The organism is Vibrio sp. D420a, assembly GCF_030248625.1.
GTDB lineage: Bacteria > Pseudomonadota > Gammaproteobacteria > Enterobacterales > Vibrionaceae > Vibrio > Vibrio fortis_A.
Window position 1 is genome coordinate 1 of sequence record NZ_JAHGAN010000012.1, and the last position, 115,343, is coordinate 115,343.

A 115,343-nucleotide genomic window follows, 5' to 3' on the forward strand; every position below is an offset into this window, starting at 1 on the left:
CGTCTGTCGATGGTACACCTTCGACAATTAAAGTGACGATCAATGGTACCAATGACGCAGCTACGGTGAGCAGCGCAACTGTGGCTGTCGATGAAACTGACTCAGCAATCACAGCTTCAGGCACCCTAACCAGTACCGATGTCGATAACCCTGACAACACCTTCACCCCAGATACGATCACAGGCACTCATGGTGACCTAACCATAGACGCTAATGGTCACTGGGTATTCACCGCCAACAGCGCATTCAACCAACTCAACGTTGGCGACAAAGTTGAAGAGACGTTTACGGTAACGTCTGTTGATGGAACACCTTCGACAATTAAAGTAACTATCAACGGCACCAATGACCGCCCGACCATCTCAGGTACCTCAAGCGGCGCAGTCATCGAACAGGGCTTAAACACAGCAGGAAAACCAGGCGCGACAGGCTCTCTAACAGCAACCGATTTAGATAAATCTGACACAGTCACATGGGCAATCAATCAGCCCCAAGGCCAATGGGGAACACTGTCGATTGATCAGAATGGACATTGGCACTATCAGCTAGACAATTCGACCGGTGGTGCCGCGGATAAGCTTGCGGCTGGTGAGCATCAGTCTGAATCATTCTGGATCACCGCTACCGATTCAACTGGAGCAACAGTCCCTCATAAAATCGTTATCGATGTGCAAGGTAGTAACGACAAACCGATTGTCAGTGCGTGGACTCAGCTTCCTGCGGGCAAAGAAGATCAACCTGTAACCATAAAAGCTTCTGATTTGCTAACGCATGCAAGCGATGTTGATAGTAGCGATGTTTTGCATGTGTCGAATCTGCAAGCCACTCACGGACATCTGGTCGACAACAAAGACGGCACTTATACCTTCACGCCGGACAAAGATTTCAATGGTGAGATTCGACTCACCTATGATGTCGTTGACGGCCATGGTGGTAGCGTCAGCACTCAAGCTAAGTTGGACCTTACCGCAACTCCAGATAACGCGATTATTACCGACGCACAAACCAATGCAGGCTTAAGGGGAGTGACTGAAGATCGTGGTTACATAGATACCCACTACCAATTGCATTACGACGGCAAATTAAACATCCAAGACCCTGATGCGGGAGAGGCTCAGTTTGACCCGAATATTGGTCCGCAAACCTATCAAGGTATTGGCTACGACACCAAACTCGGTGGGCACATACTGCTCATGCGCGACGGTCACTACACTTATACGCTCGACAACCGCAACATACAGAACTTAGCGCAAGGTGAAGTTAAACACGATTCAGCCGTTATACGTTCAGCAGATGGTACAACACATACGATAGAGCTCACGGTTCATGGTACCAACGATGCCCCAACCATCAATGCACAGTCGCACTCTGTGACTGAAGGTGGAAGCGTGCTAAATGGACAAATGGTCGGCCATGATATTGATACAGGCGCAACACTGACCTATTCCATAGCGAAACCCGTTGATGGACTGACTTTTAACGTAGATGGTAGTTACAGTTTCGATCCAACGAATGCAAGCTATAACCACCTTCCTCAAGGTAAGTCCCAAACTCTAACCATTCCTGTCACCGTTACGGATGAACATGGTGCAACCTCGACACAAAATCTAGAGATTGTCGTCACTGGCACCAATGACGCCGCCAAGGTATCAGGTGTCGATATAGGCAGCGTGCACGAAAACCAAGCAGGTCAGGATATGTCTCCTGATTTCGCTCAGCCTGGCATGTCCAAAATAAGTCATGATGGATTAATGACAAGCGGTCAGTTATCCATTATCGACCCTGATTCTGGTGAAGCAGGATTTGATACTAATGGCGGACTTTACTCTTATCATGGTCAGTATGGACACCTGTTACTTCGCGAGGACGGTCACTGGGACTACAAAGTTGCCGCTGGTCAGACTGACTGGCTAAGACAGGGCGCGAGCACCACCGTGGGCTCAACCATCGACAAGCTCGGTGCTGGAGAAACCCTAACCGATACCATCACAATTCAAACCAAAGATGGCACCACCCATGACATTGTAATCACCATTCACGGTGACAACGATGCACCTTATATTTCTGGCGAAGTAAAACTAAACTCTGGCAAAGAAGACCTGCCACAGATCATCACTCAGGCAGAGCTACTCGCTAACAGTATCGATGTTGATCACAACGATATCGGTCAATTAAATGTGGCTAACCTCTACGCAAATCATGGTTCTATTCTGGACAACAAAGACGGAACTTATACTTTCACCCCAGATAGAGACTACAACGGAAAAGTACACTTCACCTACGATGTGCAAGACGCACATGGAGGTACCACCCACACTGGCGCAAGTACCACCCTCGTAGCGACCCCAGATAAAGCCATTATCTCTGAAGTGACCACCGGAAGTGTTATTGAGGATGGGCCACATGCAACGCACAACAACGGCACAACAACTGAACTAGCCAACGGCCAACTTCAAGTCATCGACCCAGATAGCGGCGAAGATAAGTTCCAATACAGCCAATTTGGTGAGACTCGAATTCACGATCCGTTTGGTGGCATGCTTCGAATTGATAGCGCGGGTAATTGGGGCTATAGCGTCGACAACGCGGCGCTTCAACATCTAGCGCAAGGGCAAGTTGAAACGGTTACCTATCGAGTACACAGCTTCGATGGTACAGCTTACGACTTAAATATTGATGTCGTCGGCACCAACGACACCCCAACAGTTACCAAGGTGGTTCTAAGCAACGGCACGGAAGATACAAACTATCAAATGCAGGCGAGTCAGTTCGGATTCACCGACGTCGATACAGGCGATACGCTGCATTCCATCGCAATCACTGACCTGCCACCAGCGGCTCAAGGTAAGTTTGTACTCGATGGACACGATATCACCGCTGGTCAAAATATTGCTGTTGCTGATATCGCTAAGCTTCAGTTTGTCCCGACCCCAAACTTTAACGGTGATGTTCAATTCAAATTCACGGTGAATGACGGACATGTCGATTCACAAGAAGCAACTAACACACTACACATTGACGCGGTTAGCGATGCAGCACAGTTCACTGGCGACGATACCGGAGATGTTCATGAAGGACATACCTATACAGCGCCAGACGGTTCTATGTCTGGCGGATACGTCGATGATCGTTCACCAGATCATATGCATGGAAACATCGGTAAAATATGGAACGATGAAATACACACTGATGGCCACTTGAACATCGTTGATCCAGATTCTGGTGAAAGCCATGCTCAAACAGGTACTTACCAAGGTACACACGGACATGTGATACTCCAGAGTAACGGAGATTGGAGCTATTACGCTTCGATCGGCCAAGATGCAACGGGTAGAAAAATTGATCATCTCGGTCAAGGTGAGTCAATAACGGATACCGTCACCGTCAAATCGGCTGATGGTACCACTCACGACATTCATATCACCATTCATGGCGACAATGACCGCCCGTACTGCTCTTCAGAAGTTCAGCTCAACAGCGGAAAAGAAGATCTCGCACAAACCATCACAACAACTGAGTTGCTTACAAATACTGTCGATGTGGATACTAACGATGCCGGGCAACTCTCTATCGCAAATCTGCATGCGGATCATGGCACTCTCGTCGACAACAAAGATGGTACATTTACCTTCACTCCAGACCATAATTTCAACGGTAAAGTGCATTTCACTTATGACGTCAAAGATGCTCATGGTGGCGTTACTCATACTGGCGCGTCTACCACGTTGTTACCGAGCAATGATGCTGCCACACTGCAACCGACACTCGCCTCCAACTTTGTGACTGAAGATCATCTAAAATCGGGAACAAGCACCAATGAGTTATGGTCAGGTTGGAAAAACCTCGATATTCAGGATATTGACTCGACATCGGAAGCGAAAGTTTCTCAAATAGAGGTCAACGGCGTTAAGCATACGGTACCAGCAAACTTCGCGATGAATCTTGCAGGCGTCCACGGTACCTTCAACTTCACTCATTCAACCGATGGCCACGATAAATGGAGCTACAGTGCGGACAATAGTCACGCTGAAGTTCAATCACTGAGTCATGGTGATTCTCTGACTGATACGATCACTCTAATTACCGCAGATGGCACACGAATCCCGCTGACAGCCAAAATCTTAGGCACTGATGATCATGTGATTATTGATACGCCTGACGCTTTAACCGCCGCATTAGGAACGGCTGTTGAGGACAAGGTTACCTCTATTTCAGGCACCTTACTCGCACACGATTCCGACGGTAAAGATTCCGTCACCTTTACCACAGGTAACTCTGTTGGCGCTTACGGTACGTTTCATGTGGATAACAATGGGCAATGGCATTATGACCTAGACCACTCAAAGGCCAATGCGCTACAACAAGGTGAGACCAAGGCAGAAGGCTTTGATATCACAGCGATATCGACTGACGGCTCAACCGCAACCAAACATATTGAAGTGCTCGTTCAAGGGAGTAATGACAAGGCAACGATATCCGTTACCTCAAACCCTGATGTGTATGAAGATCGCTCTTCAACGCCTGTCGAGATCATATCTGGTAAACTGAGTGCCCTCGATCCTGACCATGACCAATCAGCATTCTCAACGGATGTGGGCAAACGCCATGACCCATTTAACAGTGGCGTGCACGGTGGTCTGCACATTTCCAAAGATGGCTCCTGGACCTATACCGTTAACAACAGCCAAATTCAGCAATTAGCTGCTGGGCAAGAGGAGCATGTCCAATACAACGTACATACTGTTGGCGGTGATTATCATGTTATTGATATTAAGATCGTAGGAACCAACGATATACCAACCGTATCGGCAACCACTCTTGCCCATGGCACGGAAGATACACACTATCAAATGCGGGCGAGTCAGTTCGGTTTCACTGATGTCGACACTGGCGATACGCTACACTCCATCGCGATCACAGATCTGCCGCCCGCGACTCAAGGTAAGTTTGTACTCGATGGACACGATATCACTGCTGGTCAAAGTATCGCGACTGCCGATATCGCTAAACTTCAGTTTGTTCCAGCCACTGACTTTAACGGTGATGTTCAGTTTAAATTTACCGTCAATGACGGACATGCCAGCTCTGCAGAAGCAACCAACACATTACATATCGATGCGGTTGGAGATGCCGCAACAATATCAGGTGTAGACACAGGTAGTGTCACCGAAGATAGGAATGTCCACCCTTCAGTACAAGGTAACTACTCTAATAAATTAGAAGCTCAGGGACACCTTACGGCCATCGACCCAGATGCGGGAGAATCAGGCTTTGATTACCACACGCTGCTCAGCGCTCCCTCACACCCTAACTGGGCACCCTACCAGTCCGCACTTGGTGGTGAGTTAAAGATAGATCAACAAGGAAGATGGCACTATTACATCGACAACCGTAAGCCAGAAGTTCAAAGTCTAGGTGCAGGTGAAACGCTCACGGATACCGTCACTATCCAATCTAAAGATGGCACGCCACATGTGATTACTCTCACTATTAATGGCACCAATGATGACCCCGTTTTATCGGTAGCCCAAACCACTCCAACAACGGGCACGCTGACCGAAACTGATGTTGACGTGAACGACACTCATACCTTCTCTGTCGTCAATTCAACAGGCCAATTCGGTTCGCTATCAGTCGACCCAGATTCGGGCGCGTATATATATACAGCCAACGGTTCGATTGCTGGAATGAGTTATAACGCGGCGACACACACATATCACGGCACAGATGTGTTTGAAGTCAAAGTGGCTGACAATCACGGTGGTGAGTCGTCAAAGTTCATCACCTTTGATGCCAACGGTCATGTTTCAGTTGTGCCAGGGCAATCACCGACGATTTCAACCTCTGTGCCTTCCAACCCACTGGTAACGACCACGCAACCAAGTTTACCAGCAGGGACAAACACTCCGCCAAATAATGCAGTCACCGTCGACTTAGCGGTATCTAGTGATACTGGTACTTCCGATACCGATAACCTCACTAAAGACAGTACACCGACAATCACCGGACACACGGACATTCCTTACTCACAAGTCACCATCTATGATGGCTCCACTCCTATTGGGCATGCGGTGTCTGATGGCTTGGGGCAGTATAGTGTGGCGGTAAGCAGCTTATCGAATGGCGACCATAATCTCTCTGCCAAAGCGTTAGCGCCTTCTTCCGTTTTACCAGCAACATCATCCAATCTTCCATTACATGTTGATACTGTAGTCGCACCGCTACAAGTCTCGTTAACCCACGACACAGGAAGCAATTCGTCTGATTTGATTACTAGCGATGGTTCATTAACTATCACTGGGCAAGAGGCAAGCGCAACCGTTGAGTACTCGACCGACAACGGACACACATGGACATCGAGTTTCACCCCTCAACAAGGCTCAAATACGGTCACCGTGAGACAAACTGACGCCGCAGGAAATGTTTCCGCGAGCAGTTCTTTAACTTTCACTCTGGATAACACCGCCACAGCACCAAGCGTTTACCTTACTTCAGATTCAGGAAGCTCCTCTTCAGATAATATTACTAACGTTGGAGATCTGAACGTTGGAGGCATCGAACAAGGTGCAACAGTGGAATATTCTACTGATAGTGGTGTGCATTGGAGTACTCAGTTCACTCCGAATGAGGGTGTTAATAACGTTCAAGTTAGACAGACTGATGTGGCGGGTAACGTATCTCCTTCTGCATCGCTCACCTACACCTTAGACACTCAAACCGACATACGTGTGAATTCTGCACAGGTAGACCAACATGGTCAAGGCATGATGGTGCAAGTGTACTTGCCAAAAGATTCAGAAGTAACGCTTCTCGAAATTACCAGTGACGGTGGTGGTGCGCCTCTTCTTGTCGACCTGAAAACAGTGCAGAGACAAGGGACTGGTACAAGTGTTAGTCACCCTGACCACCAATATCAAGAGTTTGTTGGCATAGACTTGTCTTCGTTACCTGATGGTAATTTAACGATTAGAGTCGCAGGCACAGATGCTGCAGGCAATACCGTTACAGCTCAGTCATCAGCGAGTTCGAATTATGTATTAGACACAACCGCTAGCGTCAGCGACGACACCAACACAGCAATAGAAGACTCAACAATTCCAGTCTCAGGCAACCTACTGAGTAACGATGCTGATGCGACTACCGTTACCACTACGGGTGACATTCAGGGCACCTACGGAACATTCCATTTAAGTTCAGACGGTAGTTACACTTACACCTTAAACAACCAACTGCGCGTGATTCAGCAGCTTGATTCTACTTCATTACCTCTCGTCGATAGTATCGCCTACACTGCAAGCGACAACCATGGCAACCAAGCGACAGCGCATCTAGCAATATCAATCCAGGGTACCGATGATAACCATGCCCCCGTCGTCACTGCCCATTCTGTTTCAACGGATGAGGATACAACTCATACTTTTTCTACCGCCGAATTTGGCTATACCGATCAAGATGGTGATGCCCTTCACTTCATCACTGTTGGCCAGCTGCCTGCAAATGGTTTATTGCTTCTCAATGGCAAAGCTGTAACCACCAACCAGCAAATCAGTAAGGCTGACTTAGACGCAGGGCACCTAACCTTCACACCAATTCATGACCAGAATGGTGCTAACTATGCCAACATTGGCTTTACTGCGAATGACGGTCATCAGGATTCAACAAACGCGACAATGATTCTAAACGTCAATGCGGTAAACGACGATCCAACTGTAGGTTCTAGCTTCAAGAGCTCTACCGAAGATACGCCTCTACGCTTTACGAAAGCCGATTTCAAATACTCCGATGTCGATGGTGACACACTGAGTCATATCACCATCACTAATGTGGCACACGGAACACTGAGTTTAAATGGGCATAATGTGAGTGTTGGCGATGATGTTTCCGCTGCGGATGTTTCTTCGTTAGTCTTCACTCCAACACTCAACTACTCCAGTGCTGGTTTAAACGGACTAGGAGCTGTCCAATTTACAGCGAATGACGGCCACACTGACTCGAAAGAAGGATCCATATTCATTAATATCGCCCCTGTCGATGACCCTGCCACATTCAGCGGTGACTCCACTGGTCGCGCTCAAGAAGATACTCACACCCAAGCCTCTGGCACATTGAGTGTGACTGATCCTGATGGCACACAAGGTTTCATTGCCGTTCAAGGTGGCGCAGGCATTGTGGGAAGCAAAGGATACGGACACGCGCACATAGACAGCAACGGGCATTGGACCTACAACCTCTATAACAACCACGCGATTGTTCAACAGTTGAAACAAGGACAAACTGATACTGAGACAATCACCGTACAAGCGAAAGATGGTACAACTCATGACATCGTCATTACGATAACAGGTACTAACGACGCACCTACTGTCTCAGAACACATCCCAGGTAGCAGTCACTCAGTAAATGAAGACACTAACCCGAACGCTAGAGGGCAACTTGATATAAATGACATTGATGGTGATGCAGTTAGCGTAACTGTAGACCCAAGCCAAAGTGCTCAATTTGGTTCTGTTCAATTTGACAGCCAAACCAACACTTGGGCTTATCACTTAAACAATGCCAACCCTCAAGTCGATGCATTAAACGACGGTGACACACTTACAGATAGGTTCACATTGCTTGTCGATGACGGGCATGGTGGTCAGGTTTCGAAAGAGATTGTCATGACCATCAATGGTCACACCGATCCTGTACCCTACACGCCACCAACCATTAGTGTCACTGTCGATACAAGAAATGCTCACCATGTGACTGCTGGTATTACCGCAAGCACAGTACAAGCTTATGCTCATAGCATCGGACAATCCGCTCGAACAGTGTCAGGGCATCATGAGATTGAAGGCCATGGGCAAAGTGAAATATACATTGTGCAAGGCAGCCTCCACGACGAAGCCGAGCTAAAGAGTGGTAACGATATCTTGTATATAGGAGGTCGATTAACCGACGAGGAAATAGAGGGTGGGAGTGGTCACGATACGCTCATTCTAGGTGCTTACAACCGTAACAATGCACCAAGACTGCACAGTGACAAAATAGGTAATATGGAAATTGAAAGCATTGAAAATATTATCTTGGGTGACGGCACGGTATTGAAAGGACACTTGCCGCCTAACTTCCCTCTAGCTACACACGATCACTATGAAGTGCCCGTTAATATCCAAGCCCATTTATCTTCCAGTGATGAATCGGTTTCAAGTATTCGACTTACCCATCTACAACAAGGGTTAACGCTGCAAAGCAATGGACATAACATCAATGCTAATCAGGATGGTAGTTACACCGTTCCAGCCAATGGGCATTTGGTTGTCATATCCGCACACCCAATCAATAGCGGGCATCACTACTTTGAAACAGAGGTCACTACGCATAACTCAGTAACAGGCGTAACCGCGGTAACAACAGAAGATTTACACGGACATATTCAAAGCCATGTGAATCCGCCGCCTCCACCACCGCCGCCAATGCAACACGATGAGCCAGACTTCTCACCGTTAGATAGCGTACAGGACTTTACGGTCACTTTAGACGACTCGTTAAGTGCGGACACACCTGTGGAAAGTCATGCTCAAGTTAGTCATGAACACCCTGTTGGTGCAGCGGCCTATTTGGATGCCCTAGGTATTCAGCCGAATGCATCGCCTACCACAGGGCACGATCAGCCTGCTGACATGGACATAGTGCTTGCACAAGTCGACCAACAACATGCTGCAGATTACGAACAAACGCATTTAGATATGTCGGATGCACTTGAACACCATGATGCAGCCAATAACCATAACCAAGATGATGAACACCATCATCACAACGACGTAGATGGACTACCAGACATAGATCCAAATAACTAATGGTGGGTGATTAATCATTAGTGAAGTAAACAAAAGGGAGCACACCATGTGCTCCCTTTTTAATGGTTGTTTCTTGTATCGTTCTGAACAAAGAAGAGTTGTGACTCTTCGAGTTACCTTTCTCCAAATGCAACACTGATATTGGTGTAGATCGGCTTCCAAAGGTATTGAAACACCGATTTCTCGCCCGTCGTGATATCTACCTCGCCCGTCATGCCAGGAAGAATAGAAAAGCTTTCAGGGTTATCACGGAAGTATGGCGTTTCCACTGACACCACCACTTCATAATAGATTTCACCTCGTTCACTTTGGCTGGTGGTCGGTGAAATGCTCTCAACCTCCCCTTTTAAAGCACCAAAACGGCTGTAATCAAACGCATCAATCTTGATTCGAGTTGGCTGGCCTACGTTCACGAAACCAATATCCCTCGGTGATAAGCGAGCTTTAAAATCTGCTTTACCCCCGACAGGAACGATCTCCACCACAGTCCCGCCCGGTTGAATAACGCCGCCGTTCTGCGTACTTGGCAGGCTTTGTACCAAGCCTTGTAGCGGTGACACTAACATGGTGTTCGTCAATTTCGCTTGGCTTGAACGCACTCGTGCATTAAGTGCAGACAAATCTGATACCGCTTTGGATCGATCTTCACTTACTTTTGCTTTGGCTTCAGCAAGAAGTTGTTCTATTTTTTGCTCATTACTGTCTGCCTGCTTAATCAAAACCGACTTCTTGCCACGAGCTTCTTCAATTTTCTGCTCTATGCTGGCCAACTTCTGACGCATTTCAAGTACACGTAAACGAGAGATGTTTCCGGCCTTATAACCTTTTTCTAAGATGTTCAGTTCTTGCTTAGTGGCACTTAGCTCTTTGTCGTAGCTAGGTAGAGACTTTTCTACGACACGAAGCTGCTCTGCTATCTGCTCGCTGTCCTTTTCCAACACAATGCGTTTTTGATAGTAGAGCCCTTTTTGAGCATTTAACTGCGCCTTTTGTTGGCTAACGATCTCCGGGAAATCAATTTCAAACTCCCCAAAATTCGGTTCACGATTGTCTAGCAAAGCGTTCATACGCTCGATACTCGCAAGCAAAGTTACTTGCTGAGATTTCAACTCTTCGAGAGCTGTACGCTGGAAAGTCGCATCAAACTCAACAAGCGGCTGCCCTTTCTCTACGAGTTGACCTTCTTTAACGAGAATTTGCTTTAACTTGCCACCGATTGCGCTTTGTAATACTTGCTTTTCCCCTTCAGGAATCACCGCCCCCTTTGCTTTAGCGATTTCATCCACTTGAGTGACCACAGACCAAGTGACAAAAGCGATAACACACAAGGCAACGGACCATGTCGCCAGCGCCAATGTTCGAGCTGTATTTTGTGATTCAACAAGCTCGCCGTAACGCTTGCCAGTCTCGATAGTTTTTTTAGCCATTAGCGACTCCTTGCTTTGACTCTACTTTTTGCTTTGGTAACTCTTGTGTGTCAGATAACTGCTGCTCTTGAGACTCTGATGGCTGTTCGAGAGGACCTGCATAAACCACTGCACCCTCGTCTAACACCACGACTTTATCAGCGAGCTTAATCAAGTCAGGATCATGCGATGTATAGATCACCGTTGCTTTTCCTTTCTTCATCGCCAAGAACTCACCGAATACACGTTTAGCATTGGGATGGCCATCAGGCACCGGATTATCCATTAGGAACATCGGGTAGTCATACACCAAAGCTTTGGCGTCAATGAGGATCTGAGCGACAGTGCCTGACAACATGTCAAACAGGCTATCCGGCTGGATGCTGCTGATAGAGGTATCCAGTCCATCTGGTAATGTGGAGAACCAGCGTTTGCCTCCAACCATTTCAATGGCTGATATCATTTTCTGCTCTTCAACCTTATGCCCATCACTCAGCCACTCTCGAATACTCAATGTAAGTAAGTCGGGGTATGCGGCGCGAATGAAACACCAGTGTCGATAGAGCTGCGGATCGTACTGAGCAAGGTTTACCCCTTTCAGCTCTACCATGCCGTTCTGAATAGGCTGTAAACCAGACAAGACTTCAATTAATGTCGACTTACCACTGCCTGAAGGGCCAGTGATCGCCACAATATCACCCGCTTCAACATCAAAACTTACCCCATTCAATGCAGGGCGACTCTGTTTAGGGTAACGGAGAGTCACTTGATCTAACTTCAAGTTCGGAGCGACCGATGGCAATGGATGATGCTGGTAACTAAATTCACGTTCAGACGGCTGAGACAGAATACGATTTACCTGCAGTTTGGATTGATTAAAGCTATTAAAACGCATCGCGCTGTTGGCCAACACCTGCGCAGGCCCAGTCACTTTGGAAATCAACATCATTGATGCAATCAAACCACCGGGTGTCATCACTTGCTCGAAAATAAGTCCAATACCTAAGCCCATAACAGCCAGTGTTGAACCCACTCCAATAAAGTAATAAATCGAGGTGTATCGACTTTGCAGAACCGATTGATTAAACGTCACCGTAGAGGCAAGCAAATTGGCTTTTTGGAAACGTTGGATCCAGTGCTCTGAAAACCCAGCACTGCGAATAAAGGCAAGCTTGGACGACAACTCATTCGTCATATTTTGACGATTCGTGCCGGCTACCGTCGATTGCATTGACCGCTTACCACTCGAACGTATCGAACGCTTAGCTAACAGGTAATACAGAACCAAAGAGACAATTGGAACCAGTACCAACCAGCCTCCTAGCACACCTATAGCCAGGACAAAAATGGCAATGAAAGGCAAATCAAACAACGCATTACCGAGTGGTCCTGATAACACACCTGAAATACGCTCAGACAACATCACTTGGTTTTGTTGACTAGACGAGGCCGTTTGCTGATTTTGAGCATAGCTATTTCTTAATAGTCGCTGCACAAGAGACTGAGATATCTCTCGGCTGACTCGGTTGGACACAGAAGCAAACACTCGACTACGCAATGTTCTTAACCAGCCCATCATCACAAACAACAAAGCAGCCCCAATGGCTATTCCTTGCAGTTCATGCCCGGCATCGCCACCGATTACATGGTCATAGATCGACATCGTGATGAATGGCACTGCGAGAGCAAATAGATTGGTGACAAAGCTGACCAAGAGCAATTTAGGAATAATAGGACGAAAAGCATGTAACCGTTCACCAACCCAATCCGGAGAAGCCTTCTCCAATGGCGCCCCTTCGATCACAATGCAAAATTGAGGAACCTCTGAAAGGTCTTCATTGCCATCAACAGCCACAAACTGTTTTGACTCCAAGTGACCAGAAACCAGTTCATTTTCACTTAGAACCAGCAGAACTAATTTGTGATCGCCGACCTCACCTAGGTTAGCAACCAAGCGATATGGCAATGCAAGCCTATCAAACAGGGCAAACATATCATCTATTGATTCAATGCCGTTCTCATCAACCCATTGGCGCGCGAACAGTTGGATATTCGCATTTACTTCCAACTCCTTGAGCACAGAAAGGCTTTCAGTTTCCAGTCGGTTCATCAGCTCATGTTGACCGTCTGTTTCGCCATGGCGATTAGCATCTAAACGATTCATGCAATGACCTCCTGCTGATTAGAACTGTCTTCGGCAATCGAACCGTTTTCTACTCTAATTGTTCGACTCGCTATTTCGCGAAGTTTTGCATGGTAGCTCACCATCAATATGGTTCGCCCTGCCAATACTTCTTCTTCCAGCACCTTAACCAGGTTACCGAGAGCATTGAGATCGAGCGACGAATCCGGCCTTTCTAGCATGAGAACAGGCTTGCTACTCGCTAATTGAGCCGCAATATTGAGCATTTTAATGTTGCCCATACTCAACAACGAAGCACTTGTATGGCCAATTTGTGTTTCTAATCCATCAGGTAAACGGGTAATTTCTTTGGTTAATCCTAAGCGCACAGCATAGTCATTGGCGCTTTGTGTTCTCTCAGGATCAAATCCACATAAATTATCCAGAATCGTGCCCGAGACTAACTGCCCTTTTACCCCACAGTAAGCTGTGACTTGAGCGACAGATGCAATAGAAACGGCTTCGCCATTAATGAAACATTCACCCGCGGTTAAATCATCAATCCCGGCAATCGAAGAGAGTAAGTGACTATTGGTATGGCGATCTTCACTCTCTAACAACACCAATTCGCCTTTATTGAGCCTCACATCCGCACTAGCGAGTTCACCATATCTTTCAACGCTGGCTTGCTTGATTTCCAAAGTCTCAAAGCCAGAAAAGTTAAGATCAGAAACCGCAGACTCAGACACTGATAAGTCTCCTAACTTTTCTATTGCCTGATTAGCACTATGGATTGAATTAAGCTTGATTCGAACCCCAACCAGAGCGCTAAGCGGCGCCACCGCTCTACCCGATAAGATGGAGCATGCTGCTAACCCACCCGTGGTTAATTGACCATCCAGTACCCACAAACTCCCGGTAATCACCAACAGAACAGAAGTCGCAAGCGCGGCAAGCTGAATACACTCTTGAGCGAAAGCATTCTGTTCTTCTTCTTTGGCTTTCGATTGAGATCGGACATTATTGAGCGATTTAAACTGGTTAAAAATTCGAGATTCAACAGCCTGACGTTTTATGCCCTGAATGGTTTGGCTAAGAAGAATTAAGAAGGCTTTTCTCTCCTGCTCATCTTTAGACGCTTCTTCACTTAAACTTTTCACGCGGATAGAAGACAGCCAAACAATACCAAGCGTAATGAGCCAAACTGCCACAGGTATCGCCACTAATTCACCGCCGATATAAGCCACCAGCCCTAGAAAGATCAACGCAAAAGGCAAGTCAATAAATCCAGAGATTATTCCACCAGAATACCAATCCTTAACTTTGGATACCGATCCTAGCCCCTCTTCGACACCACCTACACCGAGCTTACGCAGGTGGCCTGATGATGCAGTAGTCACCCTTTCAACCAAAGTTTGGTAAGTCGCTTTTTCTGTATTGCTGGCCGCCGCAGACAAAAGCCAAGTGCGAACAAAACGTATGAGTGCTTCCATGGCTACGGCTAGTGTCGCCCCGGCTAAAAGCAGCGTGGCCGTACCATAACTTTGATTGGGGAGAATGCGATCGTAGATCTGGAGAACCGTTAATGGAACGGCTAATGACAAGAGGTTAATAAGTAAAGAAGGCAGCAAGACTTTCCTTACAACCCCTTTGTTTTGTACTGACGTTACGGGCATACACAATCCTTATCCATGCTTATGAAATAAGATTGGTACATAGTTTCATGTTGTGCAAGGTAACAAGCTGAATTTAAAATAAAAAAACTCGTTTTATCACCTGCCTAATTTCGAACGTATCGTTGTATCTCTACAGCATCAATTTGACTAGGATCCATAAACTCTTCAGCAAATCGTTTATAGACACCTGACGTAAGGAATAACTCAAACAGATCCTTGTCTAAATGGTTGTCTTCCACCATGAAGCTCATGATTCGAATCGATTCTGACAATGATTTAGCTTGCTTATATGGTCGGTCCGCACTGGTTAGTGCTTCAAACACATCCGCAATAGCCATAATTTTAGCTGTTAGCGGCATCTCCTCCCCTTTGAGCCCCATCGGGTATCCTGTTCCATCGATTTTTTCATGATGTCCCCCAGCAATTTTAGACACATTGCGCATATGTTTAGGAAACGGAAGAGACTCAAGGATTTGGATGGTTTGAATGATATGGTCGTTGATGATGAACCTTTCCTCGCTCGTTAAGGTTCCCCGTTGAATCGATAAATTATATACCTCTCCTAAATTAGCTTGGTACGTTGTAGGCTTCAGCGTAAATCGTGCTTCATTAGTTGGAGGGAAATCCCAAGGAATCAGATGTTCTGGGCGGTCACTTAACAGCGGTTCAATAACAGGAAGTTCAACATCCTCTTCGAAACGTTGTTTTTCAACCCATGAGATGCCCATAGTTTTGCTTAGAGTCCGTGTCCATGTTTTCGCAGCTATCTCTTCTAAACGTTTGAGCGCTTCATCGTCAACGAATTCACTGCCAAGGTTAAGGTTAGCGATGAACTCAAAATCCTTGTCAATTTGTGCATGGCGTTGAGCCAATTGTTCATAATATTCGTCTGGTAATTGGAGGGTATTTTGCTTGAGTAAATCGAGTTCGCTTTCTCTTTTCAGAACTTCAAAACGCATCCGAATCTCATGAATACGATCATAAATAGTTTCAAGCTTTGTTGCTTTATCAACAACATGTTCTGGGGTCGTTATTTTACCGCAGTCATGCAGCCAACTCGCCATCTTTAGTTCGTCCCACTGTTTGGCATTAAGCTTAAAGTGATTGAACGCATCACCTTCCGACTCATGTGCGGCTTGTGTTAACCACTGCGTAATGATTGGAACTCTTTGACAGTGATTTCCTGTATATGGCGACTTTTTGTCTAGAGAGCCTGCGAAAACTTGGATAAAAGAATCTAGCAATGCTTTTTGGTCATCAAGCATATTGTGTGTTTCTATGGTCACTGACGTAAAACCTAACAGCGTGTTTAAATAGTTTGCATACTGTTGGTAATATTCTTGTGCCCCGCCATTCTCATACAAAACGCCAAAAGAGCCAATTACTTCACCTGAACGAGAGGTCAGCGGAATAAAAATAACCTCGCCGTTACTCAATTCCTCCATTTGAAACTCGATACGGGGAAGTTCGCTCACACTGAAAACTGTTGGCTTTTTTTCTACGAATATTTCTCGAATGAAACGGTTCGCATCTGAAACCGGCACATCATCAGCCTGTAACTTGTTATCGTGAAGACCTTCCCACCAAACAAACTTAGGAACTAAGGTTTTTCCTTCGACATCCAACAGGTAAAGAAAGACACCATTGGCTTCGACAGCATGAGCAGTATCTCGGCAAACTAAACTAAGCATGTCATCCAAATTTTCTTGCCTAGCAATATTATGGGTTAAAGAAATAAACTGCTTTATGGTCTCTTGCGTCGACATTTGGGCATAGTTGAGTTCATGAATCTCTCGGATAAAATTATCTTCCAAGGGAGTATCATCAAACCTAAAGCGTTCTATTTCTAACGCTCTTTTGGTTACTCTTTGTATCGGTTTAGAGATGTAAGTGGATACCAAATAAATAATTGGCAACATAAGGATGAGTATAAGAAGAGATGCGTAAATTGTTTGGCTTTTGACTAATAAACCACTATCAAACAAATCCGCAGTTTTAGTCGCCATTAACAGATGGATATGTTCGCTATTCAAAGGCTTGATTGTAACGACCTTTCCTAGCCAGTTCTCTCCTTCAAATTCAAACTCACCCAAAACTCCCTGGTTGTGGTCTTTGTTTCCATCCAATAGTTTTAAAAGCACATGGTTCTTTAGATCATCTATGGCTCGGGGCTGGGTCTCATTCGAGCCGTGATTTGCAATCATCGCGTAGACATCACCTTCATCGTTATAAAGTGCTCTCAGTGATGAATTGGTCGTAAGAGTATCTTTCAAAGAAGCCTGCAAATCCTCCAATAGCACTCCAGCGGTCACAATGGTGTTGTCATCACTTTTTCGAAAAACAGTAATACCAAGTGAGTCACCTCCCAGAATCGGGGTAGGTTTTGACACCTTGTTAGCATCACGAGTTGCCAAATGCTTCCATTTAGCAATGTTGTTTAATAGCGGCTCGACATTTAAGTCATTGGCGTACACTTCTCGAAACTCACTATCCAAGCCTTTGGTATAGAGGCTGTCACCCATAGTATGTATCAGCAAATACTGAGTTTTAGGATCTACAGTGAACTGCTTACGAACCGCTATTTTATCAAGGTGAATGACTTTGAATAAATCACCTGATGGATAATGAAAGGAATAAGAAACGATATGTGGGAACTGCTCTAGGAGGTAGGTGATCTTTGGCAGCAACTCTTCTCTATCTTCAAGAGTCGCTGCTTGGTTTTTCCCACTAGCTGCTGTTAAGTTCCCACTATGAGCAAAGGAACTTAACGCTGAAAAAGCCGTACTGTAATGGCTATTGAGTTTATAGCGAGTTTCAAGTTCAATACGGTCAAACAGCTTACTGTTAGCTTCTAGAATAAGTGTCGATAAGCCTTTATTGGTAACGAAAATCTGAACACCTGAGGCAATAACGACAATCAAAATGATGATTACCGTTAAATGTATATGTATTGGTAACGCTTTTGTATTCTGTCTCATTATCGCTTACCCAATTAGATGACTATCTACATTTAAAAACATAGTCTCTAATTTGATTAAGCGTGCAGTTTCTTTGTTACCTTATCTATTGAAACCCAAGCTATTTACAGCTTTTTTGTCAGAAATGAAAGCGATGAATCTAGTGGATAGTTTTCTAATACCATTTGACATTCATAGCCCTGTTTTTCGTAAAACGGGCGGGCTTGAAAGCTCAACGTATCAACCAGCGACGACGTACACCCTTGAGATTTCGCGTACTCTTCGATTCGCGTGAGAAGTTCACTTCCAACTTGCTGACCTCTTAATGATTCATCAACCCAAAGAAACTTAATAAGAAGCCAATTTCCCCAAAGGTCTGCGATAATACCGCCGACTTTCTTGTGCTCTTCCAAAGCATAATAAGCCACTTGAGATTTAGGTATACCCTCCAAGAAAGGCGTATTGTGTTCAATCAAACCACCACGAACTTCATTGATGTCCTTGTCTGAGGGTTCACTATCAAATTTGTATTCCATTTCTTTCCTTACGTGTTCATATCCATTTGCTGATGAGCAATTGCATTCAACAAAATAATCATCGACGCCGCCATTGTAGCGATTAGACTTCTACTAAATCGCCCCTTGCTGAGCCAGTTTGCTGAGAATGTCACTGGTTTTCTCCCTGAACAGATCTCTTAATAGTCGAACCGTTGGGGTTATCGATTGACGACTTGGGCATATCAGCCAAAGCTCAGTAGGAGTAGGTTTGTAGTCTTGCATGACACTGGCCACTCGCCCAGTAAGCAGGTCATCGGACATATCAAGGCATGATTTAATCGCAATCCCTTTACCTGCTACACACCAGCGTCTAACCAAATCACCATCGTTGGAAGCCCTGTTTCCTGTTAGCTTCACTTTATGAGTGGTTTCTTCATGACTGAACTGCCACTCATTCTGGAGAACATCGTGTAACTGATAAAAGAGGGCATTATGCTCTAACAGATCATTGGGTTGCATCGGTGCTTGATGTTCAGAGAGATAACTCGGGCTTGCGCATAACACTCTAGGAACATCGCAGATCTTAAATCCATACATGTTGGCATCGGTTGGAGAACCATAACGTAGCGCCATATCCACCGAGTCACGATAGAAGTCGATATTGCTATCACTAATACTGGTTCGAAGTGATACGTTCGGATATTCCAACAAGAATTCATCCAACCAAGGCGTAATGAGATTTCGTCCTAGATCAGACGATAATGCGATACGAATTTCACCATCAATAATGCCGAGCTCTTCGTGCATGTTCATTTTCGCTTGCTCTAGCATCTTCAGCGCTTCCTCGCATTGTGGCAAGTAACGCTCTCCCGCCGCCGATAGCCGTAAGTGGCGTGTCGTACGAACGAAAAGCTCGGCTCCTAAAGATGCTTCGACGCGCTTTACCGCAGCGCTGGCCGTTGCTGTCCGCATATCAAGGTTGGTTGCTGCAGCGGTAATACTGCGAAACTCGGCAACTTTCAAAATAACCTTCAAATCCTCTAGCAACATCATTAAGCCTCATTCTTTAGTTAAATTGGGTAAGAACGCGCTATTAACGCTCAGTATTTATAGAGTAGAGGGCTGTTATTATCAAATAATGTTTGATAATTAATCAAAAACGAGGCTGTTTTTCATTGTCAATTACTCACCTAAGATAACGTCATGTTAACGAAGCGCCCCATATGGGAATACCCATTTACCTTCAATAGCGATAAACGACGGCGCGATAAATTAACAAACACTTTTTGATAGTGTTTCAAAAACCATTAGAAAACCAATGGCGATATATTGTCTACACTCATTGAGCTAACAGACCGCTATGTAACCAATTTTGAGACTCTATAACTTCTTGTTTTATATAAGTTACCGTCTTTTCGGAACTGAACATACAAAGGAAATTAACATGACTAAATTAACTATTGTTGCAAACATCGTGGCAAATGAAGACAAAATTGATCTAGTGAAAGCTGAGCTGCTTAAACTGATTGAGATCACTCGTGCAGAAGAAGGTTGTATCAACTACGACTTGCACCAAGACAATGAAAACCCAGCACACTTCTTATTTTACGAGAACTGGGAGTCACGCGAGTTGTGGCAAACACATATGAACAACACCCACCTTGCAGAATACATGGCAGCCACTGACGGCGCAGTCGCGAGCTTTACACTCAATGAAATGACGCACATTGCTTGATTGCTAGTGCTCTAAGGCACTCAAGATCAATGGCTCAACAGCTCATCGTTTAAGCCCATTCATAACATCTCAATCGATATGCTTGATATTGAATGGGCCAAATTTCGTTGATTACGATTTAAAAATTAGGATGAAGCCACTTCACCTAATCAAAAGGAAGCACAATGACAGCACCAATAAAAATGAAGGCAATCGGGTTTACTCAATCACTTCCACTTACAGAGCAAGACAGTCTGTTTGAGTTTGAAACCGATGTTCCAGAAGTGAAAGACAACGACCTACTCGTCAAGGTGAGTGCGACGTCAATTAATCCCGCAGATGCTAAAATACGCATTCGTAATGCCAAAGATAAAACCTTAGAACAACCTAAAGTACTAGGTTACGACGCTGTTGGTGAAGTGTTCGCCAAAGGTGCAAACGTTGAAGGCTTCGAGGTTGGTGATCGAGTGTACTATGCCGGCGATGTGACACGCATGGGGGCTAATGCACAATATCAAGCGGTAGATTACCGCATCACTGCTCATGCGCCGAAGAGCCTTTCTGATGAATCTGCTGCCGTCATGCCGTTAGCAACACTCACTGCATGGGAGGCGCTATTTGACCGACTCCGTGTTAGCCCAGAAGAGAGAAAATCGATACTGATCATTGGCGGTGCTGGTGGCGTAGGCTCCATTACGATTCAATTAGCAAAACAGCTTACTAACCTGACTGTTATTGCCACAGCCTCAAGACCAGAAACAGAGCAATGGGTGCGAGATATGGGGGCTGATCATGTCGTCAACCACCGTAACTTGGTTGAGTCCATTCGTGAACAAGGCATCAAACATGTCGATTACATTTTCAATGTGGCTGATACCAAAGGGCACTGGGATGCGATGGTAGAACTTATCGCACCACAAGGTTTAATCAGCTCAATCGTTGAGTTCGATGGTGGTATCGACTTGTCAGCACTTCAAGGCAAATCCGCAGGTTTTATTTGGGAATTAATGTTTACACGCTCACTGTTTGACACGGATGATATCCAAAAGCAGCAAGACATTTTATTCCAAGCAGCAAATTTGATCGACGCTGGCCGCATTAAATCTACACTAACGACAACACTGAATGGCTTTAGTGTAGAAACGCTCAAAGATGCGCACCAACGTATCGAAAGTAGTGCTTCAATAGGTAAAACAGCGATCAAGTATTAGGATATTGAGAGTAATTTACTGCTCTTCGAATAGAGGCAGCAAGTGGTCATCAAGCTACATTCTTCTAAACTAGAAATATCCAAATACACAAAGAGCCACTCGATAGTGGCTCTCTTACTTTTCGCTAGGCTTTATTCTTACCTGACCCGACCCAGACTAATGACGACGCCACTGAAAGTGACAATGTCACCCAGAATTGGCATTCAAAACAACATTTAATCCAGAGATTGATAGCCGAATCGCGCCAAATAATGCCAAACCTTTTTGACATCTTGTTCGTCGTAACCTTTTTCGGTGACAGCCAAGCCGAGTATTCTTGGATCGATGACACTATCTTGCGATAACTCTTTAGCGAGCTCTATGTACTCTTTCCCACGATATTCTGGATAGCGAGCCATCTCTTCAACACTCAGTTTAAACCCGTTATGCCATTTAACTGGAATATCTAACTGGCGAGCATACCTTTCGATCCCGGTCTCGCGATAAGCTGGATCAAGCACTATACACTCGACGTCCTCTTTCAGTGATATCTCACCATGAACATGCGCTTCAATATAATCATCCAACCGATCTACGTTGTCAGAAGATGCCTTATCGATTAATGCCTGTAGCCGACTTGCAATGGCAAAGTCTGTGGGTTTAAAGAAACTATCTGGATAGCAAAACGTAGTACGCTCCAGTACGTGTGGCTTTAACTCAAAATAGCTACTGCCAAAGCGCGCGGCTGCGCCAGAGGGGTACTCTCGAAAGTTCAAAGCACCGTACTTGGGTCTTAAGTGGTCAGCAGCGTCATCATACGCGCCATCAAACACACTCTGCTCCCAAATCCATCTTGCTCCGCCAGTATAGGCCGTTAACCCGCCGTTACTAGTGCTCGTCTCAAATTGAGATTTGAGTTTGCCATCACGCGCAATCGCTTGAAGTAGCGGTGTTTTATTCGAAGTATAACGGTCAGGGTGAAAGTTAATCGTCACCGCATGGACGTGATTACCCTCTTCGCAACAAGACTTGGAACGTATATTTGCGATTGCTTGCTCGATTGCACCTTCAATCATAAAACCTCTAAATTGTCCTACTCTCTACTCACTCGCACCTAGATATTGCCTACGTTTGATGCGTTAAATGAAAACATACGTATTTCATCTCGTGGATGCCAGCCAATATTTTCATAAAACGCTTGTGCGTTCAGGTTGTCGTTGATGACGAACAAGTGGGTTTTAGCAATCCCGATGGATGATAAGGCGTCCACTGCGTTTGATATCAGCTTTGCGCCTAAGCCCTGACCACGACAAGCCTTCGATACCGCTAAATGTTGGATATAACCACGACGACCGTCTGTTCCCACCAATATCGCACCTACGATCTGCTCGCCTTGCAGAGCAACAAAACTCAGGTTTGGGTTACGCTCGAGATACTTCCCAATGTTTTCTTCAGAGTCTGCTTCTCTTAATTGCATACCTTCCGTTTCAGACCAAAGGTTCATGACCTGCTGATAGTCTGAGATGTCCATTTCTCGTAACACAACTTGTTCCCTTACTTAAACCTAAACACCTTACAAAAGTGCCAAATATAATGAATCTATCAACGCTCGATTTATTCGTGGTTAAGTTATTCATACTTAACCATACCGACCCGTTAATCACATGCTTCTTCAAGCGCTTCGTTCTCTGAAACATACGCCACAAGATTTTCGAACGCTATTTTAAAATAAAGCTCGTAGCTTCCTTGCTCTACATACCCTAAATGAGGGGTCGCAGTAACGTTAGGTAGAGAAAGCAGTGGCTCTGTGCTTTTAGTTGCGGGCTCACAATCAAAAACATCGACAGCCGCTCGTTTGCTCGGATTGGATTTGAGTTCATTAAACAGCGCATCAGTCTCGACAAGCTCTGAACGGCTGGTATTCACAAACAAGGAATCCGACTTCATTGATCTTAGATCTTCAGCCGTAACACACCCTCGCGTTGCCTCATTCAAACGAAGATGGAGAGACAGAACATCCACTTGCTGAAAGAAGCCGCGTTTGGATTCAGAGACCTCAAAACCGTGTGATTTAGCCAAGTCTCGCGAAGCTTGGCTTCCCCATATTACGACTGACATTTCAAACGCTTTCGCATATTGAGCGATTCGTTGCCCTATCTTCCCATAGCCCCAGATACCCAGCTTCAACCCTTTCAAGGTTCGCCCTAGCCCTAAGCTACCTGAACTTTGCCACTGGTCATTTGCAAGATTCGAAGTGTAGCTAGGTATATGTCGGCTTGCTGCCATTATTAGAGCCCAACAGAGTTCTGAAGGGGCAACTGGCGAGCCTCTCCCTTCTAGTACCTTAACTCCGTATTTTTCGCAAAGCTGCACATCGATATGATTGCTCACCTTGCCCGTTTGACTGATCACTTCAAGGTTCGGGAGTTTGGATAAGAGTGATTCCGTTATCTGGGTACGTTCTCGAATAAGAACTAGAGCTTGGACATTCGCCAACTTCTCAACCAATTCTTGTTCTGAGTAGGTCTCATAAAAGACTGTGACATCTTTCCCTTCTAACAAACCAAAACAATCAAGATCTTGAACTGCGTTTTGGTAATCATCCAATACTGCTATTTTCACGGTTTTCTCCTTATCGTTATAATTCTTTTTCTACTAACGCTAGCCACTGAGGGATGTGGTTTTGATAAGACTTTGGGATTCCTAAGACTGATTGAGATAAGGCCCGAGATGAGCAGCAACCTGTTCTGCGCACACACCGATGACAACATCGACACCCGCTTGTTTTAATATCTCAATTCCACATCCGTTATTTCGTGGATCTGGGTCCAACATACCCACGACGACTTTTTTAATACCAAACTGCGCTAAAGTACGGGCACAAGCAGGAGTGCGACCTACGAATGAGCATGGCTCTAATGTAACGTATGCAGTGACACCTTCTGCCGAACCTTGATAAGCGTTTAGAGCTTCGACTTCGGCATGGTTACCACCTACGGCTTGTGTATAACCTTCAGCAACAATCTTGTCATTTTTAACTAGAACGCAACCTACGGGCGGGTTAGGGATGCACATCGGCAAGGCTTGCTTAGAAATCTCTAACGCTCTAAGCATGTATGTTTCGTCCATTAGATTCTGCGCCTCTCAGTATTCAAATCACTCTTGATGAAAGCTAATCTAACACATTGAGTTGCAATTAAAATCTCGACTTTCCCTTTTTAACCAACTTCGAATCGACATCGAATTATTCGTTAAATATCTTTTCTAACCACATCGAGCTTATGTACTCACCGTTCTTCTTTGCATATTCATTAAACACGCCCACTTCTCTAAAACCAAAACGCTTATGTAGCGCTATTGAAGCCTCATTCGGCAAGGCGACACCTGATAAAACTCGATGAACACCGTGAGCTTGGATGGCGCAGAATAGCTTCTCATAAAGCTTGGAACCAACCCCTTTCCCTTGAATAAACGGCGCCAGGTAAACCGTCACCTCTACAGTCTCATCAAAGGCAGCCATTGCTCTGTATGGCTGGGAGCAAGCGAACCCTGTGAGTTTACCGCTATCGATCGCTACATAGATTTGATGTCTACTATCTGGCTTAAACTGGGAGAACCAATCCAATCGATTGTCTACAGACAGCGGCGACTCCTCAAAGCGAGCATTAGAATGTTCAATGTAGTAATTGAAAATATCAGTAATGCTCGAAACATCATCTAACTTCCCGATTCTAATTTCCATTGTCTTACCCTACTCAAACGTTATTGGGTCTGAATTTCTTGGTCATACCTTGGCTAGATGGTGACACGAGCTTGTACCCTAGCTTTTCGTAAAAAAGGGGCTCATCAGCAATCATAGAGACATAAGAACCTTCTAACGCTACAGATGCTAGGTAGCCATCAATATATTCCATCACTTTCCTACCCAGCCCTAAACCCTGATATTGAGGATCAACGGCAACATCAACCACTTCGAAATTACACGCACCATCACCGACAACTCGCCCCATCGCGATCAACTTATCGGCATCTCGAATAGAGATCCCGTACAAACTGTTAGGCAGAGCGATAGTTGCTGCTTTGAGTGATTTAGGAGATAAGCCTGCTGCAACACGCATATCGCAAAATTCTTGAGGGTTAGGGACTTGCTGTTCATATACAAACGTCATCGTGTACTACTCCTTTTTTAGGATAGGATACACAACAATACTGTATATAAAAACAGTGTTGATGAATTATCTGAACTTTAGTTAAAAATCACACCACTCACTGTGCAGTACAGCCATAATAACAGTGTCCCACCACTGCCCTTTAAAGAAGCGATGCTCTTTTAAATGCGCTTCTTTCCGCATGCCTAAACGACGGCAAAGGTTTATCGCAGCCAAGTTTCGGCTGATAGTCTCAGCATAAATACGATGAACACCCAATTCCTTAAAACCGAAATCAGCGAGCTTAAATGCCGCTTCTTGAGCGAACTGACTTCCTTGTGAAGCTCGAGAGAAAGCACAACCCATAGACGCTTGACGGTTTGGTTCTAGCCGTAAACAAACCGTACCTATAAACTCATTGGTACTCTTAAGTTCAACAGCGAGTTGATAAGCTTGCCTTGGGCTTTCAGTTGACTGCGCCACAAATAGTTCAGTGAGCTGCCTATATTTGTTTGGATCACAATCACCTTCATCATAGAAACGTTGATACTTGGCATCTTGAGACATAGCAACAAAAGCATCTTGATCATCGAGTGTCATGTCTCTGAGAATCAGTCGCTCCGTTTCCAATTTAAACATCTCACGATTCCTTTGCGTTTTCATAAACCACTTTGAGCGAGGGCCATAAGACGAGCCAATTCTTCGCGTATACGCGTTGATCAAATAACGAACGCGGTCTTTTCGGATTGTGAGTGATGCGTCCATTGAATAGGGATTCAAAACCGAAGGCGGACACACACTCGTAATCGTTGTCTTCCGTGACTCTAACACCTACAGCCGTTTCTTTTTCAGGCCAATAGCTCATAGCATCGAGCGTGCTTTCGTATGGTTGGTCGTTATTTCTATAATGCATCAAAGCTTGGTTGCGAACCTGCCAATTAAGCTGTGGCATTTGTGTCTTGAGCCAAGCCTCATGCTTGAAACAGGCATTCGAATCCAATTCATCAGCATCAAAATAAACAACGTCAATATCATTCAAAGGAGTTGGTTTGATACTGCTATGGAGATAATCCCAGACTAAATTTCTTAGAAAGCCCGCGGCAACGTAGCACTGAGGCAGTTCTAACCTCTTAACACAGTGCAAAGCTTCTACTCGCATTGGATCTTGTTTCAAAAGGTGAACGATTTTATTCATATCTTTTAAGTTATTTAGACTCATAACCCTATGTTTAAATTAGCGTTTCACCGCGACAACTGAATAGGTGTGCCAGTGTTTCATTCGTCCCAATGCAGTTTTTGCCATCTCATCCCTCTCATGAAACCTCAGAACTTCAAAACCAGAGAATAGGTCGCGCACTTCGGATTCTGTAAAAGAAGACGTTGGGCTTCGGTAGTGGGTTGCCCAAGTGTCTTTAATGCCCATGAAATCGCCTGCAAAAACACCCCCAATTTCAATACTCGTGACGATCTTATGCCACGCAGATTCGAAGTGACAAGGGTCAGCGAAAAACAAGCTAGAGTTTGCGAGTACAATCCCAGCTTTCGGATATTGGAACTGTTCGAATGAAGCGTTTGTAACGTCAACTAAAGGGTTATCAGCAAACCGTTCTTCACATATATCGATCGAGTCTGAGTTAATATCAAAGCCATGTACTCGGTAGCCTTTACGACTCAAGTATTCCATATCACTACCGACACCGCAGCCGCAGTCAGTAGCAACACTTGATGTCGATTGATTAAGTGAACAGACAAATTCGGTCCGCTTTAAATGTGGTTTAGCGAGTGCTTTCTCATAATAGCTGCGCCAAATCTCAGTGTTAGTGTCCATGCCCATCACTCAGCGGAAAACTCTTCCAGTGCCAATAGCGCAGCAGTGGCTTTATCCTGTTGGACAAAAATATGGTCGTGATAGTACGCAGCAATAACGTTAGCGCTGATCCCTTTAGACGCCAGTTTGGATGCGACGGCCGCAGTCAGTCCAACCGCATCCAGACTGGAATGAACGGTTAAGGTGATCTGCTGGTAGATACCTTCAAATGCCAAACCTGCTTCCTCAGCTCGAGACTTTTCAAGGACCAGAGTGAGTCCTTCTGACTCGATGAACGTGGCTACAGGCTCTAAACTGACATAATCCCTTAGGGCACCAGAAGTCGTGCAGAACACAAACTCTGTTGGTATTAATTTAGGGCGCATAGAACACAGCAGCTCATCTAGATCGGTGATTCCTGACATAAATACAGTCCTTGTTTCAGTATCGAGTCTAATTAAATTCGTGATTGTAGAGAGGGAGAATATTAATTACGGGCTCTTCATAAGGGTGCACCGCTCTCACAGCATCGAGTGCCGCTTGAACGCGCTCCTTTTTACAGCGAACGTCTATACGAACCTCTTCGCCAAAGTTGATTTCACCTTTTGAGCCTGTGACTGGCTGAGCTTTTGAATTTGGGCGCCAAAATCCCGATATTTTCACAATCGAGATGACACTGTCATAGTTGCCCACAACCCCAGCGCCCGCAGAGTTCAGAGCATCACGAATTGCAATAACCTCTGATTCTGGGGCGTATATTTCTAGTTTGAATTCCATCTTTACTCCATTGACAGACAGTTCAAAATACCAATCTACTCAGCCTAATAACACCAGCCCACTGTTATTGTGAGAGTTGAGTAAGTAGATTATCGAGTTCGGCTGTGCTCTTAACAACATGCAGTTGTTTACCTTCTGAGATCTGAGACAGTCGAGACATAAACTCATCATTCCAAAACCCAGGGCAGAGTTTAAGCATCTTGTAGCTATTGAGCGTACCTTTGATGACTGAGCTGCCATCTGGCCACCCTTCTGGTTTTACGAACAACCCTTTCAGACAGCGCTTAGTAACGAACCAGTAGCTGACAAAATAAGGCAAATCGATATAGATAAGGGTATCTGCAGACTCTAAGCGCTGATGGAATGCACCAAGAGGGCCAAGTCCATCGATGATCCACGTGTCTTCATTCAAGATCTTTTCATGAGCTTGATTAAAAACGTCTTTGGAAACTGGCTCGCCATTCGCTTGATAGACGATAGAGTCCAGTTGATGCAACGGTAAACCTGCAGATCGGCTTAATGTTTTGCTGAAGGTAGATTTGCCACTACCGGGCTTACCAAAAACGGCGACTTTTTTCATTTGAGTTCCTCCAAGAACACGGCCCGGAAGATAGAAAAAGAAAACCCACCTTACCGGGTGGGTTAGCTTTTCTCAGTACAACAAATCCCCACCATTCTTATAGAATGATGATAATTCGTTGGTTGAGTGTTGTTCGATTACATTTCATACAGCCAATGTCATATAAATCTGAGTGAGTGTCAATTGAATTTATAAACTCAGATAATGATTAGTTGTTTCAGAAATCGATATTGGGTCCATTTACTCATTCAGCAATCTTGGCCAGTTGGCGTCTGCGTTTACAATGTTTCCAGCGATATCACCCTGCCAAGTTTGCTGTACCGATTTACTGTAATTTAGGTAAAGCTTGCCATCGACAATATTCCAAGCTCGCGGGTCTATTTTGGCGGTATAGCCTTTACTCACCGCCCAAGCACAGTATCCACCATATTGAGGGGCATATTGTTCAGGGTCCGCTTTGAATAAATCGAGATGTCGTTGTGAGGAAAATCGCCATTCAGCACCATTCCATTCGTAGCGGTAATTATCGCTTCCTTCCACGGCTTGGCTTTGAGTGAAGTACGCTACGGGATCGTAACCTCGGATCGCTTTGCCGAAAAAGTCACTGTATACCGGATCAAGAGCAAAAGAAGGGGTGGCAATCCCCAACCAAAAGACAAGTGTTAGAACAATTTTGGCAAGATACTTCATAACGTTTCTCCTCATGTTATTTATAAAGAGAGGTTAAACGCGGCAAAAATTTCAAGACATACAAACCAAGAGTGCGCTAATCGTTACCAATCTTTGGCTCAGGTAAAACGGGCGGTGTGCTGTCCATATAAGTTAAGAAATTCTGCCAGATTTGATGGGTTCGCTCTTTGGTTAGCTCAGTTTTACAAGAAAGCGCCATAACCGCACGAATAGAACCATCTCGCCATTGCGTGTAGATAGCGTCACAATGAGCAGTCATATAAGTCGACCAATCTGTCTGTGCTCGCTTAATTGCTTCCACCAATGTTGGATCTTCAGCGTTATGTTCAAAGCTTGCTTGAAGATAAGTCGCTAATTGCTCCTCGGCAGTTTGCAACTCTATCGCTGCACATTGATTGATCTCTAGGGTGTTCATTGCGTTCTCACAATCGATTTCATCTTGTTGAGCGAGCGCAGTCATCGGCAACATCGCCAAGGCAACGAGTAACACAGCTTTAGCTTTCATTTGATGTTCCTAAAGTTATTAATTGTAGTGTTTTTCCATTAGCAACAAATCCCACAACTCGCCATCAAAACTGCGCGTTCCAGACTCACGAGATGTCACCACGAAACCAAGAGATTCATAGCAACCTTTGGCAACGACATTTCGCTCAAACACAGCCAGCGTTAAAACCTGTGCCTTGTATTCTACTCGAGCTTTCTCAATGAGCTGTTTAAGCATGACCTTAGCCAGCCCCTGGCCTCGAAAATCATTCGAGACAAACACTCGGCAAATACGATATTGAGACTCTGACACTTTGAACAGTTCAACGTATCCCGCTACCTCTCCATTTGAAATGAAGATAAATGGCAGCACTTCAGGTTTCACGCAATGGTGTTCGAGTTGATTATGGTCTAATGGAAAATCAAAATTCGGACCGCCCCACTGATAGTTGAGCCGCTCTGAATCTATCCAATGGATCAGGGTATCGTAGTCTTCCTGTCTAAATTCTCTCAGTTCCATCTCTACCTCCCGATTGCTGTCGACCGTTATGCCCGCTAGTTTCCGCTTCGATTTAGCTGCAGCAGATCCCACTTGTTTCCGTACAGATCTTGAAACACAACCACGGTTCCATACTCTTCAACTCTAGGCTCTTCGTTAAACATCACACCCTTGGCTTTCATGGATTCATAATCACGCCAAAAGTCGTTGGTTTGAAGAAACAAAAACACGCGACCACCCGTTTGGTTACCGATGGCTTGTGTTTGAGATTCGGTACTCGCTTGAGCAAGCAAAAGGTTGGTGCCGTTAGAATTGGGCGGAGCGACCTGTACCCAGCGTTTACCACCGCCTAAATCGGTGTCTTCAACTAACGTAAATTGAAGTTTCTGCGTATAGAACTCAATGGCGTCGTCATAGTTTTCGACAACAAGGGCGATGTTTCCGATTTGCTGTTGCACTGGTTTCGTCATGGCGGCTTCTAAACTTAAAACACCGATTCTACATGACTCAACCCCTTACGAAAGCTCACAATGACATTCATAAGAAAATGGTTGTGCTTAACCGAAAAACTAACTGGGATGATTAGGTTAGAATCCCATCTACGATAGCTTGTTGTAGCTTAGCTTCGACGCCTTCCCATATCTTCTCTCCACCAGCTGATATTCTTTGCTGGTTGAAATTGAGAACCTTCTCTTTGAGAACATTGTGCTTCTTCCAACCGTAGCCATCATCATTGATGTTGTGGAGAAGCGGAGGGATACGGTCGATGGCTTTTGCATATTTTGCATCAGCACTTTCACCAAGTTCAAATTCTTCCCACAGTGCCAAATATTCTTCACCTTGTCGGTTTGGCAGCATATCCAGCACTCGTTTGACGCCATTCCACTCTTTATTCTTTTGCTCTGCGGTTTCTGATTCATAAACGATTTTGTCGCCGGCATCGATCTCGCCCAGGTCATGAATCAACAGCATTTTGATCACGCGATCGATATTAATTCTCTCGTCAGCGTATTCTTTTAACATCAGAGCACTAATACACACATGCCAACTGTGTTCGCCAGAGTTTTCGTGCCGCTTCAAGCCAACCGGTCTCGACTTTCTCAATACGCCTTTTAGTTTTTCAATTTCGACCATGAAATCGAGGATTTGAGTAACTTCTTTCAACATCTGACTCCTATCTTTTATAGAACAAGCCCTATATTCAAAAATGGATGCCTACCAGAACCTTGCTGACAATTACGCCAATGCCGCCCCCTTAATGTAATAACGATAATATCCAATTAAATTACTTGAGATAAAAAGGACTTCCATGACGACAGCCGTTGGCGATCCAACCATGTAGTTATGAATAAGCCAAAGCGCGGTACCGATGATCATCAGCTCCCTTAAACGGCGGTCATCTTTATTGAAAGCGGCAACTGTTTGAAACAGAGAAGCAACACAACTCACAACACTGACTAGGCCAGTATAAGTAACCGAAGTAGAAATGATTGAAGCCCCACAAAATAGGTACTTCAATTTTGCCGAGGTAGAGAACACACTCACTAAATAGCGAACGGTGGCGATGAGCATTAGGCTCGCTGCCGTCCATTGCTCAAGCAAGATAAAATGGCTTGATATGAGAGTCCCGGCAAAGAAAAGACACGTAACGATCTTTTTCCTCTCTTTGAATTGAAAGGACATCAGATCAAAACAAATCGCGATTGCGACCAGTATTTGAGACAAAACAAATGGTGTCACCCTACACTCCTTGTAAGTAAAGACCCGCACGCGCATTGATGCGACCTTACATCGTGGCTTAACGCGTCAGCAAGTGGTTATCGACACTACTAGCTATTGTTATTTATCTCAAATATTTATTGCGCTATACGCGCTTGGATCTGTCCGCCGTCAATCGAGCACAAAACCAAACACTCCTCTTTGCCGTTCGACAAGGTTACCCGATGGCCGTTATTTCCCCATATCGAGTTTTTGCCACATGTATCCCAGCCACCAGTCACCGATATATGGTTACTTAACAGCACAGGCAGGTTATGCGTAGAAGCGATATCAGACAGCAGTTTAGAGTCTGGTTCAAAACCCATTTCAGAGATGAGTGCACTCACCAAATACACGTCAGCACCCATTGTTTTGGCTCTTGTAGAGTGTAGCGGCTCGATAAAATCGGCACAGATAGCCAGTGCAATCTGATTGCCTTTTAACTGAAAATGATAATCTCGATCTCCTCGTGAGCAATATATCTCTTCACCAGAATGTAGATATTGCTTGGAGTAATACTCAACCTTACCATCGGGGAAACAAATCACAGAGCCAATGGTTGGTTTGGAAGATCCTGAAGTGTTCAGAGGGCAGCCAGCAATCACAACAACCTCGTGTGTTACCGCAGCTTGCGACAGCTCTTTGAAAGCAGAAGGTCGTGGGTCAAACGCCAAATCAGAAGCAAGTTCATAACCAGTAAGAGAAAGCTCAGGGAATACAACAACATCTGCGTTCTGCTGAGAAGATCGCTCAATAGCACTGATGTGGTGCTTCAAGTTTGCAGATACATCGCCTTTGGTAACGGGTATCTGTGGTAAGCTGATAGTAATACTACTTTTCAAGTTTTCTCCTCCCATATCATTTAAGAACAATCCATTTAAGCTGCCTTTGTCGGCTTAAATCTAGCGAATTTACTCGTAAATCTTGCCTTGGTGTTTGAGCCAGCCGTGGGCATGTCGATTTCCAGGATCTCGATGTGTCCAGTGAATCACGCCTCCCTTATCGTTCCATTCATACTCACCATAAAATTGGACGACATCACCAACTTTTAAATTTGGAATACGAGGTGCCAGATCGATGTTGTGCGCGACCAGCAATGTCTGTCGACTGTCCAAACGCAGTATGAACTTCTGATGTCTAGAGCCGATATTATCGTCAGGAAGTACTCTTGATACGGTCCCTGAGCCTTGGATCTGCAGGTCACTTTGGTGGTTTTGGTATGCTTGCTTGAGTTGCTGATCGTTCGCTTGAACATTGATGGAGCAAGCTGCCAATAGCGCTAACAGTAAAGCAGAAATCCTTTTCATAATGGTCTCTCCTAAATCAATATCGCTGAAGAGTATAGAAAACCATCAATGAGCTCCAGAATGGGCACTTCACGTTTTGATTTAGCGCACAATGAAATTGCCAAGAGTTATGATTCAGATGAAGCGCTTAAGTCGCCACGTCATTAATCTTGCCACTTAATCGCTGGTAGAGTTCTATGGCATCGGCTTTTGACGTTAGCTTTTCACGTGCAAATAAGTACGCGAGTTCAATATCGTCTTGTTGATCAGGGTAATGCTTTTTCGCTGCTTGGGCGCATTGAGCTAAATCGATATACCAACTCCCGTCTTTTTCTGCGATAAAATAGTACGCTGCCCTTACTAACTTCTTTCCGATGATCTTCGCAACCGCTTTGTCATCCATTTTAGAGAAGCTATCAGCCATTTGGTCCAAGAACGAGTGTAGATCTCCATTGAGCGCAAGAGCTATCTCTAACTTAGGCTGATGCTTAACGAATGAAACCGCTCTGTCAATACCCCATACACAGCAACAACAGTGTTTGAGCCAAAACTGCCAATGGTAAAGCTCTTCTGGTTTTTGAATGGTATTGAGGTAACCCGGATCGATATCGATCTTACTGATCTCTGGGTGAATATCGGGAATTGCATTACTTATCTCTTGGAATACCCGCTTTTCTGAGTCCGTGATTGGGGTGTTGAGAATAATAGATACATCAAGATCTGAGCGACCTACGACAGCCGTGTCTCTTGGGATGCTACCGTACAAATAGATTCCATCAATTTGACCTGGGAGTCGTTGAGTCAGTCGTTGCACTGCACTATCGATAACAGGTTTAAACTCAGGTTGAATCTTATCAACTGAATAATCATTGCGGATAAATCCCTGCTCATCGAGGCCAATATCTTCGTTATGCATAAAATCCTTATCATTCAACGACGTGTTTATTGCTACAAGCATACCTTAATAATCCTTAAGTTTAGGTAAAAGTAGGTAAATTTGGCCCTTAGAGTACTTGATATGTTTGACTCTCCAACGTCTTCATTTTACTTTCTGAATCAACGTAACCTTTCAATAACATTAATACGGTCGATATGGATTCTGTTACTCAAGCTGCGCTCGGTGCGACGGTCGCGGGCGCTATTGCTGGAAAACGCTGTAATGCGAAGGTTCTACTCGCTGGAGCCGCCTTAGGAACGTTGCCTGATTTAGATGTTGTTCTGGATTATGGCGATGCGGTTCAAAATACCATTAAGCACAGAGGCTTTAGCCATTCTTTACTAACACTCCCACCATTAGCATTTCTGATTTCATGGTTGTATTGTGTCCGTTACTCAGATTCTTTCTGGACACTAGCGAGAGTGTTATTCCTGACGGTGAGTGTCTTAGTAACACACACCTTGTTAGACGCGATGACAACCTATGGCACACAGCTTATTTGGCCGTTTGAAGGGTATTTCGAGCTTCGCAACGTGTTCATCATAGATCCTTTGTATACATTGCCATTGTTGTTTGCCATTGGTGTCGCTTTGATTTTTAAACACAAAGGCGGACGATGGTGCCAAGGTGTTGTATTGCTCTCCACTCTTTATCTGGGTTGGGGTTACGCATCACAACAAGTGATTGCCGATCGAGTTGAACAAAACTTAGCGGCGCAGAACCTCCCTAACCAGCAGGTTCTCATTACGCCAACAGCATTTAATACTTTCCTGTGGCGCGTTGTAGTTATGGATGATGGGCAATACTGGGAGGGGTTGGCGTCGGTTCTTGATAGCGACAATAAGATTGATTTCATCTCTCGTCCACTCGGCAACTGGCCTCTAGAAGAGAAGCCAAATACGCTAGAAGGCCTAAAAGCATTTTCCCATAACTACTTGAACTATCGCGTTGAAGACGACACGTTAATTGTTTCTGATTTACGCCTAGGGATGGCAAACAACCTTTCATTTGAGTTCGTATTTGCGGAGAAAGATAGCGATGGCGAATGGAAATTACTTGAAGCGACTCAACGCTACCCAAGTGAACGAGGCCTAGATATGCTCGCACCGCTTTGGCAACGTTTGAAAGGCGATCAGACTATTGATGCGAACTTACAGACAATGGAAGTGAGCTATCAGAGATAAGATGCGGTGATTGCTCAATAGATGGTCTATTGAGCAATCATAACTGAGAAGTGAACTGCGCAAAGTCAGTTGGGGATGGCTTACCTTAAAAAAGGGGAAACAAACAAAGCCATGCCAAACAAAGCCAACGTTAGCCCTGCACCACGTTCGATAATGTAAATATAACGGCTAAGCGACTGATGAACGCTAGGGTGACTGATGGTCGCTGCAATAAGCAGATCCCAAAATAAAACCGCAAAGAACATCCAAATCCCACAAGAGACCTGTTGAATCAGCGTTACCTCACTCCCTAATATGACCGTCAATAAGCTCATATAAAACAGAGCATTCTTAGGGTTAAGTAACGCTGAGTTTAATCCCATTACAAGCTGCTTCAGAGGTGAGGGTATGGCCTGCTCGTCAGAAGAAAGCTTTGTTTCACCCTTTTTGCTTCTTAGTAGAACTGTTCCTAACCACAATAGATAGATCGCCCCTAAGATTTCGAACACCGTATAAATCAATTCGTTATCACGAATGCTTGTCCAGCCAAAAATAGCCACACCAATATAGATCGCGTTACCGAGTGCAACGCCAAGACAAATAAACCGGCTGCCCTTTAATTTATGTCGAATCGAATGAGCAACTATTAAGAAAAAATCTTGCCCTGGGCTTAATAAAGCAACGAAATGTGCCAATGCCAAGGCAGGGAAAGCAGCAGGTAAAAATGAAGAAAACAACATAATAACTATCCGTAGTAAAAATCTACCGGTCACTATGAATATTTTGGATTATTAATTATTGTCGAAAATTGATCTAACCTGTTGGTACTGTCGCGGCGTAGAGGCCGTATAATTGACAAACGCTTTATGCAATTGACTCTGGTCAGAAAACCCTACCTCCACGGCAACATCAACAATTGACTTACCAGTTTTCAGTAAGAACTTCGCTTTTTCGATTCGATGATTGTTCAGAAATGCTTTAGGCGTAATACCAAAATAACGCTTAAAACGTCTGATCAGAGTTTCTTTCGTTTGACCAAACTCGCTAGAAAGTGTGTCTAATGACGGTGGAGACTCCACATCTTGCAGCAATCGTTCCCTGACCTTTAGAGCTAAGGTATCTTCAATAGATTGCGCTCGTATAGGTGAACTATATCGACTAAGTATGTCAAATAATATGTCCTCAACCGTCGAAGCATTCTCCACTGAGTCATGTTCAAGTAACTCATCCATAGCGCTTTCAAGTGGGCAATCGAACAGCTGCAATGTATCTTGGTCAACAACAAAATCTACTACGTCATAGCCATATAAAGTTGATAAGGTTTCGCAACACCAGTTACTATCTATATAGAGCATATAGTAGCTGCGAGGGCTTTTGTTGAGTGGGTTACACGCGTGAACTAAATTAGGTTCAATCAATATCACTTCACCTTTGTTAAGAACTAATTCTTGTTCTGGCAAAGAGAGGCACGTCGACCCAGTTTTTATTATTCCGACCGAAAGTTCAGAGTGATAGTGCTCTTTATAGCTTTGAGTACTATTGTGGGTTGAGCGAACAGTCAGATAAGGCGCATACTCACTTACCCAATAACGTTGACTAATATCCTTTGTCGTATTGTCCATCTGATTGCCTTGGTCGTGAAAAGACTTCTTACTTACGAAAATTGGGGCTGACTTTTAGGTCTTCAACCCAAAACCTTCCTCAGGAGAGAGTACCACTACTCTTCCCATTCTGAGCGCAAGACACCGTATTTAATTGAGTCATAATATTCGCCCTCAAAGTAACGGACTTTGCGCAGCCTCGCTTCTTGTTGAAAGCCCAGTTTAGAGGCAAGTGACATCATTCGTGGGTTACCCGACCAAGTTGTTAGGCCAACCCTCTCAATTTCTTTGGTGGCAAATAGGTAAGAAACCCAAAGTGAGACAGCGAGTGCTGCAATACCCTTCCCCCAGTAATCGGCATCATAAATGACCACGCCCGCTTCTAACCAACGCGTCTCCTCACACTCCCAATAACAGTTAACTGTTCCAATCGGGATATCATTCGCGGTAATAAGTTGTAGTTCTGTGCCCACTAGTAGCCGCTGAAAAAACGATGCTTCAAACTGCTCAAGCGTTGGGTGTGAGTATGAAAAATAAGGGCCATTGTATTTAGTCCACTCATTATTTGAGGTCACTAAAGCATATACATCAGTCAGTTCACTGGCTTTGGCTGGTCTTATATTTATCCGTTTCTGTTCCACTCTATATCCCTATTCTGTTATCCAATCTATGGAGCCCTTCCACCCAGCTTAATTGCAATATTCGCGATGTCCAACTTTACTTTAGCCTGATAGCAAACCATAAAAAATAAATAATATATGGATGTGATGATGAGCAAACCAATAGTCGCGAGTAACAAACCTATAAAGGTTGAACTGAAGGCTAACCAAGAGTACTACTTTTGTACTTGTGGACGGTCAAAAAGCCAACCTTTCTGTGATGGTTCTCATGCGGGAACTGACTTCAAACCCAAAGCTTTTACGGCTGAAGAGAGTGGTGACAGCTACCTCTGCCAATGTAAACACTCCCAAAACCTCCCCTTCTGTGATGGCTCACATAAGCAATTTTCTGATTCTGATATAGGAGCTGAAGGCCCGGGCGTACAAATTCAAACTGTTGATGCTATGCCTGTAGCAACCGCTACCAAGGTTGAACCTACGGTGGAATTTATCCACCAGTTGGCTCGGGAAGGCTTATCTAAGATGGGGCATCACGGCCCTATGACTTCCATGGGCGTACCAAGACACTTGCTTCCACATTGGGACGATATTCAAGTTATGGTCGCTCAAATGGCAACTAAGCCGCTGATGGAAGACGTTCCCGTTTCCAGAGAATTAATCATCGGCCCTCAGGCGAAAAAGCCGCTGAAGCTCAAAATACCCTTGTTCGTATCCGACATGAGCTTCGGCTCACTTTCTGAAGAGGCAAAAGTATCTTTAGCAACCGGTGCGGAGCTGGCTGGAACTGGTATTTGTTCCGGAGAAGGCGGCATGCTCCCCGAGGAACAAGCGGCCAATAGCCGATATTTTTACGAACTAGCCAGTGCCGGGTTTGGATTTGAAGAGTCTAAGTTGAAAAACGTCCAAGCCTTTCACTTCAAAGGAGGACAAGGTGCAAAAACAGGAACGGGAGGCCACCTACCCGGAGCCAAAAACATCGGTAAAATAGCGGAAGTGCGATGCATTGAAGCGGGGACCTCCGCAATTTCGCCACCGACATTCAAAGACCTAAATACCGTTGACGACTTTAAGAAATTTGCCAACCGCGTACGCGAGGTCACAGGTGGAATACCAATAGGTTTTAAACTGAGTGCCAATCATATTGAGGAAGACATCCAGTTCGCACTTGATGCAACGGCAGACTATATCATTCTTGATGGTCGCGGCGGCGGTACAGGGGCGGCCCCAGAGATGTTTAGAGACCACATCAGTGTACCCACAATCCCCGCTTTAGCAAGGGCTCGAGCTTATCTTGACAAGGTTGGCGCATCAGGCCGCGTCACACTCATTATCACTGGCGGTCTTCGTGTACCAATGGACTTTGTGAAGGCTATGGCATTAGGAGCAGATGGTGTCGCGATTTCCAACAGTGCCATGCAATCTATCGGCTGTGTCGCGGCAAGAATGTGTAACACCAATAATTGCCCAGCAGGCATTGCGACCCAAAAAGCCGATTTAAGGCAACGTCTTAATGTAGAAAAAGCCTCGAATCAATTGAAGAATTTCTTCGAAGCATCGGCCGAGTTGATGACGGTAATGGCGAGAGCCTGTGGTCACAATCATCTCAATCAATTTAACCCCAACGATCTCGCGACTTGGAACCGTGAAATGGCACATTTGTCTGGTATCAAATACTCTGGCTACACTTTAACTGGTCAGTAAGCTTATCGGGCAGTTTCGCGCTGCCCTTTCTCTCAAACTGTAATTACTCAAACCTATCGTTTTTTCTAACCACTTCACTCTCCTCACTGCCCACTTCTCATAAATTAGATAAGTCTTTGTTTACTTGTGGTCAGTCTGATTAAAATGGCATCAATAAACGTCCCAAAAGAGTGTAAAGATGATTAGCCATTTCGATCATATTGTTCTTACTGTTTCTGATATAGAGAGAGCCGTCGAGTTCTACACGCGTGTGTTATGCATGGAAGAAGTGACTTTTGCTAACGGTCGCAAGGCAGTCAAATTCGGGAACCAGAAGATCAACTTTCAATTGTTAGGACAAGAACCACGAAACATCGCCAATGTGGGTGCTGGTGATCTCTGTTTAATTGCCAATTGGCCATTGGAACGAGTTATTGCTCACTTGGATAAAGAAAACATCGAGATCATTGAAGGTCCGGTCGCAAAATCTGGTGCCGTTGGCGCAATCCAATCCGTGTACTTTTCAGATCCCGATAAAAACTTAGTCGAAGTGAGTGTCTACCCTTAGTACGCCGATTTTCACAATTCTAATTAGCCCCCGTAGTGTTGAACTACATGGGGATTACATTATTCAAAGCTACTGCTTGCTAAGTAATGAAATTAAGAACTGATATGTATGCAATTCTATCAGGTGTAATTATTATTCTATCGCTCCACTAAGTGTTTTTCCTAGTCGATAGTTGATGATTTTATGGGGAATAGCATTGTCTCTATAATGAAGTTCAGACATATCGACAATATTATTGTAAGAAACCAGCACTTGATCATTCTCTTCTGTCACCAATACTTTTTGGCCAAAAGCATCCAGTCCAATGCTTGGAAAGTCCGTCATTGCTTTTGCGCCAGGTGCTGGCCCACCAAACACCAACAAAGTCGAGTTTGGTAATGATTCACCAATTGATTGTGCTCTAGCCTTAAAGTCCCAGTTCATGAACCAAACGGTATCATCTTGAGCAAGCACGTCTCGTTTAATATTTGCTAACGTGGTGTCAAAATCATACTCTGAAACTATTGTTTCAATGCCGTAGTTCTTTGTTAAACCTTCATTCTCAACGGGTACCACTTTATTTAATCCACTGGTTAGTTCTGCCGTATGTTGTGCATATCTCTCAAGTAAGTCTTTATCCTTAATGCCATGGCGCTTCTGAATAAACTGTTCGTCGGTATAGACTGCTTTCTGTTGACCGTCTTCAACGTAGTTCAACACACGAAATGGAAGATCCAAACCTACTTGCAAATTCTCTTTTAACAATTGAGTATTCAGTTCATCATCGCTATAAAAGTCCACTCTACTTGGCGCTAAATACTCACCAGCTTGTTCAGCGAGTCGAGAGTGATCAATAGTAAGAACTTTCTCTAACTCTAGCTTTTCAGCATTACGATCAACCATCAAAACACTCTCATCAACAGAGTTCAGTTTGTTTTGATAATTAACAGGATCAACGGTCGTTTCACAGCCCAGAAGCGGAAGAACAGATAACATAACGAAAGATAATTTTTTCATGTCTGGCCTCTCTTAAGTTCGACAAGTGATAAAAATAAATAACAGCCTCGACTACTGAATATCATGGTCTATAACAAAATCCTTTAGCACCGAATGAGCTCGGTTTCGTTCACCATTGTTTAGATGAACTAAATATCCATAAAGTGCTTTTTCATGCTCAACCATATAGGTCATTTCCTCTTCATAACCCCTAGGACTAGAAGCTTGAATTTCTTCCAATTGGCGAACAAATCGCTCAGCACTTCCTTCTAGGTACCGTGAACCTAGGTACGGCATCATTCTCAATGAAAGTATGACCGTTTTTGCAAATAGCTTATCTTTACAACCAATAGAGCTATCAACATTAAATTGCTGCCGAACTGGGCTCATCACCTTGGTATTGTGATGCTCCATTTTACTCAAAAGGTCCAAACTATCGGCGGTCATGCTACCTGGAGGGATGTTCTTTAATTCAGAAAACACCTGCTTACCCAAGTTTCGAAATAGCAATTCATACTTAAGTCCTTTCGAAAAGGTTTGGTTCTTTTTTTGATCGATTCTAATCATCGCTTACCCAAGAGTCGTATTGCTTAAAGGTAGGGTTATTCGCTGACGCTTCGGTTAAAGATTCTTTTGCCAACATCAAAACCATCAATAAAAATGTCACCTTGTATCTCATTAGTTTCGCTTCCTAAATTCAGGTTAAATATGGGAAATATCAATCGATTCACGGAAAGTGGTACTAATACGCTAGGTTCATCATGTCTATAGAATCTAATCGCTCTACCTTACTCGGGGTCGGGAATGTCGAATGCACAACAATGCTTTTCGCGATACTTGTAGCTTGAATAGGTAGATATTTTTTCAAACTCCCCAACATAAACGGCCTAAACACTTTAAGGGCACCTTGAAGTAATTTTTCATCAGGCCTGCTCTCCTGACGATTGCCAGCTAGTGGTCCTGGGTGTAAGAAAGTCGTTTTCGCAAAATTAAGAAGTTCAACTTTGGTTTCCATTTGCCCTTTACAACGAAGGTAGTGTGAGCGTGCGTTATTATCAGCCCCCAAGCAGGACACAACGATGAGGTGTTTTACACCCATGTTCTTCATGCTTTGCGCTGTAGAAACAACAAGATCCACATCAATAGAACGCAATTTTTCTTTTGTTCCTGCCTTTTTAATCGTGGTTCCTAAAGCGATAACCCCGACTTCCGGGGAGATAGAATCAAGAGCGCTTGTTGGTACATTTAAGCGACTGTCGATTATCTGCTTTAACTTATGATGTTCTCTGTTAACCTCACGTCGAGACAGCGTATAGACGGTGCCGAAGTTCTCACTGTCTAATAAAGCGCTCAAAGTTTCTCGGCCAACTAAGCCACTTGCTCCAGCAATGATGATTGTTCTGTTCATATTTAATCCACCGTCTGTTTATGTTTAACACTAACGTTGCCTCGACCGTGTATATACTAGAACAAACATACCGACCGGTCTAGTCAGCGTTGTGTTAAGTTTGTCAGAATTAGACTGGACGGTCGGTTTAGTGAGCGTATAATGCTTCTAATCATTTAGATTCCGAGCTGACTTATGAAAGACTTAAAACAAAAACTTTTGGACGTAGGCTTTGAGCTTATAAGTGAACAGGGTTTTGCAGGCCTTGGTTTGATGAAGATTATTAATAGCGCTGAAGCAACGAAGGGGTCGTTTTACCATCACTTCAAATCGAAAGAAGACTTTGGGTCTGTGCTATTGACGAATTACTTCGAAGATCACCTAGAAACCCTCGATAGTTTCTTGATGGATACCTCTCTTTCTTATCAAGATCGAGTTAAAGCATACTTTGACTATTGGTGTTCAGAGAAACTGACTTCAGATTTTCAAATAAAATGCTTGGTCGTTAAATTATCTGGTGAAGTGTCTGGTACTTCAAACCAAATGCAAAAAGTGCTTAATGAAGGTGCAGAGAAGATCATTGGCCGCATGGGACACTTTTTTAAAGAAGGTGTTGAGAACGGAAGTTTCAATATGGTTGATGGCTATGATACGGCAAGAACACTGTATGGCTTGTGGCTAGGAAGCACTCTATTGGCCGCTATGCAGAAAGATCGTTCACTGCTGGATAACGCAATGAAAGAGACAATCAAACTGACGCACTAATGAGTCTACTTCTTCTCACATTTTGTAAAAATGCCTGATAAAAAGCTCATCATTCGATGAGCTTTTTGTTTTTCTATTTGGTATCAAAAAACCGATTACTGTCTAACAACCTCAAGAACAGAGGCAGGAATGATGGTTTCAAGCTCAACGTATTGGCTAAGATCTAGAAAAGCAAAACCGCTATAAGCTAAACTGCTCCAACCTAAGATAGATAGAACAAGCAGACTGAAAGTTTTCACCCCACTTTGATTTAATCTTTTTGAAACAAAAGTATAGCTAGGAATTCCAACCAATACTGGTGCCAAAATCGCCATCGACAATTGGCCGTATTGATTCCACTTTCTCATAAATTTTCTTAGCTTAGGGTTAAACACCACTTCTTTTCGTTTCTTGAACAGACGTGAATACACTGGAGCAATTTGCCAGCCAGCATACGCAGCGAGCATCGCTGGGATAAGGTTAAACACCAGCATTTCCGGGTAAGAATATGATAGAAAGGCTGCAATAGCTGGCCCTGAATAGGTCTTCCAAAGGCTTAAGAGAGCCATCGACAAACCGACGGCCAAATAGGTTTCAAATGCTAACGTCATGCTTTATCTCCACGCAATGGCTTACCGTTACGCTTCAATATTCCGGTAATAATGGGGTCGATATGAGTAAAAAAGTCCATCCAACCTGAACACAAGTAATTAAGACCCACTTCACCAGTGGCGGTCGTTAATATACGATTTTTCGGACATTCTCCGTGACACGCAAAGCGGTAATCACACTCTCGGCACTGTGTTGGCAACGACTTGCTTTTTGCAAAACCGAATTGTTGCTGTTTAAACGAGAGAGCTAGAGCGCCCAAAGGATTCTTCTCAATGTTTCCGAGTAAAAACTCATCGAACACATAATGGTCACAAGAATAGACATCACCATTTGGTTCAACGGCTAACCCTTTTCCGCAAATCTCGCTTAATGTGCACATGCTGCTTTCATGGCCCATCCAAACGCCGAAGAAATTGTCGAAATAAGGAATGAACACTTGGCCAAAATCGTGCTTAATCCATTCATCAAAAATCGTTGTTAGAAAATGCCCCCACCCTTTGGCTGAAACACTCCAAGGCTCTACCAACCCATTAACTGGAATGATTGCCAGGTCACCATAGCTGTGCCACTGGCTATTTGTTGACGCAGATAGTTTATCTACAACGGGAATGAACTGAATTTGAGACGGCTGCACCTCATCACGCAAAAACCGATAAACTTCAAGCGGTTTTCGGCTACTGACATCGTTAACACAAGTTAGTGTTGCGAACTGAACTTTATGCTTCTGAAGAAGCTTAATTCCACGCATCGTTTTTTCAAACGTACCTCTGCCTGCTCGATTTTTACGATAATAATTATGGATATCTTCAGGGCCATCAATGCTAACGCCAACTACAAAGTCATGTTTCTTAAAGAATTCGCACCACTGTTCGTTCAAGAGCGTGCCATTCGTCTGAATATCATTTGTGATGGTAGAAACTTCCGGGCAATACTTTGCTTGTAACTGAACAACCAATTCAAAATACTCAACGCCTAACAATGTAGGTTCACCGCCATGCCATGAGAAAATGATCTCCTCAGTATTTTGAGCTTCAATATACTGCTTAATGTAATTTTCGAGTGCGACTTCATCCATGGATACGGAAGAGCGCGATGAATAGTCCAATAAACCTTGCTTACCTAAGTAATAACAGTAGGTACAATCAATATTGCACACCGCACCAATGGGCTTTGCTAAAGCTTGAATTTTGCTGTGTGCCTTACCATTAAACTGTGGCGCTGAGATAGTTTTCATAGTTGCTCCCAATTATTGAAGAGTTTCCTTCTCTATCTAAATCCCGTTGTTTATTTCGAGGTATTGATGGCACTATACACAAAACAAACCGACCGGTCTACATTTTAATTAAAATGAAAAAGCCCCTAAGAAAACTCAGGGGCTATAAGCCAACTTAATGTCGTTATGTCTGTATTATTAATGCGACATGGTATGACCTGCCGCGCCTAACCACGGGTTCCAATCTTCAGCAACATCAACAATATTATGGTCTTTCCTGTATTGCTCGTAAGTCGCCATCATATCTTGATAAATCTCAGGATATTTATCTTCGACTGGCACAGCTTCAGCCGGGTCTTCTTTAATGTTATATAAGTGCCACTTACCATCACCGTACATACCAGTGCGGAGCTTCATTAACTTATAGTCACCTTGAATAACAAAGCCGTTCCCAAACAACTCAAATGCAAACCAATCATCTTCAGAACGTACCGTATCTGCTTGACCAGACAAGAAAGGCACCATAGATTTACCCGAAGGCAACGCGACTTGACGCTCTTTATATTCAGAACCAGGATGCGCGACACCTGCATAGTCAAGTATGGTCATCGGTAGGTCTTTCACGCTTAATGTTGTGTTAGACATTGCACCTTGCTGATCGAACCCTGTACCTTCAGGTGGACTCACTATAAGCGGAACTCTCACACCACCTTCGGAAACAAACCACTTCCACCATTGCAGTGGACCTGTCGTAGCGTTTGCCCATTCACTGCCTAGCTGTCGGCTCGAACGTGATGTACCGATTGCTTCATCAGACATATCAAAATGGTCTTCTGTCCAGTTCTTCCATAAGCTGTTGGCCAGTGGACCCATAGCGTCTGATCCTTCTGGTCCATTATCTGGCATATAGATAACCAATGTGTTGTCCAGCTCACCAGTTTCTCTTAGGTAATCCAATACTCGCCCGATATAAAAGTCTTGAGCTTCAATCATCGCTGCGTATGTTGCCATTAATCGTGCTTGAGTTTTCTTCTCAGCATCCGTTAAATCATCCCATTTTTTGGTGATTGGGTTGTCTGCTGGATAAGGCGTATTTTTCTGATAAACGCCAGCTTCGATCATCTGTTCGTAACGTTGTTTTTTAAGGCCTTCATATCCCAAGCTTTCATACATCTCTGTGTACTTATCAATCAATGCCGCAGGTGCTTGAAGTGGGAAATGCGCCGTTGTAAGTGCGAGATAACCAAAGAAAGGTTTACCAGAGTCCTTGCCCTCTTCGATGTATTCAATCATTTTCCCTGTATAAAGATCATCAGAATAGATCCCTTTTACACGCTCGACTTGCTGACCGTTCTCATAGAACTTTTGTTTCGTCACAGGCGGCTGTTTTCCTTCAGCCAGTGCTTTTTCGGCGACTTTTACCGATGGGTACATATCGGTATCATCCCAATGTGCTGAGCCACCTGAATAGACGCCATAAGTTTGGTCGAAGCCCCAATCCTGTGGTGGATGACCATGACCATCACCAGACCCCAAGTGCCATTTACCGGCATGATAGGTGTTGTATCCATTGTCTCTTAGTAGTTCAGTAATTGTTACGGCATCACGCGTCAGATAACCCTCATAACCTTTTTTACCTTTTGACGGTGGGTAGATTGAGTAGTCGAACGACCCTAAACCCACTTCAATGCTATTGGCTCCAGTAAAGAGTTGACCTCGTGTTACCGACGAAACCGGAGACGCGTGAAAATTATTGAAGCGAATTCCTTCTTCCGCAAGAGAGTTCAGAGTTGGAGTGTTAATCTCAGACCCAAATGGTTGAAGATCGCCCATTCCGATATCATCACCAACAATAAGCAAAATGTTAGGTTGGTTTACCTCTGTTGTAGCTTCTGTTGACGCTGCGCCTAATGATGGAAAGGCGATGAACGGGGTAATTAGACCCAAGGAAATTACAATTTTAGTCTTCATTAGTAAGCTCCAACTTTATTTTGCTGTTGAAAATTCGCGTTTGTTGAACCTTTAAGAACCACATAACCAGAGAACGCAATAACAGCTTCGATAACCGTGTATCCAACCAAAACAATATTTGGTGTGCCATCTACAAGCATGCTCACCACTCTTGCGGCAGCTAAACCACTCATAAACACAATCAAGCTATGCAGAGCTGATAACGTGTACTTGTTATTAAATGCTGCAGCTAACCAAAACGTTCCCATTGCCACATAAAGACCCATGGTAGCTCGGAAAATGTTGGTCATTTCGATGCTGTTGACATCGATACCAAAGAACAACTCTTGAAACAGCCCGTAAGTTAAGGCTACAGGGAAGATCCCAAGAGATGCGACGAGTAGGAAAATATTTTCTTTTTTCATGTTAATAAACCTTCATTTAGTCAATAGCTTATGATTCATTTGGTAAATGTCAGTCCATTGACAAGCTCTTCCCTAAATCTAAAAATGGACAGTATTTAGATCAAATCTGACGTTAGGTATTTCCATCTTGGTTACCTCTGGCATCAGTAGCGACCGACACACCTAAACTGACCAGTCGGTCTAGGCAATGATTACGATTTGCTAGTACATGAGTCACATAAAGAATGTGCAGTCGCGTTAATTTAGAAAGTTGTAAGCAAATGAACTTGAATTAGCGTAAGTGCGCCGGTGTCTTGCTCTTATCACGGGTTAAGTAGTAGTAAACGTAGAGAAGCGAATAGACAGTAACAAAGCCATCTAAAGCAAACACGCCACTCCAACCTAAAAACCACTCGTAATCATTAACGTGTACGTTATAGAGAAATAAACCAACGAACATTGCTTTTTCAAAACCACTGTAAATCATGGTAGAAGTTCGCAAAGGCTTGATGTAAGCCGAGACCATGAGCAAAACGCCAATACAGCCAACCATGACACCCCAGTGTTGATAAGTGGCTTGCAAATACTCCTTGTTCACCATCATTTGCTGGTCGTAAGAAAATAGGTTGACCATACTCCACTCGGGTGCGAGAAACGTCGCAAACGCACTTGCAGTCAAGAGGCCTGTAATCAATAAGTAACCACGGATTGTTTTTTCAAAAAAGCGTTCTAACATTTGTCTTTCTCTCACTATTGGATTAACGGTTAGCGATTACTTCCCAAGCATGGCTAATACTGCTGACTTGAATTCGTTATCTTCCGCTGAGAACAAATGTTTAATTTGATGCTCATGACCACTTGTCATGACAGTCTTAGCATGTGAGAAGGTAATAAAGCCTTCTTTACCATGGTAATTACCCTTACCAGACTCACCGATACCACCAAATGGCGCATCATCGACCGCTAAGTGGAATACACAATCATTAATACACATACCGCCAGAGTGGATAGTCTGTTTAATTCGCTTTTGTAGTGCTTCATCGAATGTCATTAGGTACAGCGCTAACGGTCGCGGCTTACTATTGATCAGCGCAATCGCTTCATCGATTTGTTTATACCCAATAATTGGAAGTAACGGACCGAAGATTTCTTCATCCATAATGTTAGATTCAAGTGACGGTTCAACCACTAGATGAGTCACCAGTCGGTGCTCGTTTTCATCGATGCTATCTACGTGGCAAGGCTCTACCCGTGTGCCTTTTCCAATTTCAGTATTAAGCAGCGAAATAACGCGATCATACTGACGGGAGTTCGCCACTGAAGTAAGATTTTCTGAGTGAATACCTTTAGGGAATAGTGCTTGATATTGACGCTTATATTCTGAAATGAATGCTTCTTTCTTGCCTTCCGGAACCATTACATAATCAGGAGCAACACAAACTTGGCCATTGTTAAGGCTTTTACCGTAAATAATTCGTTCTACCGCTAACTCCATAGAAACATCATCAGCTACGATCACTGGTGACTTACCACCAAGCTCAAGAGTTAAAGGCGTAAGGTTTTCTGAAGCCGCTCTCATGACTAGGCGCCCTACAGCTGTTGATCCGGTGAATAACAAGTGATCAAAAGGAAGCGCTGTAAATTCTGCAGATAAACCAGCCTCTCCTTCTACAACCACGACTTCGTCATGACTAAAGAGAGTAGACAGCATTTCGCTCAATACCTGATTCGTATTTGGTGTGAACTCACTCATTTTTATCATTGCGCGGTTACCCGCAGTGATTGCAGAAATAAGTGGGCCAACTGACAACATAACAGGGAAGTTCCATGGAGTTACAATACCAACGACACCTTTCGGTTGATACACCACTTCAACTTGTGACAGGGAAAGCAATGCTCCCGCACTACGCACTGATGGCGCCATCCACTCACTGATATGCTCGATGCTGTAATCGATATTCGCGACACACGACAGCACATCGGCAATCAATGTATCTTGTATACTACGTTGACCATAGTCTTGGTTCATCGCATCACAAATTCGGTCGCTAAAATCAATCAGTGCCTCTCTTAGCAAATTAAGCTTTGTGACACGGGCGTCTAAGCTCGGCATTGGATCCGAATTGTACGCGTCTTTCATATTCTTATAGTGATGCTTCATTTCATTAAGTGAAGTAATGCTGTTCATTTTCTATACCTTTCTCGTTGGGTTGATTACACAATAATACAAAACAAACCGGTCGGTCTAGTGCTTTTGCGAATAAATTTGTCCGAGGAATGTTAGACATAATGCTCATTTATTAGCGATGGATAAATTAAACGTTTTATTTTCAATAAATTAGCGTTCTAGACTCCCAGTTTTGACAGGTGATTTATCAATTACTGATAACCGACATAAAGAAGTTTATTAAAAAAACTCACAAAAAGCCTAGACCGACCGGTTTGTTTAGGTGTAAGGTAAATGCATACAGTAAAGAGGATGATGGAACTTGCTCAAGGGAATAGAAACTTTACACCAAATTTTAACTTACAGTAGGTAACTCCGATGCTATATAAAACTGAACGATTTTTTGTAAACACATACCATGCACTTGCAAGCACCGCTTTCCCTCGCATGCCTGTTCCAGTACCAAATGTTTTAAATGGTGACAAATCACTTGATGCACTTGCGGAACATTTGAAGAGCAAAGGGATTCAACGTCCTGTAATTTTTACAGACAGCTTTTTTTGCACCCTTCCATCATTCCAATTGCTTATTGATGCGCTCGAGAAAAGAGACATTGATTACAAAGTTTTTAAAGAGATTCAGCCTGACCCTTCGTATGCCATCGTCGAAAAAGGTATCGCCGCATGCCACGATCACAACTATGACTGTGCTATCGCAATTGGTGGTGGTAGTTCAATCGATGGCACTAAGATGATCAACGGTTGTGCTAAACACAATTTAGATCCTCGTAAGATCACTCACGGTTTAATGAGTATGCTTCAGTTACGTCGCAAAGGCGCTTACTTCGTTGCCATTCCTACGACGGCAGGCACAGGCTCTGAAGCAACAACAGTAACGGTCGTGACAGACGAAAAAACCAACCAAAAGAATGCACTAGTAAGTTACGGAATTGTACCTGATTTAGCGGTTTTCGACTCAAGACTGACAATGGCATTACCTCCTCACATTACAGCAGCAACAGGAATGGACGCGCTTACACACGCGATGGAGTCATTCATGAGTACCTATGCGACAAAACAAACGGATGAAATGAACTTAAAGAGTATTCAGCGTATTTTCGAGTTTTTGCCTCGCGCATACAAAAACGGCACTGAAGATGATGAAGCAAGAAGTGAAATGGCATTAGCATCCTTTGACGCAGGTAAAGCATTCTCTAAAACGTTACTCGGTTGGGCTCATGGTATCTCTCACCAGTTAGGAGCGTTTTACAAAGTTCCGCATGGTTTAGGTTGCGCGATTGCCTTACCACACGTTCTTCAATTTGCATTACCAAAAGCGACACACCGCCTCGCAATTATTGCAGATGCTCTAGGTTTAGAAGGCGTGACAGAATCTGAGAAAGCACAGGCTGTCGTTGACGCTGTATTTGAGTTAAACCAAACGTTAGACATTAATTCGCAATTTAACATGCTTGAAGAAAAACACGTTTCTCAAATAGCACGTAACATCATTAAAGAAGGTAACATGGCCTACCCTTCACACCGCAATTTTGACTCATACGCTCACCTAGAAAGCTTCTTACTTGAGCGCAGAGACTACGTACACAAGCCAATGGCTGCATAAAACATAAAAAACACTTAAGTAGGTAATAAAATACGCCCGAGTCGACTCCGCTCGGGCGATGATTTTTTCAGCTTTTGATCATCTAAATTCGTATACCCCTGATCAATACAGGCTAGGTTTGATACTTGACTTTCGACACCACACCGACAATCACTAAGCCAGCTCCTAGTACTTGTAGGCTTAGGTTTTCCGACCCTGCGCTGTACATGTCTATTGCTAGACCAAACAACATCTGCCCACATACCACCAGCACAATAGAGTTTGTTGAACCGAGCTTAGTCATAACAAAACTATTAACGGCAACATATAGCGCACCAATCACACCACCTAGATACAACCAAGGCTGACCTGACATCATTTGCAGTGGTACCCAAAAAGATACAGAGACCATAGTGAAAAGGGCCGATAAGAACAGAAAACCAACCGCATGATTAACCAACGACGCATAAAACGCCCCATATTTCGTGGAAAGCTGCCCATTGAACACTCGGCTCAATGTAATACAGAAGCCGTTCAATACGCCCAAGAAAACAAAAATCATTGGCTACCCGCCTTTGCGAAGATAATCAACAATGCGCCTGTTGTTACGAACAATGTAGGAACTAAATTGGCAAGCGACAGCCTCACACTAGGTTGATTGAAAAGTCCAAAGTGTTCGATTAAAAGTGACGACGCAAATTGCCCTATTAATGCTAGAGCTAAGGTTCCAGTCAGGCCAATATCACTCTGCACTGTTATCGATGCTAACACCACGGTAAAAGCACCCGGTATTCCACCAAACCAATATCGCTTCTTCACTTCTACTTTTTCGTGCGATCTGCCACGGCTCTTGAATATCAAATACAAAAGAAGAGCCAAGACGCTACCAACGCCATGAGCAATCCAAGAAGCAAAAAATGCAGACGTCGTTGCGGCCAACTCACTATTCACATTGATCATCAGAGCCAACAAAACGCCGCTGAATACGGCCATAGAGCTCCAGCCTAATTTTTCTAACATAATCATCCCTCACCTAAAGTTAGAGCAGATTATAATTAGATCGATTAGTGAGTATAATAAGCAGTTAATAACAACTAAGTTGAGTAGAATTCAACAGTGAGAGATGTATTTTCAGCCATTCCTATTTTTGTTGCCGTCATTGAGTCAGGATCTTTTTCAGCTGCTGCGGATCGTTTAAACATGACCAAATCCGCGGTCAGCAAGCGGATTTCCAGTTTAGAGGATAACCTTGGTACGCGCTTATTCCATCGCAGTACTCGCAAACTTACCCTGACGGAAGCTGGGGAACAATTTTCTGACTACGCACGTAATGCCCTCTTCATTGCTCAACAAGGGATCAATGCAACCACCCTCCATCAAGGGAAACCCAAAGGCACATTGAAAATCAATGCACCTATGACGTTTTCTAGATTGCACTTAGTCCCGTTATTAAAAGAGTTTCTTGACCAGTACCCGGATATCAAAGTAGTACTGAGCATGGATGACAAAGTCGTAGAGATGATTGAAGGCGGTTACGATGTTGGCATCCGAATCGGTGAGCTCAAAGACTCATCACTGATTGCCAAAAGGCTGGCTAAATGCCACAGCGTAGTGTGCGCCTCACCGGAATATCTGGCTAAATCTGGGACTCCGAAAATACCCTCTGATTTAAAAGATCATAATTGTATCTACTACAGCCTATTCCAAGCCGGTGTTGAGTGGACTTTTTATCGTGATAACGAGAAATTGAAAGTAGAGCCAAAAGGTAACTTTGTGGTCAACAACAGCGATGCGATTTGCGAGATGCTGTTGCAAGGGCTAGGAATATGCCAAATGCCCACCTTCATCGTACGAGACCATCTAGATTCTGGGCGATTGATAGAAGTGCTTCAAGAGTACAACCTACCCGATCACAATATTTATGCTGTCTACCCAGAACGTCGTCATGTACCAGAGAAAGTCAGAGTATTTCTCGACTTTTTAGAGAACAAGCTGAGCTCGGTATATTAAAAGTCACTGCGAACAACAAGCTTTCATCACCCAAACTTACGATAGTTTTTACCTATCAAAAACATAGAAAAAGTCCATTTTTCTTAGCTATCTGTACGACATAAACTGTACCCAACAAAACAAAATAACCTAACAAGAACAAGGTACACAAAATGACTAAGAATTTTATTGGACTAGATAATCAACAATCACAACAACTTGCCCATGAGCTAAATTCACTGCTTGCTCACTACCAAGTTCTGTACATGAACGCGCGTGGGTACCACTGGAACATTAAAGGCGAATCTTTCTTTGAACTACACGTGAAATTTGAAGAGATCTACACTGACCTTCAAACCAAGATTGATGAAATCGCAGAACGTATCCTTACGCTTGGCCATACACCCGATCACGCGTTTAGCCGTTACCTTGAAGTCAGTGCAATCAACGAGCACCAAAATGCCACTCAAGGTAAAGACTGTGTTACAGGGCTGGTAAATGGTTTCAGCGAGCTATTAGTCAAACAGCGCGACATTCTTGAACAGGCAGGCGACGCATCTGACGAAGGTACAGCTGCACTTATGGGTGACTACATCCGTGAGCAAGAAAAGCTAATGTGGATGCTAAATGCTTATCTTCAATAATCTAGCTGATTACTTCTAAATTGAAAAAGAGCTTAAAGCGAATGCTTTAAGCTCTTTTGTTATTTAATAAGTTTGGTCTATTTTCTCGCACCATCAAAACAAGATAAGACATCTTGCTCGAAGTACGGCTCTTGGTTTACCCAGAACATGTAGTCGACTTTTAAAAACTTCGTAGCAAATGAGACTAAGCTTGGTACTAGGTTTTCACGCCCGCTTTCTACATCCATACTATTAGTTTTACCAATGTAGTTGCCATCTTGAACTGCAATACTCATGGGTACCGAGTAGTCACTCTCATGCATCATCGCAAGCGCATGGTTTAGCTGTCCTTTACGTTTTGGCATAAGGTCTGGTGCACCGAGGCCAACACCAATGCTCTCTCCATATTCGTAAATCGACTTGAGATAGCCTTCATCTTCCCACGGCAACCATTCGCCAGGCATAAAGTTCGCGTACTGAATTTTAGCGGAATGCTCGAAACCTGAACTCAAAGCATCCATATTCGACTTTATCGCTGCTACATAAGCCTCATTAGTGAAGCCCGGAGATATCTCGCTTGTCACGCCGATGGCAGATTCTTGAAGGTTTATGCCTTCAATACGGCCGTCGAACGCCTTACCCAATGCAGCAATCAGTTTCGCAAAACGTTGATTGACGTCTTTGTTCCACCTTTTTGCCACCCAGCCTTCATGCACGCCATCATCCGTGATCTGTTTAACAACGCCACCATCGTACTTTTCCGTCAGAAGGTATTCAGGGACACCTTTAAAGGTAGTTGTAAACGTCGCATCCTGAAGCTGGATAAATAGCTTTTTTCCGTGCGCTTCTAGGTATTCAAGATCTGCTTCGATTTGAGAAAAGTCATATTCGCCCTCTACAGGCTCTAACTCCGCCCACGGATACATGATCTGGGCGCCAGCAAAACTATTAGATTTCAGTAATGGGTGATTTTGGATGCCGGCCCTGTCTCTCGCAAAATAGACAAAATGGCGAATATCGCTCTTTTCGATAGGACAAACTGCACTTTCATGCTTCTTGTATTCATTCGCATATCTCTCGCTAGGCTTGACCCATTCAGCGTGAGCATTGGAAGCACAACATATCAGTGCAGCCAGAATTATTTTCTTCATCAATAGTCTCTAATTCAATCATTTAGCGCCATAGTACAAGGGTAGTGGCGTCTATGAATACGCTTTTTTGTGCCACAAGCATAAAGCGTAAGACGAAACGATCTACCTCTGCATTGTCATAACTTAGAGATACTGGTTCATAGTTTGGTAAAAAATTAGTAGAAGCTGCTTTGCACGTGATTATGTGACCATCCAATGCAAGTTCGATAAAAAAACATAGACGTTGAGCTCCGATTAAACGGATACGCTAAAGAGCATTAGCGGTTGTACTTAGCCTTGTTTAGAACTTCTTTAAGTTCGTGAGTTTTCTCTAAGTCCACGTCGTAGATGTTTGCCAAAGCACAGACGTAGTAGAGAACATCATACAACTCTTCAGCAATCGAGCCCTTTAACTCTTCTAATGCTGGTTGACCACTTTGCCCTTTACGAATGGCTTCCGACACTTCCCCAACTTCTTCTATCAACTTTAAGAAATAGTGATCCGACAACTCAGGGGCATGATCAAACGCTTTGATGTGGTTTTGTAATTCAGATAATTTCATAACTTCCTTTTACGCTTATCTACAGTTTATGTTCGAAGAGTCACATTGGCGATAACGGTGATCAACGTGCTTTAACGGTGATTAACTCGCAAGAACAACTTCTATGTAATCACCAAGATATCGCGAGTAATGCCTGTAGTCTATGACTCACTTTTAGTAATAGTCTCAATCCCTTACTTTCTGTCGGTGGTTCAATTGGCTATTGCTCGCTACACTGTTTATTACAAACACAACAAGGAAAGCAAACATGATCCAGCAAGGCCAAACACTACCGAGTGCAACTCTTAGCGAACTGACCGATGAAGGAATGCAGAATCACTCAACTGAAGAGCTCTTTACAAACAAGAAAGTCGTACTTTTTGCAGTACCAGGCGCATTTACACCAACGTGTTCTGAAGCCCACCTACCCGGCTATGTCGTTTTAGCAGACCAAATCAAAGCCACTGGCGTTGACGCGATTGCATGCGTGTCTGTTAACGACGCATTTGTGATGAACGCATGGGGTAAGGCGCACAATGCAGAAGAAATTTTGATGCTTGGCGATGGAGATGCAAGTTTTACTAAAGCTCTGGGATTGGAAATGGATACTGCGACCTTTGGCGGTGTGCGTTCTCAAAGATACGCAATGATCGTGGAAAATGGCGTAGTCACTCAACTCAATGTTGAAGAACCAAAACAATTTGAAGCAAGCAAAGCCGAGACAATTTTAGCTGCTTTGAAGTAATGATTACGATCTTTGCAGTTCTGAGGGAAATACTCAGAACTGTAATTTATGCAGAATCTCTTTATTTAAGTTTGGTAGGTCATAGCATAGCTTATTGAGCCTAAGTACCCATTAAAAAATAAAGTCACACTCATCGTTATAAATATAACCTAACTGATATATTGAAACCCATCGACTTCCTAACCAATTCACCTAATCTCATGTTTTAGGTAGATGAAACCGCCTAAAAGACTCAAAAACAGGTGCATCTTTATATGTGCATTTAATAGCGTGTTCTACAACAAGGGCTTTTCCATATCGAGGTAGCAACATGTATTGAGGGTTAAAAAAACGGCCTTCATTTTCTTCTAGGAAAAGCTCAAACTTCTTCGTATCCGACTTGCCTTCAAGATTATTGGGGTTACCAAATTGTATTGGATAGGTAAATGTCAAAGAACATCGAAGCGGTACTGTTTTATCATAAGATCTATAATCAAATTCAAACCCATACCATGTGCAAGGTTCTATCTGTTTGTTAAACATACATCTAGACTGCCCAGTAACATAAGTATCCACATTGTTATGACACACCCATCGCTTTCCCTCTATGTCCTCACATAAATCGCCACTTTGAATATTAAAGACATCCAAAGCTAGAACCGATTGAGACAAAATACACATTATTCCTAGTATGAAATACTTCACTTTCGTTCCTTTATCTTTTACTCACAAATGATTTTTATCGTTCCTGTACGCTCGTCATATTCATGCTTCGGTATCAATAGAGGCAACTCGGAAAGTTCCTTGTATTTTGACTTTTGGCCCCACTTAATCGGCCGTCCTGTGGTGTCATAAAATATTTGATTCTCATAGTCGATGAAACCATTTTGCCAGTGCTCTCCAAGATAACTTAGGTCTTCCGAGTCATCATACCAAGTGGGAGTAATCAAAATTACTACCGCACCATTGACGGGACTAGCATCCCAAAAGACGAAATACTCCGGAGCTAATGAACGCTCAGCTCGAGACATATAATGAATCGGATATTTTACTGTAGGCCACCAAGAAGGATATAGTTCGTCAAACTTGCTGCTAACATGGTTCCCAGCCGCAGAAATTTCTACTTCATTTCGCATATAAACATTTATTCTAAACTCACCTTGCTGAACCCTCACCATTTGACCAGGTTTTAGCTTGTATGCATCAATTACAGTTTCTGAGCAATATAATGAATTGACCTGCATGCCACTCACGAAGGAGGAAAAGAACACCCCAGATAGCAGTATTAGTTTTTTAATAATTCCTCCTAAAACTGTACGTATAACGTATAGTTATTATAAACTAATACAAATTCTATGAGTCTAACCAAAACAGTAGCGGTGAAGTCGCAAGAAATACAAAACTAGCCAATAAAAAATAGAAGAACATAAGAAAGAGTATTTCAGATAAGGTTGCTCCAATTTTAGACATTGAGTTACCAATGTTTGATGCCGCAACTCTAACGGCTATAGGACCAGTTAAGATGATTTTCTTTCGTGAAAAAAACTTCGCCGACGCAAAACCTAGTACAAACACTAGATAAACACTGAATACTGGAGCAAAGAGAATTTTATTTAACGAGGCAACCATCAATGCACCAAGTGTAAATAAGATCGCTAAAACAAATGACAATACCCAAAGAGTCGGTATTGAGAATCGATTAAAGTAAAAAAACTTAGCAGCTAATAATTTTGGAAGGTAATACATTGCTTTCCTCAATTTAGTTTATTAATTATATCTACAATGCTCAATTGATCTAGAGCCCTGAATACATTAGACACCAATACGATAAAACTTGAATTGAATCTATACCTCACCTTCTATTGGCTCACCACTTATCGAGCGATCTTCTGTATACAACCTAAAATAAATAATAGACATAAATATCATTAGACTAGTGGATATCAGACCATCGGCGATTTCACTAGCTAAATATAGTGATGTAGAAGCTTCTCCGATAAACGTAAAAAAGAAACCTATCAATAGTTGAGCCCCACCAATCAGAATAGAAAAAGCCATAAGCCTACCAGCGATACCATCTGTGTCTCGCCAACTTTCACTGAAAGCAGAGAATACAGGCTTATCATTTAAAATGGCTTCAAAGTCAGCGAAAGCATATTTAGCAGCGATGTACAAACCTGGCAAAATCAAAGCGATCGATCCAAGTGCAACACCAATGGTGTAAAGAAGATAAATGACCAACAATCTACGCCACTCATTAAAAGAAACCTTTTGTTCTTTAGAATAACTAGAAACAGAAGACGCCATAAACTTAATAAAACGTACCATTAAGTAGGTATTGATAAAATAGAGAACTACAAGGTAAAGAAGGTTTACCCCAGCGTTCTGGGAAGAAAGGTCGAGTAATTCAATGAGTGGACTAACAATTGATGTCACAATCACATAAAGTCCAAAAATTTTAAAGATGGCATCGAAATTGGACCTAAAGAAGTTCGAACATTCCGCTAAGGTTTTAACCATGACATTCATAGGCTTAAGGTAAATTTCAAGTAGAATACCAAAAATCTATTAATTAGCCTAACTCGAAATTCACGAGCAACCGCTTAATTATGGAGCGACATACCATAATTAATCGAATACATGGTGTTTCAATGTTCGAAATGCAAATTTAGGCCTTCAAGCACTTATAATTGCGATGGAACTTTTCGTTGTTAGTTAAAAACCACTCATTGGACGTTTTCAGACACAAAAAAGCCACTCCTAAATCCATAGGAGTGGTGTCGAATTTGCGACAAGTTTCTAACAAGAACGTGTTGGACAGAGGGAGAACTTACGCCACACCATATGACTTACTTTCGTAAAACCAAGCGAACATATCTCGGTATCATGATGAAGCGTTAGGATTTAGGTTGGCGCACCTTAGCCCTTTAGGAGGCAGGCTAAGGTGCGCCTGTAGAACGGGTTAGCAGATGCTTAGATCTTACCTACTAGGTCTAGAGATGGCGCTAGTGTCTCTTCGCCTTCTTTCCATTTAGCTGGGCAAACTTCACCTGGGTTGTTTGCAACGTACTGAGCCGCTTTTACTTTGCGTAGTAGGTCTTCAGCGTCACGACCGATGCCTTCAGCAGTGATTTCCATTGCTTGGATAACACCTTCTGGGTCGATTAGGAACGTAGCGCGGTCTGCAAGGCCTTGACCTTCACGCATTACGTTGAAGTTATTTGTGATAGTGCCAGTCTGGTCGCCTACCATGAAGTACTCGATAGTACCGATTTTGTCAGAAGTGTCGTGCCATGCTTTGTGAGAGAAGTGTGTGTCAGTTGATACTGAGTAAACTTCCACGCCACGAGATTGAAGCTCTGCGTATTTCTCTTGTAGGTCTACAAGTTCAGTAGGACATACAAAAGTAAAATCTGCTGGGTAGAAGAAGAATACTGCCCACTTACCTTTCACGTCTTGCTCTGTGATTTCTACGAACTCGCCGTTTTTGAACGCCGTTGCGTTGAATGGTTTGATTTCTGTGTTGATCATGATTTGACTCTCTCAATAATTCCGTTGTGTTCCCGCTTTCTTGCGCTGTTGGGGTTATATTGCATCGAATCTTTAGGAGGGTAAATTTGGACTTTTCTATCAATTCAGTAGGTAAAACCTATCAAAAGAAACCTGAACAAAAACAGTGCTGTGAGTACCAACGAAAAACGGACCCAAAAGGTCCGCTTATCATTATGATTACGTTTAACAGAGAAAGTGCTTGTCTATCAAAGCGAACACATCAACGTTTCGCCAGTACAAACATGTGATAGCCAAACTCATGAGAACGTTGCGTACATAAGTTAACTTCATGCTTAATATCCTTAAACGCTGCCGATCCCGCCATTTCGCTCTCAAGCTCAGCGACTCTTTCACCTAATGGGCCGTAATAGTTCAACCAAGCTTCCTCACTCATTGGAAAATGATCGACGACCTGATAACCCGCCTTGTTCATCTGCTCAATGCGCATTTGTACCAATTGGATATCCGGGTACTCTTGGTTCCAAAAGTCGATAGATTCTTTGCTCGGCGAATCCGTGCGCCAAACCATGTCGCTGATCATGAGGTAACCATTGTCACTTAGCAGATCTTTCCACGCAGAGAGGGCTTTCTCTACACCCATGATATAAGCGCTGCCTTCGGCCCACATTAAATCAAAGCTTCGTTTATCAAACGGTAGCTCAGTCATACTCGAACACTCCGTCTCGAGACGCTGAGACAAGCCGAGTTTCTCAAATCGTTCGGTTAATCTGTCTAGTGCTGACTGTTCATTATCAATCGCGGTAATCGTCGCTTCAGTCTGTTCTGCCAATACTTGGGTGGCCAACCCTTTACCACAACCAATCTCTAAGATCGTAGTCGGCTTAGTCGGTACTCGAGACAGTGCTTTCTTAGTTTCTTCTTCGCTGCCTGGTCCCCATCGCTCTAGCGTTTCAAATACACGCATAAAGTCAGCCATATAGAGATCATGTTCGTTCATATCTTTTGATAACCATTTCAATCGCAACGCTTCTTTCTCACTAAAGCCTTGCTTCATTAACCAATCAAGATGAGCATCTGGAGCCAGCTTATCTAGCCCTTCATGCCATGCCTTTAAGTCACCTTCTCCGAGCATCGCCGCTAATAGGGCTCGTGACTTTTGTTTTTGCTCTATCTCTTCATCTAACGCTTTGAGTCGATTCTGAAGTAATTGCCTGTCTACCTTAGCCTCAAGGCAAATCTTGCACTCCTGCAGCGTCAAACCACCCGCTTGTAACTGCTGAATCAAGCGCACACGCTGCACATCTTTGTCGTTGTATACGCGATACCCGTTCTCTAATCGGCGACCAGAGATAAGGTTTTGCTTCTCGTAATAAAGCAGTGCAGTTCGCGATAGCCCTACTTTCTTTGCCAACTCAGATATTTGATACATGGTTTACGCTCATTCTTTTTAGCTTAAGTTCACTACTTTAAACTATGAAGTTATAGACAAGTCAACCAAAGAACGCTGAGTGATAACTCACTTCGCCCTCAGGGAACTCCCCGTTGAATGACAATGCTAAGAAGTACTCGGCTGGCACACCTGATAACGTTAATTCAGGCTGTATTTTGAAGCCGAATCGACCGTAATATTGGGGTTCACCGAGCAACACAACGCCCTCAAAACCTAAGTTTTGAACTTGTGAAAGTGCCTCGCGAATCAAAGCACCTCCAATACCTTTACCTTGATGAGAAGGAGCTACGGATACTGGGCCTAAACCTAACCATCGGCTTTCGTTCCCACCAATTAGCACTGGAGAAAAGGCAATGTGTCCGATGAGTTGTTCTTCTTCCTCGTAAACAAGAGAAAGCGTTAACGCGTTTGCTTCTCGCAGTCTGTGTACAATCAAATGTTCAGTCGGTTTTGCGCCTGGTTCATGATGAGGGTGATTTTCAAATGCTTGGTAAGTGATTGACTCTATGTAATTTAAATCTGGCTCTGTTTCATGTCTAATGTTCATATCTGTTTATCCGATCAATGAGTATTCGCCGACAACGATTTAACGTGTCAGCGTTTTCAATAATCGAACTATAAAGTGTAAAGCCATAGACAGGTCAACATCGAATCGCAACTTTTTTATCTACCGATACGAATATCCATCAGATAGAAATAAGGCGCTCTTCTGAACGCCTTGTTTAGTTGGATAATTAAAGAGAGTTTGCCAGAGACTCAAAAGCATCCAGTCGAATCTTGGAAGTCTCCCTTGCTGCATCAAAAGCACTGTCGGCAGTAGAGAACGTCGCTATAACGACATTCTTATCTTGGTTGATATAAAGGAGCTGACCAAATTCACCAACACAAAGACCACGATAGGCGCTGACTAGCATGTCATCTTCACTACTTTCAGATATATCTCTCCACTCTAAGTTGTTCTGCTCACAAAACGTCAGGAATCGACTCAAGTGATTGCCATACGTCCACCAAGTATTTTCACTATTCTCCCAACCTCGTTTTAAGCACTCATATATCAAGAACTGCATTCCAGATCCAACGCCTAATTCTGGATTATCAGAACTCCAACCGATAGATATGAAAAAGCCAACTGTAATCACAATTGGCTTCGTATAAAGCTGTCTACACTTTTAGATAGAATATTGGTCAGATCTGTTGGCTCGGAAAGTGCTTATTCAAAAAGTCCAAAACGTGAGAAACGTATTTCTCAGTATCAAAGACTGGTGCACTGTGTCCGACACCCTCTTCAATGTAAAGTTGGTTGATGACTCCGTGCTCATCAAGCTTCGCTTTAAGTATTTCACTTTGAGGTAGCGGTACTCGTTTGTCCAGGGTTCCATGTAACTGAATGTATGGTGGGGTATTTTTATTCACATAACTTGTCGTTGATGCTTGCTTGGCAAGTTCTGGAATGTTGCTTGGAACATCCCCTAAGAAACGAGACACTGACGATTTCTTGCTGGTTTTCTTGCCCCCTTTATTGCCCAATTCAAGTAAATCAGTAGGACCAAAAAAGCTCACCACGGCAGAGACCTTGTACTTTGGTGGCTCATAGAAATCGACCTGGTTGTATGCCGAGTTAGTCGCACCAATAAAGCCCGCTAGATGCCCGCCAGCAGAACGCCCCATCATCACAAGATTGTCAGCGTTAATACCTAACTTCTCCGCATTGTCGTGTAGATAGTTCAGCGCATCGTTGATGTCTTGAATTGGCTGAGGGAAATTCGCTTCCCCACTCAAGCGGTAATCAACGGACGCTAACGCATATCCTTGGTTCAATACAGATTCAAGCAGTAGAGGGTTTTTCTCTGGAATTGCATCTTTACTTCCACGTTTCCACGCCCCCCCATGCACCCAAACCAACAACGGGTATTGAGTCGTTGCTTCAGCCGATGGTGTATAGAGATCAAGCTTAATCTCTCGTTCACCGATGGTTTTGAACAAAATGTCTTTCTCTACATTAAACTCCCCTGCCATGCTGACAAGCGGCATTAGTAGTAGAGAAGCCATCGCAGATTTTATCTTCGTATTCATGGTGTCGTTCTTCGTTTAGAAACAATTAACTAGAAAGTCACTTCAGCGGCTAACCAATAGCGTCGACCATCTTCAATATAGCCAAACTCTTCTTCTGTAGTCTGCTTATCAAGTAGATTATAAACAGCTGCCATTAACTTCATATTCTTAGTGACATGCCAGTTTGCACCAAGATCAACGTAAGTCACAGAAGGCGCTAAGGTTCTAGAGCTCGTACTCGTAATGTTATCTTTTTCTTCGCCTTGATAATTTACGCGTGCCCATGAACCGATATCATCACGTATTGCCCAATCACCATTCACAGAGAGTTGGTGCTCAGGCGCTTGGACTAGTGGCAAACCATCATTTTCGTCATTGGTGTTCTTTTCGCTGCGGGTGTAAGTGTAAATTGCGCTTAGTGTGATCGAATCTGTAACGCCCTTAGAAACGGAGCTTTCTGCACCATAGCTGATCGCGTCATCAATATTGACGTAAGTGCGGTCACAGCTTCTGCTGTCAGTACAATTCGGGTCAACAAATTCACTTTCTATCTTGTCATTGAAGTCGCTATAAAACAGAGTGACGTTTGCGGATAGGTCGCGATTATCTGCATAGTACAAACCCATCTCTGTATTCACTGAAGTTTCTGGCGTTAAGTCGGGATTACCGTAAATGGAACAACGACCTCTGCAACTTTCTTGAACCCAATCTTCATCCATTTCAGTTAGACTTGGAGCGCGATAGCCTGTAGATACACCACCTTTTAGCGCCCAATTTTGGTCAACTGACCAAACCCCATAAACTCTTGGGCTTAACTGCCCCGAAAAAATTTCGTTGTCGTCGTAGCGTAAGCCAACTGTAAGAGCAAAATCATCGGTGAGATACCACTCATCTTCAGCAAAGACAGCCCATTGTTTGTTCACGGATGCCAAGGAAAGATTATTATCAGTCAGGTCTTTCTTCTCAAAAGACGCCCCCAATGTTAAATAGTGATCATCAATAGGCAGTCCCCATTGCGTATTGATGTGACTATTCTCGACCTCTTTATCTGCACCGATATTTTTGACTGTTTCATTACTGATAAATGAAGAGCTCGAGCCCCAAGAATAGTTACCGTCGTGTCCAAAACCAATAGATTGGCGCTCATATTTCCTTACTGCAACTTGAGACTCTCGCTCCACTGACTTATCTAAAGTGGTCTCTCGCTCTTGGTTATGATTGGTGAACTCCAGAGTAAAAGTGTCGTCAGAGGTTGGTGTTAAGTACAAAGAAGCACGATAGTTATCGAGTTTCTTACCTGCATAGCCACCGACAATCTCATCTTCATTTCTTTCCTGATACAGTCCTGTTACAGATGCACTCAATAAACCATCAATGATTGGCCCTGCAAGGTAAAGTTGTCCTTGGTAGCTATTCCCTGATTTCGAATTTTCTTGAAGAGTCGTCTCTGCACGCAAACTTCCGTGCCACTCTTGATAGTCTTTACGCGTGATGATGTTGATTACACCACCCAACGCATCTGAACCATACAAGGTAGACATTGGTCCACGAACAACTTCAATTCGGTCAATTGCATTCAGAGGTGGGAGCCAATCTTGTTCGGTAAACGTGCTGCCATTCGTTTGAGTTTCTCGCCCAGACTGCTTTCTGCCATCAACAAGAATGGCCGTATACTGAGCAGGCATGCCGCGAATAGAAATATCTTGACCATCGCCACCGCCAGTCACGTTCACGCCTGGGATGTCAGTTAGAGCGTCGGTGAGATCTTTGTAAGAGCGATTTTCAAGTTGCTCTCGCGTTATAACACTGATTGTTGCTGGCGCTTCTGTTACAAGTTGTTCGTACCCAGAAGCCGTAACCACCATAGTTTCCATTGTCGTTGTATTGGTACCCGAACTGGCAAGTTGGTCGTTGGCAACACTGACCATGGGTAACAAAATACATGCAGAAACAACTGATTTAGAAAGTAGTGAGTATGAGAAAAGAGGTTTCATATTGAGTTGGCTTAGAATGTAATTGCATTTAATAATTATTCTCAATTAAACCTGATAATCATATTCATTGACAAGGCAATCCTTATCACGGGAAGAGAATATCACTATCCATTAGGCGAATAATTACAAACAAACTACCCGAATTTCGCATTTAAGATAAGGTGTCTTTTCCTACGTAGAGTTGCTTAAAGATGTCCCGTACCCATTCACACATAGGGTCATCGTTAAAGCGTTTGTGCCAATACAAGTAAACCTCTTGAAAATCCAACTGAAGCGCTTTAGGGACTTCACGTACAATTAATCGAGGATCTTGACAAGCAGCTTCTGCAAAAGGTGTGGGGAGATGGAAAATAATTTCTGTCTCCGCGGCGATACTCGGTGCGGAGCTAAAATTACTCAGCTGGACAGGTGCAGATAAACGTTGCTTTTTGTTGGCTAAACCAAGCTCTTGGTACTTATGTTCAAACGATAGTCGCTTTTCGCCCTGCAAAGAAACTTGGCCAAAATCGAAGTCTGCGAGTTTCTCGGGAGTAAGATCTTGCTCTGCCAGTGGATGTTTTTTGTTCATCAGTAAGCGGAAAGTTCGCTTAGCAACAACCATACGATAGATATTCTGCTCTGAGCTTGGCGGTTGATGAGAAGAGAGGGCGAAATGAACGTCTCCCGCTACTAGGGCATCAAAATGACGCTTTGGTGCCGAATCTAAACTCACCGTAAGGTTTGGCGCTTGTTTTCGAATCTTGGCAATAACCTTGGGCATTAAGGTATTAATTTGAGGTAGAAGACCGTAAATCTTGACAGTGCTTGATACGGTACTCGGATCAAATGAGTCTTTATGAGCGAGTTTTTCTAAGCTGCTAATCACATTATTGATATCGTGCTTTACTGACTCCGCTTTTGGTGTCAGCTCATAACCGTATTTCTTGCGCACCAACAACTCATCATCGAAGAAAATACGCATCTTTTTAAGTGCTCGACTCACCGCAGACTGACTCATATTTAAAGCCATCGCGGTGTTAGATACATGCTTTTCTTCGAGTAAGTGTTTTAAAATAAAGAGTAAGTTTAGATCAATTTGAGACAAGTTCATGTCAATACCACCATTAGGCTCTGAGTCAGTGGCATAGTACATAAATTCCAAGAAACTGTGGTAAGTATTTTCAATACTGTAGGTAACAATTAAACACAGTTTTGGCAGCCGCACAGCTTACGCGCTGACACTTAATAGGGCAGAATTGAGTTTGGTTGCATCGCCCCTACTCGAACCCAATCAGCAAAGAAGATACTTCTCTTATAAGAACCATGCTGTCTTTCAGACCAACCACATAATCATAGATATCAACCATTAAGATGGACGTAACACCTTTAGGGATCCATAACCTCTCTTTTGATAACCATTTCAATCGCAAGGCTTCTGTCTCACTAAAGCCTTGCTTCATTAACCAATCAAGATGAGCGGCTGGAGCCAGCTTACCTAACCCTTTATGCCATACCTTTTATGCCATACCTTTAAGTCACCCTCTCCGAGCATGGCCGCTAATAGGGTTCCGCCGACAACGATTTAACGTCTCAGCGTTTTCAATAATCAAACCATAAAGTGTAAAGCCATAGACAGGTCAACATCGAATCGCAACTTTTTTATCTACCGATATGAACATCTATCAGATAAAAATAAGGCGCTCCTCTTAGCGCCTTATGCTATTGGAAAACTAAAGAGAGTTTGCCAGAGACTCAAAAGCATCCAGCCGAATCTTGGAAGTCTCCCTTGCTGCATTGGAAGCACTGTCGGCAGAAGAGAACGTCGCTATAACAACATTTTTATCTTGGTTGATGTAAAGGAACTGACCAAATACACCTCGGTAGGTCGCGATATTTTTCTCAGAGTCATGCACCCACAAAAAGTTTTTGTACCCCTCTAGATGAGAGTCATACACTGCGCCCTCTTTCTGTTTGTAAATACTGTTGTTTGTGGCTTTTCTATCTTGTTCCTCAACATTAAACGAATCTTTCACCCACTTCTCGGAGAATACTTGCTCGCCGTTGTATTGCCCATTGTTGACCATGGCCAAACCTACACGAGCAAAGTCGCGCAATGTTGTGTTGAATCCACCGGTTGCGATTGGGTTATAACCGATGTCAGCCATAAAGAAGGCATCATGCTCAGTGCCAAGCTTGTTCCAAATGTTGTCAGCAATGAATTCGTTCAATGGCTGACCCGATACTCGCGCAATCACCCACCCAATAACATCCACATTTGGGCTGTGATATTCAAAGGTGTTGTTGATTGGTAAATCTTCTGCCTGCTCAAACATGCCTGCAAAGCTGAGTAGGTCTCGCGGCGTGTCATCTTTGGTTGGGTCGATAGCCATCAAGTCATACCCGGGCACAAACCCTAAGCGGCGGAAATATTCATAATGCACCTCGCCTGGCGCGATGTTGACGTAGTCCTCACGGTAGTTGAGCGCAGATGTCATGTTCAGAACGGTACGCAGTGACTGTTCACCAAAGTGAGTGCCAGCAAGCTCGGTTACATATTTGCTCACCTTCTCATTCACATCGACTTTGCCTTGCTCTACTAATAAGCCTAGCGCTTGGCCAACAAGAGATTTGGTGCTCGACGCCCAAAGGTGTTTGTCTCTATGGCCAAAATCACCAAAGTACTCCTCATGTAGGACTTTGCCATCCTTAATAACGATGTACCCGTCTGTGAAGTCATTGATCATAGCGTCTCGAAAAGTGTATTCGGTTTCGCCGTACTTAAACTTATGCTCAACAATTTCAGGCCTTAAATTCTGTGGGAGTTCACTAATCGCACCGTCTCGCGGAACCATCACCACCGGATGAATACCCATATTTTGAAACGACCAATGATTATATGGATGCTCTGTGTAATTACTCAATGTCACTTGCTCGGCAGGCTTTGCAGGTACTGTCGACATGGGTTTGATTTCTGCAACCGCTCCGATAGAGAAAATGCTCGCAATAACCGCAGTAAGTAATGATGGTTTCATGTTCAAACTCTCCAAGAATAGTCTTTGTGTACGCAGCAAGAATATCGTGATAATTTCGAACATATAAATCCATAATGTACGCTTTAAACGTACAAAGGTGAGTTCATGATCTCGATTGAGCAAGTTACCTGTTTCACTACTGTTTACGAACTTCAGAGCTATAGCGCGGCGAGCGTTCAACTCAACAAAGCTCGCTCTACAGTGCGTGAGCGTATTAATGCATTGGAAGATTTAATGGGGGTTGAGCTTTTCACTATTGAAGGTAAGAAAGCACAGCCTACAAGTATTGCCCATCGGCTTTATCCTCGCGCCCGCTTGCTGGCTCGACAATCGTTAGAATTTGAAAACATTGCCTTCTCAGCTTACAAAGGCGAGTTAAGTCGAATCAGCATCTACCATGACTCTTCAACGCCAGTTCAACTACTCGCACTCATTGATAGTAGCGTTAAGCAAAAGCACAACGAGATAGCGATTGATTGGTTACAGATGGATCGACATGAGAGCTTAAAACGTGTCGAACACGGAGACGCATTTATCGCGATCATGCCCGGGCTTGGTAATCTCCACCCTACTTCAGGTGTGGGTAACATCAACTTGGGGACTTGTGAATTGGGTCTGTTTACATCACAAAGCTCCTCTCTACCCGATGGTCCTCTATCGATAGCAGAACTAAGTGTTGAGCTTCAACTTGTCACTGAAAATGATCGTTCAAATGGTCTGCGACACACTAACGTTAGTTGTCATAGCGAGATAGTCTCCAGCAAAACACTGCTCATAGAGAAACTAAAGCAATCAGGTTGGACAGTATCCACAAAAGCGGACATGCAACCATACATTGATAAGGGAGAGATCAGACAGCTGAGCCTCATTGAAGCGCCAGAGCTGATTAGGCAAGATTGCGTTTTGTTTTATAACCTCTCTTCTGAAGCCTCTGAATTAGAGTCAGATATCATCGCAACAGTAGCGCAAGTCGCAAAGAAATACCTGAAGAGATAAGAGCGCACTCTCTTATAAGCGCATGACACCTAGGCCATAGACCACCCATAACGAAAAGCGACCTAATTAAAATAGGCCGCTTCACTTCTTCTTCGTTACGGCAAATCAAACACCAGTGCCGTTACTGACTCGCTTGATTGGTTAGCAAAATTCAACTGGTTCTGAGCTTCAACTTTAGCGCCGTCTCCTGCATCGAGAAGTACGTCATCAACCGATAGCTGCCCAGTGACCTGATGAACATACACATTCCGGCCTTTGATAATTGGTAGTTCAATACGCTGTCTTGGCTCTAGGATAAGCTGGTGCAGAGTGGCATCTTGTTTTATATGCAGGGTGCCATCACGACCATCGGGTGTCGCTATCGCCGTAAGGCCAGTGTTGTTACCGAAATCTTTCTGTTGGTAACCCGGCTTACTGCCAACAGTATTTGGTTGTATCCAAATTTGTAGGAATTTCAATTCCTCACTCTGAGAACCGTTGTACTCACTGTGATAAATACCACTCCCGGCAGACATGAGTTGGAACTCTCCAGCAGGTAGTGTTTGTACATTACCTTCACTATCTTTGTGCTCAATCACACCCTCAAGGACGTAACTAATGATCTCCATGTCACGGTGTCCATGAGTATCGAAGCCCGCGCCCGGCTTGACTAGGTCATCATTGATCACACGCAATGCCGAAAACCCCATGTGTTTTGGATCGTAGTAGTGACCAAATGAGAATGTATGTTTGCTATCTAACCAACCGAAATTTGCTGTTCCTCGATCGTTTGCATGACGTAATGTGATCATAATGATTACCCCCTTTTTAGCTTCCGGCTTAAGCCAGTTTTTTAGCTATAGTTTCGTCAATTGCGGCTTTGCCTGCACCTGAGAACGTCAAAGACACACTCGCGGCTAGTAGCGCTAAACCAAACTCGTAGCCATTGTTTGACATGAAAAGGCCGTTTTCAAAATGAACCGCAAAAATAGCGACTAACATCGTTATCGCTAGCGAAGCCGCGGCTGGGCGTGTGAGTAACCCAAGAAGAATAAACAGACCACCGAAAAACTCCGCGCTGCCAGCTAAAAAGGCCATTAACACGCCAGGGCCAAGACCAATTGATGCCATCCATTGTCCTGTGCCCTCAAGGCCATAACCACCAAACCAGCCAAACAGTTTCTGAGCGCCGTGTGCCATAAAAATAATGCCAACTGGTACTCGAAGTGCCAATGCACCAAAGCCAGCGTTTGATTGTGCGAGTTTTTGAATTAATGCTTTCATCGTCTTGTCCTTAAAATTGTTCGTTTAATATGAGGTCGCTTAACTGATCTCCCTCAGCTGTTGGTAAACAGTCTAGGTGGCACTGCCAACAGAAAGAATCCGGCAGTTTTGATGCATTAATTCGAATTTTTCGAACAAGATTTATTGAACTATTTTTCAACTCACACTAATAACAAAAAATTATTATTAATATAAATTATGATAATTTCATTTAATCAAACTAATAATCTAATATTCTCTCCATCGAAGCGAAACGCTGAAAACAAGACAATTTATCTAGACAGATTTTGGAGCAGAATATGAAAATGAATCACGTTGGTATCATGGTTGGCGATATGGACAAAGCGGTAGAGTTCTACACGAAAGCGCTAGGTCTTCGCGTTGTAATGAACAACACTAAAGTGATGGAAGAGCGTGAGTCGGCAATTGGCCGTATGTGTATTGCTGTATTTGGTGAAGGCTTCAAAGGTTTCAACATTGCTCACCTAGTAACATCAGATGGTATTGGCGTTGAGCTATTCGAAATGGTTGACCGCGAAGAGCGTCATAACGTTGACTTCTCTCGTCTAGGCATCTTCCACTTCTGTTTGCAGCTACCAAAAGAGCAGTTTGAATCAGCAATCAAACGTGTTGAAGAGTTTGGCGGTAAAGTACGTATGGACATCATGCGCTACCACCCAGAAGACGACTCTAAGCAAGCACAAATGGTTTACCTAGAAGACCCGTTTGGTAACTTATTTGAGTTCTACTCACACTCTTACGAAGACACATACGCTTCTGACTACGAGTAATTCTTTCACTCGGAAATAAGCAAGTTTTCAACGCCCATTAGCCGTTAATGCTAATGGGCATTTTCTTTCTATGGCACTTTAATCCGCCAACAACAGCGCAAATCTAAATATGCCAGATTGCGAGTTATTGCGTCGCTTTCATCAGACCAAACAGATCTTTAGGATTGCTCATACGTGGCACTAATTCTATTGTTTCACCAAAGCCGAGCTGAGTAGCAAGATCGTAGATATAACGCAGCACTGAAAGATCTTCGAGGGCAAAGCCAACCGAATCAAAGATGGTGACTTGCTGTTCATTTTCTCGTCCGATGCTCTTACCCGCAATTACTTCCCATAGTGGGTGCACAGGGTGCTGTTCTGGCAACTGTTGGATATCGCCTTCAACACGAGTTTGCGGCTCATGTTCAATAAAGATTTTGCCACCAAGCAACACATCAAGATGTAACTCGGTTTTACCCGGACAATCCCCGCCCACTCCGTTAATGTGCATGCCCGGCTCGACCATATCGGGTGTTAAGATCGTCGCATACGCCTTATCTGCGGTCACCGTAGTTACAATGTCAGCACCACGCACACAGGACTTAGCACTGTCCGCTTTGATCACCTTAAGATCAGGGTAAGCCTCAAGATGCGCAGCTAGCTTATCCATCGCATCTGCATCAATATCGAAGATACGCAGCTCTTTAATACCTAAAATGGCATGAAATGCGATGGCCTGAAACTCGCTTTGAGCACCACAACCAATTATCCCCATCGACTGGCTGTTTTTTCTTGCCAACGCCTTAGCGGCCATCACAGAAGTGACCGCTGTACGCAGAGCCGTCGAGATAGTCAGTTCGGTCAACAAGCGCGGATAACCAGTCGCCACCTCCGACAACGCACCAAACGCCATTACCGTCGAGAGGCCTTGATTTGGGTTAGATGGATGGCCATTCACATATTTGAAGCCATACAAATTATGGTCTGCGATTGGCATTAATTCGATAACCCCAACCTCGCTGTGCGCTGCGGTTCGAGCCGACTTATCAAACTCCGGCCAACGACAGAAATCTTGCTCCATGTATCCAAGTAGATCAGCCATGAAAGTATCGGCACCTTGCGCATTCACTAGGCGACCTAGCGCCTGTACATCCAAGAATAGTGTCATCCAACAGCTCCTCAATCTCTTATTATTCAAATGCATACTGCGAATGGAGATAGTCTAGACGCGACTTGAGCCAACAAAAAGACAGAAAAGTGTACAAATATTTATCTAAAACTGGCATTTTGTTAGCATAATTTGTCAATATGCCAGCAAAAGCTAATCAGGAGAAGGCGTGAGCAACCTAGACGACAAGGACCGCGAGTTAATCGCTCTGCTAAGAAAAGATGCACGTATGCCGGTGATTAATCTCGCCAAGCAGCTCAAGGTATCACGCGCTACAGTACAAAACCGGATCAGCAAGCTGGAAAAGTTAGGAGTGATCCTCGGTTATACGGTCAAACTTAGTGAAGATACTGAGCAGAGTCAGGTAGAGGCAATCATTAGTATTTGTGTAGCGGCTAAGGACGAAAACAATGTACTTAAGAACCTGCAGAGTTTTCCTGAGGTATTGAGCGTGTATCACACGAACGGGAAATGGGACCTGATAGCCAATCTACGCAGCCCAAATCTTTCAATGTTGGGTGGCGTTCTAGGCCGAATACGCTCTATCGAAGGTATTGAGCAGACCGAAGCAAACTTGCTAATCAACAAGATATTCTGATCGACAAACATCATAAAACCCGACTAATCAGGACAACGTGGATATGAACAATGATGCATTAGTAAGTTTGTTAGATTAGCAAATTATGAATAATTACAAGTATGGGAAGGATGGTGATTATATGGCGCGCGGTAAGCAAAACCGCGCCGGTATAAAGGTGTGATCTCGGTACGAACTAAGTGCAGTTTCGTTGGTTCAATGCATCGAACTGCGTAGTTTGTCACTTCGAGCAAAAATAAACATTAAGATAAAGCAGAAGAGCAGTAAAGCTGATGAAATTTGTAAAGTAAGCAAGCTTTCAGATACAAGAGGTAACGCCAATGAAAAAATGCATAGTGCTACAATAAATAGTTCGAACGCAGCGCCTATAAATGAATAATTATGACGAAAAAGTGCCCATCTATAACTCATTGATAACTCCATTATTGAGTTTAGTTAAAAAAAGCGAAGGAGCATGCTCCTTCACTTTTTTCGAGGTTGATAAATCAACCCCAAGCTGAGTACTCACTTTACAAAATAACATAGTAAATATAAATAGTTAGATTCAAAAAGATAGACATTGAACATATTGATGCATCAATTTAGAAGCGGCATTTTTGTATTATTGTGACAATGGTGAACATTCGTTCAAAAAACAACCATACCCCTTAAGATTGACCGTTACCAATTTCCCTCTGAGCGATATTCGGTTTACAGAATAGCTCGGCAATTTACTGTGTTTTTACAGCCCACGATCGAGCAGAGCTTGCTTTTCCCATTCTTAAGAAAGCCATATATCCACACATCATTCCGCTTACGAACACCCAACTTCCCACATTAGATTTATTAATGCGTAGTTTAGCTATCTATTGTTATTAACTGTTCGAATGGATCAATGTTCAGGTTGATAGATCTTTGCCAAAAACAACTGAACAATGATTAGCAAATATGGTAGCCCGTTTAAGTTAGATGCAGAGAATGTTGTAATAGTGTTAACATGCATCACCAAAAAAACTACAAGCCACCCTCTACTTCTCTGAGGGTTATAAATGAGGTGTAGCGTGAACTACTTATCAACGATGACTGTGCGGAATCGCCTAGCTTTTGGCTTTGGGGCCATATTAGCTCTAATGACTCTGCTAACAATTTTGGGGATCCAAAAGGTTAACTCCATCGACAAAACGCTTGCTGAAATTACTGACATAAATTCAGTTAAACAGCGATATGCCATTAATTACCGCGGCAGTGTTCATGACAGAGCCATTGCCATTCGTGATGTTGCAATCGCAAGAAACGTACAAGAAGTCATGTCGTTCGAGAAAACGATTCGTGAACTTGAAAGTTTCTATACCGAATCTGAGCAAAATATGGAAAGAATGTTAGCCAGTGGTGCTCCATTCTCAAGCAAAGAGCGTGACATTCTTGCTCGAATAGATGAAATCCAAAAACACACTCTTCCTTTAGTTGAAGAAATCTTGACCGCAAAAAAGGATATGCAGCCAGTAACGGATGTCGTCCTTGATCAAGTAAGGCCGGCATTTATCACATGGCTAGATACCATCAATGAGTTTATTGATTACCAAGAAGCGGAGAACCAAAAACTCACACCTGAGGCGAGAATGGTTGCTGGCGGTTTCCAAAACCTCATGCTAATCCTTACTCTTATCTCTCTCATAGTTTCTGTCGTTATTGGAGTTCTCATTGAGCGCAGCTTCAGAAAATCACTCGGTGGTGAACCATTTGTTGCGCAATCGGCAATTAAGCAAATGGCGCAAGGGGATCTCACGAATGTCGCATCCAACAATTATCGCGGCAGTATTCTAGATTCGCTGTCTGATATGAACCAAAAGATAACCAGCATCGTCAAGAACATTATCGGGGCTTCAAATAGTCTTGCAGGTAAGATTGAGGATGTCTCACAAGGCTCTTCTCAAGTACTAGAATCAGCGACTCATCAAGCGAGATTAACGCAAGAAACAGCTCAAAAGCTGGACGAACTGCGCCACAGTATCGACCAGGTATCTTCTATCGCGACTCATACAGAAGATAATTCAGAGATGACAGTGGAGTTTGCACTTCAAGGTCGTCAAGTAGTGAACGAGGCTGCACTCGAGATGGAGAAAATCTCCTCAACGGTTAACACAACAGTGGAACAAATAGAGCGCCTAGAAGACAGAACGAAACAAATTGGTAGTATCGTCAATGTAATCAGTGAAATCTCTGATCAAACCAACCTACTAGCGCTAAATGCCGCTATCGAAGCTGCTCGTGCTGGTGAATCTGGTAGAGGCTTTGCTGTTGTAGCCGATGAAGTGCGCAGTTTGGCTCAAAGAACTGGTGATGCTACCTCTCAGATCGCGACTATGATTAACGAAGTTCAGACCGAAACAGCAGCTTCAGTAGCCGCCATGAACACAACGCAACCTCAGGTTGAAAATGGTAAAGCGCAGACTCAAAGTGCTTCAGAATTACTTCAAAATATCGAGCAGCAAGCCAATGACTCTCTCAAGAAAGTCAAAGAAGTCGCACTAGCAACATCGAGTCAGGTAACGGTTGTAGGCGATATCTCAAACGCGATGGGCGATATTTCACAGATGTCTAGCGAGTCAATTGAACATATGCAGAGTAATGATAATGCGACCAACGCACTGAACGAATTAGCTTCTCAGCTCAAGCAAGAAGTCGCTTATTTCAAGGTGTGATGACAACCATTGTTTACTCAGAAGTCTCATCTGACGAATGATCGTTAGGACGTTCGATTAAAAAGGATTGGTAGTCATACCAATCCTTTTTTCTATATATAATCCACCTGTTCACTCGATAACATTACATCGTAAAGACAGGCGACATTCCACTCTCTTGTCCATTTAGAAGTAGAGTTCCGATAACGATTAGTAGCATTCCACCAAACAGCTGCAAATAATGGCCGGCAACTTTCCATGCTTCGTTAGCGTTTTTATTACCTGCCGATAGATAACGTTTTACTAAGTGTTTTCCAGTAAGCGTCATTGTGGCGATCAGCGAAGTGGTCAACGCAGTGCCGACAGCCATCGCCAACGCACTCAATACGCCCATCCAATACATACCAACAACATTGGCAAACAGCAGTACCATAACCGCACCAGTACACGGTCTTACGCCGATAGTAACGATAATTCCGGCATATTCTCGCAAGGTTGAAGCTTTATTAATTGCTTCTGCGTCAGCGACATGCTGGTGGCCACATCCACAGTCTGCGTGATGAGCATGAGCTACCGGCTTTTGAATACTCATAGAGTTTAAGGTTGGTGCTTGCATTGTTAGCGGTGACTGTCCACTCGTCGCTAAGCCATTAATGGCTTTCACGTTAAGTTTAGGTTTACGCATAGTTTGATAGATGTTGCGTAGGGCTTTCCAACAGATCAAAGCACCAACAGCAGCAACCAAAGCAAAACTCAATAAAACAAACATATTTGCTTTATCATTTACTACGCGCATTGAAGCGTTGAAGCCCCAAATCAAAACACTAACTAGCAGAATAGCAACCAATGCCTGCAACAACGCGGAAACGACAGTAAGCACCAAACTCGCTTTCGCCTTTGTGGGATGCGTTGCTAAGTAGGTCGAAACAATCACTTTGCCGTGTCCAGGTCCCAGTGAATGAAGCATACCGTAAACAAAGCTAAAACCAATTAAGTAACTCCCTGCAGCCCATGGTGAAGACTTTGCTTCATAGAGCAAATCAGCTAGTTGGGCGTTTACTTCTCTTTGCCACTGAATACTTGATAAAACCAAAGACGGCCACATTGTCCAAAGTTGGTAGAGACCAACAATAACAAGCAGTGCTGCGCCGGCACCGATCAGGCAGTGGTTCGTTTTGAATTGACTTTTCTGCATTGGATTAGAACCTATGATTGTTCATTTATAACCAACAACATCACTGAGAATCGGTGACTGTGGCACAATTAAGTTTAATGGTTTGAGTAAAAAGCTGGCCTAACGTGTTATCAGGATCGGCATCTACCGATAGCGACATTGCGTAGCTCATCTGTTCTGGGGTTGGGTTAGGTTCAACTAGATCCAGTGAGCACTGCCTTTCCAAGTCAGGAGACAAGCTAACGTCGCTCTGAGAATTCCAGGACATGTCGACAAAATAACTCGGGTCAAAGATGAGTAGGCGCAGCGTATCTCTTGTGACAGCTTTAGGTTTAGAAAGTGGCAGATCAAAAGTCATCACCAGTTTCGCTTTATCACGTTCAAATTTAGCGTTCTCGGCAATGGTGTATTTTATTGGCGTTTCACCATCATAAAAGTAAGTGAAGTAGTGCTCATACATCATGTTGTCTATCACTGATGACGCAAGTTTCTTAAAAGTCTCTTCTTCACTCTCTGCGGCTATGTCTTCACCATCCAGCATGTACATAGAGGTCATGGCGTCAAACGACCACTCCATCGACAGGCCGGTGATCATCCCACTCTCCCCTTCTATATGGGTTTTCATTTCAATCCAGGAGTGGGGGTGAGCTTGTAAGCTAGGAGCCAAAAAGAGCAATGCAAGACAAGAGAAAGCCATTCTTTTAAGGCGAGCATTCAACAAATGATTGATGAAGCGAGGCACTATGTGCAGAAAGGAATAGATAAATAACAGGTTAGATTTCATGGTTAACATTTACGGCTTTACATATTGTTATAATATAACAATCAAAGCCATGTTCACACCATTCATTCTCACGCGAAACGTAACGCTATATGACAAAGTTGACTTTATTCGGAAGACCAAAACTAAAAAAGCCACTGATTTATCTTAACGTTAGATAAATCAGTGGCTTTTCGAATCATTAAAGTGTGGAGCTCGCTTTGAAACCAGCATCAATTACATTGAAGCTATCGTTTCTTACCCTGCTGTACTAATTTCTCATGCCAAGCAGTACTTCCATCTCGCTTGCTCACTTCATATTCGGCACAGAATTGAGAGATGGTCATATTGTTATCTCCCGTTGCTAACTTAAGCGCCAATTGAACTTGTTGAAGCTTACTTTGCAATCGTAAAATTTGTCCTGCGTTTGGACTTTTTTCTTTCGCATATTTCAGCGCTGCGTGTTTACGTTCCGCCGCACCTGCTCTTCGGTCTGCTTCGCCTAACAGAAACTTTAGCTGACCAATCGTTTTACCTTTCTTAAAAGCAGGTTCAAGCAGCTCAGCGCATTCGTCGAAACTCGGGTTCTCAACATATGGGTCGATTTTATGAGCTTGTTGGCGCATCCACTCTAGCGCTAATTCTTCGTCTGACATCATGAAACCTTGGCGAACAAAAGAGGCATATAGTATCGCTCATTAAGGCTGGGCTGCAACATCGGATTGTAGCCCAAGAAACCCTCTTTAAGTCGTTTGGTAGACGATGATGTCCCCGGGTTGGCACTCTAAGACTTCACATATCTTCTCTAACGTACTAAATCGTATCGCTTTCGCCTTACCATTTTTTAGAATCGATAGATTCTGTTCACTGACGCCAACCTGTTCAGACAGCTCCTTCAAACGCATTTTGCGTTTTGCCATCATTACATCAAGGTTAATAACTATGTTCATGCTTCGCGCCTTAGATGGTGTGTCTTTGCTCATCAGCAATTTTTTGAGCTTCATTCATAACGTATGAAATAACCAATACAATCATTCCACAAAACAGTGTAACAACATCTAAGCCTGTAAAGCTAACAGATAAAATGCGTTGCCCTGGAGGATTGTTGAAACTCAGAACCACAGAAATGAGACCACCATAAACAAGCCCCCCAAATGCCCAGTAAAAGAAACTCAGCCCTAACTTGCGGTAATACTTCACCGTCTCAACAGTAAACACTTCACTCGCTTCATAACTCTTAAATAGCTTGGTTAAGATCAGAAGCGCGTAGAAGATAACACCACACGGAAGAAGACTCACAACTAACGCCCAAAATCGTGTCTCGATGGAAAGCGGTTGAGATGTGTAGCTCGATATATCGTGACTGAACTGAATAATGCCTGTCGTCGTTAAGAAGTCCCAAGGTGTTTGGACAAATGCCCAAAAGTAGACCACTGACAGTGGAAGCAACAGCATTAGGGCTTGCAAAACCACTCTGATGTTTCGGCTGTATCTCTGAATTTCTTTCATATGAACTCTCCAACATATTGATGTGTCGGCTTGATTATAGTCAGCGATAGCAAAGAAACAATAAAAATTTATCGTTTATCATTAAATTTAGAACCCAAAACGATAAGAAAATAATCTAAAAACAGGAAGTTGGTAAATACACTTCGACCAAAAGCAAGTAGGTTAATTTATGGCTTAATCAACCCTCAATTGATTATTGAAGCCATTTTCCAACAATTTGTTGATAGTGTTTCTTTATTGGGCTTATTTATCTACGAAATGAGAAGTAATAAGTTCGTTCCATAAGAAAACGGAATAGGAAATGGAACGATGACACTGAACCAATTACAACAAGCTCGCGAGGTACAACGCCCAACCCGAGATGCAATGTTACAAAGAGCGCCGGAAGTCCACGCATTTTGGAACAGCAATAGCGCACTCTTTAAAAATGCATGGCGTGAATGGGAAAAGAGTCAGGACTTAGCGCCATTAACGGAGTTACTTATCGAGCACAAATTGCGTGATGCGATCAATAATTCATGGGCTGACCCAGCGAAAGAAAACTTAGTTAAAGAGTTGATAAGCGAAGTAGCGCCTGGCGTTTTCAAGTTTCAATTCTTTGATATTGATGGAATCAAAGAACTTCGCAACTACTTTTCATCTGCTTCGAGTGCAGACATCCCACTAAGACCACCTTACGGCATTGCGTTGAATCGAGGTGGTGCAATGTTGGACGCACGTTCGGAAGGTTATCTAGCCGCACCAAGCTTTCAGACGTTCTATCGTGAAATGCTGGATAAGTACATGAGACCGATCGCCCGGCTTCTGTTCCCTGAAATAGTCGGTTACGATGCACAAACATTCGGTTTTTCAATTCGATATGAACCAAACACGGATACTTCTTTGAGAATGCATACTGATGCGTCTTCGGTAACGATGAACATCAACATGAACCTTCTTGAAGAGACCTTCTCAGGTTCCGAAGTCAGCTTTTATGACCCAACTACCGGAGGGTTAGTTGACCAAACCTTTGAACCGGGCGTAGCGTTGATCCATAGAGGTCATGTACCCCATGCAACTCACCCAATCACCCAAGGTGAACGTTCAAACATCGTGTTGTGGCTGTATGGAAATCGTGGGCAAATTCCGATGCAGGATGCGAGCTATACATCTATCGATGCCACCCAGCGTTGGACCACTCCTACTGACAAACTAGACGCATTTGCTCCTTTTTAACCGAACATCAGAGAGTTAGCGAATTGCAGTGGTTTCACTTTTTAGACGTTGGACGGCCTATATTGCAAAAAACCGTGCCCAACTGACCGAAAGGAAATAAGAGAATAAAAGCCACTGTATTCGCTTCTCGTGACAACTTTTGACCCTGTATCCTTGCCTGACTCTCCAGTTTGTGGCTCAATGGCGGCAAATATTTCATAACTCGTTACACAACGCGACGCATGAACACTTTACATCTGCTGCCATGCAATCGACACTTCTAATGAAGTAACTAGCAGCGATATAACAGAGTCAATAAAGCATTATGAACAACACGACCGAAAAAAAGTCGAATCCCCTATTCGAGATCCTTTTTAACGTATTTATCCCATCTTTTATCTTGATGAAGTTTAGTGGAGAAGAACACCTAGGCACCGCCATGGCGCTGGTTGTTGCCTTGCTGTTTCCTGTCATTTACGGTGGCATGGATCTTATCCGTAACAAGAAGTTCAATTTCATCGCAGCTCTTGGTTTCATCAGCGTTTTATTAACGGGTGGCATTGGTCTACTTGAGCTAGACACTCGTTGGTTAGCACTTAAAGAAGCCTTGATCCCGGGGCTTATCGGCTTAGCGGTATTGGGCTCAACCTTTACTCGCTACCCATTGATGCAAAAGATGCTGCTTAACGACAGCGTGCTTAACTTGCCGCTCATCAATGAACGTCTTGAAGCCAACGGCAAAAAAGAAGCCTTTGATCGCTGCTTGATGTCTTCAAACTACCTTTTCGCAAGTACGTTCGCTTTCTCTTCAGCAATGAACTACTTCTTAGCGACGTGGATTGTGACTAGCCCTGCAGGCACAGCAGCGTTTAACGAAGAGCTGGGCAAACTCACTCTTTACAGCTACCCAGCAATTGCAATCCCAAGCATGCTGATGATGTTTGGTATTTTTTACTACATCTGGCGTCAAGTGCGCGCAATGACTCACTTGGAAACCGAGCAAATCTTTCACACTAAGTAACGGTTTCGGCTAAACAATACATCGCCTCAAACGGAACAATTCGTTTGAGGCGTTTTTTTATCCAAATCAAGCACCCCAACTCACTTGCCGACCATCCTTCCTAAAAGAGATCAATAGGATTTTTCTATCAAAGAAATAGAAATAAGTGATCTGCTTTTTTTCAGCTTTGATGCCATTCTTAAAACACAACGATATAGACCATAGTTTATAAATGGTTATCTCAGCGCACCAACAGATTTAGCTCATCGCTAAGTGGAATTGGAGAGCGTTTAACTGTGTCACAATCAGGAGATAGATATGCACGGTGAGCAAAATGGTAATGGGGGCAAGTGCCCTGTAATGCACGGCGGGAATACAACCCTTGGTGGTAAAGTAACGAAAAACGTCGATTGGTGGCCTAACCAATTGAACCTAAAAATCCTCCACCAAAACGATACTAAGTCGAACCCGCTTGATGAAGACTTCAATTACGCTGAAGCGTTCAAAGCGCTGAATCTCAAAGCTGTTAAAGCCGACCTTGAAGCTCTGATGACAGACTCTCAAGATTGGTGGCCTGCAGATTATGGTCACTATGGCCCATTCATGATCCGTATGGCATGGCACGCTGCAGGTACATATCGTACTTCAGATGGACGTGGGGGCGGTAATACAGGTAACCAACGCTTTGCACCACTCAACAGTTGGCCAGATAACGGCAACCTAGACAAAGCACGTCGTCTTCTTTGGCCTATCAAGAAAAAATACGGCAACAGCCTTTCATGGGCAGACTTGTTTATCCTAGCGGGTAACGTGGCAATCGAATCAATGGGTCTACCGACCTTCGGTTTCTCTGGCGGTCGTCAGGACATTTGGGAACCAGAAGAAGATATCTATTGGGGTGCAGAAAACGAATGGCTGGGTGACGAGCGTTATTCCGGTGACCGTGAGCTTGAAAAGCCACTGGCAGCCGTACAGATGGGTCTAATCTACGTAAACCCGGAAGGTCCAAACGGTGAGCCTACTATCCTCGCATCAGGCAAAGACATTCGCGATACTTTCGCTCGTATGGGTATGAATGATGAAGAGACCGTTGCTCTAGTCGCAGGTGGCCATACCTTTGGTAAAACGCACGGTGCTGGTCCTGAATCAGCTATGGGTCCAGAGCCAGAAGCAGCACCACTTGAAGAGATGGGCTTTGGTTGGAAAAACAGCTTCGGCAGCGGTAAAGGCGACGACACAACTACCAGCGGCATTGAAGGCGCTTGGACGCCAAACCCAATTCAGTGGGATAACGGCTACTTCGACATGCTATTTGGTTACGACTGGGATCTAGTGAAAAGCCCAACAGGTGCGTGGCAATGGGAGCCGATTGGTGTGACTGAAGATCACATGGCACCGAAAGCCCACGACGCTTCTGTGAAAGTGAAAACCATCATGACCACAGCAGATATGGCGATGCGCATGGACCCAATCTACGGTCCGATTTCAAAACGATTCCACCAGAACCCTGAAGAGTTTGCTGACGCATTTGCCCGCGCTTGGTTCAAATTAACGCACCGTGATATGGGGCCGAAGAGCCGTTACTTGGGTGAAGAGTCTCCAGCAGAGGATTTGATCTGGCAAGACCCATTACCAGCAGCAAGCTTTGGTACACTATCAGACAGCGACATCGCGGAGCTGAAACAAGCGATTCTAGCAACTGAACTAACAGTATCCGAATTGGTTTACACAGCGTGGTCTAGTGCATCGACATACCGAGGTTCAGACTACCGCGGTGGTGCAAATGGTGCTCGTATCCGTTTGGCTCCTCAAAAAGATTGGGAAGCAAACCAACCAGAACAGCTAGACAAAGTACTGAGCAAACTCGAGTCCGTTCGTTCTGCTTTCAACACCAATGACCGTGGTGTTTCGATTGCTGACCTGATCATTCTAGCGGGTAACGCTGCAATTGAAAAAGCAGCACAAGATGGTGGCTTTGACGTAGAAGTACCTTTCTCTGCCGGCCGCGTTGATGCCACAGATGAGCAAACAGACAGCGAATCATTTGCGGTTCTTGAACCAGAAGCGGATGGTTTCCGTAACTTTGCGAAGAAGCTATTCACTGTACCAGCAGAAGAGATGTTGCTTGATAAGGCACAACTGCTTGGTCTATCAGCACCAGAAATGACAGTACTTGTCGGTGGTCTACGTGTACTAGGCGCGAACCACAACAATACGCCTCATGGTGTGTTGACCGATAAGGTTGGCGTTTTAAGCAATGATTTCTTCGTAAACCTTGTTGATATGGCGACTGAGTGGAAACCTGTTTGTCCAAACAACAGCGCTTACTTAGGTACAGACAGAGCAACGGGTGAGAAGAAATGGACAGCAACACGCGTGGACCTAGTCTTCGGCTCAAACTCTCAGCTGAGAGCACTCGCTGAACTTTACGCATGCGACGATGCGAAAGAGAAGTTTGTGAAAGACTTTATCGCTGCATGGACGAAAGTCATGAACGCAGACCGTTTTGACCTGAACTAAGGTTTAGGCTCAGAAAAACAAAGGGTAGCATTTCGCTACCCTTTTCTTTTGATTCATCAGAATCCTCGTAAAACGCGAGTCAACGAGGAAGTTCACTACTCGGCTGACACCTCTGGCGAGTCAAATACAGTGATCTCCGGCAAATCGCCTTCAAATTTCTCTATATTGACCAACGCGCTGTGAGCAGCAGTACTTTGTGACAGCTTCGATGTACGTTTATCGTGAGTGAGAACATTCGGGTTACCGTGTTTATCAAGGCTGCCTTTCTCATTTGGATTCATCGGGTCATACCATGAACCAGTGCACAGATAGATGGTTCTTTCTCGAATGTCTTCAGTAACAACAGCACCAGCTAGACATGCACCTCGATCATTAAAGACCTTAACGATATCGCCGTCTTCAATTCCTCGAGCCTTCGCATCTACCGGATTGATCATCACTGGCTCACGCCCTTTAACCTTAGCGTTTCGGCTGTAACTACCGGAGTCGAGTTGGCTATGCAGCTTAGTCTTCGGCTGCCCTGAAATCATATGAAGCGGAAAGGTTTCCGCTTGTTTTGACTTCAACCATTCTGTCGGAGGTAGCCAGGTAAACTGCCCTGGGCAATCGTCGTATCCAAACGAGGCAATACGTTCGCTATAAAGCTCGATCTTACCGCTTGGTGTCGTCAATGGATGCAAATCTGGGTCTTGTCTAAATTCTGCAAGCAATACAGTGTCTGGGTTAGGATCTGCAAACTCGATAACGTCCCCATTTAAAAACGTATCAAAGTCTGGAAGCTCAACACCTAAATTTTTCGACTCAGAGATCAGCTTTTGCCACATGCTCTCGAGCCATTGTCGTGAGGTCTTGTTCTGAGTGAAATCCTCTTCAATTTCCAAACGCTTTGCGATCTCTGTGAAAATATCAAACTCATCACGAGCTTCACCAACAGGCTCAACAACTCTAGGCATCGGGATCAAGCTGTTGTCACGAGAGCCAGCACCGATATCCTCTCGCTCTAACGTTGTTGTTACTGGTAACACAATATCGGCAAACCTTGCCGTTGATGTCCAGTTGATCTCATTGACGATGATGGTTTCAGGTTGCTGGAATGCCTCAATTAAGCGGTTAATGTCTTGATGGTGGTGGAATGGGTTACCACCTGCCCACCAAACCATACGGATATCCGGATAAGTCAGGTTCATACCGTTGTATTGGTACTCATCCCCCGGATTAAGCAACATATCGGAAACACAGGCCACCGGAATAAAAGCATCAACGTCGTTTTTGCGCTGCGGGAATGCTGGCCAGCGAATAGGACGATGCATCAGTCCAATCCCACCATCAGAGCCATACGCAATCGCGTAGCCACCGCCGGGTAAACCAATTTGACCAAGCATAGAAGCTAGAGTGATCGTCCCCCACAGCGTCTGTTCACCATGTTCCGTTCTCTGAACCCCTGCAGCTGTGCAGATAAAGGTGCGTGACTTTGCCATCTGGCGAGCGAGTTGTTTAATGCGTTCAGCTGGAATTTCCGAGAGAGCACTCGCCCACTCTGCTGTCTTAGCAACGCCGTCTTTCTCACCAAGCAGGTACGCCTTAACTTCATCAAACCCAACGGTATATTTGTCGAGGAATACGCTGTCATGAAGGTCTTCAACAAGCAAGGTATGCGCAAGTCCAAGCATGATCGCTGAATCAGAGCCCGGTACTGCTGCCAGCCATTCTGCTTCAATTTCTGCCGGAGAGTCTGAACGACACGGATTGATGTCGATAAACTCCACACCTGCTTTGCGACATGCCAGCAGTTCGTCTTTCAATCGGTGACGTGTACAACCACCAGGAGAAACTTGAGCGCTCTTAAGTGGTACACCACCAAACATAACGACCAACTCACCCTCTTTGGCGATCGTCGACCAGCGAGTAGCCGTAGATGTCAGCTTGTCAAAATCACCGACTATATGTGGCAACAGGATAAGTGCCGTGTTGTAGCTGTAGTTACCTTGACTACTTACAAAACCACCAGCGCAGGTTAAAAATCGCTTAAGCTGGCTTTGAGCATGGTGAAAACGCCCCGCACTACCCCAACCATAAGAACCGCCAAATATCGCTTCGTTGCCGTGCTCATTGCGAGTGGATTTAACCGCTTTGCTGATCAGGTCGAAGGCTGTTTCCCAAGACACTTCAACAAAAGGTTCTTGACCTCGTGTGTTGTTTTTATGTTGTGGGCCATTCTCAAGATAGCTCTTGCGAACAGCCGGCTTCTTTATTCTGGCTGAGCCATATAGAGAGCTGTGCATGTTGTCATTGATAGGAGAAGGATCCGTATCAAGTGGATGTGCACTGACGCGAACTAATTTGCCGTCCTTGACCTCTGCAATCCCTGCCCCCCAGTGACTGGAGGTTGTGTACTTTTTCGTCATATTGTTACTTAGTTAAGTGATGAGAACATCGCTTCACCGCTGTGTTGGCGAGCAACGCTTGTCATAGGTGCCAAAAGGTAGGCTTTGGATGAAGTTTACCCTTGTGGAACACGATTGTTCCAGACCTCATTCAGGATATTTAAGAATACGTTATTACCAATAGCCCATTGAGTAAAGACAAGACCCAAGCAAGGTGATTTTAATTACAACAGCGCTTCGTTTTCTTGGCTGCTAAGGACATTAAAAAGATGAACACCTGATCTTAACTGCAAAATGAAACGTAACTGGTTGCCTAAAAAGGGAAGAAAACTTTATGGCCACCGTTTATGTAAGCATCGGTAGTAACATTGACCGAGAACATCACGTTACAGCGTCTCTTAAAGCACTAGAGGATCGGTTCGCTCCTCTACAGGTTTCTAGGTTTTACGATTGTGTACCTGTTGGATTTGAAGGGGACAATTTCCTTAACCTAGTCGTTGGCTTTGAATGCGCTCTTCCAGTTGCTGAACTAGCAAGTGTTCTACGTCAGATCGAATTGGAGAACGGTCGACAGCGTGAGACCAAAGCGTATGCACCGCGAACAATGGATATCGATATCCTTCTTTACGACGATTTGGTAGGCATCATTGACGGAGTAGAACTGCCTAGGGGCGAGATCACCGAATACGCCTTTGTGCTGCGGCCACTTGTCGATATCGCCGCTCAAAAACGCCACCCTACTCTCGACGTTTCCTATCAGCAGCTCTGGGACAACTTCGACCAATTAAGTCAGAAAACCGAACCCATCCGTTTTGAGTTCAATTTCACATAGCGCCTGTAAACATTTTGAGAGGAACGCTGACTATTGAATCGCCTGAGTTTTATTGATCTTTTCTCAAAACAAGCACGTAACTGACTTCACTTTCTAAGGATCGGACACTGTTATGAATCACAATGCCATTATCACCATTACAAATCTGCGACTAAGAACCTTCATCGGCTTCAACGAAGAAGAGAAAACCAAGCAACAAGACATCGTTATCAACGCAGAAATACACTATCCAGCAAACAACCTGTGCCTCGCTGATGATGTGGACAATGCACTCAACTACAAGAACATTTGTAAAAAAATCATTCAGCACGTCGAATCTGGACGATTCCTGCTTCTAGAAAAGTTAACCAGCGATGTGCTCGGAATCTGTATCGACCATTCATGGGTTCGATACGCTCAAGTGAGAATTGATAAACCTCACGCACTTCGCTTTGCGGATTCCGTTTCGCTCACCTTGAGCTATGAAGCAGACCAAGACAACAACTCATAAGGAGCGAGGCAATGTTAAGCACAGAAGCAGAAAAAGTAAGAGAAGCTTTGCTCGCCAAAGGGCTTGAAACGCCAATGACACCGAGCGAAATGAACAGTGATCAAAAGTACAATCGCATCAAAGGGCTGCTAACGGAAGTAGTGAGCACACTAGGATTGGATTTAACCGATGACAGTCTCGCTGAAACGCCACATCGTATTGCAAAGATGTACGTACACGAGATATTTTCAGGGCTCGACTACAATAACTTCCCAAAAATCAGCGTCATAGACAACAAAATGTCCGTCGATGAGATGGTTAAAGTGTCCGACATCGACTTAACCTCGACGTGCGAGCATCACTTCATCACCATCGACGGCCTGGCGCAAGTCGCCTATATCCCTGAATCTAAAATTCTGGGGCTATCGAAAATCAATCGTATTGTTCGCTTCTTTGCTCAGCGCCCACAGGTTCAAGAACGTCTGACGCAACAAATCTTAGTAGCAATACAAGCATTGGTTGAAACAGAGAACGTTGCAGTAACAATCAAAGCCACTCATTACTGTGTGAAATCGAGAGGCGTTATGGACGCCAACTCTGAAACCACGACAACTGCGTTGGGTGGTATTTTCAAAACTAACCCTCAAACCAGAGCTGAGTTTTTACGATGAATGAGACAATTCTAATAACCGGCGTGGGCAAACGACTAGGGTTCGCGCTGGCGCAGCAACTCTTGTCGGATGGATACAAAGTGATCGGCACTTACCGAAGCGACTACCCTCAATTGCAACAGCTACGAGACTGTGGTGCTGACTTACAACAGGTAGATTTTTATCAGCAAAGCAGTCTAGAGGGTTTTCTTCATTACGTTGCTCAAGAGTACAAGACACTTCGCGCGGTCATACATAACGCTTCTGATTGGAAGCCAGAAAACAAAGAAAACCCGAGTGAAAACGCGTCTCAAATCATGAATCAGATGATGACGTTACATGCGAGCGTGCCCTATCTTGTCAATTTAACGCTCAAAGACCAATTGATGGCTGGTAACGAAGCCTCAGACATCATCCATATTAGTGACTACGTCGCGGAGAAAGGCAGCAAAAAACACATCGCGTACGCCGCAAGTAAAGCCGCGATCAACAACTTAACGCTATCGTTTTCAGCAATGTTGGCTCCCAAGGTAAAAGTAAACACCGTCTCTCCGGCTATGATTAAGTTCAATGATCATGATGACGATGCATACAAAGTCAAAGCTCTACAAAAAGCTTTGATCCCTGCAGAGGCCGGCTTTGAAGAAATTGTGGATGGCATCAAGTATGTGTTGGCCAGTCACTACATGACTGGAAGAACCTTGCACCTTGATGGCGGCAGACACCTAAAGTAAAAGGTTGGCCTTCTTCTAGATTCACTCTCCCGCTAGAGCTTCAAACTCTCTAGTGGGAGAGCCCATATATCGCACTCTACTTGTTCAACTCGCGCTCACCACTCTAATTAAACCAAACCCATAACGTGACTAAGTTCACACTTATGCTAATTCATCTCCTGAATTGCGCGCCCTGTATTAAACGCGACTCATATTAAACTTCGCGTGAACCCACCAACCTCTTTAGGGTTTGAGCGTTCAAACAAAAAATTCAAACAAATGTTTAAATTCATCAATTTTTGGAACGATTTTCCACTCATTTAACAGGATGACTTTCGCTTTGATCTTGATCAATATGTTAACTGTTGCGCAACATTTCGAACGATAACTTGCATTAGAAGTGAACACTCACTTCCCCCATTTGCTTAGTACAAGGAATGAAACTATGTCTACTCAGGAAACCTTTAAAGCCTTCACTTCACAGCTAGAGTCTGTAACTAACCCATTCTACAACTTCAATCAGCTAGTGACTAAAAACATCGAAACACTGACCAAGATTCAACTTGATAGCCTGCAAGCATACAGCGCGCTTGGTAATGAATCTTTGCAAAGCCTCGCTTCATTAAAGCAGCCACAAGACATCCCTGCTTACGGCTCAAAACAAATGGAAGTCGCGAGCAAAATCTCACAGCAACTAATGGAAGATAGCCAAAAGCTGACCCAACTTGGTCAAGATTTTAAATCTGCCGCTGATGAGCTAACGGCTTCTGCGGTTAAAACTGCGAAAAGTGCTTAATTTATTGTTTGTCGGTTGATGGCGAAGCACAACGTTAAGCATCGCCATCTCTCAGCATCACTTCTTACAAGGATGTCAGAATGGAAAATAAATCGCCCTTTGAAGGTATGATGGATCTTATGTCCCAATATGGGCAAGCATGGATGGACAACCTAGGTCAGCCAACACAATCCACATTGATGAAAACCCAATCAGAAGACTTTACAAAGTGGGCAAACTCAATGGTGCAGAACCCAACTAATATGGTTGAGCAACAGATGAATTGGTGGACACAACAGGTCAATTTGCTCAACGACTGTATTCTTGGCACTCAAGAGCAAACCAAAGAAACCGATCGCCGCTTCCGTGACCCTTCTTGGAACGACACACCGCTTTATCGCTACATCAAAGAGAGCTACAAACTCGCCTGTGACAACATTCAACAATCAGTAGAAAACAGTGAAGGTTTGGATGACGAAACCAAAACGCGCCTCTCATTTTTCACTCGCCAGTACCTCAATGCCATGTCGCCAAGTAACTTTGTTGCGACCAACCCCGAGATACTCAAGCTGACCATGGACAGTAACGGTGAGAACCTTATCCAAGGAATGAAGCAATTTCGTCAAGACTTGGAGCAAAGTGCCGACATCCTCAACATTCGCATGACGGATAAGAACCAGTTCACCTTAGGTGAGAACATTGCTTCGACTCCGGGAAAAATAGTGTTCCAAAATGAGATGTTTGAGCTGATTCAGTACAAGCCAACCACAAAGCAAGTCTATAAACGCCCGACACTGATCGTGCCGCCCTTCGTAAACAAGTATTACATCATGGACGTTAACCCTGAGACCTCTTACGTGAAATGGTTGGTCAGCCAAGGTCACACAGTGTTTATGATTTCTTGGGTAAACCCTAACGCACAAATGCGAGATGTCAACTTCGGCAACTACGTTACGCAAGGCGTGTTACCCGCGCTTGATGCAATTGAAAGTGTTACTGGTGAGCGCGAAGTCAATGGCATTGGCTATTGCATTGGTGGCACAACCTTAGTCGCGGCCATGGCTTATCTTTCAGGTAAACGCCGCAAGCAACGTATTAAGTCGGTCACTCTGCTCACCACCATTCTCGACTTCACTAAGCCCGGTGAGCTAGGTGTGTTCATCAATGACCCAATCATCAGCAGCATTGAAGCGCAAAACAACCAACGCGGTTATATGGACGGTCGCCAAATGGCGGTATCATTCAGTTTGCTCCGTGAAAACAGTCTGTATTGGAACTACTACATCTCCAACTACTTGAAAGGCGAAAGCCCAATGGCGTTTGACCTGCTCTACTGGAACTGTGACAACACCAACGTGACTGCCGCGACCCATAACCAGCTACTACGTCAGTGCTATCTTGAAAATCGACTCGCCAAAGGCGAACTGGTGATTGATGGTGTGACTATCGATTTGGGTAAGGTTAAGTCACCCGCCTACTTCCTATCTGCCATTGATGATCATATCGCCCTGTGGGATGGCAATTTTGAAGGCACTAAACTATTAGGTGGAGACAACAAATTTGTCCTTACCGAGAGCGGGCACATTGCTGGGCCAATGAATCACGCCGACTCAAATAAATACGGCTTCTGGACCAACGACAATAACGACCAAGCGCCTTCTCAATGGCTTGCAAGTGCCGACAAACATCAAGGCTCATGGTGGGCGCATTGGCAAACTTGGGTTGATGAGCGTAACTTCTCTGAAATGATTGAAGCTCGTGAACTTGATGGTGAACTCGACGCGCCAGGTGAATACGTGAAACAACGCATTCAAGATGTCATCGCACAAGAAGCAAAAATGGAAAAGGAGTCCGCATAATGAAGCCAGAAATCGGCCAAACTGCCACCATAGAAAAGACCCTAGATAAACAAACCGTCGAAGCGTTTGCGAGTGTCTCAGAGGACTACAACCCAATCCATTTAGATGAAGATTTCGCTAAAACCACGCAATTTGAGCGCCCAATCGTACATGGCATGCTGGCATCTAGCCTTATCTCTGGCCTATTGGCCTCAAAAGTACCCGGAGCTGGCAGCATCTATCTAGGGCAATCTTTGAAGTTTGTTCGCCCTATCTTTGTAGGCGAAACCGTCACAGCCAAAGTGGAAGTGACTAGCGTACGCGACGACAAGCCCATCGCAGTAATATCAACTCAAGTATTGAACGCGAACGGTGAGGTTGCTGTCGACGGCGAAGCAACAGTGATGTATTCCGTTTAAGCCTCAAACGTAAAGTTAAACCCACATTCAGCGCATCTAGTTGGTTGAAGAAACAATCAATGGATGCTGCTGGATAGCTTATGTCAAGTCAGACAAACTCATTTCCAAATATCGACAGCACCTTATTCCTATTTAACATTTTACTCATACCACAGTGTTTGAGGGTTTTCCTCTACCAAGACTCTCCCGCCTTTCTGATTCTATGCTCCTAATCAAATCATCACGAGATACCACTACTTGCAAATATACATTTCTAGTAAGATTGCGGTAACAAGGAACTAGACAGAAGAGTCCTGTATTTGCATATAGAAACTTTCTGTTTATGTGCTTTCGGATTATGCCTAAAGGGAAGACTATGGAAAGTATCATCAAACAAGCCATCGAACTACGGAAAGAGTCTAAGTACCAAGAGTCGAGAGCATTACTTGAAACACTATTAAACGATGAAACTTTTGCTGCTAAAGCTCACTTGCAGATTGCGTGGTCATACGACAATGAGGGCAAAGAGCAAGAAGCGGTCGAGCATTATCTATCTTCTCTTTCAGGGTCATTATCGTCGGTAGAAAAGTTTGATGCGTTATTTGGGTTAGCGAGTACTTATCGAAGTCTAGGTATGTATTCGGAGGCACTAACCTACTTCGAGCAAACGCTAAGCGAGTACCCCAACTCTGTTGAAGTTCAACCTTTCTATGCAATGTGTCTTTACAACTTGGGCCGCCATAAAGAAGCAACATCGTTACTGCTTGAGCTTTTAGTATCAACTACAAACAGTGATGCCATTAAAGAGTATCAGCGTGCCATTTCTTTATACGCTAAAGATCTCGATAGGACGTGGTAAGTTGAAACACAGCAATGCATTCTCGTACACCGCTGAAAAGATCATTGAGCGCTGAACTATTGTCTAGTCCCGAGCAATTGCAAACGGTGACCAAGTTTAATGAGTCGGCATTACCTCGAATCTGTTGATATTGCTATGGTCTGGCAACTATGTAATGTAGAACATATACTTGGTAATGTCTTCTGCGCTCAACGGTGTTTTAATCCGATACAACCTGTTTCAAATCAATTAGCAACGGTGCCAAAGCCGATAACGGTAAACTTCCTTTGCCCCTCAACGTTTCAGAAAGCATCGCAGTAGTCATCCAATTGTTTAATGTGCAAGTCATGCACATTAGTGTTCAAGCAGCTGCAATATTTGAAAATGCTATTGGTTCAATTAAGTATGTTCAGTATTTCTTACCAATGAGCAGACCAACATCCTGTTGCTTTATATGTAACAACTGCTTCTTAAGCTTGCTTAAATTCCCAAATTCATAGAATGGTACGTGAAGAACTGCGACAAACCCTGCGTCAAGCATCATGTTGTGCCATTGGTTTCTGCTATTAAAACAGACCCCAACACCGGCGGTATTTGCCCCCATCTTTCTGGTTATCTGAGCCAGCGATTTTGATGAAGTCGATTGATAGATCAAAGCGCTCGGTAAGTTGTGAACAAATTGCCCCTCATAAAAGTTCTCGAACACCACCAAGATTCCGTTTTCAGATAGGTTTTGAAATGAGCGTTCTAGAGCTTTCTTTTGCAGCATTACCGATTGTTCGTAGCTGTCACTAACAAAATGGTGAAGAACCCAATTAAACTGAATGACATCGAATTTTTCAGCGAAAATAGTGTCTTGGAAGCTTGAACACACTAACTGCTTTCTAGGGTGAGGGTGGTTTTTCTCGATGAGGGACTGTTCTGGCTCAACCAAAGTGACATAGCAATTGGGATAGTGTGACAGAATCTTGTCAGCGTACATGCCATTACCGCCGCCAACATCGAGTAAGTGGAACGGGTGATGGGTGGGGTAAAGCATGTTGAGTTGTTTTACCAAGACAGCAAACATCTCATCATCTATATACTCGATATCAAACGATACTGTTTGTTTGGGGGTAAGTTTACGTACTACTCCGGTCATAGTGTTTTCTCAGTTAGGAAATCTGAAATCGACGCAAACTTTATACCATTAAATATTTCTATTTATTTCAGCAACTAAAGCTATTTAATGCTTCAGAATTAATGCAATTTTTAATTTGCGAATCAAAATGACAGCAATAGCGGATCGTCTTGTTATTGTGTATCAAGTAGCGCTATTTGCGTGTTCGATATTCGGATTTTGCATCGAAATAAATATTGGGATCACTCTGACTTTTGGAGATTACTCCGCGATTAAATCGGATCAATGAGTCCTTTTAAATTGATGGCGAGCATGAGACCCGATAAGTTTCCTTAACTCGTTAGTACCTAGAAATCAGCTAAAGTCCAAAAAATTGAAGCCTGTAATGCAAAAACGCCTCCACGTAACGGAGGCGCTTTTGTATCTAAATCTCGAATCATCTGAGTAGTAATGCGTTAGATACCCTTTCGCTAAAAACTTGCTCAACACATCCGCCCAAGAATCGCTTTCGTATTCCAGCTTATTAAAGCAGTACGCTTGGCAAGTACAAAGAAAGACTCGGGATGAAGGTTACGATGAGCACCATAGGCAGATGTCCAAGCAGAATCAGCTTCATGGTTGGCTTAATGTATTTGTCGAGCGAGAGCTTGGCCACTCCCCCAGCCATGAACAGCATAGGCGCGCACGGCGGTGAGATGTTCCCCAATCCTAAGTTCACGCCCACGATAGCAGCAAAATGAATCGGATCGATGCCTAGTGCCTTAATGATTGGCAGGAAAATAACTGCAGCAAGAATACTGCCGGAAATATCGTCTACTATCATGCCTATCAGCATCAACAACACATTGATCAATAAGAGTAATACCAATTTGTTATCGCTAATTTGCAGCAACGCATCCGCGATCTGATTTGGTATCTGTTGAAATACCATCGCACGACTCATAACGAATAAAAAGAACAGCACCGCGATAATGGATCCCGTCATCGCTACTGAACTGACAGTAATATCCATTAGCTGTTTGAAGCTGATACCTTTGTACACCATGAGGCCAATGACAACCGAGTAAACCACAGCAATAGAGGCTGCTTCCGTCGGTGTCGCCAAGCCACTGTATATGGTGCCTAAAATAATGATAGGCATGAGAAGAGCGAACGTTGCTTTTCTTCCCGTCTGTTGGATATTTTGAAACTGAGCTTTATAAGACTTGGGTTTATGTACTTGGATACCCTGCTCATTTCTCAAGATAAAGTGGTTGAGTACGCAGTACCAGAGAGCGAGTAACAGCCCAGGAACTATGGTCGAAAGGAACGCTGCTCCTACAGAAATACCGCTGGTAATTGAGAAAATAATCATAGGTATCGATGGTGGGATAAGCAACGCCAATACCGACGAGCAAGCAACCAAACCAGTGGCGTGCCCTTCTGGGTAGCCCTCTTTGACCATTCGTGGAATCATGATTTTGCCAATAGCAGCGATGGCGGCCGTCGAACTTCCAGAGATAGCTCCAAACAGAGTACAACTGATCACAGTCACAGCTCCCAAACCGCCTTTGATACGCCCAACAAACGCATTAATGAAGTTGAGAATACGTTCAGAGATGCCACTTTCGGCCATGACAAAGCCGGAAAAGATAAACAATGGCAACGCTAACAGTGAAAAGCTAGCTACGGTGTTGTAGCCATGTGGTAGCAAGAATGAGATGTTACTACCGGTGATATAAGAAAAGAGTAGTGCACCGACTCCAAAAGCAAATGCCACAGGAACACCGATAAGCAGCAGCACGACTGTAACCGCCATTGCGAGAATAAATAAGGTCATGATCTGCCCTCCGGTTTAAACAGCTCGCGAACGTCACGACCAATATCGAGCAACAAATAGAGTGAAGAAAGGACAAAGCCAAACACCATCGAAGAAGACCACACCCAACGAGGCCAAGCTAGGTTGGTGCTTAGCCGTCCCCTGTCATAGATTTTCATCACATACTCCATAGCAAGATAAGAGAAGAACATCAGTGCGCTGAGAGAGACTAGATAGCCAAACAGCTTAATCATCTCGATGGTCCTTGGATTTTTGACGATAAGATGAATGACTCCCCCCGTGATATGCTCTTTCGTCTTAGTTGCGTAGGCCATACCTGAAAAATAAACCCATACACCAAGTAACAATGCGACTTCTTCGATACCAGTAAATGGAGAATCAAACACGTAGCGCAGGATGACTTGAAAGAACATCAATAGTGACAAGCTAATAACCGAGCTAATCATGATGAATCGAAGTAACATTTCTAAGAAATCACACACGCTGTAAAAAGCAGGCACATCACGTTGTGCAAGAGAGTCGTTCATAATTGCCTCACATCACTACTTCTGAACACCGGAGACGGAATAGACTTGATCCATGATGTCTTTACCTACCGTTTTCTCCATGCTTGGCCATTCGTTGCTGTAAATACTGGCCTTCGCTTTATCCATTTGCGCGTCAGTAAGTGAGACGACTTTGATGCCCGCTCCTTTTACTTTCTCGAGGTAATCGGCATCAATTTGTTCTGCTTTTTGCCAAACAACTTGCATGGTTTTATCTGCAGCTTGCTGCATCTTGTTGCGCTCTTCGTCTGGCAATCCGTCCCACCAATCTTTGTTCACCAGAAAGAACCCTTGCTCGAAGTAATCTTTGGTCAGAATGTAAGTCTCTAATACATCACGCATTTGCCAGATTTCGATCGAAGGACCAAAGCCACGGCCATCAATCACGCCAAGTTGAAGAGAGGTGTACAACTCACCATAGGGCATAGGCACCGCTGAGAATCCCCAGTCTGCAAAACGGTCAACCGCGACAGGCACATCGACCGTACGAATTTTCAGCCCTTTGGTATCTTCTGGGAACTCGACAGGCACTTTCCCCACTCCTTTGCGAATAGCCATAGAGCCAAAACCCGTCGGTACTATGCCAAGAGCATGAAGGCCGATATCAGCAAAGATGTCGTTGTAGATATCGAGCATCCCACCTTTCAGACCATAGATCTGTTTAGCGCTGTTCCAATCGTCGGCAACGTAACCGAGCCAGGTCAGATCTAGGCGTTTATCGAACTCAGACGCACCAAATGAGATGGTCATCGGGATCACCCCATCAACCGCTTGCTCGAACTGAGACTGCCAATCACCGAGATCGCCCCCAGAGTGATATTGCGGTGTGTAATCAGAGCCTGTTTCCTTAAGCTCTTGCATAAACGTCTCAGCGGCAAAGTTAAAGATGTGGTCGTTTGGATAAGCTTGAGCCAAAATGAAACGCTCAGCGGCTGCGTTAAATGCCACACATGAACTGATCGCTGCGAGTGCTACTGACTTGAATAACTTGTTAGTTTTCATAGTTCCTTCCTTGTCAAAAAGACGGCTTAATAAGGCATTAAGCCGGTAGAAAGATGAGTTAGAACAACTCATTAGGGAAATTTAGCTTGGGAATGAGTACTTGATACCTTCGCGCACACCGGAAGATGGCCAGCGTTGCGTGATGGTTTTACGATCGGTGTAGAAGCGAATCGCATCTGGCCCATAGATACACAGGTCGCCAAATCGCGATTGCTTCCAACCACCAAAGCTGTGGTACGCCACAGGGACAGGTAGAGGGATATTAATGCCGACCATGCCCACTTTAATTTCGTCACTGAAGTAGCGCGCCGCTTCACCATCTCGGGTAAACAGACACGTGCCGTTGCCGTATAGGTTGTCATTGATGATTTGCACGGCTTGATCCATTGACTCAACACGAATCACTTGCAGCACTGGGCCAAAGATTTCCGCTTGGTAGCTGGTCATTTCCGTGGTGACATGGTCAATCAAAGTCGCGCCGACGTAGTAACCTTCCTGACAGCCAGCCACTTCGATGTTGCGTCCGTCGACAACAAGGCGCGCCCCCTGCTCAACCGATGACATAATATGCTCTTCGATACGTTGTTTGTGCTCTTGACTGATAACCGCACCAAAGCTGTTCTCTTTCTCGGCATAGTGGCCAACTTTGATAGAGCGCATCTGCTCTGTCAGTTTGGCAATCAGTGCATCTGCAACTTCATCTCCAACCGCCACTGCAACGGATAGCGCCATACAACGCTCGCCAGAAGAACCAAAAGCAGCTCCAATCAATTGGTCCACGGCGTTATCCAAATCAGCATCTGGCATCACAATCGCATGGTTTTTCGCTCCACCCAATGCCTGACATCGCTTGCCATAACGCGCGGCTTCTTGATAAACGTAATGAGCAATCGGTGTTGAACCCACAAAGCTGACAGCTTCCACTCGTGGATCTTCTAGCAGTGCGTCTACCACCAGCTTGTCGCCATTTATCACATTGAACACACCGTCTGGCAGGCCTGCTTGCTGAAGAAGCTGCGCTAGGAAAAGCTGGGCTGAAGGCACACGTTCAGAAGGTTTAAGAATAAAACTGTTGCCGCAAGCAATCGCCATCGGATACATCCAAAGCGGCACCATCGCCGGGAAGTTAAATGGCGTGATGCCTACAACGACCCCAAGCGGTTCAAATTGACTCCAAGAATCAATTTGGCCTGCAACATCTTTACTGAATTCACCTTTAAGCAGTTCAGGAACCCCGGCAGCATACTCAATATTTTCAATCCCGCGGATCAATTCTCCCATCGCGTCATGGCTTATCTTGCCGTGCTCTTTACCTATCAACTCGCACAGTTTTTCTGCGTTGTCTTCCACCAACACTTTAAATTTAGCGAAGATCTGTGCGCGTTTTGCTGGTGGGGTTTTACGCCAATCTTGTTGTGCTCGCTGAGCAATGGTGATGACTTCATCGACCAAGGCTCTATCAGCCATTGCTAACTTAGACTCCACTGCTCCTGTTGATGGGCAGTCGACATCCAGAAAATTCTCACTGGTTTCTACCACGCGTCCATTAATATAGTGACCAATAATGTTCATTACCTTCTCCTTGTCTTATTTGTTCTCAATACTTTCGCCTAGTGCATTAACCAGTCGGTCAATCTCATCGGGGGTGGTGATAAATGGGACGCCCAGTTGAACCGTATCGCCGCCATATCGCAGGTAGAACCCTTTATCCCACATGCGCATTGCCACTTCGTAAGGTCGTTTTACTGGTGAACCATCTTTATGTGTCAGGGTAATTCCAGCAGCTAATCCGTAATTGCGGATATCGCTGATGTAGGGAAGATCACGCAGAGAGTGAACCGACTCTTCAAACAGAGGTGAAAGACCATTCACTCGTTCCATGATGTTTTGATTTTCAAGTTCGTCGAGCGTGGCCATTGCAGCGGCACACGCAACCGGCGATGCGGAATAGGTATAACCATGAGGGAATTCAATCGCGCTGATATCGCCACTGTTTGCCATGAAAGCGTCGTAGATTTCACTTTGACAGATCACCGCGCCCATCGGAATAATGCCGTTGGTTAACTGTTTCGCTGTGGTCATGATGTCTGGCGTGACGCCAAATTTCTCTGCGCCACTATAAGCACCCATTCGTCCGAATGCGCAGATAACTTCATCAAAGATCAATAAGATATTGTTCTTATCACAGATCTCTCGCACCTTTTTTAGGTAGCCCACAGGAGGTGGCAACACGCCCGCTGACCCCGCAACAGGTTCAATGATCACCGCGGCAATATTGCTGGCATCATGCAAAGCGATCATTTCATTAAGCTGCTCAGCTAAGTAAGCCCCTTGAGCTGGTAACCCTTTTTGAAACTCGTTACCAGGAATGATGGTGTGTGATAAGTGATCGGTATCCAAGCCTTGCCCATAAAGTGCCTTGTTACCAACGATGCCACCGACGCTGACTCCACCAAAGTTCACACCGTGATAGCCTTTGACGCGGCCGATGTATTTGGTTTTGCTCGCCATGCCTTTCTTACGCCAGTATGCACGCGCCATTTTCAGAGCTGTATCGACAGACTCTGAGCCATCATTGGTAAAGAACACCTTATCCAAACCTTTAGGCATCAAGTCTGCAATCCGTTCAGCTAACTCAAATGCAGTGGGGTGACCAAATTGAAACGAAGGGGCGTAATCTAATGTGGCTAACTGTTTGGTTATAGCTTCATTGATATATTGGTTGTTATGGCCCAAGCCACAAGTCCATAAACCAGACAGCGAGTCATAGATCTTGCGGTTGTTTTGATCGGTAAAGTAGCAGCCTGACGCAGAAGTCATTAATCGCGGATTACTTTTAAACTCACGATTTGCGGTAAATGGCATCCAGAGAGAATCCAACTGATTCGGGGTGAGTGCTCCATTCATGTTAACGTTCCTTTTTATCTGCCGTTACGACATGCAGCCAAAACAGCAATTAAACAAAGTGATAACATTTACTTTACATAGCGTGTTGCTCGCATTAAATTGCATTTACCAAAACGTAAGTTTGCTTATTTCAAACTAACTAGAGATAGCAATGGCTAAGAAAACGATTAATCAATTTTCCCACTCTGATTTACGCCTGCTGAACATCTTTAAAGTGGTGGTTGAGAATAATGGCGTCACCCCAGCCCAAGACGTACTAGGCAAAAACAAAGCAACCATCAGCATCGCCCTGTCAGATTTAGAAACTCGATTTGGATTTTCCCTGTGCCAAAGGGGGAGAAGCGGCTTCAAGCTAACACCTGAAGGGGAGGTAATTTATCGTGCTTATTTGGCCTTACATGAAGGGATTGATAACTTCACTAACGTGATCAACTCCATCGATGAAACCACCCGTGGCGAGCTACGTATTTACATCGACGACAACTTTATTAATCACCAAGAGATGCTGGTCACCCACACTTTACAGAAGGTCAGCCAAAAGTTTCCCAACATTAACCTGTACCTCACTATGGGAAGCAGCCAAGCAGCGAAAGAGAAGCTCAGTCATGATGAAGTCGACATTGCCGTTATGCAGAGGACGACGCCTGACGCCGGATTGACCTATCTCGACCTGTACAAAGAAAAAGAGTATTTGTACGCGTCAAGCAACCACACCATTTTCAGACGCAGCTATCTCGACATCAGCAAAACGGATATCTTTCAGCTCCCGACAATACAATCGAACTACTCTAATGGTGTAGAGTGGTCGCGTTACAACACCAAGGCAACGACCGATGATAAAGAAGCAACGGCTTTCTTGATTTTGACTGATGAATTCACTGGCTACTTGCCAAGCTTCTACGCCAAACAATGGCTAGACAGCGGTCGAATGAAAGCGTTAAGACCACAAGATTTCAATAACCGCATCGATTATTGTGTCGTGATGAAAACAACACGCTGCAACGAACTGCTTATCAAAACCTGGCTCGATTGTTTTGATGATATATTGAGAGAAAAAGGTTACGTCACAAACTTTGAGGCTTTACGTTGAAATTAGCCACGCCCTGCACTAATACGTCTTGATAAGATATTTCTCTCGTTACAATGCTTGAGACTCCCTCATTCGAAGCTACAGAACTCAAACATCCGAACAACAATTAATCAAATGTGCATATTGTTTTATAAACTATATTGAATATCATTGATATTAGTGATATTTCTCAAAAGATCATATCGTTGGATAACGAGCACACCGATAAACAACATTGCATACAAGGAAAGCATGAGCTTCGAAGACAGACCATATCTTAGAGAAATACAGTTAAAGCGCGACAACATTAGTGACTTCGAAAACTACCCTTTCTCTATTCCTGCGGTCAAAGAATTAGACCATCTCGAATTTCATCCTGATGTCACCTTTTTCGTCGGGGAGAGCGGGACAGGGAAATCCACTCTTATCGAGGCGATTGCCGTTTCGCAAGGGTTCAACCCAGAGGGAGGGACGAAAAATTCAACTTTCTCGACCAGCCGTACGCATTCAGAGCTGCACGAATTCATCAAGCCGATAAAGAGCTTTAAGCACCCTAGAGACGGTTATTTTCTTAGAGCAGAGAGCTTCTACAATGTCGCGACCTTGATGGACGAAACTGGATATTTGCAAGGCTATGGTGGCAGATCTCTTCACCAGCAATCACACGGTGAGTCTTTCATGGCAACATTAACCAATAAGCTTCGTGGGAACGGGTTATACATCATGGATGAACCCGAGGCTGCGCTATCACCAGCCCGTCAAATGGCTGCTGTATCAGCTATACATCAGCTGATAGAGGAGAATTCTCAATTTATAATCGCTACACACTCCCCTATTTTGTTAGCTTACCCAAGAGCCAAGATATATCAGTTCTCCAATACGGGAATCTATGAAGTCGCGTATGAAGACACTGAGCATTACGCGATCACTAAAGACTTTCTCAATCACCATCAGCAAATGATGAAGATCTTAATGGAAGACTAATGTGTAACAAGGTCAACCAGAGAAAGTAACAAGTTGTTGGTGTCTTTGTAAGCGCCCATGATTACGACGTTATCTATAAGTCAATAAACCGAGAATTAAACGATGGCAGAAGTAGCAATACCAGAAGTACTAAAGAAGTTTTCAGAAGACTTAATCGCTAAGCAAAGATCATATGTCTCTATCAAAGCAACTGCTTTGGATTGTGAGCTAGATAAGGATCCTTTAGACATAAAGCGTAGCAAGTTTTTAGGGGTTCCATTTGTTCCGGAAGGGACGGAGTACCCGACAGATGAATGTGGTGACCCGCTAGTCTTAATTGCTCAAATTAATTTTTCCGAAGTGCCATTGTTAGAGGGGTTCCCGGATGAGGGGATCCTTCAGCTTTATTTCAAAACGAAAGATTGGTGGGATATGTCAGGAGAGGAAAAGTTCATCTTTATCACGGGCACTGAGGCGAACAAACCTCAACGAAACGATCTCCCTCCGATAGATAACAATATGTACAAAGAGCTTCCCGTTTGGAAAATACATAAATTAGAATTTGTGAAAGCTATAGATACCGGAAATAGTGAAGACTGTCAGTTCTCATTTGATTTCGATGGTAAAGATTATTGGGACTTTGAAGAGTCATTATCGGGAAAACATAAAGAAGCATTTGAGAGCTATTTTACTAACGAGGGACATAAGATAGGTGGGTATGCTGACTTTACACAAGGCGACCCACGAGATTACGAATGCGACCAACAACATGATGTGCAAATTCTACAAATCGATGTTGATGACGAAATTATGTTTGGTGATAGCGGTATAGGTCATATTTTTATTTCACCAGAACATCTCAAAAACAGAGAATTTGAGAAGTCCTACTTTTACTGGGATTGTTGTTAAAACTGTATCATAAATTACTCCAGCTGACGTTTAACCACGGCTTTGCCATTTTTACGCCAAAAAGCCGCTGAGTGAGACGTTAGTTACAACGTTCAATACTAGAGAGCTTTGTGAAAGTTTTTAATGTTATTGGACTGATTTAATTGGAATTTATCACCATTTATATAGGTATTGTTATTGATAATTCAAGCTTTAAGATAACCTTAGGGTCTGTGGAAACGATTCAAACTTTGGGATCCACAGGCACATTAATTGTGGCAGCTTTTCCAACGTTTATTGCATTTTTTACCCGACATAAATGACTATTTTTATTCTTACTTTAATTACCACCCTCGTCCATTTCCTTATAAAGTGGAAAGGGAGAGACACATTTCAGTTTTCGTCTATTATAGCGGGTGGTTTCTCAGTGCATGGATTGGACGTGTACACTGATAATTTGGTTCTGTTTTTATTATCACTCACTTTCTTGTTTTTCAACTTCGTTCTGCTTTTTACTCCTGATAGGACTCACTAGTTTAGTTTATATGTATGGCTTTCAGTTTTAGCCATTAGAGCGTGTTTGCATCGGAGACTCACCAAACAACTGCTTATAGCTTTGGCAAAAGTGCCCTAGATGGAAAAAACCAAAATCGAAGGCGATTTCATTAATGCAACGTCGGTCGCTGGTATCTTGCAGAACACGTCGCACCTGGTTGAGACGCACGCTTTGTATAAATTGTTTCGGTGAAATGTCACAACAAGACTCAAAAGCGTATTGCAGCGTGCGGCGACTAACATGAACAGCATCGCATAGCTCGGTTACGGTAATGGGATTACGATACTGCGAGTTGTCGAGGTACTGCCTAACTCGACGCATCGTCACCTCTCGCTGTGTAGCATTAGCTTTTTGAAAATTTTGACTGGACGACTGAGCGAATAACTCTACTAGCATGTCTTGAATAATTCCCTGATGAGTATGAAAAGACCAACGAGTTCGACTTGGGGAAAGTAACAGAGCCAAGTAAGCTTTTATTTGTTGGGTGTAGTGTTGAGAACAATGAAGAAACTGGTTCTTGTTGGTCAATGATTCAACCTCCAACTGCCGCTGAATCCTCTCGACCAATACCGGGCTGATGACAAGCCCATAGATAGAAAAGTTTTCCGGCGTGAGCAACTCAAAATCGACTCCATCCTCTCGGACTAAAATACTATCAGAGTCACCTTGTGCGTGGTTGATGTGTAAAGGTCTATCATTCGCACTGAGGCCTAACCAAACCCCTTCATTAACGCGGCATTGCTGCTTGAGCTTTCGGTTACTGTCTTCTTGAAATAGGTGCACTTGCGAAAATTTTCGTTCACGGATCTGACCGAGAAAACGCCCTCGGCTCAGTTGGTCATATTCTTGCTGCCAGTTAAAAAGACTAGCTGCCTGCTGATTTGCATCAAATGTGTTAAACGCGCACAAATCTGGTGCAGAACACTTCAATTTTTCATCATCTCTTATCATTCCAGACCCAGTCTATTTGACCCAAGTTAGCGCAACCGCATCTTAACTTGCTGTTTATTAATGATTTTTTAGGTTTGCCATTTTTTGATACTCACTAGGTTCAAAAATCGCTTAATTACCCTTTGTATACAAAAGGTTATTCAGCAAGAACTGAACCAGTTTATTGAGAGGATATTTATGACAACAGCTTATCGTCGGCAACAGGGACATCTGATTTTTAACTTTACGTCATTAGCAGATTTGATGGCCAAGGCGACACCAGAACGTTCAGGAGATACTTTAGCAGGAGTATCTGCGACCTCTGCTGCAGAGCGTGTCGTGGCTCAAATGACACTGGCAGACTTACCCCTAAAGACGTTCTTAAATGAAGCTGTGATTCCTTATGAGAACGATGAGATAACTCGGTTGATCATTGATAGCCATGATAGAGAGGCATTCAAGCCAATTGAGCACCTTACCGTTGGGGACTTTCGTAACTGGCTGCTCAGTGATAAAGCCGATAGTCTCGCACTTGCCAAACTACGCTCTGGCTTAACTCCGGAAATGGTGGCAGCCGTCAGTAAGATCATGCGCAATCAAGATCTGATTCTGGTGGCAAAAAAGTGTCGGGTGGTGACTGCGTTTCGTAACACCATAGGTTTGCCTAGTCGCTTATCTACGCGCCTACAGCCTAATCATCCAACCGACTCTCTGAATGGTATCGCTGCCACAATTTTTGATGGACTGATGTATGGCAATGGTGATGCGGTGATCGGCATTAACCCAGCCACAGATAATGTACCACAAGCGGTTAAGCTGATGAATCTGATGGAAGAAGTCATTCAACATTACCAAATCCCAACTCAATCTTGCGTATTGACCCACGTCACCAACACGATAGAAGCAATAGAGATGGGTGCTCCGGTGGATCTCGTCTTTCAATCGATAGGAGGTACTCAAGGTACCAACGACACCTTTGGCGTTAACCTTTCAGTGCTCAAAGAGGCTTACGAGGCGGCACTTTCTCTAAACAGAGGAACGGTTGGAAGCAATGTTATGTACTTTGAGACAGGGCAAGGAACTGCGCTCTCTGCCAATGCTTTTCATGGTGTGGACCAACAAACTTGTGAGACACGAGCTTATGCCGTAGCACGTCATTTTAATCCGCTATTAGTGAATACCGTGGTTGGCTTCATCGGCCCTGAATACCTCTTTGATGGAAAGCAAATCATTCGAGCCGGACTTGAAGATCATTTTTGTGGCAAGTTACTCGGCCTGCCGATGGGGTGTGATATCTGCTATACCAACCACGCCTACGCCGACCAAAATGATATGGATAACCTTCTTACATTACTTGGTGTTGCCGAGTGCTCATTCATCATGGGCATTCCCGGCTCTGATGACATCATGCTCAATTACCAAACAACCTCATTTCACGACGCGCTCTATGCCCGCAAGGTATTGGGTCTAAAACCTACACCGGAGTTTGAAGAGTGGCTAACTCAGATGCAGATCTTCGATGACGTCAGTGAGGTGCGTCTAAATGAACGCCTATCCGGTTCATTTGCTGGTGCTCTCACACAACTTAATGGGAGGCGCGCACATGGGTAAGGTGGTATCTATAGAAAAGCACTCAGCTGACAAGGTGGTCACTCAAAACCCTTGGCACGAGCTTAGAAGTTTTACATCGGCACGCATTGCACTAGGCCGAAGCGGAAACAGTGTACCAACTAAAGAGTTGCTTTCATTTCAACTCGACCATGCACAGGCAATGGATGCGGTTCATTGTGCTCTGGATATAGATGCATTCATTGAGAACCTCAGTCATTCAAATCCAGTTATTCAACTCACTTCTCAACCACCAATTAAGGCACACAGCAAAGCGGTTGACAGGTTTATGTACTTACAAAGGCCAGACCTAGGTCGTCAGCTTGATGATGCTTGTTGGAGGCATCTCCAAGCTATCCATCGCTCGGCATCGACCCCGTTTGACCTCGCAATAGTAGTAGCAGATGGCTTGTCTTCAGTGGCTATTCAAAATCATGCAAAGCCCGTTATTGAGTACCTACTCTCTTCACTAAAAGAAGACGAAATGCCATGGCGTGTTGCTCCAATTACTGCCGTAAACCAAGGCCGAGTCGCAGTCGGTGATGATGTCGGTGAGTGCTTACAAGCCAAAATGGTGTTGGTTTTAATTGGAGAACGCCCTGGACTCACCTCTCCGGATAGCATGGGAATATACCTGACTTGGCACGCGAGAAGAGGTTCAAAAGACTCAGATAGAAACTGCATTTCCAATATTCGCCCACAGGGCTTGGGTTATGAGGATGCGTGCCAGCGAGCTATATACCTGCTGAAGGAAGCCCGTCGGTTAGAGCTATCTGGAATCAACCTGAAAGACCGCTCCAGTATCGAGGAAGAAGGTGGTGATCAGTTGGATGACAAGCACATAAGCAATTTTTTAATTGGATAACACATCAAGATAGAGGGATTTACAATGTCAGAACATCAGGATTATTTGGCACAAAGACAGCTTAAAAGGGGCACCGCTGGGTGGATATTGCTAGCGGGTTTGGGAGTATCATACGTGATCTCCGGTGACTTTGCTGGTTGGAACTTTGGTATCGGTCAAGCCGGCTGGGGTGGATTTCTTATCGCAGCCATTGCAATGGCGGTGATGTACTTCACCCTTGTCCTCTCATTGGCGGAAATGTCTGCGGCCATTCCAGCTGCAGGCGGTGGCTATAGCTTTGCTCGACAAGCAATGGGGCCAACGGGTGGATTTTTTACGGGCTTATCTGTCTTAATTGAGTACGCCCTAGCGCCCGCCGCCATCGTCATTTTTATTGGCTCGGCAGTGAATGAATTAATGGGTATTGATGGCCCCCTTGTTTACGCGATCTTCTATGCCATCTTTATCGGTATTCATATGGCCGGAGTGGGAGAAGCTCTCAAGGTCATGATGGTTATCAGTGGATTAGCTGTACTAGCCATTCTTATGACCGCTGGCGTATTAGTGAGTGAGTTTGATGCGAGTAAGCTCTTTGATATCGCTCCGACAACGGCACAAGCTACTGAGCTACTTCCTTTTGGTTGGTATGGTGTATGGGCGGCACTGCCATTTGCAATGTGGTTATTTCTTGCGGTAGAGGGTGTTCCACTGGCTGCTGAAGAGGCAAAAAATCCAGCTAAAGATGTGCCAAAAGGCATTATCGGCGCCATGTTATTCTTGCTTGTTACCGCAACCTTAGTGGTTCTACTGCTTGCAGGTGCGGTCGGTTCAGAAGTCATTGCAAATAGCGCAGTTCCACTTGTTGATGCTTTAAAATTAACTGGGAACCCAACGGTTGCAACGGCCGTTAATGTTCTGGGGCTTGCCGGACTTATCGCTTCATTCTTCTCGATTATTTATGGCTACAGCCGCTTGGTCTTCGCTTTGTCGCGAGCGGGTTACCTACCGCAAAGCCTGTCGCTTACCAACAAAAACAAAGTGCCGGCTCGCGCCCTAGTGGTACCAGGAGTGTTTGGTTTCGCTGTGTCATTAACCGGAGAGGGAGACCTAATATTAGCAATGGCAGTCGTCGGGGCAACGGTGTCTTATGCGTTAATGTCACTTAGTCATATTCTATTGCGTATTAAGCAGCCCGAGCTTCATCGTCCATACAAAACACCAGGTGGCGTACTGACTTCTGGCACCTCTCTTGTGCTGTCACTTATTGCAATGACTGGGGTTTACGCTTTTGACCCATCTGCATTCTTTATGACTATGGGGTTATTTGTGATTGGTGGTGCGTATTATGGTCTCTACAGCCGCAACAAACTGGTCGCAACTACGGCAGAAGAGGAGTTCGAGATGCTGTCTGTTGCAGAAAAAGAGCTAGAGGTAATTAACTAAATCTAATATCACCAAGGGTTTAAGGCTCTACGTATTATCAGAGCTTTAAACCTTACTTCACTCCTTCCCCACCATCACCTTCAACCATTCCAAAAACAGATTTACTTTGTCCGATTTCCTCTCAGGTGAGGTGGCAACATAGTAGTGTTGTTTGCAAGCCACTTCGGTGTTCGGAAACGGGGCAATCAACTCACCAGACAAAAGCAGAGGTTCAATTAAGCTGGTTCTTCCCATGGCGACCCCTACTCCATGCTGCGCGGCAAGCACGGCTAAGTCAGAGCGATCGAAACTCATTCTAGAATAGTGCTCAACACCTTCGAGGTCATTCGCATGCGCCCACACCTTCCACTCGTCTTCATTTGAGTCGTAATCCCATGCTTGGTTGTCATGCAGCAATGTAGCGTGGCGCAGTTGCTCTACCGACTCTCTCAAGTTCAGTTTATCGGCATACTCTGGCGTGCATACAGGAATAATGGTTTCTGAAAAAAGCGATTCGCACTTGAGATGTTTAGGACGCTCGGCATCAAAATAGATCGCGGCATCAATGCCATCTCCTTGAAGCTTTATATTCTCATTACCTGTAAGCAATTTGAGCTCAATCGAGGGGTACAACTTTTGGAAACTACGAATGTTAGGTACTAACCAGCACTGCGCGAATGAAGGGCGGCAATACACTGTCAGCAGCCCTGAAACGTCACCGTTTTGAACATCAAATACATCTTGGTTCAAGGCATCTAACGCTCGGCTTACCGACTCATAGATACGTTGTCCTTCTTTAGAGAGGGTGATTTTTCGATGGCTTCGAATAAACAGTGAAATACCCAGCTCTTCTTCCAACTTAGTGATTCGATGTGAGATCGCGCTAGGGGTCAAAGCTAGCTCTTCCGCAGCCAATGAAAAGGAGCAATGACGAGCCGCCACCTCAAAGGTGTGCAGCTTCGATATTTGAAAGCTATTTAATCGATTCTGCTTGGTGAACATATTGTCACTGGTATACATAATTTCCCCAATTCCCCACACCAATGGAAAAATCATCCTACATCATAGGCATGAGAAATTTTATCCTTAATTACATTTATTCACTCTGAACGCTTCCAATCTTAGCTTTTAAGTGAATCTATTTCATCCAAATGTGAGTTATCGTCATTTGTCAGCAACCTTGAAAATCTATCTAATGGGGTTCAAGGCTATGGTGAGTGCTAGCTTAAGGAGAGACATTCACCTCCACATGTCACAATGAAAGGTATCAAGATGACGATTGCAATTGACCAACTCACACAACAATATCCACTCATTCAAGAGCTAATCTCGCTCAAGGAAACATCTTGGTTCAACCCTGCTATCACCAGCTTTGAGGAAGGGTTGCCTCATGTTGGACTTGATCAGAGCGACATTAAAGACGCCAGTGACAGACTGAATCGATTTGCGCCCTACCTCGCCCATGTTTTCCCCGAAACCAAAGAAAGTAACGGGATCATTGAATCGGACGTGGTCACCATCCCGTCGATGAAAGCGATTTTAGATAGTGAGTACGCCACCCATATCACTGGGCGGCTGATGCTAAAGAAAGACTGCCACCTACCTATTTCAGGCTCAATTAAAGCCAGAGGTGGTATCTATGAGGTATTGGTACTCGCAGAGAAACTGGCAATCGACGCTGGAATGCTCAATGAAAGTGATGACTACACGATATTATCAACCGGGCCGTTCAAAACGTTTTTTAACCAATTCAGTATCGCAGTTGGGTCGACAGGGAACCTAGGTTTGTCTATCGGGATCATGAGCGCAAAATTGGGGTTCTCTGTCTCGGTCCACATGTCAGCAGATGCCAAGAAGTGGAAAAAGGACAAACTGCGTTCTCATGGAGTCACGGTCGTCGAATATGAACAAGACTATGGTGTGGCGGTAGCTCAAGGGCGAAAAGAAGCGGAGAATGATCCTAACTGTTTGTTCATTGATGATGAGAATTCGCAGTCACTATTTCTTGGATATTCCGTTGCTGGAGAGCGCTTAAAGCAGCAGTTTTCTGAGAAGAATATTGTGGTCGATGCTGAGCATCCACTGTTTGTTTACCTTCCTTGTGGTGTTGGCGGAGGCCCGGGCGGTGTCGCATTTGGGCTAAAAGCCGCATTTGGTGACCACGTCCACTGCATTTTTGCTGAACCGACCCATTCACCATGTATGTTGCTTGGCGTACACACAGGGCTTCACGATGAAATCAGTGTCCAAGATATTGGTATCGATAATATCACCGCAGCGGACGGCCTTGCTGTAGGTCGTGCTTCTGGGTTTGTTGGCAGAGCAATGGAAAGACTATTAGACGGATATATCACACTCTCTGATGAGCGTATGTATCGCCTACTTCGCCAACTGAGTGAATCGGAAGACATTCAACTTGAACCTTCAGCGCTAGCCGGCATGCTTGGTCCGGTGATCTTAACCAAGAGTAATGAATACCGAGCTCGAATGGGCTTCGACGATATCAAAATGGCTAACGCAACTCACCTTGTTTGGGCAACGGGAGGTGGCATGGTTCCACAATCAGAAATGCAATTCTATCTGGAACAATCAAGCAACTAACACTTTCTTATTTTGTCGGTTGGCCACCAGCGCCCTACGTTTTAGGAATGCTCAGAATCAGAAAAAAGGGGTGCGGTTATCACCGCATCCCTTATCGTTTAATGATCCTATTCTTAAATAAAACAATGACTTAAGAGAACAACTCCGTACGATTTCGACCATTTCTTTTCGCAGCATACAAAGCGTTGTCCGCCAACTCTAACGTAAGGGATATTGGCGTTGAATCACCGTACCATTGCGCCACACCAATCGAGATCGTCGTCCCCTCTTCGAGTGATGTAATATCTGACTCAATTGACAGTCGGATGCGCTCAGCGATCTCATAAGCCACATCCATGTTCGAACCATCGAGGAAGATAATGAACTCCTCTCCCCCAGAACGACAGACAACATCGACATCTCTTACTTGAGCCTTCATCAACTTTGCAGTCTGCTTAAGCAACTGATCGCCAAACTGGTGACCATATTTATCGTTTACAGCTTTGAAGTGATCAATATCTAACGCCAATACCGATACTGGTTTTTCACTCTGTTGGAAATTCTCTATTGCTCGCTTCAACCCTCGGCGATTCAACAGACCCGTCATTGGATCAGTCAGGTTTTCGGAATGCAATTTCTCTATCTGATTCGATACCAAATTGAAGGTATTCTCACAGCTCACTTTCAGTTGCGACGCTTCAAAATACCAAGGGTTAACATTACTCAGTTCAGTCGATAACGAATGTGTGGTATCAAACTTATTTACTGTATTAGCAAGCTGCCACAACGGCCTTGAGATGCAAATAGCAGAAATCCAAATGAAGATCAAAGTGCCAATTCCAACTGGGATCGACTCAAACATCACATACTGCATTTGAGTCTCTAGCTCCATAATGGCTCGGTCTTTTGGAGTTTGAGCAATGATCCCCCAGCCAGTGCTTTTCACCATGGCAAAGCCCGACAACATGGCTACACCTTGGGTATTTACAATCCCCTTGGAACCATCGCCAACATTTAGTACGGCTTCTACCGCATCATTACCTAGTACCACTTCACCAATGCGATTCTTCTCTGGGTGATAAATCAGAGAACGGTTTCGATCCACCACATACAGATACGAACCATCCTTATAGTTGTGACGACTCAATAAGTTACTCAAAAGACTGGAGTCTTCTAAATAAATACTGCCACCCACATACCCAAGATACCTGCCTTGAGGCGAGAATATCGGATACGTCATGCTTATAAGGTAATTCCCAGCAGGCGAAACAAATGGATCGGAGATTAACGGAGCCTTTGCTCGTATGGACTGTCTAGAACGCTCCGATGTCAGTTTCACCCCTTGAATGTTGACACTCGTAGGCATAATTGAAGCAATCACACCGTCATGATCCACCACATACACAGAGTTAAATGAGTCTGTCTGTTGTTTTAGCCTCGTCGTCTCTTGAGCAACAAAGTTCGCGTCATTGACACGAGAAGAGAGTAGTCGCGCGCTGTACTTTAGTTGAGTCATAACTTGCTCAACGTATACATCGGTCATTGCTGCCATTTTGTCAGCATAGACTCGATTAGCCTCTAGGCTTTTATTGATTATTAATTCATGTTGAGCGCGGTAGCTTGAATGAAATACGTTCATCAACGTAATAGCGACACTCAAGATACACAAAGATAAGACAAGTAGTCGTAAGTTAATTCGATGACCAATCACTGACGTCATGCCTGACTTCCATTGAAAAAAAATACCCCCCTATTCCTTGGATGATATTCATCACCAAATAGGAGAGCATTAGTAGAATTTAAATTTATAAAATAATATTACCAACAGTGATGAATTAAGTAAAAACAAAAGTATTCAGAATGAGATTTCAATCTTGTTGGGTATAAAAATAACAATATACGCTGAACTCACAACCAAAATAGCAACTTAAATGTCAAATAAAAACCACTATAAAATCATGGAATTTGCACCATTGTCTCAAAAGTGAACCAAACTTAGTGATTGACTTTACTTGATATTTTCAAAGCAGCTGTACTGCGTGGCAATACAACTAAAGGGTTAGGGTTATATTAAAATTAAGAGTTATTCTTATTTGTCATATATAGTAAAACGACGACTTAATTACCCCAACCCACTGTAATCTAAATCTCAAAAAGAGTAGTGCATCAGCATAATTATTCATATTTAATAAACCAACTCAATGAGTTTAAATAAAGAACAACCACCTTGTAGCACGCAATTTCCACCAAAATCAGCCATTCAAATAATATTTAGTTACAATTTCACACTATAACTTTGCCCTTTAATTAGCTTGGCTTTTCATTTACTGTGATGACACTTGAAATTGACAACGGTTGACGACGTGAATCTAAGACAACTTGAAATCTTTTATGCTGTGATGAAATCTGGCACCGTCTCTGGCGCAGCTAAACAACTTCATGTGTCGCAACCAAACGTCACTCGTGTTCTTTCTCATACTGAACAGCAATTGGGGTTCGCACTGTTTGAGCGCATCAAAGGCAGACTAGTCCCAACCAAAGAAGCACATCTCCTCCTTCCCGAAGCAGAAAAAATCTATCAACAGTTGGGTCAATTTCGCAATCTGACGAATAGAATCAAAGCTGGGGAAAAACACCTGACCATTGGCGCACCTCCGATACTCTCTGCCGCTATGTTGTCACCGCTCATCGCTCAGCTATGTAAAAGTGGGGATTACAACATAGAGATCTCGACAGGGAATCAAGATGAACTATGCGATGCCCTATTAAAGAACCAAGTCGACCTTGCGATCTGTTTTGGTCAAGATGCTCCGCCCTCTCTCGTTCAAAAAACGCTATTAACGTCTGAGTTGTGTGTGATCACGCCTCCTCAAGATTCAGATGATGAGGTTATCAGTCTCAAACAGTTACTCAATTCTGACAAAACATTGATTGGTCTCGATAGTCGCGATCCATTGGGTACACAGCTTCATCAAGCCATCCATGCACTCGAACCCGAATACCACCCTTCAGTATCAGTACGAAGCTATAGCTCCGCAGCTGAGTTAGTCGTCCACGAAGTGGGGTGTGCTATTGTCGACCCTTGGACAGCTCACCAATACAAAGATCGAGTACACAGAGCAAGATTAACGCCGACCATTGATATTACGGTATCGCTACTTTATGCCGAACATAACCCATTAAGCATTTCTGCAAGAAATTTCGTCCAACAATTGGAAGCCAGCCTATAACCTGTTGTTATAGGCAACCAACAAATAAGCATTCGAACCCTTCTCGGTGAACCTCTACTCTGTTTTTAATTCAACAGGATACCAAGGATGCTTTATGTCTATCGCTCAACCCTACCTACTCTTCTTAGGCGACGTTACTGACCCAATCTCAGCCAAAACAGCGCGCGGTATTGCACTATGGCGACCTGAATTGTGTGTTGGGGAACTAAAATTGACGACAGATACTGTCTCTTTAGGACTGGAAGACCTCACGCTAGAAAAAGCGATAGAAAAAGGCGCGAAAACACTGGTCATCGGTACTGCCAATGCCGGAGGTATCATCCCTGAAACTTGGAAACCGACGCTAATCAAAGCAGCACAACTTGGGTTTAGCATTGCATCGGGTATGCATTCCCGACTCACAGAGATCCCAGAGCTTGCAGAGCTTCAAGCCAAAGGAAAGACGCAACTTCACGATGTACGTCACTATGATGCGCCTCTTGCAGTCGGTACGGGCAAAGCTCGCCAAGGCAAACGACTTCTCACCGTCGGAACGGATTGTTCAGTCGGAAAAATGTTTACCGCTCTGGCTTTAGAAAAAGCGTTAAAGGATCTCAAAGTCGATGCGCAATTTAAAGCGACTGGCCAAACCGGGATTCTCGTTGCAGGCGATGGGATATCTATCGACGCTGTTGTTGCCGATTTCATTTCTGGCGCCGTAGAGGCGATCAGCCCAAGCTTTAACGACCACCAATGGGATATCATCGAGGGACAAGGCTCTCTATTTAACCCTTCCTTTGCAGGAGTGAGCTTAGGCTTGCTTCATGGTGCCCAAGCGGATGCGCTTGTACTGTGTCATGAAATTGGTAGACCTCACATTCGTCACCTTCCTCATTGCCAACTCCCTTCCATTCCTGCCACGATAGAAGCGAACTTAGCGGCAGCTAGATTAACAAACCCAAATGCAGCATTTGCGGGTATTAGCCTGAATACTTCTGCTTTGAATGAGGAAGAAGCCAAAGCGCTTTGTGCAGATTGGCAAGAGACTTACAACGTACCTGTTACCGACCCTGTGCGTTTCGGAATCCAGTCCATTGCCAGCTATCTCAATGCTAACTTTTAACTTGCGAGAATAAATCATGTTAATAGAAGCGACTCCGTACAGCATCGAATTGGCGACCCCTTTTGTCATATCAAGAGGTGCACGAACTCATTGCCACACGGTGAGTGTGACCGTCTCTCATGACCACCAGCAAGGGATTGGAGAGTGTACACCTTACCCGAGATAC

General features: G+C 44.1%; 109 protein-coding genes and 1 pseudogene (1 of these 110 running past the window's edge). 36 read left to right on the forward strand and 74 right to left on the reverse strand.

Going from position 1 to position 115,343, the window contains the following annotated elements; genetic code table 11:
- The first annotated feature begins 32 nt into the window (after positions 1–32).
- Positions 33–9,842 carry a VCBS domain-containing protein gene (locus KI743_RS10010; protein WP_285466230.1) on the forward strand — a complete coding sequence of 3,270 codons (9,810 nt, stop codon included), beginning with the start codon at positions 33–35 and terminating at the stop codon, positions 9,840–9,842.
- Positions 9,843–9,955: 113 nt separating this feature from the next.
- Here the strand turns inward: KI743_RS10010 and KI743_RS10015 are convergent, their stop codons facing one another.
- From KI743_RS10015 to KI743_RS10040, 6 genes are all read right to left on the reverse strand, one after another.
- Entirely contained in the window at positions 9,956–11,269 is a 1,314-nt protein-coding gene (locus KI743_RS10015; protein WP_285466232.1) for an HlyD family type I secretion periplasmic adaptor subunit, read from the reverse strand.
- Positions 11,262–13,412, reverse strand: a complete 2,151-nt coding sequence (locus KI743_RS10020; RefSeq protein ID WP_285466234.1) for a peptidase domain-containing ABC transporter — start codon at positions 13,410–13,412, stop codon at positions 11,262–11,264. The genes KI743_RS10015 and KI743_RS10020 overlap by 8 nt, the downstream gene beginning before the upstream one ends.
- Positions 13,409–15,046 carry an ABC transporter transmembrane domain-containing protein gene (locus tag KI743_RS10025; RefSeq protein WP_285466235.1) on the reverse strand — a complete coding sequence of 546 codons (1,638 nt, stop codon included), beginning with the start codon at positions 15,044–15,046 and terminating at the stop codon, positions 13,409–13,411. Before KI743_RS10025 ends, KI743_RS10020 begins: the two co-directional genes overlap by 4 nt.
- 104 nt (positions 15,047–15,150) lie before the next feature.
- The gene (locus KI743_RS10030) at positions 15,151–18,024 is read right to left on the reverse strand and encodes an HD-GYP domain-containing protein (protein ID WP_285466236.1); all 2,874 of its coding nucleotides are present in this window, start codon (positions 18,022–18,024) and stop codon (positions 15,151–15,153) included.
- A gap of 104 nt (positions 18,025–18,128) precedes the next feature.
- The gene (locus KI743_RS10035; protein WP_285466237.1) at positions 18,129–18,539 is read right to left on the reverse strand and encodes a GNAT family N-acetyltransferase; all 411 of its coding nucleotides are present in this window, start codon (positions 18,537–18,539) and stop codon (positions 18,129–18,131) included.
- A 93-nt stretch (positions 18,540–18,632) separates the two neighbouring features.
- Positions 18,633–19,550 (reverse strand): LysR family transcriptional regulator, encoded by a 918-nt coding sequence (locus KI743_RS10040; protein ID WP_285466414.1) that lies wholly within the window; start codon positions 19,548–19,550, stop codon positions 18,633–18,635.
- A gap of 394 nt (positions 19,551–19,944) precedes the next feature.
- On the opposite strand from KI743_RS10040, the gene KI743_RS10045 reads away from it, so the two are divergent.
- A complete protein-coding gene (locus KI743_RS10045) occupies positions 19,945–20,235 on the forward strand; it encodes a putative quinol monooxygenase (RefSeq protein WP_285466238.1) in 291 nt (96 codons plus the stop codon).
- A 164-nt stretch (positions 20,236–20,399) separates the two neighbouring features.
- A complete protein-coding gene (locus tag KI743_RS10050) occupies positions 20,400–21,425 on the forward strand; it encodes a zinc-binding alcohol dehydrogenase family protein (protein WP_285466240.1) in 1,026 nt (341 codons plus the stop codon).
- Between the two features lie 215 nt (positions 21,426–21,640).
- Here KI743_RS10050 and KI743_RS10055 read toward each other — a convergent pair whose 3' ends face one another.
- The 21 genes from KI743_RS10055 to KI743_RS10155 all read right to left on the reverse strand — a co-directional run bounded on the left by KI743_RS10055 (position 21,641) and on the right by KI743_RS10155 (position 34,348).
- The gene (locus tag KI743_RS10055; protein WP_285466241.1) at positions 21,641–22,480 is read right to left on the reverse strand and encodes a DUF3626 domain-containing protein; all 840 of its coding nucleotides are present in this window, start codon (positions 22,478–22,480) and stop codon (positions 21,641–21,643) included.
- Between the two features lie 38 nt (positions 22,481–22,518).
- Entirely contained in the window at positions 22,519–22,935 is a 417-nt protein-coding gene (locus KI743_RS10060) for a GNAT family N-acetyltransferase (RefSeq protein WP_032550662.1), read from the reverse strand.
- A gap of 125 nt (positions 22,936–23,060) precedes the next feature.
- Positions 23,061–24,026 (reverse strand): D-2-hydroxyacid dehydrogenase family protein, encoded by a 966-nt coding sequence (locus KI743_RS10065; RefSeq protein WP_285466242.1) that lies wholly within the window; start codon positions 24,024–24,026, stop codon positions 23,061–23,063.
- Between the two features lie 81 nt (positions 24,027–24,107).
- The gene (locus tag KI743_RS10070) at positions 24,108–24,533 is read right to left on the reverse strand and encodes a bifunctional diaminohydroxyphosphoribosylaminopyrimidine deaminase/5-amino-6-(5-phosphoribosylamino)uracil reductase RibD (protein WP_285466243.1); all 426 of its coding nucleotides are present in this window, start codon (positions 24,531–24,533) and stop codon (positions 24,108–24,110) included.
- 115 nt (positions 24,534–24,648) lie between these two features.
- Positions 24,649–25,146: a GNAT family N-acetyltransferase gene (locus KI743_RS10075; RefSeq protein WP_285466244.1), complete on the reverse strand. Its 498-nt coding sequence runs from the start codon at positions 25,144–25,146 to the stop codon at positions 24,649–24,651.
- 13 nt (positions 25,147–25,159) lie between these two features.
- Complete coding sequence (locus KI743_RS10080; RefSeq protein WP_032550666.1) at positions 25,160–25,573, reverse strand: GNAT family N-acetyltransferase; 414 nt, start codon at positions 25,571–25,573, stop codon at positions 25,160–25,162.
- Between the two features lie 81 nt (positions 25,574–25,654).
- A complete protein-coding gene (locus tag KI743_RS10085; protein ID WP_285466246.1) occupies positions 25,655–26,191 on the reverse strand; it encodes a GNAT family N-acetyltransferase in 537 nt (178 codons plus the stop codon).
- Between the two features lies 1 nt (position 26,192).
- Positions 26,193–26,747 carry a nucleotidyltransferase family protein gene (locus KI743_RS10090; RefSeq protein WP_306416833.1) on the reverse strand — a complete coding sequence of 185 codons (555 nt, stop codon included), beginning with the start codon at positions 26,745–26,747 and terminating at the stop codon, positions 26,193–26,195.
- A 39-nt stretch (positions 26,748–26,786) separates the two neighbouring features.
- Complete coding sequence (locus tag KI743_RS10095; protein WP_285466248.1) at positions 26,787–27,380, reverse strand: bifunctional 2-polyprenyl-6-hydroxyphenol methylase/3-demethylubiquinol 3-O-methyltransferase UbiG; 594 nt, start codon at positions 27,378–27,380, stop codon at positions 26,787–26,789.
- Positions 27,381–27,385: 5 nt separating this feature from the next.
- Positions 27,386–27,784, reverse strand: a complete 399-nt coding sequence (locus KI743_RS10100; protein ID WP_285466249.1) for an ACT domain-containing protein — start codon at positions 27,782–27,784, stop codon at positions 27,386–27,388.
- Between the two features lie 28 nt (positions 27,785–27,812).
- The gene (gene cutA / locus KI743_RS10105; RefSeq protein WP_285466250.1) at positions 27,813–28,136 is read right to left on the reverse strand and encodes a divalent cation tolerance protein CutA; all 324 of its coding nucleotides are present in this window, start codon (positions 28,134–28,136) and stop codon (positions 27,813–27,815) included.
- Positions 28,137–28,200: 64 nt separating this feature from the next.
- A complete protein-coding gene (locus KI743_RS10110; protein ID WP_285466251.1) occupies positions 28,201–28,716 on the reverse strand; it encodes an adenylate kinase in 516 nt (171 codons plus the stop codon).
- A gap of 240 nt (positions 28,717–28,956) precedes the next feature.
- Positions 28,957–29,406: a YHS domain-containing (seleno)protein gene (locus KI743_RS10115; protein WP_285466252.1), complete on the reverse strand. Its 450-nt coding sequence runs from the start codon at positions 29,404–29,406 to the stop codon at positions 28,957–28,959.
- Between the two features lie 76 nt (positions 29,407–29,482).
- The gene (locus KI743_RS10120; protein ID WP_285466253.1) at positions 29,483–29,911 is read right to left on the reverse strand and encodes a lysozyme inhibitor LprI family protein; all 429 of its coding nucleotides are present in this window, start codon (positions 29,909–29,911) and stop codon (positions 29,483–29,485) included.
- Positions 29,912–29,929: 18 nt separating this feature from the next.
- The gene (locus KI743_RS10125) at positions 29,930–30,409 is read right to left on the reverse strand and encodes a GNAT family N-acetyltransferase (RefSeq protein ID WP_285466254.1); all 480 of its coding nucleotides are present in this window, start codon (positions 30,407–30,409) and stop codon (positions 29,930–29,932) included.
- Between the two features lie 35 nt (positions 30,410–30,444).
- The gene (locus tag KI743_RS10130; protein ID WP_285466255.1) at positions 30,445–30,858 is read right to left on the reverse strand and encodes a VOC family protein; all 414 of its coding nucleotides are present in this window, start codon (positions 30,856–30,858) and stop codon (positions 30,445–30,447) included.
- A 112-nt stretch (positions 30,859–30,970) separates the two neighbouring features.
- Positions 30,971–31,552: an HD family hydrolase gene (locus KI743_RS10135; protein ID WP_285466415.1), complete on the reverse strand. Its 582-nt coding sequence runs from the start codon at positions 31,550–31,552 to the stop codon at positions 30,971–30,973.
- Positions 31,553–31,624: 72 nt separating this feature from the next.
- Positions 31,625–32,128: a YgjV family protein gene (locus KI743_RS10140; RefSeq protein ID WP_152471062.1), complete on the reverse strand. Its 504-nt coding sequence runs from the start codon at positions 32,126–32,128 to the stop codon at positions 31,625–31,627.
- A 116-nt stretch (positions 32,129–32,244) separates the two neighbouring features.
- Complete coding sequence (locus KI743_RS10145) at positions 32,245–32,988, reverse strand: carbon-nitrogen hydrolase family protein (RefSeq protein WP_285466256.1); 744 nt, start codon at positions 32,986–32,988, stop codon at positions 32,245–32,247.
- 69 nt (positions 32,989–33,057) lie between these two features.
- On the reverse strand, positions 33,058–33,453 hold the full coding sequence (locus KI743_RS10150) for a DUF3465 domain-containing protein (RefSeq protein ID WP_152471064.1): 396 nt from the start codon (positions 33,451–33,453) through the stop codon (positions 33,058–33,060).
- Between the two features lie 127 nt (positions 33,454–33,580).
- Entirely contained in the window at positions 33,581–34,348 is a 768-nt protein-coding gene (locus KI743_RS10155; protein WP_285466416.1) for a nucleotidyltransferase domain-containing protein, read from the reverse strand.
- Between the two features lie 176 nt (positions 34,349–34,524).
- Between KI743_RS10155 and KI743_RS10160 the strand changes: the two genes are divergently transcribed.
- Positions 34,525–35,553: a metal-dependent hydrolase gene (locus KI743_RS10160; protein WP_285466257.1), complete on the forward strand. Its 1,029-nt coding sequence runs from the start codon at positions 34,525–34,527 to the stop codon at positions 35,551–35,553.
- Positions 35,554–35,633: 80 nt separating this feature from the next.
- Here the strand turns inward: KI743_RS10160 and KI743_RS10165 are convergent, their stop codons facing one another.
- The 3 genes from KI743_RS10165 to KI743_RS10175 all read right to left on the reverse strand — a co-directional run bounded on the left by KI743_RS10165 (position 35,634) and on the right by KI743_RS10175 (position 37,774).
- A complete protein-coding gene (locus tag KI743_RS10165; RefSeq protein WP_285466258.1) occupies positions 35,634–36,272 on the reverse strand; it encodes a LysE family translocator in 639 nt (212 codons plus the stop codon).
- A gap of 51 nt (positions 36,273–36,323) precedes the next feature.
- Positions 36,324–37,154: an AraC family transcriptional regulator gene (locus KI743_RS10170; RefSeq protein ID WP_285466259.1), complete on the reverse strand. Its 831-nt coding sequence runs from the start codon at positions 37,152–37,154 to the stop codon at positions 36,324–36,326.
- 95 nt (positions 37,155–37,249) lie between these two features.
- A complete protein-coding gene (locus KI743_RS10175; protein WP_285466261.1) occupies positions 37,250–37,774 on the reverse strand; it encodes a GNAT family N-acetyltransferase in 525 nt (174 codons plus the stop codon).
- A gap of 129 nt (positions 37,775–37,903) precedes the next feature.
- Between KI743_RS10175 and KI743_RS10180 the strand changes: the two genes are divergently transcribed.
- Together KI743_RS10180 and KI743_RS10185 are read left to right on the forward strand one after the other, a co-directional pair.
- On the forward strand, positions 37,904–39,454 hold the full coding sequence (locus tag KI743_RS10180; RefSeq protein ID WP_285466262.1) for a glutamate synthase-related protein: 1,551 nt from the start codon (positions 37,904–37,906) through the stop codon (positions 39,452–39,454).
- A gap of 178 nt (positions 39,455–39,632) precedes the next feature.
- The gene (locus KI743_RS10185; protein WP_285466263.1) at positions 39,633–40,001 is read left to right on the forward strand and encodes a VOC family protein; all 369 of its coding nucleotides are present in this window, start codon (positions 39,633–39,635) and stop codon (positions 39,999–40,001) included.
- A 132-nt stretch (positions 40,002–40,133) separates the two neighbouring features.
- Here KI743_RS10185 and KI743_RS10190 read toward each other — a convergent pair whose 3' ends face one another.
- The 3 genes from KI743_RS10190 to KI743_RS10200 form a co-directional block, all read right to left on the reverse strand.
- On the reverse strand, positions 40,134–40,997 hold the full coding sequence (locus KI743_RS10190; RefSeq protein WP_285466264.1) for a DUF302 domain-containing protein: 864 nt from the start codon (positions 40,995–40,997) through the stop codon (positions 40,134–40,136).
- 51 nt (positions 40,998–41,048) lie between these two features.
- Positions 41,049–41,543: a hypothetical protein gene (locus KI743_RS10195; protein ID WP_285466265.1), complete on the reverse strand. Its 495-nt coding sequence runs from the start codon at positions 41,541–41,543 to the stop codon at positions 41,049–41,051.
- Between the two features lie 175 nt (positions 41,544–41,718).
- The gene (locus KI743_RS10200; protein WP_285466266.1) at positions 41,719–42,384 is read right to left on the reverse strand and encodes an NAD(P)H-binding protein; all 666 of its coding nucleotides are present in this window, start codon (positions 42,382–42,384) and stop codon (positions 41,719–41,721) included.
- A gap of 174 nt (positions 42,385–42,558) precedes the next feature.
- On the opposite strand from KI743_RS10200, the gene KI743_RS10205 reads away from it, so the two are divergent.
- Positions 42,559–43,128: a TetR/AcrR family transcriptional regulator gene (locus tag KI743_RS10205; protein ID WP_285466268.1), complete on the forward strand. Its 570-nt coding sequence runs from the start codon at positions 42,559–42,561 to the stop codon at positions 43,126–43,128.
- Between the two features lie 95 nt (positions 43,129–43,223).
- On the opposite strand, the gene KI743_RS10210 is transcribed toward KI743_RS10205, so the two are convergent.
- From KI743_RS10210 to KI743_RS10235, 6 genes are all read right to left on the reverse strand, one after another.
- A complete protein-coding gene (locus KI743_RS10210; protein WP_285466270.1) occupies positions 43,224–43,718 on the reverse strand; it encodes a hypothetical protein in 495 nt (164 codons plus the stop codon).
- Entirely contained in the window at positions 43,715–44,953 is a 1,239-nt protein-coding gene (locus KI743_RS10215; RefSeq protein ID WP_285401267.1) for an anaerobic sulfatase maturase, read from the reverse strand. Before KI743_RS10215 ends, KI743_RS10210 begins: the two co-directional genes overlap by 4 nt.
- Before the next feature lie 177 nt (positions 44,954–45,130).
- Positions 45,131–46,903 carry a sulfatase-like hydrolase/transferase gene (locus tag KI743_RS10220; RefSeq protein WP_285466271.1) on the reverse strand — a complete coding sequence of 591 codons (1,773 nt, stop codon included), beginning with the start codon at positions 46,901–46,903 and terminating at the stop codon, positions 45,131–45,133.
- Entirely contained in the window at positions 46,903–47,307 is a 405-nt protein-coding gene (locus KI743_RS10225; protein WP_285466272.1) for a DUF4345 domain-containing protein, read from the reverse strand. Before KI743_RS10225 ends, KI743_RS10220 begins: the two co-directional genes overlap by 1 nt.
- A 271-nt stretch (positions 47,308–47,578) precedes the next feature.
- Positions 47,579–48,022: a hypothetical protein gene (locus KI743_RS10230; RefSeq protein WP_132762298.1), complete on the reverse strand. Its 444-nt coding sequence runs from the start codon at positions 48,020–48,022 to the stop codon at positions 47,579–47,581.
- A 36-nt stretch (positions 48,023–48,058) separates the two neighbouring features.
- A complete protein-coding gene (locus KI743_RS10235; RefSeq protein ID WP_285466274.1) occupies positions 48,059–49,474 on the reverse strand; it encodes a coniferyl aldehyde dehydrogenase in 1,416 nt (471 codons plus the stop codon).
- Between the two features lie 357 nt (positions 49,475–49,831).
- Here KI743_RS10235 and KI743_RS10240 point away from each other — a divergent pair, with 357 nt between their 5' ends.
- On the forward strand, positions 49,832–51,076 hold the full coding sequence (locus tag KI743_RS10240) for an iron-containing alcohol dehydrogenase (protein ID WP_285466275.1): 1,245 nt from the start codon (positions 49,832–49,834) through the stop codon (positions 51,074–51,076).
- A 112-nt stretch (positions 51,077–51,188) separates the two neighbouring features.
- Here the strand turns inward: KI743_RS10240 and KI743_RS10245 are convergent, their stop codons facing one another.
- Together KI743_RS10245 and KI743_RS10250 are read right to left on the reverse strand one after the other, a co-directional pair.
- On the reverse strand, positions 51,189–51,617 hold the full coding sequence (locus tag KI743_RS10245; RefSeq protein WP_285466276.1) for a DMT family transporter: 429 nt from the start codon (positions 51,615–51,617) through the stop codon (positions 51,189–51,191).
- Complete coding sequence (locus tag KI743_RS10250) at positions 51,614–52,075, reverse strand: DMT family transporter (protein ID WP_285466277.1); 462 nt, start codon at positions 52,073–52,075, stop codon at positions 51,614–51,616. The genes KI743_RS10245 and KI743_RS10250 overlap by 4 nt, the downstream gene beginning before the upstream one ends.
- Before the next feature lie 138 nt (positions 52,076–52,213).
- Here KI743_RS10250 and KI743_RS10255 point away from each other — a divergent pair, with 138 nt between their 5' ends.
- On the forward strand, positions 52,214–53,065 hold the full coding sequence (locus KI743_RS10255; RefSeq protein ID WP_285466417.1) for a LysR family transcriptional regulator: 852 nt from the start codon (positions 52,214–52,216) through the stop codon (positions 53,063–53,065).
- A gap of 152 nt (positions 53,066–53,217) precedes the next feature.
- On the forward strand, positions 53,218–53,688 hold the full coding sequence (locus KI743_RS10260) for a Dps family protein (RefSeq protein ID WP_285466278.1): 471 nt from the start codon (positions 53,218–53,220) through the stop codon (positions 53,686–53,688).
- Between the two features lie 77 nt (positions 53,689–53,765).
- Here KI743_RS10260 and KI743_RS10265 read toward each other — a convergent pair whose 3' ends face one another.
- Together KI743_RS10265 and KI743_RS10270 are read right to left on the reverse strand one after the other, a co-directional pair.
- Positions 53,766–54,818 (reverse strand): hypothetical protein, encoded by a 1,053-nt coding sequence (locus tag KI743_RS10265; protein ID WP_285466279.1) that lies wholly within the window; start codon positions 54,816–54,818, stop codon positions 53,766–53,768.
- Positions 54,819–55,075: 257 nt separating this feature from the next.
- Complete coding sequence (locus tag KI743_RS10270) at positions 55,076–55,360, reverse strand: MazG nucleotide pyrophosphohydrolase domain-containing protein (protein WP_150873184.1); 285 nt, start codon at positions 55,358–55,360, stop codon at positions 55,076–55,078.
- 247 nt (positions 55,361–55,607) lie between these two features.
- Here KI743_RS10270 and KI743_RS10275 point away from each other — a divergent pair, with 247 nt between their 5' ends.
- Positions 55,608–56,084 (forward strand): peroxiredoxin, encoded by a 477-nt coding sequence (locus KI743_RS10275; RefSeq protein WP_285466280.1) that lies wholly within the window; start codon positions 55,608–55,610, stop codon positions 56,082–56,084.
- Positions 56,085–56,282: 198 nt separating this feature from the next.
- On the opposite strand, the gene KI743_RS10280 is transcribed toward KI743_RS10275, so the two are convergent.
- The 13 genes and pseudogenes from KI743_RS10280 to KI743_RS10340 all read right to left on the reverse strand — a co-directional run bounded on the left by KI743_RS10280 (position 56,283) and on the right by KI743_RS10340 (position 68,083).
- Complete coding sequence (locus KI743_RS10280; RefSeq protein ID WP_285466281.1) at positions 56,283–56,768, reverse strand: hypothetical protein; 486 nt, start codon at positions 56,766–56,768, stop codon at positions 56,283–56,285.
- Positions 56,769–56,785: 17 nt separating this feature from the next.
- Complete coding sequence (locus KI743_RS10285) at positions 56,786–57,307, reverse strand: hypothetical protein (protein ID WP_285466283.1); 522 nt, start codon at positions 57,305–57,307, stop codon at positions 56,786–56,788.
- Between the two features lie 109 nt (positions 57,308–57,416).
- On the reverse strand, positions 57,417–57,809 hold the full coding sequence (locus KI743_RS10290) for a hypothetical protein (protein ID WP_285466284.1): 393 nt from the start codon (positions 57,807–57,809) through the stop codon (positions 57,417–57,419).
- A gap of 99 nt (positions 57,810–57,908) precedes the next feature.
- Positions 57,909–58,583, reverse strand: a complete 675-nt coding sequence (locus tag KI743_RS10295) for a hypothetical protein (RefSeq protein WP_285466285.1) — start codon at positions 58,581–58,583, stop codon at positions 57,909–57,911.
- Between the two features lie 453 nt (positions 58,584–59,036).
- On the reverse strand, positions 59,037–59,594 hold the full coding sequence (gene ahpC, locus KI743_RS10300) for an alkyl hydroperoxide reductase subunit C (protein WP_032553653.1): 558 nt from the start codon (positions 59,592–59,594) through the stop codon (positions 59,037–59,039).
- A 241-nt stretch (positions 59,595–59,835) separates the two neighbouring features.
- On the reverse strand, positions 59,836–61,005 hold the full coding sequence (locus KI743_RS10305) for a MerR family transcriptional regulator (protein ID WP_285466286.1): 1,170 nt from the start codon (positions 61,003–61,005) through the stop codon (positions 59,836–59,838).
- Positions 61,006–61,066: 61 nt separating this feature from the next.
- The gene (locus KI743_RS10310) at positions 61,067–61,573 is read right to left on the reverse strand and encodes a GNAT family N-acetyltransferase (RefSeq protein ID WP_285466287.1); all 507 of its coding nucleotides are present in this window, start codon (positions 61,571–61,573) and stop codon (positions 61,067–61,069) included.
- A gap of 187 nt (positions 61,574–61,760) precedes the next feature.
- Entirely contained in the window at positions 61,761–62,093 is a 333-nt protein-coding gene (locus KI743_RS10315) for a hypothetical protein (protein WP_285466288.1), read from the reverse strand.
- Between the two features lie 118 nt (positions 62,094–62,211).
- Positions 62,212–63,099 (reverse strand): alpha/beta hydrolase, encoded by an 888-nt coding sequence (locus KI743_RS10320; RefSeq protein WP_285466289.1) that lies wholly within the window; start codon positions 63,097–63,099, stop codon positions 62,212–62,214.
- Positions 63,100–63,128: 29 nt separating this feature from the next.
- Complete coding sequence (locus KI743_RS10325) at positions 63,129–65,072, reverse strand: TonB-dependent receptor domain-containing protein (RefSeq protein WP_285466290.1); 1,944 nt, start codon at positions 65,070–65,072, stop codon at positions 63,129–63,131.
- A 151-nt stretch (positions 65,073–65,223) separates the two neighbouring features.
- Positions 65,224–66,162: a LysR family transcriptional regulator gene (locus tag KI743_RS10330; protein WP_285466291.1), complete on the reverse strand. Its 939-nt coding sequence runs from the start codon at positions 66,160–66,162 to the stop codon at positions 65,224–65,226.
- Positions 66,163–66,454: 292 nt separating this feature from the next.
- A pseudogene (locus KI743_RS10335) lies at positions 66,455–66,615 on the reverse strand (methyltransferase); the annotation flags it as partial.
- A 166-nt stretch (positions 66,616–66,781) separates the two neighbouring features.
- The gene (locus tag KI743_RS10340; RefSeq protein WP_285466292.1) at positions 66,782–68,083 is read right to left on the reverse strand and encodes a serine hydrolase; all 1,302 of its coding nucleotides are present in this window, start codon (positions 68,081–68,083) and stop codon (positions 66,782–66,784) included.
- A 105-nt stretch (positions 68,084–68,188) separates the two neighbouring features.
- On the opposite strand from KI743_RS10340, the gene KI743_RS10345 reads away from it, so the two are divergent.
- A complete protein-coding gene (locus tag KI743_RS10345; RefSeq protein WP_285466293.1) occupies positions 68,189–69,079 on the forward strand; it encodes a LysR family transcriptional regulator in 891 nt (296 codons plus the stop codon).
- A 95-nt stretch (positions 69,080–69,174) separates the two neighbouring features.
- Here KI743_RS10345 and KI743_RS10350 read toward each other — a convergent pair whose 3' ends face one another.
- Entirely contained in the window at positions 69,175–69,870 is a 696-nt protein-coding gene (locus KI743_RS10350) for a pirin family protein (protein ID WP_285466294.1), read from the reverse strand.
- Between the two features lie 28 nt (positions 69,871–69,898).
- The gene (locus KI743_RS10355) at positions 69,899–70,342 is read right to left on the reverse strand and encodes a DoxX family protein (protein ID WP_285466295.1); all 444 of its coding nucleotides are present in this window, start codon (positions 70,340–70,342) and stop codon (positions 69,899–69,901) included.
- A 299-nt stretch (positions 70,343–70,641) separates the two neighbouring features.
- Between KI743_RS10355 and KI743_RS10360 the strand changes: the two genes are divergently transcribed.
- Positions 70,642–71,133: a VOC family protein gene (locus KI743_RS10360; protein ID WP_150873126.1), complete on the forward strand. Its 492-nt coding sequence runs from the start codon at positions 70,642–70,644 to the stop codon at positions 71,131–71,133.
- Positions 71,134–71,257: 124 nt separating this feature from the next.
- Here KI743_RS10360 and KI743_RS10365 read toward each other — a convergent pair whose 3' ends face one another.
- Positions 71,258–72,280, reverse strand: coding sequence for an ornithine cyclodeaminase (locus KI743_RS10365; RefSeq protein WP_285466296.1), 1,023 nt, complete (start codon positions 72,278–72,280; stop codon positions 71,258–71,260).
- 169 nt (positions 72,281–72,449) lie between these two features.
- Between KI743_RS10365 and KI743_RS10370 the strand changes: the two genes are divergently transcribed.
- Together KI743_RS10370 and KI743_RS10375 are read left to right on the forward strand one after the other, a co-directional pair.
- Positions 72,450–72,878, forward strand: coding sequence for an Lrp/AsnC family transcriptional regulator (locus KI743_RS10370; RefSeq protein ID WP_285466297.1), 429 nt, complete (start codon positions 72,450–72,452; stop codon positions 72,876–72,878).
- Between the two features lie 1,040 nt (positions 72,879–73,918).
- Positions 73,919–75,559, forward strand: coding sequence for a methyl-accepting chemotaxis protein (locus tag KI743_RS10375; RefSeq protein ID WP_285466298.1), 1,641 nt, complete (start codon positions 73,919–73,921; stop codon positions 75,557–75,559).
- A gap of 124 nt (positions 75,560–75,683) precedes the next feature.
- On the opposite strand, the gene KI743_RS10380 is transcribed toward KI743_RS10375, so the two are convergent.
- The 5 genes from KI743_RS10380 to KI743_RS10400 form a co-directional block, all read right to left on the reverse strand.
- A complete protein-coding gene (locus tag KI743_RS10380) occupies positions 75,684–76,733 on the reverse strand; it encodes a nickel/cobalt transporter (protein ID WP_285466299.1) in 1,050 nt (349 codons plus the stop codon).
- Between the two features lie 40 nt (positions 76,734–76,773).
- A complete protein-coding gene (locus tag KI743_RS10385; protein ID WP_285466418.1) occupies positions 76,774–77,409 on the reverse strand; it encodes a DUF1007 family protein in 636 nt (211 codons plus the stop codon).
- Between the two features lie 311 nt (positions 77,410–77,720).
- A complete protein-coding gene (locus KI743_RS10390; protein WP_032550735.1) occupies positions 77,721–78,128 on the reverse strand; it encodes a hypothetical protein in 408 nt (135 codons plus the stop codon).
- A gap of 87 nt (positions 78,129–78,215) precedes the next feature.
- Positions 78,216–78,422 carry a helix-turn-helix transcriptional regulator gene (locus tag KI743_RS10395; protein WP_150873119.1) on the reverse strand — a complete coding sequence of 69 codons (207 nt, stop codon included), beginning with the start codon at positions 78,420–78,422 and terminating at the stop codon, positions 78,216–78,218.
- 10 nt (positions 78,423–78,432) lie between these two features.
- On the reverse strand, positions 78,433–78,981 hold the full coding sequence (locus KI743_RS10400; RefSeq protein WP_285466300.1) for a DUF2975 domain-containing protein: 549 nt from the start codon (positions 78,979–78,981) through the stop codon (positions 78,433–78,435).
- 309 nt (positions 78,982–79,290) lie between these two features.
- Here KI743_RS10400 and KI743_RS10405 point away from each other — a divergent pair, with 309 nt between their 5' ends.
- From KI743_RS10405 to katG, 3 genes are all read left to right on the forward strand, one after another.
- Positions 79,291–80,196: a 2OG-Fe(II) oxygenase gene (locus KI743_RS10405; protein ID WP_285466301.1), complete on the forward strand. Its 906-nt coding sequence runs from the start codon at positions 79,291–79,293 to the stop codon at positions 80,194–80,196.
- Between the two features lie 304 nt (positions 80,197–80,500).
- Positions 80,501–81,196, forward strand: a complete 696-nt coding sequence (locus tag KI743_RS10410; protein ID WP_032550739.1) for a VC0807 family protein — start codon at positions 80,501–80,503, stop codon at positions 81,194–81,196.
- A gap of 297 nt (positions 81,197–81,493) precedes the next feature.
- Complete coding sequence (katG, locus tag KI743_RS10415; RefSeq protein ID WP_285466302.1) at positions 81,494–83,695, forward strand: catalase/peroxidase HPI; 2,202 nt, start codon at positions 81,494–81,496, stop codon at positions 83,693–83,695.
- A 95-nt stretch (positions 83,696–83,790) separates the two neighbouring features.
- Here katG and KI743_RS10420 read toward each other — a convergent pair whose 3' ends face one another.
- On the reverse strand, positions 83,791–86,100 hold the full coding sequence (locus KI743_RS10420) for a molybdopterin-dependent oxidoreductase (protein ID WP_285466303.1): 2,310 nt from the start codon (positions 86,098–86,100) through the stop codon (positions 83,791–83,793).
- A gap of 313 nt (positions 86,101–86,413) precedes the next feature.
- On the opposite strand from KI743_RS10420, the gene folK reads away from it, so the two are divergent.
- The 8 genes from folK to KI743_RS10460 all read left to right on the forward strand — a co-directional run bounded on the left by folK (position 86,414) and on the right by KI743_RS10460 (position 92,613).
- A complete protein-coding gene (gene folK / locus KI743_RS10425; RefSeq protein WP_285466304.1) occupies positions 86,414–86,911 on the forward strand; it encodes a 2-amino-4-hydroxy-6-hydroxymethyldihydropteridine diphosphokinase in 498 nt (165 codons plus the stop codon).
- A 112-nt stretch (positions 86,912–87,023) separates the two neighbouring features.
- Positions 87,024–87,401, forward strand: a complete 378-nt coding sequence (folX, locus tag KI743_RS10430) for a dihydroneopterin triphosphate 2'-epimerase (protein ID WP_239842608.1) — start codon at positions 87,024–87,026, stop codon at positions 87,399–87,401.
- 11 nt (positions 87,402–87,412) lie between these two features.
- Positions 87,413–88,051, forward strand: a complete 639-nt coding sequence (gene folE / locus KI743_RS10435; protein ID WP_150873108.1) for a GTP cyclohydrolase I FolE — start codon at positions 87,413–87,415, stop codon at positions 88,049–88,051.
- Positions 88,048–88,764 carry a dihydromonapterin reductase gene (folM, locus tag KI743_RS10440; protein WP_285466305.1) on the forward strand — a complete coding sequence of 239 codons (717 nt, stop codon included), beginning with the start codon at positions 88,048–88,050 and terminating at the stop codon, positions 88,762–88,764. Before folE ends, folM begins: the two co-directional genes overlap by 4 nt.
- Positions 88,765–89,188: 424 nt before the next feature.
- A complete protein-coding gene (locus tag KI743_RS10445; protein WP_004738385.1) occupies positions 89,189–89,539 on the forward strand; it encodes a phasin family protein in 351 nt (116 codons plus the stop codon).
- 80 nt (positions 89,540–89,619) lie between these two features.
- Positions 89,620–91,377: a class I poly(R)-hydroxyalkanoic acid synthase gene (gene phaC / locus KI743_RS10450; protein WP_285466306.1), complete on the forward strand. Its 1,758-nt coding sequence runs from the start codon at positions 89,620–89,622 to the stop codon at positions 91,375–91,377.
- A complete protein-coding gene (locus KI743_RS10455; protein ID WP_032550751.1) occupies positions 91,377–91,775 on the forward strand; it encodes a MaoC family dehydratase in 399 nt (132 codons plus the stop codon). The genes phaC and KI743_RS10455 overlap by 1 nt, the downstream gene beginning before the upstream one ends.
- Positions 91,776–92,130: 355 nt before the next feature.
- Complete coding sequence (locus KI743_RS10460) at positions 92,131–92,613, forward strand: tetratricopeptide repeat protein (RefSeq protein WP_285466307.1); 483 nt, start codon at positions 92,131–92,133, stop codon at positions 92,611–92,613.
- A 388-nt stretch (positions 92,614–93,001) separates the two neighbouring features.
- Here KI743_RS10460 and KI743_RS10465 read toward each other — a convergent pair whose 3' ends face one another.
- The 6 genes from KI743_RS10465 to KI743_RS10490 all read right to left on the reverse strand — a co-directional run bounded on the left by KI743_RS10465 (position 93,002) and on the right by KI743_RS10490 (position 99,985).
- Entirely contained in the window at positions 93,002–93,733 is a 732-nt protein-coding gene (locus tag KI743_RS10465; RefSeq protein ID WP_285466308.1) for a trans-aconitate 2-methyltransferase, read from the reverse strand.
- A 502-nt stretch (positions 93,734–94,235) separates the two neighbouring features.
- A complete protein-coding gene (locus tag KI743_RS10470; RefSeq protein ID WP_032550772.1) occupies positions 94,236–95,531 on the reverse strand; it encodes a TRAP transporter large permease in 1,296 nt (431 codons plus the stop codon).
- Entirely contained in the window at positions 95,528–96,058 is a 531-nt protein-coding gene (locus tag KI743_RS10475; protein ID WP_285466309.1) for a TRAP transporter small permease, read from the reverse strand. The genes KI743_RS10470 and KI743_RS10475 overlap by 4 nt, the downstream gene beginning before the upstream one ends.
- Before the next feature lie 15 nt (positions 96,059–96,073).
- Positions 96,074–97,078: a TRAP transporter substrate-binding protein DctP gene (dctP, locus tag KI743_RS10480; RefSeq protein WP_285466310.1), complete on the reverse strand. Its 1,005-nt coding sequence runs from the start codon at positions 97,076–97,078 to the stop codon at positions 96,074–96,076.
- Positions 97,079–97,159: 81 nt separating this feature from the next.
- Entirely contained in the window at positions 97,160–98,650 is a 1,491-nt protein-coding gene (locus KI743_RS10485; RefSeq protein ID WP_285466311.1) for a CoA-acylating methylmalonate-semialdehyde dehydrogenase, read from the reverse strand.
- A gap of 15 nt (positions 98,651–98,665) precedes the next feature.
- Positions 98,666–99,985 carry an aspartate aminotransferase family protein gene (locus KI743_RS10490; RefSeq protein WP_285466312.1) on the reverse strand — a complete coding sequence of 440 codons (1,320 nt, stop codon included), beginning with the start codon at positions 99,983–99,985 and terminating at the stop codon, positions 98,666–98,668.
- A 151-nt stretch (positions 99,986–100,136) separates the two neighbouring features.
- On the opposite strand from KI743_RS10490, the gene KI743_RS10495 reads away from it, so the two are divergent.
- From KI743_RS10495 to KI743_RS10505, 3 genes are all read left to right on the forward strand, one after another.
- On the forward strand, positions 100,137–101,075 hold the full coding sequence (locus tag KI743_RS10495) for a LysR family transcriptional regulator (RefSeq protein WP_285466313.1): 939 nt from the start codon (positions 100,137–100,139) through the stop codon (positions 101,073–101,075).
- A 231-nt stretch (positions 101,076–101,306) separates the two neighbouring features.
- Positions 101,307–102,038 (forward strand): AAA family ATPase, encoded by a 732-nt coding sequence (locus KI743_RS10500; RefSeq protein ID WP_285466314.1) that lies wholly within the window; start codon positions 101,307–101,309, stop codon positions 102,036–102,038.
- A 102-nt stretch (positions 102,039–102,140) separates the two neighbouring features.
- A complete protein-coding gene (locus tag KI743_RS10505) occupies positions 102,141–102,926 on the forward strand; it encodes a YwqG family protein (protein ID WP_285466315.1) in 786 nt (261 codons plus the stop codon).
- A 541-nt stretch (positions 102,927–103,467) separates the two neighbouring features.
- Here KI743_RS10505 and KI743_RS10510 read toward each other — a convergent pair.
- Positions 103,468–104,412 carry a helix-turn-helix domain-containing protein gene (locus KI743_RS10510; protein ID WP_285466316.1) on the reverse strand — a complete coding sequence of 315 codons (945 nt, stop codon included), beginning with the start codon at positions 104,410–104,412 and terminating at the stop codon, positions 103,468–103,470.
- A gap of 177 nt (positions 104,413–104,589) precedes the next feature.
- On the opposite strand from KI743_RS10510, the gene KI743_RS10515 reads away from it, so the two are divergent.
- From KI743_RS10515 to eat, 3 genes are read left to right on the forward strand one after another with little or no spacing between them, the layout of a single operon-like run.
- A complete protein-coding gene (locus tag KI743_RS10515) occupies positions 104,590–106,002 on the forward strand; it encodes an ethanolamine ammonia-lyase subunit EutB (RefSeq protein ID WP_285466317.1) in 1,413 nt (470 codons plus the stop codon).
- Entirely contained in the window at positions 105,995–106,864 is an 870-nt protein-coding gene (eutC, locus tag KI743_RS10520; protein ID WP_285466318.1) for an ethanolamine ammonia-lyase subunit EutC, read from the forward strand. Before KI743_RS10515 ends, eutC begins: the two co-directional genes overlap by 8 nt.
- 24 nt (positions 106,865–106,888) lie before the next feature.
- Complete coding sequence (eat, locus tag KI743_RS10525) at positions 106,889–108,286, forward strand: ethanolamine permease (RefSeq protein ID WP_285466319.1); 1,398 nt, start codon at positions 106,889–106,891, stop codon at positions 108,284–108,286.
- 57 nt (positions 108,287–108,343) lie between these two features.
- Here eat and dsdC read toward each other — a convergent pair whose 3' ends face one another.
- On the reverse strand, positions 108,344–109,285 hold the full coding sequence (dsdC, locus tag KI743_RS10530) for a DNA-binding transcriptional regulator DsdC (protein WP_285466320.1): 942 nt from the start codon (positions 109,283–109,285) through the stop codon (positions 108,344–108,346).
- A 252-nt stretch (positions 109,286–109,537) separates the two neighbouring features.
- Here dsdC and dsdA point away from each other — a divergent pair, with 252 nt between their 5' ends.
- Positions 109,538–110,866, forward strand: a complete 1,329-nt coding sequence (dsdA, locus tag KI743_RS10535) for a D-serine ammonia-lyase (RefSeq protein WP_285466321.1) — start codon at positions 109,538–109,540, stop codon at positions 110,864–110,866.
- A 130-nt stretch (positions 110,867–110,996) separates the two neighbouring features.
- Here the strand turns inward: dsdA and KI743_RS10540 are convergent, their stop codons facing one another.
- Positions 110,997–112,565, reverse strand: a complete 1,569-nt coding sequence (locus KI743_RS10540; RefSeq protein WP_225311017.1) for a sensor domain-containing diguanylate cyclase — start codon at positions 112,563–112,565, stop codon at positions 110,997–110,999.
- 643 nt (positions 112,566–113,208) lie between these two features.
- Here KI743_RS10540 and KI743_RS10545 point away from each other — a divergent pair.
- The 3 genes from KI743_RS10545 to dgcA all read left to right on the forward strand — a co-directional run.
- The gene (locus KI743_RS10545; RefSeq protein WP_285466419.1) at positions 113,209–114,075 is read left to right on the forward strand and encodes a LysR family transcriptional regulator; all 867 of its coding nucleotides are present in this window, start codon (positions 113,209–113,211) and stop codon (positions 114,073–114,075) included.
- A 94-nt stretch (positions 114,076–114,169) separates the two neighbouring features.
- Entirely contained in the window at positions 114,170–115,177 is a 1,008-nt protein-coding gene (gene dgcN / locus KI743_RS10550) for an N-acetyltransferase DgcN (RefSeq protein ID WP_285466322.1), read from the forward strand.
- Between the two features lie 16 nt (positions 115,178–115,193).
- On the forward strand, positions 115,194–115,343 hold the beginning of the coding sequence (dgcA, locus tag KI743_RS10555; RefSeq protein ID WP_285466323.1) for an N-acetyl-D-Glu racemase DgcA. It continues 816 nt past the right edge of the window; 150 of the gene's 966 nt are visible here — the first part of the coding sequence; it begins with the start codon at positions 115,194–115,196; its stop codon lies off the right edge, out of view.

Coding starts and splice junctions, on each gene's coding strand:
- KI743_RS10330 (WP_285466291.1), bottom strand. CDS start 66,162: ATGAACTTGTCTCAAATTGATCTAAACTTACTCTTTATTTTAAAACAC.
- KI743_RS10485 (WP_285466311.1), bottom strand. CDS start 98,650: ATGAACATTATTGGTCACTATATTAATGGACGCGTGGTAGAAACCAGT.
- KI743_RS10265 (WP_285466279.1), bottom strand. CDS start 54,818: ATGAAGAAAATAATTCTGGCTGCACTGATATGTTGTGCTTCCAATGCT.
- KI743_RS10225 (WP_285466272.1), bottom strand. CDS start 47,307: ATGAAAAAAGAAAATATTTTCCTACTCGTCGCATCTCTTGGGATCTTC.
- KI743_RS10410 (WP_032550739.1), top strand. CDS start 80,501: ATGAACAACACGACCGAAAAAAAGTCGAATCCCCTATTCGAGATCCTT.
- KI743_RS10490 (WP_285466312.1), bottom strand. CDS start 99,985: ATGAATGGAGCACTCACCCCGAATCAGTTGGATTCTCTCTGGATGCCA.
- KI743_RS10285 (WP_285466283.1), bottom strand. CDS start 57,307: ATGCAGGTCAATTCATTATATTGCTCAGAAACTGTAATTGATGCATAC.
- KI743_RS10205 (WP_285466268.1), top strand. CDS start 42,559: ATGAAAGACTTAAAACAAAAACTTTTGGACGTAGGCTTTGAGCTTATA.
- KI743_RS10385 (WP_285466418.1), bottom strand. CDS start 77,409: ATGGCTTTCTCTTGTCTTGCATTGCTCTTTTTGGCTCCTAGCTTACAA.
- KI743_RS10240 (WP_285466275.1), top strand. CDS start 49,832: ATGCTATATAAAACTGAACGATTTTTTGTAAACACATACCATGCACTT.
- KI743_RS10020 (WP_285466234.1), bottom strand. CDS start 13,412: ATGAATCGTTTAGATGCTAATCGCCATGGCGAAACAGACGGTCAACAT.
- KI743_RS10195 (WP_285466265.1), bottom strand. CDS start 41,543: ATGATTAGAATCGATCAAAAAAAGAACCAAACCTTTTCGAAAGGACTT.
- KI743_RS10515 (WP_285466317.1), top strand. CDS start 104,590: ATGACAACAGCTTATCGTCGGCAACAGGGACATCTGATTTTTAACTTT.
- KI743_RS10100 (WP_285466249.1), bottom strand. CDS start 27,784: ATGTCAGGAATCACCGATCTAGATGAGCTGCTGTGTTCTATGCGCCCT.
- KI743_RS10505 (WP_285466315.1), top strand. CDS start 102,141: ATGGCAGAAGTAGCAATACCAGAAGTACTAAAGAAGTTTTCAGAAGAC.
- KI743_RS10210 (WP_285466270.1), bottom strand. CDS start 43,718: ATGACGTTAGCATTTGAAACCTATTTGGCCGTCGGTTTGTCGATGGCT.
- KI743_RS10050 (WP_285466240.1), top strand. CDS start 20,400: ATGACAGCACCAATAAAAATGAAGGCAATCGGGTTTACTCAATCACTT.
- KI743_RS10045 (WP_285466238.1), top strand. CDS start 19,945: ATGACTAAATTAACTATTGTTGCAAACATCGTGGCAAATGAAGACAAA.
- KI743_RS10235 (WP_285466274.1), bottom strand. CDS start 49,474: ATGAACAGCATTACTTCACTTAATGAAATGAAGCATCACTATAAGAAT.
- folX (WP_239842608.1), top strand. CDS start 87,024: ATGAATCACAATGCCATTATCACCATTACAAATCTGCGACTAAGAACC.
- KI743_RS10345 (WP_285466293.1), top strand. CDS start 68,189: ATGATCTCGATTGAGCAAGTTACCTGTTTCACTACTGTTTACGAACTT.
- KI743_RS10215 (WP_285401267.1), bottom strand. CDS start 44,953: ATGAAAACTATCTCAGCGCCACAGTTTAATGGTAAGGCACACAGCAAA.
- KI743_RS10130 (WP_285466255.1), bottom strand. CDS start 30,858: ATGACGAAACCAGTGCAACAGCAAATCGGAAACATCGCCCTTGTTGTC.
- KI743_RS10095 (WP_285466248.1), bottom strand. CDS start 27,380: ATGGACACTAACACTGAGATTTGGCGCAGCTATTATGAGAAAGCACTC.
- KI743_RS10470 (WP_032550772.1), bottom strand. CDS start 95,531: ATGACCTTATTTATTCTCGCAATGGCGGTTACAGTCGTGCTGCTGCTT.
- KI743_RS10200 (WP_285466266.1), bottom strand. CDS start 42,384: ATGAACAGAACAATCATCATTGCTGGAGCAAGTGGCTTAGTTGGCCGA.
- KI743_RS10030 (WP_285466236.1), bottom strand. CDS start 18,024: ATGAGACAGAATACAAAAGCGTTACCAATACATATACATTTAACGGTA.
- KI743_RS10125 (WP_285466254.1), bottom strand. CDS start 30,409: ATGGAACTGAGAGAATTTAGACAGGAAGACTACGATACCCTGATCCAT.
- KI743_RS10400 (WP_285466300.1), bottom strand. CDS start 78,981: ATGAAAGAAATTCAGAGATACAGCCGAAACATCAGAGTGGTTTTGCAA.
- katG (WP_285466302.1), top strand. CDS start 81,494: ATGCACGGTGAGCAAAATGGTAATGGGGGCAAGTGCCCTGTAATGCAC.
- KI743_RS10150 (WP_152471064.1), bottom strand. CDS start 33,453: ATGAAAAGGATTTCTGCTTTACTGTTAGCGCTATTGGCAGCTTGCTCC.
- KI743_RS10060 (WP_032550662.1), bottom strand. CDS start 22,935: ATGGACATCTCAGACTATCAGCAGGTCATGAACCTTTGGTCTGAAACG.
- KI743_RS10310 (WP_285466287.1), bottom strand. CDS start 61,573: ATGAACATTAGACATGAAACAGAGCCAGATTTAAATTACATAGAGTCA.
- KI743_RS10090 (WP_306416833.1), bottom strand. CDS start 26,747: ATGAATAAAATCGTTCACCTTTTGAAACAAGATCCAATGCGAGTAGAA.
- KI743_RS10075 (WP_285466244.1), bottom strand. CDS start 25,146: ATGGAAATTAGAATCGGGAAGTTAGATGATGTTTCGAGCATTACTGAT.
- KI743_RS10015 (WP_285466232.1), bottom strand. CDS start 11,269: ATGGCTAAAAAAACTATCGAGACTGGCAAGCGTTACGGCGAGCTTGTT.
- KI743_RS10405 (WP_285466301.1), top strand. CDS start 79,291: ATGACACTGAACCAATTACAACAAGCTCGCGAGGTACAACGCCCAACC.
- folM (WP_285466305.1), top strand. CDS start 88,048: ATGAATGAGACAATTCTAATAACCGGCGTGGGCAAACGACTAGGGTTC.
- folE (WP_150873108.1), top strand. CDS start 87,413: ATGTTAAGCACAGAAGCAGAAAAAGTAAGAGAAGCTTTGCTCGCCAAA.
- KI743_RS10245 (WP_285466276.1), bottom strand. CDS start 51,617: ATGATTTTTGTTTTCTTGGGCGTATTGAACGGCTTCTGTATTACATTG.
- KI743_RS10055 (WP_285466241.1), bottom strand. CDS start 22,480: ATGATTGAAGGTGCAATCGAGCAAGCAATCGCAAATATACGTTCCAAG.
- ahpC (WP_032553653.1), bottom strand. CDS start 59,594: ATGATCAACACAGAAATCAAACCATTCAACGCAACGGCGTTCAAAAAC.
- KI743_RS10170 (WP_285466259.1), bottom strand. CDS start 37,154: ATGGACAATACGACAAAGGATATTAGTCAACGTTATTGGGTAAGTGAG.
- cutA (WP_285466250.1), bottom strand. CDS start 28,136: ATGGAATTCAAACTAGAAATATACGCCCCAGAATCAGAGGTTATTGCA.
- KI743_RS10455 (WP_032550751.1), top strand. CDS start 91,377: ATGAAGCCAGAAATCGGCCAAACTGCCACCATAGAAAAGACCCTAGAT.
- KI743_RS10295 (WP_285466285.1), bottom strand. CDS start 58,583: ATGGTTAAAACCTTAGCGGAATGTTCGAACTTCTTTAGGTCCAATTTC.
- dsdA (WP_285466321.1), top strand. CDS start 109,538: ATGACGATTGCAATTGACCAACTCACACAACAATATCCACTCATTCAA.
- KI743_RS10190 (WP_285466264.1), bottom strand. CDS start 40,997: ATGAAAAAATTATCTTTCGTTATGTTATCTGTTCTTCCGCTTCTGGGC.
- KI743_RS10080 (WP_032550666.1), bottom strand. CDS start 25,573: ATGACGTTTGTATATGAACAGCAAGTCCCTAACCCTCAAGAATTTTGC.
- KI743_RS10085 (WP_285466246.1), bottom strand. CDS start 26,191: ATGTTTAAATTGGAAACGGAGCGACTGATTCTCAGAGACATGACACTC.
- KI743_RS10465 (WP_285466308.1), bottom strand. CDS start 93,733: ATGACCGGAGTAGTACGTAAACTTACCCCCAAACAAACAGTATCGTTT.
- KI743_RS10495 (WP_285466313.1), top strand. CDS start 100,137: ATGGCTAAGAAAACGATTAATCAATTTTCCCACTCTGATTTACGCCTG.
- KI743_RS10350 (WP_285466294.1), bottom strand. CDS start 69,870: ATGATCACATTACGTCATGCAAACGATCGAGGAACAGCAAATTTCGGT.
- KI743_RS10460 (WP_285466307.1), top strand. CDS start 92,131: ATGGAAAGTATCATCAAACAAGCCATCGAACTACGGAAAGAGTCTAAG.
- KI743_RS10340 (WP_285466292.1), bottom strand. CDS start 68,083: ATGAAACCATCATTACTTACTGCGGTTATTGCGAGCATTTTCTCTATC.
- KI743_RS10305 (WP_285466286.1), bottom strand. CDS start 61,005: ATGTATCAAATATCTGAGTTGGCAAAGAAAGTAGGGCTATCGCGAACT.
- KI743_RS10420 (WP_285466303.1), bottom strand. CDS start 86,100: ATGACGAAAAAGTACACAACCTCCAGTCACTGGGGGGCAGGGATTGCA.
- KI743_RS10365 (WP_285466296.1), bottom strand. CDS start 72,280: ATGACACTATTCTTGGATGTACAGGCGCTAGGTCGCCTAGTGAATGCG.
- KI743_RS10290 (WP_285466284.1), bottom strand. CDS start 57,809: ATGTATTACCTTCCAAAATTATTAGCTGCTAAGTTTTTTTACTTTAAT.
- KI743_RS10260 (WP_285466278.1), top strand. CDS start 53,218: ATGACTAAGAATTTTATTGGACTAGATAATCAACAATCACAACAACTT.
- KI743_RS10390 (WP_032550735.1), bottom strand. CDS start 78,128: ATGTCAGACGAAGAATTAGCGCTAGAGTGGATGCGCCAACAAGCTCAT.
- eat (WP_285466319.1), top strand. CDS start 106,889: ATGTCAGAACATCAGGATTATTTGGCACAAAGACAGCTTAAAAGGGGC.
- KI743_RS10325 (WP_285466290.1), bottom strand. CDS start 65,072: ATGAAACCTCTTTTCTCATACTCACTACTTTCTAAATCAGTTGTTTCT.
- dsdC (WP_285466320.1), bottom strand. CDS start 109,285: ATGTATACCAGTGACAATATGTTCACCAAGCAGAATCGATTAAATAGC.
- KI743_RS10120 (WP_285466253.1), bottom strand. CDS start 29,911: ATGAAAGCTAAAGCTGTGTTACTCGTTGCCTTGGCGATGTTGCCGATG.
- KI743_RS10360 (WP_150873126.1), top strand. CDS start 70,642: ATGAAAATGAATCACGTTGGTATCATGGTTGGCGATATGGACAAAGCG.
- KI743_RS10320 (WP_285466289.1), bottom strand. CDS start 63,099: ATGAATACGAAGATAAAATCTGCGATGGCTTCTCTACTACTAATGCCG.
- KI743_RS10540 (WP_225311017.1), bottom strand. CDS start 112,565: ATGACGTCAGTGATTGGTCATCGAATTAACTTACGACTACTTGTCTTA.
- eutC (WP_285466318.1), top strand. CDS start 105,995: ATGGGTAAGGTGGTATCTATAGAAAAGCACTCAGCTGACAAGGTGGTC.
- KI743_RS10180 (WP_285466262.1), top strand. CDS start 37,904: ATGAGCAAACCAATAGTCGCGAGTAACAAACCTATAAAGGTTGAACTG.
- KI743_RS10230 (WP_132762298.1), bottom strand. CDS start 48,022: ATGTTAGAACGCTTTTTTGAAAAAACAATCCGTGGTTACTTATTGATT.
- KI743_RS10395 (WP_150873119.1), bottom strand. CDS start 78,422: ATGAACATAGTTATTAACCTTGATGTAATGATGGCAAAACGCAAAATG.
- KI743_RS10070 (WP_285466243.1), bottom strand. CDS start 24,533: ATGGACGAAACATACATGCTTAGAGCGTTAGAGATTTCTAAGCAAGCC.
- KI743_RS10270 (WP_150873184.1), bottom strand. CDS start 55,360: ATGAAATTATCTGAATTACAAAACCACATCAAAGCGTTTGATCATGCC.
- phaC (WP_285466306.1), top strand. CDS start 89,620: ATGGAAAATAAATCGCCCTTTGAAGGTATGATGGATCTTATGTCCCAA.
- KI743_RS10510 (WP_285466316.1), bottom strand. CDS start 104,412: ATGATAAGAGATGATGAAAAATTGAAGTGTTCTGCACCAGATTTGTGC.
- KI743_RS10220 (WP_285466271.1), bottom strand. CDS start 46,903: ATGAAGACTAAAATTGTAATTTCCTTGGGTCTAATTACCCCGTTCATC.
- KI743_RS10025 (WP_285466235.1), bottom strand. CDS start 15,046: ATGCCCGTAACGTCAGTACAAAACAAAGGGGTTGTAAGGAAAGTCTTG.
- KI743_RS10475 (WP_285466309.1), bottom strand. CDS start 96,058: ATGAACGACTCTCTTGCACAACGTGATGTGCCTGCTTTTTACAGCGTG.
- KI743_RS10115 (WP_285466252.1), bottom strand. CDS start 29,406: ATGAAGTATCTTGCCAAAATTGTTCTAACACTTGTCTTTTGGTTGGGG.
- dctP (WP_285466310.1), bottom strand. CDS start 97,078: ATGAAAACTAACAAGTTATTCAAGTCAGTAGCACTCGCAGCGATCAGT.
- KI743_RS10185 (WP_285466263.1), top strand. CDS start 39,633: ATGATTAGCCATTTCGATCATATTGTTCTTACTGTTTCTGATATAGAG.
- KI743_RS10275 (WP_285466280.1), top strand. CDS start 55,608: ATGATCCAGCAAGGCCAAACACTACCGAGTGCAACTCTTAGCGAACTG.
- KI743_RS10040 (WP_285466414.1), bottom strand. CDS start 19,550: ATGTTGCTAGAGGATTTGAAGGTTATTTTGAAAGTTGCCGAGTTTCGC.
- KI743_RS10165 (WP_285466258.1), bottom strand. CDS start 36,272: ATGTTGTTTTCTTCATTTTTACCTGCTGCTTTCCCTGCCTTGGCATTG.
- KI743_RS10155 (WP_285466416.1), bottom strand. CDS start 34,348: ATGCATAACGAAGATATTGGCCTCGATGAGCAGGGATTTATCCGCAAT.
- KI743_RS10445 (WP_004738385.1), top strand. CDS start 89,189: ATGTCTACTCAGGAAACCTTTAAAGCCTTCACTTCACAGCTAGAGTCT.
- KI743_RS10250 (WP_285466277.1), bottom strand. CDS start 52,075: ATGTTAGAAAAATTAGGCTGGAGCTCTATGGCCGTATTCAGCGGCGTT.
- KI743_RS10160 (WP_285466257.1), top strand. CDS start 34,525: ATGGATTCTGTTACTCAAGCTGCGCTCGGTGCGACGGTCGCGGGCGCT.
- KI743_RS10315 (WP_285466288.1), bottom strand. CDS start 62,093: ATGCAGTTCTTGATATATGAGTGCTTAAAACGAGGTTGGGAGAATAGT.
- KI743_RS10035 (WP_285466237.1), bottom strand. CDS start 18,539: ATGGAATACAAATTTGATAGTGAACCCTCAGACAAGGACATCAATGAA.
- KI743_RS10500 (WP_285466314.1), top strand. CDS start 101,307: ATGAGCTTCGAAGACAGACCATATCTTAGAGAAATACAGTTAAAGCGC.
- KI743_RS10355 (WP_285466295.1), bottom strand. CDS start 70,342: ATGAAAGCATTAATTCAAAAACTCGCACAATCAAACGCTGGCTTTGGT.
- dgcN (WP_285466322.1), top strand. CDS start 114,170: ATGTCTATCGCTCAACCCTACCTACTCTTCTTAGGCGACGTTACTGAC.
- folK (WP_285466304.1), top strand. CDS start 86,414: ATGGCCACCGTTTATGTAAGCATCGGTAGTAACATTGACCGAGAACAT.
- KI743_RS10110 (WP_285466251.1), bottom strand. CDS start 28,716: ATGAAAAAAGTCGCCGTTTTTGGTAAGCCCGGTAGTGGCAAATCTACC.
- KI743_RS10380 (WP_285466299.1), bottom strand. CDS start 76,733: ATGCAGAAAAGTCAATTCAAAACGAACCACTGCCTGATCGGTGCCGGC.